Raw genomic sequence first — 115,343 nt, 5'->3', positions numbered from 1 at the left:
CGCCTTTATAGCAGCGCTTCCAATGGGTACCAGCCGCTCCTTATTACCTTTACCCGTTACCTTAATAAATTCAATATCCAGGTACAGGTTGGAGAGCTTTAGTTCGGTAAGTTCAGACACGCGCAGGCCGCTGCCATAAAGCGTTTCGAGGATGGCTTTGTTGCGGGCACCTTCGGGTTTCGACAGATCAATGGCCCCTATCAGCTTATTAATATCTTCGTAACTTAACGTATCGGGAAGCTTTCGTTGTATCTTGGGCGATTCCAGCAGCTCCGACGGATCGTTCCGGATAATATCCTCCATCAGCAGGTATTTATAAAAGGCTTTGATGCCCGATAATATCCTGGCTTGTGATGATGGGATCATGCCCAGTTCATTTACCCAGACTATAAAATTCCTCAAATCACTTAAAGTAATTATTTCGGGTTTTAATTTAATTTCCTGAACCTCAGAAAACTGATATAACCTTTCTATATCTCGCCCATAAGCCTCGATAGAATTATCGGCCAGTGATTTTTCTAATTTCAAATAAGCCTTAAAACCTTTTATTGCCGAACGCCACTCCAATTTGTTACTTTTTTTAAATGATTTGTTTTAAGTTTGAACTAATGAATATACAAATTATAAACGGCCCTAATTTAAACCTGCTTGGCGTTCGCGAAAAATCAATTTATGGCAACACCAGCTTTGAGGTTTACCTTGAAGAGCTGCGCAAGCGTTATGCAAACATCACCATTAATTATTACCAAAGTAATGTTGAAGGCGAAATTATAAACAAACTGCATGAAATTGGTTTCAGTTATGACGGAATTGTATTAAATGCCGGCGCTTATACGCATACATCTATTGCCATTGCCGATGCCATTGCAGCTATTACTACCCCGGTTATTGAAGTGCATATTTCAAACGTGCATAAGCGCGAGGAGTTTAGGCATAAATCAATGCTGGCAGCAAGCTGTAAAGGTGTTATTGCTGGCTTTGGTATGGACTCGTACCGTCTGGCTATTGAAAATCTGATAATTGAATAAGAGATAAGAGCAAGAAATAATAATCAAGAGTGAAGAAATGAGAATCAAGAAATAAGAATTAAAACGAGTGGTCAGGAAAAACTTTGGTAACGATCGAATAGCAATTTCTTGATTCTTGGCTCTTATGTCTTGATTCTCATTTCTTGTGTCTAACCATCTACCACCTCCCTATGCATAAATTATTTAGAACTGCCTCGTATAGCTTATTGATCCTGATAGTTTTTTCCGGTGCTGATGCGCTGGCGCAAACAAAAAAGAAAAAATCACGCAGTGTAAGAGATTCGCTCCGGGCGGCTATACTCTCGCGCGATTCTATGATGCGGTCGCTCAAACGCTCCGATACATCAACAAATAACTTACTGCAAAAGGTTGAATATTATACATCGGCTTTTAACCAGATCAAAACCAACCTTTCAAAACAAATTGATACGGTTGGCATCAGCACCCAGCTCCCCAGTTACGAGAGGCGTGTAACGCTGATAAAACCGCTCATTGATAACGATAAATCAAGCACACTCCGTTATTTATATGCCATACGCGATATTTTAACCCGCAGTGTTGACCAGTTAGACCTTTGGCAGGATCAGCTGGCGGATATTAACTCCAAGCTGGTACAAAACCAAACCGATTTGAACGCCATCTCGCGCGATAGTGTTTTAAAGATATTACCGGCCGATAGTTCCCTGGCAACCACTTTCCTAATCCAGAAAATAGCTATCGACAGCAAGTATCATAAGCTGGATGGGATCAATAAAAAACTGATGGTTAAGATAGGCCTGTTGCAAAACCGTACCTCATCGGTATATATATCTATACTTGACCTCAAAGACCAGATAGACTTTAAGATCAGGGACTTCAGCATCCGCGCTTTCTCGGCCGAGTACAGCAATATATGGAGCATGAATGCCGATGAAGGCAGCGATTTTAAAACCGCGCTTTCGGCCACAGTTGCCATGAACACCAAGCTTTTCAGCTTTTTTGTAGGCCGCGATGTGCTTATACACCTTTCGGGATTAGTTATTTTACTGGGCTTTTGGTTTTGGGTTTATACGAGCCGTAAAAAGATCCTTAAAACCAATGATGCTGCCGACAATATATTTGATCAGGCTAAATATGTGATCAGCTATCCGCTGGTTTCATCATGTATTCTGGCGTTTACGTTGCTTCCTAATTTTTATGACCACCCGCCGGTAGTGGTGCTCGAAACATTTTTTATTATCCTGATTGTAGCCCTGCTTTACCTGGCTAAAAAAACATGCTCAAAACCCCTGTTCAATTACCTGCTACAACTGTTCATTATTACCAATATTTATTGCCTGAGCAATTTGTTTATACAGGTAACTAATGCCGATAGGGTTTTTGTATTGATACTGGGCATAGCGTCGGTTTATTTCAGTATCAGGTATTTGGCTGCGGTACGCCAAGCGCCGGATGATCACTTGCCGTACACCGGACTTGTATTAAAAGCATTTATTTTTCTTGAAACCGTTTCCATTTTATGTAATGTGTTCGGGCGTTTTAGCCTGGCCAAAATAGTTGGGGTAACGGCTATACACAGCTTGTGGCTGGCTATGGCTATGTACTACATAGTTCACATGCTGATGGAAGCCCTGTTTTTACAATTGGAAGCAAGCAAAAACAGCAACAATTTAACCTCATACATAGATTATCAACTGCTTAAAAATAAGTTCAGGAGTGTGCTCGCGGTGTTGGCCAGCCTATTATGGCTGGTAATGTTTACCCAGAACATGAATATTGAGGATGCCGTATTTACTCATATTGAAGATTTTTTAACCGCTAATCGCAGCATTGGTGGCACCAATACGCAGTTCACCTTTCAAAGCGTGATCATATTTATAGCGGTGATCTGGCTGTCGTCTATTACCTCTAAAATAGTCAGTTACCTGTACGATGTATCGGCCAAGCACAAGCATGATATGGATGTGCTGAAAAAGAAAAACCGTACCTCTACCCTGCTTATCCGTATCGGGGTTATTGCCATAGGTTTCTTTTTGGCCGTAGCGGCATCGGGCGTACCTATTGATAAAATCACCATTATTATCAGTGCCTTTGGTATAGGTATTGGTTTTGGTTTGCAAAACATTGTAAACAACCTGGTTTCGGGTTTGATACTGGCCTTTGAAAAGCCCATCCAGGTAGGCGATATTATTGAGGTAGATAGCCGCTCGGGTACCATACTTGATATTGGAATACGAGCCAGTAAAATTGCCACCAGCGACGGCGCCGAGGTTATTATCCCCAACGGCGACCTGATATCGCACCACGTAATTAACTGGACGCTAAGCAATAACAACCGTCGTGTTGAACTTATAATTGGAGCCGCCTATGGTGTAAATATTGAAAAGGTAAAAGCTTTGTTGACCAACGTGTTAACCTCACATGACGATATTATGCAAAACCCTGCACCATCGGTATTGCTGCACAATTTGAGTGAGAGCTCCGTTGATTTCAGGGTGCTTTTCTGGGCTGCTGATATTAATACCTGGACTACCCTGAAAGGCAGCGTACTTACCGATATTTATGATGCATTTAACCGTGAGGGTATTGAGATTCCTTATCCTCAGCAGGATGTGCACTTACTATTACCACCTGATAGTCCGTTGGTAAAAACACCTGTTAAAGACAAGGAAACTAAAAAGGCTAAAACCAGCTCAACAGAAGAAACTAAAGCAGATCAGACTGATCAAGATCAGTAAATTTGGTTTTCTTTTTCACGAAAAAGTTCCAGACAATACTGCCCTGGTACATGCCTTTCAGGTTTTTGCTCCGTTTGGAGTGATGGGTTTTAGGTGATGAGTTTTTGCCGCTACTCAGGTTTTTAATTCCATAAGCCGAAACCCTGATGCCAAAAATACTCAGCACAAAGTTCTGATGCGCACGGCTTACGGCCCAGGCATCTTTGCGCTTGCCTTCTGCCAAAAATCGCAGCAGGGCTAACAGATCCATCCAGAAACGCATGAGTATCACAAACAAAGCCCTGCCAAACGGAAGGTTCTTTTTGAGTAATAAGAGATTGTTCCTGAAGTTAAGGTAAGTTTTAAAGGGATTTTCCGCATTAAGGGTACCACCGCCCACATGGTAAACGGTTGATTGCGCGCAGTACATCACTTTATAGCCCATGTTTTTTAATCGCCAGCAAAGGTCAATCTCTTCCATATGGGCAAAAAAGAACTCATCAAAACCACCTGCCTCATCCCAATATTTCTTTTTGATAAACAAGGATGCACCAGATGCCCAAAACACCTCGCCAGATTGCTGGTACTGACCCAGATCGTCCTCTACCTCATAAAACATGCGGCCACGGCAAAAAGGGTATCCAAAACTGTCAATAAAACCACCGGCAGCACCAGCATGTTCAAACTGATCTTTTTGAGCGTATGACAGTAGTTTAGGAGCTGCCGTGGCTATCAAAGAATCGCTTTCCATGAGCTCAATCACTGGTTCTATCCAACCGGGTACAACCTCCACATCAGAGTTAAGGAGTATAAAATAATCGGCTTGTACCTGGCTCAGTACACGGTTATAGCCTCCTGTAAAACCATAATTATTGCCGGTTTCAATTATTTTAACTGAAGGGAAATTCTCCTTTACAAAAGCTACAGAACCATCAGTTGAGCCATTATCGCCCAGCACAATATCAAGCCCGGGCCAGGTTGAGGCCAGCACAGATGGAAGAAATTGTTTCAGGTATTTAACGCCGTTCCAGTTTAATATAACTACAGCAACTTTTGGTGTATCAATCATTTATGTTTGTCCTCCGGCTTAAACTTCCACCTCCGGTGAGACCATAGCCAATATTGCGGTTCGCGCCTGATCATGCCTTCCAGGTATTGCACGTGCTTGTCTGTTAACTCATGCTCGACAGTTTGTTTGGCGTTTTCAGTCAGCGGAACCAATGTATAAGTATAGTAGCCTCTTTTTACCCGCCTCATGTCGTAAAACACAACAGCGGCATCAATAGCCTTTGATATTTTTTCGATGCCCAAAAATACGGCAGTTGGTTGATTTAAAAAATTGGTAAAGTAATTTACTTCGTGCTGCACGGGTGTTTGGTCGCCAACCAGCACGCTTACGGTAAGTTCGTTTTTATACTCCACCATTTTACGCATAGTTTGCTTCATGGGCACAGGCTGCCCCCCAAACCTCGACCTAACCTTGATAAAAAAATCATTAAATGTGGCATTGGAGAGCGGTTTAAAAACAATCATAAACCTTTTATCGGTAACAAAGTTAAAGTTGAGCGCCGCCATTTCCCAGTTACAATAATGCCCCGCAACAGCTATGATACTTTTACCCTTGGCAAAATATTCATGCACCAGCTCAGAATTGGTAGCCACTACCCTTTTTTGAATCTGTTTTTCAGATACAGTGATCATTTTTACCGTTTCCACGATCAAATCGGCAAGGTAACGGTAGTACTTAAATTCAATATCGTGGCGTTCTTTCTCAGTTTTTTCGGGGAAGGCATTGGCCAGATTTTGCTTTACCACATCGCGGCGATAACGCGCCAGATAATAGATAATGATGAATAAAATATCAGATATGATATACAAAAACCAAAAGGGAAGTAACGATATGAGATATAAAATTAATATACCCAACCTTAAAAACCCTTTTTTTATCATTATTTTAACCAATTTTGAACACAAACATAAAATATATGATTGAAAAAGGTGCTGTATTACCTATGTTTTATCTTCCGCCGGTTGAATATTTTGTAAGATTAAATGCTTATAAACCTGATATTCTGATAGAAAGAGAAGAACATTTTCCGAAACAAACTTACCGTAACCGGGCAAACATCTATTCGCCCGAGGGCATATTGCCTTTGGTGGTGCCGGTTATAAAAGGTTCAAAAAATCATACCAAAATTACGGACGTAAAGATCAGTTATGATTTTGACTGGCAGCGCCTGCACTGGCAAAGCCTTGGTGCCTGCTACCGCCGCTCTGCTTATTTTGAGTATTATGAGGACGATTTTGCCGCGTTTTACCAAAAGCAAAAACAGATTCCCTTCCTGTTTGACTATAACGAACAGCTTTTGCAGTTACTGCTTAGGCTTACGAAAATAAAAACGGAGATAGCTTATACGGATGAATATCATGCCGAATACCCTGCCATTCCTGATTTCAGAACCTCCATTCACCCGAAAAAGGAAACTGAACTTGAACAAAAAACCTACTTTCAGGTTTTTGAAGAGCGGAAAGGCTTCCTGAAAAATCTGAGCATCGTTGATCTCTTATTCAATCAGGGCCCGCAAAGCATTAACTATTTGTAAATGGACAGCAGGATAAAGCGTGTAAAATATAAGGTACGCAAACTTGCAGGCAACGTTGGCGATAGTCCCGGGCTTATTGTAATTCCGGAAGATGCCGTAAAGCCGCATATTGCCATATTTTCATATAATAAGGATGATCTGATCATATCTGAAGGCAAAAGTATTAAAGTAATACTTGATCAGTTTAAAAAATGCGACGGCCGCGCTAAGTGGACCCACTGGATCAAGGTAAATGGCTTGGGCGATGCGGAACTGATTGAACAGATAGGTGTTCACCTGAGTATAAACCCATTGGTGCTGGAAGATATAGCCAACACTCACCAGCGCCCCAAATTTGATGAGTATGACGGCTATGCCTTCTGTACCAGCCGTATAGTACACTTTAACAAGGAGGATGAACTGATAAACAACCAGTTTTCCTGCATTATTAAAGATAACCTGATCATCAGCTTTGAGGAGGATTATCATGAACATTTTGAAGCGGTTAAAGCCCGCTTAAAAGCTGGCAAAGGTGCTATCCGTACTGCCGGGCCAGGCTATATGTGCTATGCCTTAACCGATACCATTATAGATACTTACTTTTTAATACTGGCCCATATTGGCGATAAACTTGACGCCATTGAGGATAAGGTATACTCCGATGCTGATAAAAGCATCATGTTTAATTCGCAGCAAATTAAGCGTACGCTGATCATTATACGCAGGGCGAGCTGGCCCGAGCGCGATAAGATCAACGATATGATCCGGTCCGAAAACCCGCTGATAACGTCAGAAGTTAAAGTTTTCCTGCGCGATGCCTATGATCATTGCATCCAGGCTATGGACCTCATTGAAAATTATAAAGAGGTAACCTCCAGCATCATTGATCTTTACTTATCAATGGTAAGTAACAGGATGAACGAGATTATGAAGGTGCTCACCATTATATCGGTAATTTTCATTCCCCTTACCTTCATTGCCGGTATTTATGGCATGAACTTTTCACGCCAGGATGATCATGGCCATACCATACCTGATAACATGCCCGAACTTTACTGGCGCCACGGCTATGTTTACGCCCTTATCTTCATGTTTTTAATAGCCATTATACAGGTGGTAGTATTTTGGAGAAAAGGCTGGTTTAATAAGTTGTAGGTGTTACAAATCATAACAGTCAACAAAAAACAATTGTCATCTCGAACGAGGTACGAGGAGAGATCTTATACGTGCGATACCCTGCGCGTATAAGATTTCTCACTATCGTTCGAAATGACATAATGTTAAATGGGATAAAGCACAAATTCCAATATATTAATTCCTAAACTCCGGTTTCAGATCAGCGATCATAGCTTTTCTGAATTTCAAAACTTTGGGTTCTGAAACACTTTCAATGTAAGGGTTATCGCCATGGGTTCGGTAATAGCTCTGATGATAGGTTTCGGCAGGATAAAAGTTGGTGAATGGCACTACCTGAGTTACTACAGGATTATTATAATGCTTTGATTCGTTCACTTTTTTAATGGTGGCCAGCAAAATATTCTTTTCTTCGGGAGTACGGTAAAAAGCTATAGAACGGTAATCAGTACCTTCATCGGGCCCCTGACGGTTCAGCGTGGTGGGGTCATGCGCGAAGAAAAAACCCTCTACAAGCTTTTCGTAACTTATTATTTGAGGATCGTAATAAACCTGCACTGTTTCGGCATGGTTGGTATTTTGCGAACTCACTTCCCTGTAGGTTGGGTTCTTGGTATCGCCGCCTGCATATCCTGAAATTACTTTGTTCACACCTTTAAGCTCAGACATGGCCTCGCTCATGCTCCAGAAACAGCCCCCACCAAAAGTGGCAACTGCTTCGCCTGCTTTGGGCTGTGGTAGTTTGGCAAACTTATCAGATGATTGTCCGCTGGCACAGCCAACAAACAAAAAAAGCCCTGCTATATATAACATCAACTTGTTCATGATATAATGATTTTATGTTGTTAGTCGAATATACGGCGCAATCCTTACAGGCAGATGTCAGAAAAAGGTAATCTTGAAGCGAGTCTCCTATCCTATCTTAACGACTTTTTCACTATGGTGAGTATTTCGCTGAGCCCATTAGTTTTGATCTCAAAGGTGGTTGACAACAACATGCCCATTTTGTCTTTTGTAAAACCCTTGCCGGCCATCCACTCCAGGTAACTGATAGGTATATCGGCAATGATAGTGCCTTTATATTTACCATAAGGCATCCGCATTTGTACAATATCAACAAGTATTTTCGGGTCAGGTTGCATGTTTTTCACTGTGTAAATATAGAATTTATTCCCGTTGCAGATAATTTGATGAATCGAATGGACAGCGATTTTTGGTATTAAAGGGATGACCATGATTATCCAAAATCATAGCAAAATCATTTAATCCAACAAATCTGTTTAATCCTGGTTCAGACATTTTTCTTCTGTTGCCGCTGGTTACGACTAATATTTTGTCATTGCGAGCGAAGCGTGGCAATCGCGAATTTGTCTGAACCACGATTTTGGGGATTAAGGGATTACCACGATTATAAAAAAAACTAAAATAAAATCCTTTAATCCAATAAATCAGTGTAATCCTGGTTCAGACAAATTCGCGATTGCCACGCTTCGCTCGCAATGACAAATTTTCAAACTCAAAGATTATTACTCACCTCAACTGCCGCATGATCATAAACCCGGCAAAGGCTGCAGCAAACGAAACCGCGACTTTAAATTCTGCACTGCTTACAAAGGGAGGTACATAGGTAACACCTGTTTCGTTGGTCATGGCCGGATTGTTCAGATATCTTCCGCTTGATGGCATGGCTACTTCTTCAAAATTTTCCGCGAGTTCCTGTAAGGCATCCTGTAGTTCGCGGCCACGCATAACAAGTCCATGACCCGGAGCGATGGTGCGCGGATTAACAGCTGCGATTTTACGTACCGATGCAGCGGCAGCCTCCCAGTTCATGGTAAAATATTTTGGCGGGCCGCATAATTTGCCCGTATAATTAAATACCGATATGGCCGACTCAGCTTTTGTAGTGGCCACGGCATCGCCTGCCAGCAAAACGGAACTTACCGGTAAGTATAAAGATATATGACCGGGCGAATGTCCCGGGGTTTCAATTACTTTCCAATCGGGCAATTCGGGTATCCCCTCTTCTACATCTATGGCTCTGATCCTGTGCCGGATATTTAAAGGTTTTACCGGAAAAAATACAGAGGCTAGACTCATTAATCCGCCGCCCACAAACGGATCGGGAGGTGGATATGATGACAGGCCAGTTAAGTAAGGTATTTCAAGCCGGTGAGCATATACAGGCACGTTCCAGTGTTTTAAAAGTTCGGGTAAACCGCCGGCATGGTCGCCGTGAGCATGGGTAAGTATAATTGCCGATGGCTTGGTACCCGGGCCAAACAAAGCCTCGGCCATAGCTATTATTTTGGCCGACGAGCCTTTTAATCCTGTATCTATCAAAACCCAACCCTTTGCCGAGCCGGGACGATTGGCAATCATGTATATATTAACAAACAGTAGCCTGGTGCCCCATATCCTTTGGGCTACCTGGAAATATTTTGCATTAAGTAATCGGTTCATTGTTCTGGAATTATTAACTAAACAACAAGCTGATGTTAAAAGTTTGAGTACAAACCAGTTTGAGAATATTTTTGTGAACCTCATGCAAAAACAATTGCATACCATTTTTTATAACCTAATATCAGGCAAACACAAACACCTTAAAACGTGTTAGCATATAAATTTATAGATTATGGAACAACAATTTGAAGTAACACTTACCGGCACCGACAGCTCGATTGACGGTATTGTAGAAGCAATTTCATACCCTAATTTTGCTAATGCTTATGAATTTAAATCAATAGACGGCACATTGCACCTGATCATAGCAAAAGATGCGGACGGGCAATGGATCAGGCTAACCGGTACAGAACCTTATTTATCGGGCTGGATAGATGAGTTGGCCGATCACGTTAGTAAGGCTTAAAGGATATTTAAATTCAGGGTAAAGGGGCGTTCGCAATCTCAAAACGAACACCCCGCAAATGCCCTGATAGCTATAGCCTGTTATAAATTAACAGGTTTCATTTTTGGCGATAGTAAATGCATGATAAACCACGCCAGCAAGTATGCACAACCACATATCAAGAATATAATATTGTAGCCGGTAGTTAAATGGCCTGCTTCTTTGTAAAACTCCAATATGTTGCCTACTAACAGTGGGAAAAGTATCCCACCAACTGAACCAGCCATACCCCCTATACCTACTATGGAGCTTAGCGCCCTTTTGGGGAACATATCAGATGCTGTAGTAAAAATATTTGCACTCCAGGCCTGATGTGCTGCCGCTGCCAAACTGATAAGCGCTACCGCCTGCCAGATATTAGTTGCATATTTTGCCGAAATAATGGGTAACACACATAATGCAAATATGAACATAGAGGTTTTGCGTGCCTTAAACACAGGCCATCCTTTTTTTATAAAATATGATGACAGGTATCCACCGCCAATACTACCAATTGAAGTGGCTGTATAAACCAAAATTAACGGGAGACTTGGTCTTTTAAGGTCGAGATTAAAGGTGCTTGAAAAGTAAGATGGAAGCCAGAAAAGGAAAAACCACCATATAGGATCGGTAAGAAATTTGCCGATAACAAAAGTCCACGTTTGTCTGATTCCAAAAAGCTGAACCCACTTAATTTTACTTTCATCCTTTCCCACAGCAGCGTCCAAATCACTATGAATATGGTCAAATTCTGCCTTCAATATTTTTTTATGTTTAGATGGTATCTCATAGTATATCCACCAAAATATAAGCCATATAAAACCAATGGCACCGGTAATGATAAAGGCCATTTGCCAACCATAAACACCCAATATCCAGGGCACCATAATTGGAGCAACCACCGCCCCTATATTAGCACCTGAATTAAATATACCGGTAGCCAAAGCCCGCTCCTTTTTAGGAAACCACTCCGCAACAACTTTAATGGCTGCCGGAAAGTTACCGGATTCGCCTATACCTAACGCCGCTCTTACCACTCCGAAACCAAATGTACTTTTAACAATGGCATGCAGCATGGCTGCTATGCTCCATACAATTAATGATATGGTATAACCTAATTTTGTACCTATTTTGTCAATAAAACCACCAAAGGCCAGCAACCCTATGGCATAGGCAGTTGAAAATGCCATTACGATATAGCCATAATCGGTTTCAGTCCAGTGAAATTGAATTTCTAATACAGGTTTTAATAAACCTATAACCTGCCGGTCAAGATAGTTTATAGTAGTGGCGAAAAATAGAAGTGTTACTACTACCCATCTGTAGTTGCCAACTTTGGTTTCTTTCATTATAATTGGTTTTAATTGGTTGTTTAGGTTATTTGCTGGCTTGCACCAATTCCATTAGCTTCAGGGTATCTGCATACAGCTGATCATACAAACGATTTTCCAGTACTTTTTTGCTGATGAGCTTACTTCCCATGCCCACCGCGCAAACCCCGGCATTGAACCATGTGCTGATACTATCGATATTTAACTCAACCCCACCTGTTGGTATAAATAACTGCCCTGCAAATAATTCTTTTATCGACGACATGAACTCCGGCCCCAAAATATTGGCCGGGAATAATTTAATTAAGGCCGCGCCATGTTGTTGCGCGGTATTGATTTCTGTTGGTGTCATACAGCCCGGTATCCATAACATATCGTGCTCCTTGGCTATTGCCCCAACTTCGGGGTTTATAACAGGAGCCACAATAAAGTCGGCACCCGCAGCGATGAATGCGGTTGCTTCAGCAGCAACCTTAATGGTACCTATGCCTAATTGCAGATCGGGCATTTCATCCTGTTGCGCTTTTTTGAGCACTTTAAAGTTTTCAAGTGCCGCAGCACCACGATTGGTATACTCAAATACCCTGATACCCGCCTTGTACAAGGTTCTGGTTATTTCAAGGCTCACCTGGGCATCTTCATAAAAAAACAAGGGTAACGAACCCTGGGTTAATATGGCATCCAGTACTATATTTTTTTTACTCATGATTTTATTGCTTTTGTAATTTCCTCAACCGTATTATTGGTTGCATCTCCCTCAATAAATAATTTCTGATAAGCCGCCGAAGTAGCAAACTCTAATGTATCCAGCGGTGCAAAATCATTATACATACCATAAATGAGGCCTGCCATAAAGCAGTCGCCGCTGCCTACCTTATCTTTCACCTTATCCGTATCGTATTGTTGCGAAGCATGCAACTTATCGCCATCATACAAAGCAGTATAATAGTTTATGCCCTCGCCGGCATCAAAACGGAAAGTGTTGGCTACGGCTTTGCATTTAGGATATTGTTTCATGATACCCTGAGATGATTTCTGAGCTTCCTTTAGATAGATGCTCTTTTGGCCCGATTCTGTCACTTCCTCCTCAATATCAATACCCAGCATTCTTTCTGCCGCCCAGATATTTCCCATGATCAGATCGGCGTGTTTTACCAGCTCCGGCATAATATCAATAGGCTGTTTGCCATATTGCCAAAGCCTTGCGCGGTAATTCAGATCAACTGATATGGTGATATTTCTGGCAGTTGCTGCTTTCAGCACCTCGGCGCAAACATCGGCAGCATCCTGACTAATGGCCGGGCAAATAGCACTGAAGTGGAACCAGCTTACGCCATCCAAAACCTTGTCCCAGTTAACCTGGCCGGTTTTTAAGGTGGCAAAGGCCGAGTTAGCGCGATCATAGATCAGCGCATTGTTCTTAATATCCTTCCCACGGGTTAAGTAATATAAACCGATCCTGTCGCCATGTTTAAAAACGGGTGTGGTATCAATTTTTTTGCCTTGCAGGTAGTTCAATATCTGATCAGACAAGGCATTATCAGGCAAAGCTGTAAAATAAGCCGATGGCAAGCCCCATAAGGCCAGCGCTGTAGCCACGTTCAGTTCGGCACCGCCTACAAAAAAGGGTAACTGATTATTGTTCAGCCACTCACCGTTTGCATCGGGGCATATCCTGAGCAGTAACTCGCCAAATGAAAGTATACTACCTTTTGGCGATTTGTTTTCAAAAGGGTTACTCATTATTGCTGATCAAAGTTAAAGTAGTTTTTAGCGTTATAATAGCATATATCCTGGATGATCTTACCCGTCCATGCTATATCGTTTGGTAGTTCTCCGTTCTCAATATCTTCAGCAAACAGGTTACAAACCAGCCTGCGGAAATACTCATGCCGCGGGAACGATAAAAAACTGCGCGAATCGGTAAGCATACCTACCATACGGCTGATAAGGCCGATGTTCGATAGGGCGTTCAACTGTTTGGTCATCCCGTCTTTTTGATCCAAAAACCACCAGGCTGAGCCAAACTGAACTTTACCGGCAACCGAGCCATCGTTAAAATTACCTGTCATGGCGGCAAATACCTCATTATCGGCAGGATTCAGGTTATAGATGATGGTTTTTGTAAGCTGGTTATTCAGATCAAGCTTGTTCAGGAACTTTGACAAGGCCGCTCCCTGCGAAAAATCGCCGATAGAATCCCAGCCGGTATCCGGGCCTGAGTTGGTTAACCCGCGAGTATTGTTGTTGCGGAGCGCACCGAGATGATACTGCTGAACCCAGCTTTTTTCATGATCCCACACGGCAAACTGAAACAACATGGCCGATTTAAACTTCAGTATCTCCAGTGGTAACAACGCTTGCTTGCCTCGTATTTTCAGGAAGATGGCAGCTATTTCACTCTCCGTGTAGTCCTCAGCATAGATCTGCTCCAAACCATGATCAGACAATGTACAGCCATTGGCGGCAAAGTAATCATGGCGGCCTTTTAAGGCATTCAGGTAATCGTCAAGTGTTGCAATGTCGGCATTAACAACCTGTTGCAGCTGATCAATGTAGTTATTCAGCGTAGCAAGATCATCAGCGTTCATGGCCTTATCCGGCCTGAAAGCAGGGAGTACCTTTATTGCATACCCATCTTGTTTTATTTTTTGATGATGAGCCAAACTATCCAGCGGATCGTCAGTGGTGCAAACTACCTCTACGTTTTTGCCTTTCAGAATATTACACACACTGAACTCCGGGGTAACAATTTTCGCATTACAATCGGTATATATTTTTTGAGCCGTTGCAGGCGAAAGCAGATCGTGAACATCAAAGTAACGTTGCAGCTCCAGGTGCGTCCAGTGATATAGTGGGTTACGTAATGTATATGGTACGGTTTCGGCCCATTTTTCAAACTTTTCCTGATCTGTTTTATTGCCTGTTATAAAAGCCTCGTTAACACCATTGGCACGCATAGCACGCCATTTATAATGGTCGCCGTAAAGCCAGGCATGGGTCAGGTTCTTGAAATTAATATCGTTAGCTATCTGATCAGGTGGCAAGTGGCAGTGGTAATCAATAATAGGCAACGAGCTTGCATATTCATGGTACAGGCGCTGTGCCGTTTTGGTTTGCAGTAAAAAATCCTGATCTAAAAAATTCTTCATTGTGCTTATGCAGGTAAAATGTATTTTTTTCTTTAATATTTGGGAACCTCTCCCTGCCCTCTCTAAAGGAGAGGGTTCTAAACTTCCCTTTCAAGTCTGCTCCTTTGGAGAGGACTTAGTCAAGGTTCATATTATTTATCAAATAATGATCTCTTAACTCCCATTTCTAAGCCACGCAATTCAGCAAGGCCTTTCAGCCTTCCGATGGCCGAATAACCGTGATAGGTTTTATAGTTAAAATCATCCAACAGTTTATGACCATGATCCGGGCGCATTGGTATGGCAATATCCTGGCGACCGTTTTTATGGCGCTTTTGTTGTTCTAAAACAATCTTTTTCATTACCGCGTACATATCAGTACTACCGTTCAAATGCTCGGCCTCGAAAAAGCTGCCGTCATCCTCACGCTGTACATTGCGCAGGTGCAGGAAATGAATGTGCTGACCCAGGCGTTCCACAATACCAGGCAGGTCATTATCCGGCCTTGCTCCTAACGAGCCGCTGCAAAAAGTTAAACCATTGCTTGGCGATGGGCTAAAGTTAACCACATCGGCAAGGTCCTGCTCTGTTGATACCACGCGAGGCAAGCCTAATATCGGGAACGGCGGATCATCGGGGTGGATACACATCCTTACCCCCGCTGCCTCAGCTCCCGGAATAATCCCTTTCAGGAAATAACCGAGATTGTTTTTCAAAGCCGCTGCATCTGTGTCGGCATATCTTTTTAAATGCTCCTTAAACTCGGCGATGGTAAGTGTTTTGTTTGTACCAGGAAGGCCAGCCATCAGGTTATTGATGAGCTGCGTTTTCTCTTCGGCAGTAATATTATCCAGGTAATTTTTTGCAGCCTGTTGCTGTGCCGGTGTAAAATCATTTTCGGCTCCTTCACGCTCCAGTATGTACAGATCAAACGCGGCCAGCGCGTTAGCATCATATCTGAGGGCTGTTCCTTTATTGGGTAGCAGATAATCAAGATCGGTGCGCGTCCAATCAAGCACGGGCATAAAATTATAACAAACGATGTTGATTCCTGCCAGCGAAAGATTTTTGAGGGTGCTTACATAATTTTCGATGTACTTATCCCTGTCGGACGCAGCGGTCTTAATACTCTCATGAATATTAACGCTCTCCACAACCGACCATGTAAGGCCTGCATCTTCAATTATTTTTTTCCGTTCGTTGATTTCATCCAAACTCCACACCTTCCCGCTTGGGATGTGGTAAAGTGATGTAACAATGCCTGTGGCACCTGTTTGCCTGATAGCTGTGAGAGTAACCGGATCGGTTGGCCCAAACCAGCGAAATGTTTGTTCTAAATTATTCACCATGGATCAAATGGTATTGTTGTATAATAGGTTTGAATCGCAAATTACATATCATTTTACAGAAGTTAGAAAGGATAGCCAAAACAATCCACGCAATCGTTTTCGGATATTCAAAAAGCTCTCTCTTTAAGGCATATAATTTATAACGTTTTAGCAAATGACATATTCTGTTAAACAAAAGGGCGGCACATCCATGATATGCCGCCCTCTTTTATATCTGAATGTATTAACTACTACCAGAAGATAGAATAAAGCGCAACCACAATACCGGTAACTATTAAAGCACCGGCGGTAAACGCTCTTGATGTTTTAAACATTGAAGCATCAATTTCCAAACCATTGGTAGTTACCCCTCTGGCCGCATCTATTTTAGATATGATGTACATACCCACCACACAAATGATGAATACAAAACCCATACGGTCAAGGAAAGGTATTTCGTAAAGCTGTGTTACTTTATCATCCTGCAAAGCCAGTTTCGAGAAACCGTAAGGCGACAGGAAGCTCAGATCGGCAAAACGTGGCAGCAGCTTAAAGAAACAGGAGAATACGAACCCGCCAATTGTAGCAAATAAAGCAGCATTTGAAGTGGCCTTTTTCCAGAAGAACCCTAAAATAAACATGGCAAATATACCCGGCGATACAAAGCCTGTATACTCCTGGATATATTGGAAGCCTTGTTTACCCTCGCCCATCAATGTTTTACCTATCAACTCAGATAATACTATACCCAATACCATAGCTACTACTACCGACCATTTACCCAGGTTAACCAGTTTTTTATCGGTAGCACCCGGATTAATAGCTTTTTTGTAGATATCTAAAGTAAAGATGGTAGCAATACTGTTTGCCTTACCGGCCAATGAAGCCACGATAGCTGCTGTTAAAGCAGCAAACGATAGACCTTTTAAGCCTGAAGGAAGTAAGTTTAATAATGATGGATAAGCCTTATTAGGATCTAACACACCCGATGAGCTCATCATTTCCTGGTGGAACATACCTTTTTGATAAAGCAAATAAGCAGCTATACCTGGCAATACCACAATAACCGGCATCAACAGTTTCAGAAAAGCTGCAAACAGGATACCACCACGGGCGGTTTTTAGGTTTGCACCTAAGGCACGCTGCGTAATGTATTGGTTACAACCCCAATAGTTCAGGTTAGTAATCCACATACCTCCAATTAAAACCGTTAAACCCGGTAAGTCCATGTAGTTAGGGTTATCCTTCCTAAAGATCATGTGGAAGTGATCCGTAGCCTCTGAGTGCAGAATTTTGAAGCCATTTAATAAGCCAGTTGTTCCTGCTTTTTCGCTTAAAAGTGTAAGTGCAAGGTAAGTAGCCATTAAACCACCTAAAATAAGCACCGCAACCTGTATAACGTCGGTATAACCGATAACCTTCATACCACCCAGTGTAATTACAATGGAGAATATAGCCAGCAACCAGATACACAGGTGAATATCCAAACCAGATATACCACTGATAGCCAAGGCACCCAGGTACAGGATAGACATCAGGTTAACCACAATGTACAGCAACAGCCAGAAAATAGCCATGATCATGGCTACCGTGCCGTTATAGCGCTGGTGCAAAAACTGCGGCATGGTGAATATCTTATTTTTAAGATATACCGGGATAAAAAATACCGCCACAATGATCAGTGTGATAGCCGCCATCCACTCGTAGGTAGATATGGCTAACCCCATCTTGAATGCAGATCCGCTGGTTCCGATAAACTGCTCTGCAGATATATTTGATGCGATCAGTGATGCTCCGATAGCCCACCAGGTTAATGAACCTTCGGCCAAAAAATAGTCCTTTGAAGTGGCATCGGCGTTGTGCTTACGCTTATATACCCACCAGCCATAGCTGGAAACTAATACAAAGTAGATCAAGAATACAGCATAATCGCCATACGATAGGGTTTTCAGATTCATTGGTTTTGGTTAGATTGGTTTAATATGTTAGATTGACAATTATAAACTATATATAGCGATTTATCAAATTTTCTAAATATTCTTGTTTACCACTAATGGCTTTAGGCTCGCCATTAGCTATCGCATAGTTACGCAAATCTTCTAACGAAAGCTTACCTGTTTCAAAATCTTTACCTGAACCCGAGTCGAAAGAGGCATATCTTTCGCTTCTTATCTTTTTATAATCTGATTTTTGGAGGATATTATCGGCAATTACCAATGCACGCGCAAAAATATCCATACCGCCAATGTGGGCGTAAAACAGATCTGCCGGGTCTGTTGAGTTACGGCGTATTTTGGCATCAAAGTTTATACCGCCGCCCTGGAAACCGCCTGCCTCTAATATGATCAACATCGATTCGGTAATTTCATTGATATCATTCGGGAACTGATCCGTATCCCAACCATTTTGCACATCACCGCGGTTAGCATCTATTGAACCTAATAAACCGGCATCGGCAGCTACCTGCAACTCATGCTGGAAGGTATGACCGGCCAGAGTAGCATGGTTAACCTCCAGGTTCAGTTTAAAATCGTTCAGCAAATCATATTTCTGCAAAAAGCCCAGCACTGTGGCTGCATCATAATCATACTGGTGTTTGGTTGGCTCACATGGTTTTGGCTCAATAAAGAATGTACCTTTAAAACCTTGTTTGCGGGCATAATCTTTAGCGGTATGTAAAAAACGGGCAAAATGTTCCTGCTCACGTTTCATATCAGTGTTAAGCAGGCTCATGTAACCTTCACGGCCACCCCAGAAAACGTAATTTTCGCCGCCTAATGCAATGGTTGCATCGATAGCAGCTTTAACCTGTGCGCCCGCATGGGCCAATACATGAAAATCGGGATTGGTTGCCGCGCCATTCATATACCTGCGGCTGCTGAACAGATTTGAAGTACCCCAAAGCAATTTTACACCGCTTGCAGCTTGTTTTTGTTTAGCATATTCAACCAAAGCCTGTAAACGCCTGTCGTTCTCATTTACATCATTAGTATAATCAACCACATCCACATCATGAAAGCAGTAGTATGGCAGGTTCATTTTGGTTAAAAACTCAAACGCGGCATCCATTTTATCTTTGGCACGTTCAATGGCGTCGGTTTTTTCATTCCATGGGAAAATATGGGTAGCCTCTCCAAACGGATCGGCACCGTTACCGCAGAACGAGTGCCAGTAAGCGCCCGCAAAACGTAAATGATCTTTCATGCTTTTGCCAGCCACTACTCTATCGGCATCGTACCACCTGAAAGCCAGCGGATTATCAGACTCCGGTCCTTCGTACTTGATCTGCCCTATTTCTTTAAAAAATTGTTTTTCTCCGGTTACAATGCTCATGGTATATTAATTTTTAGTTATAAGTTGTGAGTAATGAGTATTTAAATGATTTTGATTACTTGTTTCGTGCTTTTAGCTTTCTGCCTTTAGCTTTAAGTTTAAAAGCTCTTTCCATCCCTGGTATATGGGTTCAAATTGTTTTCCTGAAGGCTCCACCAATTGGATAGCCCTGGTATTACTGAATGCCTCGGCAGGCGATTTAAATATGCCAGCACCAATACCTGCACCTAAAGCAGCACCTACACTGCCATCGTTATTATAAAGCTCAACGGGTACGCCGGTGGCGTTTACAAAGGTTTCGGTAAACAATTCGCTCAGGAACAGGTTGCTTTTTCCGGCACGGATCACAGTTGGGTTCATACCATTGCTGCGCATAATATCCAGTCCGTAACGGAAGGCACTGGCTATCCCTTCCTGTACCGCCCTGAAAACATGTGCCTGGGTGTGCAGATTCAGGTCGATGTTTTGGATGTGGGCACCTACCTGTTTGTTGTTTAACATGCGTTCGGCACCATTGCCAAAAGGCAATATCTGCAAACCTTCACTGCCTAATGGAGCCTTTTTAGCCTCATTGTTCATTTGGGTATAGCTTAAGCCAGCACCAAAATTGTATTTGGCCCAGCGGTATAAGCTACCTGTGCCGTTAATACACAGCAGCACGCCTAAACGCTTTTGTTGTTCGGTGTAATTAACGTGGGCAAATGTGTTAATACGTGATTGCTGATCATAGGTAAGCTGATCGCTCACGCCATAAATTACACCTGAAGTACCTGCCGTGGCAGCTACTTCTCCCGGATTAAGTACGTTTAGTGAAAGCGCGTTGTTCGGCTGATCGCCCGATTTATAGGTTACCGGGATACCTGCTTTAAGGCCCAGCATTTCGGCAACTGAAGCCAGTAAAGTTCCGTGCGACGAAAATACAGGGTTAATAACCGGGAACAGGCTCTCATCAAAACCAAAATAATCGACGATATCTTTAGAGATACCATTTGTTTTAAAATCAAAGAAAACCCCTTCTGAAAGTGCCGAAACCGAAGTAGTGATCTCTCCGGTAAGTTTCATGGCAATATAATCGCCGGGCAGCATAATTTTATCTATCTTGTTGTATACCGCAGGTTCGTTCTCCTTTACCCAGGCCAGTTTAGCGGCGGTAAAATTACCTGGTGAGTTTAACAAGTGCGACAAACAATGCTCTTCGCCTATGACTTCAAATGCTTTATCGCCAATTTCAACCGCCCGGCTATCGCACCAGATAATACTATCGCGCAGTACGTTTTGGTCTTTATCAACTAAAACAAGACCATGCATCTGGTAGGCTATACCTATAGCGGCAATATCGGCAGGGTCATAAGTTTTTTGGGCATGACAACGGGCCAGCGCCTGCTGAGTTTGTTCCCACCACATCAGGGGTGATTGTTCTGCCCATCCGGGATGCAAGGCCTTGATAGGCGATTCTTCATCAGGATATTGTGCCGAAGCAATTATTTGCTGAGTATCGGCGTCAACAATGCCAACTTTTACAGATGATGTGCCTATATCAATGCCTAATAGCAGCATATTATTGAGGTAGATTATACGTGAATAAAAAGGTGTGTTTATTTTTTGGTAACTTAACGAAACGAAATTAAATAAATATTTAAAATTACAATCGATTGCGTAAAATATTTTTTCCAACTTGCATTTTATAATGAAAAAAGTAAAACGCACCACCATATATGACATTGCTGCCAAACTGGGCATAACTGCGTCTTCGGTATCAAGAGCGCTGAATAACAGCAGTCAGGTGAACGAAAAAACCAAGGAGCTCATCATGAAAACTGCTGATGAGCTTAACTATAAACGTAATATACTGGCATCCAACCTGCGCAAGGGCCAGTCAAAAACCATTGGTGTGGTTGTGCCGCGTATTAATCAGAACTTTTTTTCAAACGTGATTGCCGGTATTGAGGAAATGACCTATCAAAAGGGTTACAACCTGATCATTTGCCAATCGGGCGAGGATCATGAAAAAGAGATCCAATGTGTTAATACGCTTATTAATCAACATGTAGATTGTATTGTGATATCCGTATCGGCCGATAGTTATGACTACCAGCACCTTCAAAATGTGCTTGACCATGGCATACAGCTTATTCAGTTTGACCGTGTGGCCGAAGAACTGGAAACGCTTAAAGTGATCAATGATAATGTGCAGGCTTCATTTGAGGCCGTATCGCACCTGATTGAAGGAGGTTATAAGCGCATAGGCCTGCTTGAGGGACCGCAGAACCTCAGCATTTTTAAACAACGTAAAGAAGGATATTTAAAAGCGCTTCAACTTTATAATGTGCCGGTGGTTGAAGAGCTGATAGTTGAGAACGCCTGGACCAAAGAACTGGGTGCCGAAGGCACCCGCAAATTACTGAGCCTGCCCCATCCTCCTGATGCCATATTTGCATCTACCTCTGATTTTTCGGCGCTTGGCGTATTGGAAGTAGCTAACCTAATGGGGATCAAGGTACCATCTGAGCTGGGCATTTGCGGTTATGCCAATGAGAGTTTTTCGGAGATCACCAGTCCCTCAATTACTACGATCGATCAGTTTAGTGTCTATATGGGTAACACAGTCGCCAATTTATTTTTCCAGGAAATTGGCAATACAGATACTACCAAACCCAAGATCATCAGTATTAAACCTGAACTGATTATCCGGGGATCGACAAAACGTAAGTAAGAAGTAAACCGAACGACCATTGTCATTTCGAACGAGGAACGGGGAGAAATCTTATATAATCAGCAGACCCACTGGCATGCTGTACAAGATTTCTCTTTCGCTCAACTCACATTCCCACCATGCTCTATCGAAATGACACCCACTTTTAATTTTTACTCAATTGCAGAGCAGTATAAATCTTGATTTTTACTAAATCTTCTCAACAAATACAACTGATTACACCTAAAAAGTATATTTTATATTTAATATCAATTAGCAAATCTTATCATTTTTGTTACATTAAGCTTTAAATTCAACCATTATTTATTACAAGAAATATGGATGATTTTATTGCAGCAAGGTCGCAAATGGCCTTATCATTAGGTTTTCATATCATCTACTCCTGCATTGGCATGGTGATGCCGGTTTTTATGGCCATATCGCACTATAAATGGATAAAAACTAAAGATCCGGTTTACAAAAACATCACGATAGCCTGGAGTAAAGGAGTGGCAATATTTTTCGCTACGGGAGCCGTTTCTGGCACTATGTTATCTTTTGAGCTGGGCCTGCTCTGGCCAGGCTTTATGAAACACGCGGGCCCTATATTTGGTATGCCGTTTTCGTTAGAGGGCGTGGCCTTTTTTATTGAAGCAATAGCCCTCGGTTTTTTCCTTTACGGCTGGAACAGGTTAAACACCTGGTTCCATTGGGTTACAGGTATTGTAGTGGGCATCAGCGGTATTGCTTCGGGTATATTGGTGGTATCGGCCAATTCATGGATGAACAGCCCTTCAGGTTTTGATTTTGTTAACGGTAAATACCTCAATATTGATCCATTAAAGGCCATGTTCAATGAGGCCTGGTTTTCCGAATCGCTGCACATGACCATAGCGGCATTTTCGGCAACTGGTTTCGCTGTAGCGGGCATACATGCCTTGATGATTTATCGTAATCGCAATGTGCATTTTCACAGCAAGGCATTTAAGATCGCCATCATTTTTGGCGCGGCAGCAGCTATTCTGCAACCCTTCAGCGGCGACATTTCTGCTAAAGGTGCGGCCAAAAGGCAGCCAGCTAAGTTAGCCGCCATGGAGGCCTATTTCCACACTCAACCTTATTCGCCTCTTGTTATTGGTGGTATTCCGGATACTGTTGCAAAAAGGGTAAATTATGGTTTGGAGATACCCGGTCTGCTCAGTTTCCTGGTACATGATAACTTTAAACAACAGGTGAACGGGCTTGATAAGATACCATTTAAAGATCAGCCTCCTGTTGCTGTTACACATTATGCCTTTCAAATTATGGTGGGCTTTGGTATGCTGATGATGCTCATTGGTGTGTTATACTTCGTTGCCTTGTGGAAAAAGAAAAGCTGGTTTGACAAGGGTTGGTTCCTGAAAATGTTTATTTACGTCACCCCTGCAGGCTTTATAGCATTGGAAGCTGGCTGGACGGTGACCGAAGTTGGCCGCCAACCCTGGATAATTCAAGGTGTAATGCGTACCAGTGAGGCGGTTACGCCAATGCCGGGTATCCAGTACTCATTTTACCTGTTTACTTTCATTTATTTTACGCTGAGTATCTTTGTTATTTTCCTTTTAAAGAGGCAGATACAAATGGTACCTAAATTGTACGACCGTTAACCCATACAGTTATGTTATACGTTGTTATCCTGTTCTTATTTGCAGCCATTACACTCTATTTCCTGCTGGGCGGTGCCGATTTTGGCGCGGGTATTATCGAGCTTTTTACCAGTACCGATAACAAACACCGTACACGTAAAACAAGCTACCAGGCCATTGGCCCAATATGGGAGGCCAATCATATGTGGCTTATTATTACAGTGGTTATTTTGTTTGTGGGATTCCCTACTATTTATAGCGAAATGTGTATTTACCTGCATATCCCTCTCCTGATTATGCTGATGGGTATCATTGCCCGGGGAACTGCCTTCGCTTTCCGTAATTATGATGCTATTAAAGACGAAAAAACGCAAGGATTTTATAACCACATGTTTGTTTATTCGAGCTTTGTTACACCCATGTTCCTGGGTATTATAGCAGGCAGCGCCTTGTCCGGGCAGATAGACCCTAACGCCAGGAACTTTGCCGATGCCTATATATTTAGCTGGCTAAACTGGTTTTCGGTATCAGTAGGGCTTTTTACTGTGGCGCTTTGTGGTTTCCTGGCAGCCATTTACCTTGTTGGCGAATGCCCTGAAGTTTATGACGTTAAACGGTTTATAAGAAAGGCTAAAGCCATGAACATTGCAGCCGTAATATTAGGCGCATTGGTATTTGTGGCCTCTGGTATTGAAAAGGTTCATTTAGCTAATTGGATCTTTGGCAATATGATAAGTTTAGCGGCTGTAATAGCAGCCACGTTATCGCTTGTATTGCTGTGGTTCATTATCTCCGATTCAAAAAACAAGCAGTGGATCAGGGTGCTGGCCGCTTTCCAGGTAAGTATGATCCTGATTTCGGTTGGGCATACCCGTTTCCCGAGATTTGTAATATTTAAGGATGGTAGTTCCATGTCGCTGCTTACAGATCATGCTACAGGAAAATCCATTGACGATCTGGGTATAGGCTTACTGGTGGGTAGTTTATTTATACTCCCGGCCTTGGGCTATTTATACTACAGCTTTAAGAAAAAAGCACCCGGCCAAATTGCAGATGATCATTGATTGAAATTAAAATCAAGAAAACTAATCAAAATAATCAATAATCATCTATAAGGTATAATCCACGAAATCAAATTAATCAATCCAAATCAACGTTCTAACGCTGAAATATTTCCGGGTATTTACGAATAAAATACACCGGAGTACAACTCCAGGCGTGGCAGTAGCTGTTTACCGGGTAAAAACCATAGGGCGATTTCAATTCGTCGTTAGGGTCATACACTTCCCAAAAGGTATCAGCACCTTTTTTAACCATGCCGCCCCAGTAGTTTTGAACGGCTTCTTTAGCCTCATTTTTCAGATCGCTTTCTATGAGCGCAGCTACGTAATAATGATATAAGTAAGGTGCTCCCGGATGTACAGCATCCTTTACAGTGGTAACTGCTTTTAAGGCAGTTTGAGCCTGTGCTTTTGAAGCTACCCCGCTCAGCACCATCCACGCTTGTGAGGCATAAGATATTTGCCGGTTTGCTCCACTCACAAACAAGCCAGACTTAGGATTGTACAAATTTTTGTAAGCGGCACTTTTTAGTTTTTTGGCCAATGCCGGAATATCCGACACATCTCCCTCTTTACCCAACAGTTTGGCAAGTTCATAGGTTTGGTTGAGGGTATATAGAGTGATCCCCTGCAAACTGGCTTGTTTATCTAAACCATCTTTCCAGTCAAAAAACACCCACCATTCTTTGCCAGCTTTTATATAATCCATCATGCCATCCTTGCCGGCGTATTTTCTTGCTATATCCAGTTGTTTTTTAGCAACAGGCCAAAGGTCGAGCCCGGTTTGCTTGTCATCTGTGGCCTTTACATATTCATTTAAAGCCACATTAAACAAAAAGCAATAATCAAGCAAGCGGCTGCCGGCCTGAGCGTGAGGTTCGGGATTTTCAAACACGTTAGAGATCAGAATTCCATCATTGTCAGACAAGCCTGCCAGTAGGTAAAAGCACCTTTTGGTAAGTGCATTATTCTGGTAAGAATACTGATTAGCCAATGATTCGAGATAAAGATCACCGATCCAAAGCCTTCTATCGCGCTTAGGGCCATCCTCATAAACAGTTTGCATGCACTCTTTTAACGTGTTAAGGCCCACCCTGTCAATATCGGCAATAAGCTTAGGCGTTGTTGATGCCAAAAGCGGAGGCTTAGCGGTTACAGCTGTGGTAGCCTTAAATTCCAAACTTCCTATCGCGAAATCAAAATTTGATGATGTGCCCAGCAGCTCGATCTTAACATAACGGCCAGCCAATCTGCGTGGTATGGTAACCGGCGAAGGTATGGTGGTCACAGTAACTATCTCATCCTGAAGCCAGGCCCTGCTTAATTCCCCTTTATACGGATCAAAGGGTAAAGCAAGCTCTGATGGAACTTCACCAACGGTAAACTTAAGCCTTACCGGTGCATCGGGTGTTCCTTTCAGGGCCTTTAGAGTAAATGTAAGGTATCCGGTTAGGTGTTCGCCAAAATCAACGATCACGCCGCTTTGGTTTTTAAATGAGCTATTATATAGTTTCCCTGCGCTGTCAACGGTTGAAGCTTTCCACCCCTGAAAAGCAGTCGCGTCCTTTTCAAGCTTAACCAAACCCACAGGATATTTATCTGTTTCTGATAGCTGCGGCTTATTGTCTTCAGCTTTTTTTAGCCAGTCTTGCCGTTGATTATGGTATGGGTCTTGAGCTATTGCGTTGGCAGCAAAACCCACAGAGAATAATGCTGCAAAAAGAAGAAATTTAGGTTTAAGTAAGTTTAATAACATAGGGTACGGTTTAAATTTTAGCGCCTTACAATTGCCTGTAAAGGAGCTGAATACAAATACTCAATATAAATATATGTATATTTTCAGACCATCGCCACCCAACTTTTTTACGACTAAATTAAATTTTTGTAATATTACCCTTGCTACATTCCAATTACAGCTGCGTGAAGAATTATCTGAAAATATTAACCATCGACGAATATTCCATTACCCCTAAATATCTGCAGTTATCAAACGCTATTATTAGGGCTATCGAAAGCGGTGATATTGTTAAAGATGATATGCTACCCTCTATCAATGATCTGAGTTTTGCATTGGATACTTCACGCAATACTATTGAACGTGTATATAAGGAACTGAAAGATAAAGGCATTGTAAGCTCGGTACCAGGCAAAGGTTTTTTTATTTCAAATACCGATTTTCAGAAGCCGCTTAAAATATTTTTATTATTCAATAAACTCAGTGCTCATAAAAAGATCATTTATGACACATTTGTAGCTGCCATTGGCGAACAAGCAGCTATCGACTTTTACATCTACAACAACGATTTTTATTTTTTCAAGAAGATAATTGCCGAAAGCACCCAAAGCGATTATGCTAAGTATATCATTATCCCCCATTTTATGGACAATGAAAGCAAGGCTCACGAAATTATCAATACCATTCCCAAGGATAAACTGATTTTGCTTGATAACCTGGTACCGGGAGTGACTGGTAAATTTGCGGCTATTTACGAAAACTTTGCGGTTGATGTGTATGAGGCGCTTAAAGGCATGCTGAATAAGCTAAGCACATATAATACCATAAAACTGATATTTCCTGGTAAAACATATCATTCTAAAGAAATACTAAAGGGCTTTTTAAATTTTTGCAGGCAGTACGCGTTTGATTATGCCGTGGTTGATTCCCTATCGGCCGAAAACATACAACCACAAACGGTATACATCAGCCTAACAGAAGATGATCTTGTTGTATTGATAAAAAAAGTAATTGCTTCCAATTTAAAAGTCGCCAAAGATGTGGGTGTAATATCTTACAACGAAACTGCCTTGAAAGAAATCATTCTGGATGGTATTACTACCATATCAACAGATTTTAAATTAATGGGCAGTAAGGCAGCCGAATTTGCCCTGAACAATAGTTATGAGCATTTTGCAGTACCTTTTCGGGTTACGCGGAGGAGTTCGTTATAGAGAGATAGCCCCCTCTAAATCCCCCTGAAAGGGGAAGACTTGAAAAAGCGTTTTTTAAAGTCTTTTCTGTTAATGAAGATGAGACTTACGAAGTTTTAAAAACTTCGTAAGTCTTGCATAAACTATATGTCATTCAAAGGCCTCCCCTTCAGGCGAAGGCCGGGTGGGTCTCTTATTTAAGATTCTTAATTTTTATATTTCTGAAAAAAGCTTCGTTACCATGATCCTGTAACAATAAGTGACCTTCAGGAGCTTCCCCAAAGTTTTTCCATACTTTGTATTTACTTATAGCAACCAGATCGCGATAAGCTTGTGAGCCCCTGTCATACTCTAATACTTTAACACCATTCAGGTAATGCTCTACGTGATTGTTAGGATACACTACAATGCGGCCTATATTCCATGAACCTATCGGGTGCACAAAACGCTCCTGCTTGTTGGCCTTAATTAAATCATAAAGCGAAGCCAGGGTGCGGTCGCCGTCGCGGCCAAGCTTGGCATCAGGATGTAACTTATCATCAAGCACCTGGTACTCTAAACCAATGGCCGAACCACCTGTAACCTCTTTCAGGGTAACAAAGTACTTTACTCCGCTATTAGCTCCTGGGGTAAGTTTAAATTCAAAAGAAAGATCAAAAGCGCTGTATTCATCGTTAGTAACTATATCTCCACCACCTGACTCTTCCTTACCGGCCGATGGCAGTACGTGCATGGCTCCATCGGTATACTCCCAACCTTTAGCAGGGAACGTTTTGAGGGTAGCACCACGCCAGCCTGTATTGGTTTTACCATCATATAACAGTTTCCATCCGGCAGCTTTTTCAGTGGCGGTTATACTGTTTGGTTTCAGGTTTACCACATACACATCTTTCGGGAATGGTTTTGGTTTTAAATTGGTGGTTTGCAGCTTAAAGTTTTTAAAATATACTTTTTTGCCGGCTTGCTTTTCTTCGGTTACCGCGTGTACCTGCAGTGCTATAAAACCTTTTTGATCAACAGTATCAACTACATCGGCAGTTGGAACGTCATTGATCCAGGTTTTCATTTCGTTGCCTATACACTCAATCCGGATGTGGTTAAATTCACCAACTTTAAAGGCATCTTTCGCTTTGGCATTCAGATCCAATGGGTAAAGCCAGTCGCGCCTGCCTTCGTCATAAATACCGCCTGTCCATTTACGGTCAGATGGATCAATTTCAAACTGCCTGCCATAAACTTTGCCCTTCCCTTCGTGGCCCGCTGGATCATAGTGGCTGCGGGTTTGTACACCTGAGTTGCTCAGCGTACTTTCAATCTTAGCGTCCAGTTCCAGTATAAAATCGCCGTATTCTTTTTCGGTAACTAAAAATGTATTACCTGAGTTTAAAACAGTGGTACCAACAATCTGGCCATCTTCTACTTTATAATCGGCCGTACCCGCAAGACGTTTCCAACCTTTTAATGTTTTTCCGTCAAATAATGTGTTTTGAGCATGAGTTGTAGCAGGAAGTAAAGCAGCCGCAGCAAAAAGCACTATGGCCGGGTATAAGATTTTCTTCATAGGTTATATATAAGAGTGGTTTATGAGTTTTAAAATTAGTAAAAAACACGTTACCGCAATGGATTACAACAGTTTTAAAAGCCACAATAGCCACTCCTGGTTAACAAAATGAATTAATGTAACTAAACTTTTACTTCCCAACCCTTTTCATATTCCCTGCTCCAGAGTTTAACGGCTTCCGGATCATTCAGGATATGCCCGTTTGAAGGATCAATATGCAGCACCCGATCAACCCTGTAAGATATATTACCCAATTGAGGTAACAGGGTTGATTTAAACCCGGTTTCTATAGGGCAGTTCAACGAGGCTTCGCGCCTTATGGCATCAATAAAATTTTTGAAGTGAAAACCATCAAGCGATTCTGTAGGGCTCACCTTATTGGTAGCATCAACAACGGTATCGTCTTTAACATCTTTTATTAGTTTGTTATCGCCGTCGTATACCTGGTAGCCGTTACCGCTGCCATAAAACAAAGTTCCCTTATCGCCATAAAACACTACCCCCCTGCCCAGCTTTTCTATATTAAAGCCGTTACTGCTGCGGTTTTCCCATTCGGCAGCGGTGTTATTTGGAAAGTTATACAGAATATTTTGCGTATCAGGTGTTTGCCAATCATCATTAAAATGAAAACGGCCTCCTGTTGATACTACCTTACTTGGGTAATCAACTCCTAAGCCCCAGCGTATCACATCCAGTTCATGTGTACCGTTATTAAGCGCCTCACCTGTTCCCCAGTTCCAGAACCAGTGCCAGTTGTAATGAATCAAATTATCCTGATAAGCCATGCGTGGCGCGGGGCCCTGCCACAGATCATAATTAAGATTTTCGGGAACCGCAACCTGCTTACCCTTGCCAATACTTAAGCGATGATTGGTATACCAGCCCTTGGCATAGTACGCGCGACCGATAACTCCATCATGAAGCTCTTTTACCATGGCTTGCACATTGGAGAAAGATCTGCGCTGGCTGCCCATTTGTACAAGGCGCTTGTATTTTTTTGATGCTTCAATGGCCATTTCGCCTTCGTGCGGGTTATGGCTGCAAGGTTTTTCAACGTACACATGTTTACCGGCCTGGCAAGCCATGATAGTAGCAGGCGCATGCCAGTGATCGGGAGCAGCTATCACGACAGCGTCTATCTCTTTTATCTCCAGCATCTTCCGTATATCGGTAATACCTTTTGGTTTTTTCCCTGTTTGTTTAAAGATCTCATTAATTGTTTTCTCAACCACTTTCGAGTCTACATCACATATGTAACCAATTTCAACGTTAGGTATTTTAGCAAAACTTTGGGCGAGATAAAGGCCGCGGCTGTTGGTGCCCATCATGCCTAATACTACTTTATTATTTGGTGATCCTAAAAAGCTGGCTTTTGAAATTTCGGGAGTGAGCAGGAAGCAAGTGCCTGCTATTGAAGTTGACTGAATAAACTTTCTACGGCTAATCATATCTATAATGGATTATTAGGTTTTCAAGGTATTTATCTATAAGATAACGCAAATTAGCTAATGTTTTAGAAAGCCTATAAAAAAAGGAGGTTATTTTTTTATAAAGAAAGTATAAATTAACTATTGTTTATTTTTTTATACCAATAGTTTCATTTTCATGCATTTTGATTTGCCTTTTATTTGCACGATTACACCAGGCGGTTATTAAAAGTGCCTTGAGATCATCTGGAGACACACTTTCAAGCCGAACCAGCATATACTTATAGTTAATATAATGATTGGTAATAAAAAACGTATCCGGATCGGCAGCTATCCACTTATCGCGCTCAAGGGTATATATAGCCAGCAATTCGTTTTTTAGTTTAATGTTGGTAAATATTTTTTTATTTACATAAAAGGCGGGATCGTCAAAGCACATTTTTTCGGTTACACCGGGCAGAGGCAGCAATGTACTGCGCATAAACTGCATAAAAACAAGCATATCTGTAGCCATAAATCCGCGATCAGAGTTTTCAGAATATATAAAATTACATCATAATTCTGAAAATTCTGATCGCGGAAATAACTTTAATAGAACTTAGGCAGTGGGTTAAGCGTAGTGTTTTGACGCTGGTGCCAGTATGGGTATATAGGGTCGGTTTCGCTGGCAGCATCCAGTTTTTTAACCTGATCAGTAGTAAGGTTCCAGCCTATGGCACCCAGGTTTTGCTGCAGCTGTTCCTCATTACGGGCGCCAATAATAATGTTGGCTACGGTTGGCCTTTGCAATAACCAGTTTATGGAAACCTGTGCCACTGATTTACCGGTTTCTGCGGCTACTTCGTCCAACGCATCAACAATATTGTACAGGTGATCAAAATCAGTGGCAGGGCCATGACTGCCGCCTTGTACGGTTCTTGAGTTTTCAGGAATTGGCAATCCTCTTCTGAACTTACCACTTAACTGGCCAGATGCCAGCGGACTCCAAACAATGGTACCCACTTTTTGATCAATACCTAATGGCATCAGCTCCCATTCAAACTCACGGTTTAATAATGAATAATAAGCCTGGTGCGCTATATACCTGCTCCAACCATAACGCTCAGATACAGAAAGAGATTTCATCAGGTGCCAGCCCGAAAAGTTTGAACAGGCTATATAACGGATCTTGCCGCTGGTTACCAGATCGTCAAGCGCGCGCAGGGTTTCTTCAACAGGTGTGGTTCCGTCAAAACCGTGCAGGTGGTAAACATCTATATGATCTGTATTCAACCTGCGCAGGCTGGCATTGCACTGCTCAATCAGGTGATAGCGGGATGAGCCGTAATCATTGGCATCATCGCCCATGGTAAAGGTTGATTTTGTGGATATCAGCACCTGGTTACGCAAACCTTCAAGAGCTTTACCCAATATTTCTTCTGATAAACCGCGAGAGTACACATTGGCCGTATCAAAAAAGTTAACCCCTGCATCTAAGCACAAATTAATGAGCTTCTTGGCTTCATCAACCTGCGTGCTGCCCCAGGCTTTAAAAAACTCATTACCGCCGCCAAAGGTGGCAGTTCCGAAACTTAAAACGGGCACTTTTAAGCCCGATGCACCTAATTGTCTGTAATCCATGTTGAGGTAAATTTTGATTAATGATGATGCATGTGCTTTTGAAAGCCATGCTTAACAAAGCTAAAACTTATGTTTTTTAACCCCTGGTTTTGCGCATCATAAATTTGTCATTTATAGGTATTGTGATGCCTAATCAGGAACAGGTCTAAATTAGAAATCGATCCTTTGCAGGAGTGCCTGTTGATTAACTTTGCGCAAAATTTTAACAGATGGAGAAAACTAAACTTACCATAAATAATAATGGTTCTTTAAAAATTGAAGGTGATTTTGAAATTGTAGACGCGCAAGGCAACCAATACGGTTTACAAGGCAGAACCGTGGTATCAATTTGCCGTTGTGGCTTATCGGCCAACAAGCCATTTTGCGATGGCTCACACAAAGGTCATTTTGAGCACAATGCTATCGCTTTTGATCTGCCACCTAAAAAAGTATAATTAATCATTCAACCTATTTGCAAAAGCCTCCTGAATATTAAACAGGAGGCTTTTGTTTTATAACTGCTTTACCAGCTTTTTTACTGATTTTTAAGCCATCAATTTATGCGCTACTTTTTTCACATCGGTTATCATGGTACTCAATATAGCGGCTGGCAAAAACACAAAGGAGTTGTTACCGTACAGCTTGTATTGGAAAATGCACTGAGCAAGCTTTTTAAGCAACCACTATCCATCGTTGGCTGCGGCCGTACCGATGCGCACGTACACGCCAGCCAGTTCTTCTTCCATGCAGATATAGAGCAGGAATGGGATGCAGACCTCTTCTTTTTCAGGCTCAATAAAATACTGCCCGATGATATTGCCCTGTTTGATATTATACCCATGCAGGGTTTACCCCATGCCCGCTTTGATGCCGTACAGCGCGCATATGATTATTTTATTCATACCTATAAAGACCCTTTTTTAAGCGGATTCAGCTCGTTGTACCTTGAAAAAAAACTGGACATGGATGCCATGAAAAAAGCAGTGGCTTTACTGCCTTTATACAATGACTACCGGGCTTTTTGTAAAATGCCCGATCGTATAGATCATACCATTTGCAATGTATCATCGGCTGCATTGTTTACGGATAAAAGTGGCGACAAGATCAGGTTTCACATATCGGCCAATCGGTTTTTAAGCAAAATGATCAGGATCATTGTAGGCCGCCTGCTTGATATTGGCCGTGGCGATATGAGCGTTGATGAGTTTGAGCTTTATTTAAGCAGCAAACAAACACCTGACATTATAATCCCGGCCTATCCGCAAGGTCTGTACCTTTCAAAAGTCACTTATCCTTATCTCGATCTTCCACCGCGAACAACCTTTTCGGCATTGCTTCAAAATGATGCTGTTACGTCCTGGCAGGCATTATAAATAGCTATATATTTAATCTTTATGGATATGAGCAAGTAAATTGGTAATTTCGCGCTCTTAAATAATTAAATAAAGTCCTGATGGTGTGGTTTGAAAAATTGAAGCTGAATAAACAATTGGTTAGATCAGTAAATGAAGCTGGTTTTGCAAACCCTACAGAGCTGCAACTCAAAACCCTTGCCAGGATAGTTGGCGGTCAGGACATTATAGCCGTTGCACCAGAGGGCGCCGGAAAAACCACTGCTTATGTTTTAGGGGTTTTAAACCGCTTTAATTATGCTCCTGAGGGGGTTCCGAAGGTGTTGATCCTGGTGCCGGAAAAGGATCAGGTATTTGGTGTAATTGAACAATTTGATCGTCTTAATAAAAATAAATCCATTAAAATAGTTGGCCTGTACGTTGCACCGGGTGTTGAAGCCCAGATGGATGCGCTTGCTGATGGAGCTGATATTGTAGTAGCCACTCCCGACAGGGCAAGGGCAATTTACCTAAAGCTGGGACTTAACCTTAACAAGGTTGATCTTTTTATAGTTGATGATGCCGACCTTATGGTAAAAAAAGGTTTGCAGTTACCTGTTGTTGAACTTGCCAATAGCATTGGCAGAGGCCAGCATCTGGTTTTCACAGAAGTGATACACAGCAAACTTGAAAAAATGCTGGCCCCGTTCATGAATCAGCCTGCCATTATTGAGGTTGAAGAACTGGCCGAAGCTCCTTTACAAACTTATCCGCAGTTATTGTATAACGTGCCTAATTTTGGCACCAAGTTAAACCTGCTTAATTTATTCCTGTATGATGATGAGGTATTTACCAAAACCGTTGTTTTTGTAAATACACAAGCTACAGCCGATAAAGTATATAAAAGTCTGCACAGCCGTCTGCGTGATGCTGTGGCGTATTTAAACCCTAAGTTTTTTGATACGAGTGGTTTTAAAAGTGTAGAGGATTTTAAGGCAGCCGAAAATTCAAGGGTTTTAATTGTGACCAACGAAAACAATGAAACTATTGACCTGAATGGCGTACCATTCTTCATTCACTTTGATCTGCCGGCAGAGAATGAATTATTCATTGAGCGTATCACCAACAATCAGCCAAATAGCGATGACGAAACGCTGGCCATTACCTTTGCCACCGATATTGAATTGAGCCAGGTTAAAAAAATTGAGCAGGCTACCGGTAAAAAGATAGCACCTGCAACCTTACCCGAAGAACTGGTTATAGAAAAAGACACAAAGGCTAAAAAGGAAGAAGCTGAAAAGAAACCGGCCAAATCAAACCAGGATGCTCCAATTGTTGGTGCCGCGTTTCATGAAAAGAAAGCTGCTAACGCAAAAACATATAACTACAGCTCGGGCCAGAAAGCCAAGATGAACAACAAGCGTAAACACTAATTATTTACTGCAATAAGCTATATAAAGATCTTCTACCTTTTTGCGTGCCCATGGAGTTTTGCGTAAAAATTTCAGGCTCGATGACACACTCGGGTTATCCAGAAAACAATTGATGCGGATGCGATAACCAAGCTCGCTCCAGCCAAAATGAGCAACCAGTTCATTTAAAATGGTCTCTAATGTTTTACCGTGAAGCGGGTCTTTGCTTTGTTGTTGCAGATGCAAAAGTAAACTTGTTTAATATATAATAACATACAAAAATATATTTATAACTATGGGGTTAATTCAATGTCAGAATTTACCATGAGTTAATTTTTTTACACCCACCCTTAACTAAACCTTCTATTTATTCGTTAAAATGCCAAGTACAATTATATGTTTATTTAATAGTATTTTAGTAAATTAGATAACCACTTGCACTACAGGTGTATTGTTACCTCTTAATTAATTTATCGATATAATGACTGGCCTTAAGTTTTATCTTAATTTATTATTTCAAGCCATATCATTATGTGTTTTTGCTCAGGACCCTCCTATTCATTTCCAGCGCATTGGTAGCCGCTCAAATCTATCAGAGTTAAATATTAATGCCATTTTTCAGGATAGTAAAGGTTTTATCTGGGTAGGTACCCGCGATGGTTTAAACCGTTTTGATGGTAATAAATTTAAAATTTTCAGAAACGATGTTGCCGATAGTACCAGCATTGGCGACAATTACATCAATCATATTACAGAGGACAAAAACGGCGATCTTTGGATAGCTACCATCGGTGGCGGCCTTAATAAATATGACCGTAAAAAAAATCGTTTTTACCGGTATTTACATTCCGACAGCAATGCAAACAGCGTATCAAGCAATTACATTATAAGAGTTGCCTTTGATAAAAATGATAACCTGTGGATAGCCAACCAAAAGGAAGGGCTTGATGAATATATTCCTGCTCAAAATAAATTTATTCATTATAAATTTTCGTCAGGGAAGGTAAAAGGGCTTAGCGATAATTACCTGAGAGCGCTTTTTTTTGACAGCACCGGTAAGTTATGGATTGGAACAACCGAAGGGGGGCTAAACCTGTTTGATCCGCAAACCCAAAAGTTCATCATATTTAAACATGACGAAAAAGATGAGAGATCAATATCATCAAGTAAAATAAACAGCATTTTTGAGGATAGCAATCACAGGATATGGATAGGTACCGAAGGTGGAGGAATCAACTTATTCAATCGTTCGGCAGGCACCTTTAAACACTTTAAAAATGACCCGGCAAATAAAAACTCACTCTCTTATAATGATGTACAAACCGTTGCCGAAGACACTAATGGTAATTTATGGATAGGTACAGAAAATGGCGGGTTAAGTATATTCAATCCTCGAAATAATACTTTCCGGAACCATTATCAGGATGATGTAGATAATAGCAGCCTCCCCAGTAATTCTGTTGATGTTATACTTAGGGATAATGTTGGCAACATGTGGCTTGGCGCATTTGCCTCTGGAGTTAGTTTATACAAAAAAATAAAGGAAAACTTTGTTCACTATAAACACAACTCGCAACCCAACTTCCTTTCAAATAATTTTGTACTGAGCTTTTTTGAAGATAACGAAAACAACATCTGGATAGGTACAGATGGCGGCGGTTTAAATTTATTTGACCCTGATACCGGCAATTTCACCGTATTTAAACACGACGAAAAAAGCAAAAACGGCATACCCGGCAATTTCATTTTAACCATAAAGCAGGATGCAAAAAACAATTTACTTATTGGTACATGGGGCGATGGCTTCTGCATTATGGATCCCAAAACACGTAAGTTTAAGTCCTTTAAGCACAACCCGGCAGATAGTAGCAGCCTAAGCGGTAATAATATATATTCAATACTTAATACAAAAGAAAATCAGATATGGGTTGGTACACTTGGCCAGGGACTTAACCTGTACAATCCTCAAACAAATAAATTCACCCATTTCAGGCATAAGGCAAATGATCCTAAAAGTTTAAGCAGCGATAACATTAATTCGTTGCTGCAGGACTCTCATGGAAATCTTTGGGTGGGCACCAATGATGGCGGCCTTAACCTTTTCGATAAAAAAGCACAAACATTTACTGTTTACAAACACGATAATTCAAAAAACAGCCTAAGTAATAATACAGCCGTCGATCTGCTTGAGGATCATGCCGGAAATTTATGGATCTGTACATTTGATGGTATCAATCGCTTTGATCCTAAAACTGGAAAATTCACAGCTTTAAAAACAAGCGACGGCTTGCCCAACAATTACACTTATGCTGTAAGGGAAGATAATAGCCGAAACTTATGGATAAGCACAAACAGCGGCTTATCAAGATACAATCTTGATACAAAAAAATTCAAAAACTTTACTGTTGATGATGGCTTACAGGCCGATGAGTTTAAACCCCATGCAGCCTTAAAAAGCCATGATGGCACTATGTACTTTGGCGGAGTTAACGGATTTAACGCGTTTGATCCGGATAGAATAATAGAGAGCAGTTACAACCCACCCCTCGTTTTAACTGATTTTCAAATCTTTACTAAAAGCGTACACGTTGCAGACAAGGCATCACCACTAAAGCAAGATATTACCGTAACCAAAGCTATAACTTTAACCCATGATCAGTCGGTAATTTCATTTGAGTTTGTTTCTTTAGATTATGCCTCGGCCAATAAGGTTGCTTATGCTTATCAGTTGGTCGGGTTCGACAAAACCTGGAATTATGTAGGCAGTAAAAACACAGCTACGTACACCAATTTGCCGCCGGGCAATTACATCTTTAAGGTAAAAAGTCAAAATAGCAACGGCAGCTGGTCAAGACACGAGTTAACGCTTGAGCTTAATATATTACCCCCCTTCTGGTTAACCTGGTGGTTTATTTTACTGGTGCTGGCGCTTATTTTTGTATTGATATATACGATTTACCGGGTTAAAGTTAATGCGATCATCAAGCAAAAAGCCCGGTTAGAGCAGCAGGTTTCTGAACGTACTGATGAGGTTTTAAAACAATCGGAAGAATTAAGGCAACAGTCAGATGAATTAAAACAACAATCGGAGGAACTAAAGCAGCAATCAGCAGACCTCAAAAATTTAAATTCTGAACTAAAGTCGCAATCAGAGGAGCTTAAGGCATTGAATGAGGAGTTGCTGGCTCAATCAGAAGAATTGGAACTGCAGCGCTTACAGGAAAAGAAGGCCCGTGAAGATGCAGATAAAGCCAACCAGGCTAAAAGCATATTCTTGGCCACCATGAGCCATGAAATACGTACTCCTATGAATGGCGTAATTGGTATGGCATCGCTTTTAGGTGAAACGGAACTAAGTAACGAACAGCGTGAATATACTGATACCATTATTTCCTGTGGTGATACCCTTGTTAATGTTATCAATGATATACTCGATTTTTCAAAAATAGAATCGGGTAAAATGGATATTGAGCAAGAAGATTTTGACCTGCGCCATTGCATTGAAGAGGTTATGGATATGTTTGCCCAAAAAGCATCCCGTCAGGATATTGAATTGGTTTATTATATAGACCAATCATTACCTCAGCAAATTGTAGGCGATAGTTTGCGCTTAAAGCAGGTAGTAACCAACTTAACAAGTAATGCCCTGAAATTTACGCAAAAAGGCGAAGTATTTATCAAGGTATTTTTATCCAGAACCTTTGAAAACGGCGAAATAGAGGTGGGCTTTAGCGTGATGGATACCGGTATTGGTATTCCGAAGGAAAAAATAAATGATCTTTTCAACGCGTTTTCGCAGGTAGATTCGTCAACAACCAGAAAATATGGTGGTACAGGTTTAGGTTTGGTGATCAGCCAGCGGCTGGTAAAACTAATGGGTGGCGAAATATGGGTAGAGAGTGTTTTTAAAGAAGGCTCGGTTTTTATGTTCACCATTAGGGCAGCAGTGAGCAAAAAGCAATCGAAACATTTACCGATAGTGTTTAACACTGACGAAATGGAGGGTAAAAGGATATTGGTGGTAGATGACAATCAAACAAACAGATACATCCTGCAAACCCAGCTTGAACTATGGGGATTGGTAACCAAAACAGCGTCATCGGCCGAAGAGGCATTGCATTTACTAACCAATGACCCTGATTTTAACCTGGTAATAACCGATATGGAAATGCCTGATATGGACGGCGTAGAGCTTACCAGGGCAATCAAAAGAAATTACAAGGATTTACCCGTTATTATGCTGAGCTCAATTGGCGATGGCTCCAAGAAAAAATATCCGCAATTATTTTCGGCAATACTAACCAAACCTGTTAAACAGAGTCATTTGGGTAAAAGTATACAGGCTGAGTTTCATGATCACCCGCAGGTTGTGTTTCATGAAAATAATAAGCCATCCAAACCATTTCAACAGAACTTTGCTACAGAGCATCCTATGCGCATTTTAATTGCCGAGGATAATGAGGTAAATCAAAAACTGATTGATCATATGCTCACCCGTTTGGGCTATGAATTCACTATAGTTCAAAACGGCCTCGAAGCTTTGGATAAGCTGAAGCTTACTCCATTTGACCTTATATTCATGGATGTACAAATGCCCGAAATGGATGGTTTTGAAGCCACGAGGTATATTCGTAAGTACGCATTTAAACAACCTTATATCATAGCCATGACCGCCAACGCAGGCCCCGACGACCGGGAACTTTGCTTGAGCGAAGGCATGGATGACTATATTGCCAAACCTATGAAAACCGAAGCGCTGGTTTCGGTAATGAAAAATGCATATGATGGCTTAAAAAACGGAAGATTAAGTAAAAAACTGATCCGCCCTGATTAGGCTTATCCCATCAATTCTTTCATCAACTTATCGAAGGCCTCTCTCATTTCGGCCAGATCCTGCTCCAACTTGGCTACACGGGCCTCCAGTGCTCCTGAGCCCCTACTACCGGTGGTTTCTTCCAGCTCATCATCATCATTAAATTCTGGCGTGCCGCCTAATAAATGGGCGTACCTTACCTCTTTTTGTCCGGGGCGTTTTGGTAGTTGTACCACGTAAGGTAATTCGGGATTAGCCAGTTTTTCCAATATTTCCTGCACCTCCTCTATCGATTCAAATTCATATAACCTGCCCGAGTTGGTATTCAATTCGCCCGGGGTTTGGGGGCCGCGCAAAATAAGGAGACAAATTAAAGCTACTTCTGCCGGTATCACCGGGAAAACAATGGCGAAGTTGTGCTTATACTTAATGTTACGGATAGAACCGCCTGTAACGGTAGAAATAAGTCCGCGCCTTTTCAAGGTATTCAATGCATCGGTAACCGTACCCTCATCATAATTAACAACCGGCTTACGCGATGTTTTCTGGTTACATGCAGCAGTCAAACCGTTTAGTGTCATGGGGTAATAGTCGGGCGTGGTTTTGCTTTTTTCCATCAGCGAGCCTAATACGCGCAGTTCGGTAGCATCAAGTACAGGTAAAGTTTGCAGTGAATCCATGGGGCTAAATATAAGCAGCTTTTTATAGCCTCAAAATATTAGTGATTATTTTTAAACACTTGGTGTTAAGCGATGGTGAATTTTAGCTTAAATCCGTTACTTTGTATTTACATGTCATTATTCATTACATCACTAAATTCGGGAAGTAACGGCAATTGCTATTACGTAGGGAACGAGCAGGAGGCTATATTGGTTGATGTTGGCATATCATGCCGTGAAACCGAAAAAAGGATGGCTCGCCTTGGCCTTTCCATGCAAAAGGTAAAGGCCATATTTGTATCGCACGAGCATTCAGATCATATTCGCGGCATTCCGGTGCTGGCCAAAAAGTTTAACCTGCCGGTATACATTACGCCCGGAACATTGCTGCATTTAGCTAACAGCATTGATATGGAACGTGTTTACCACCTCAAAGAGTTTGAAACTGTAAACATTGGCGAATTACAAGTTACCTCCTTCCCTAAAGAACACGATGCCTCTGAGCCGCATAGTTTTATTGTTAGCTGCCGCGATATTAATGTGGGTGTATTTACAGATATTGGTGTAGTTTGCGATCGGTTAATCCGGTATTTTAGTCAATGTCATGCGGCTTTTTTGGAAGCCAATTATGATGATGAAATGCTTGATAATGGTGGGTATCCTTATTACCTCAAAAAACGAATTCGTGGTGGTAAAGGGCACTTATCAAACAAACAGGCGCTTGCTCTTTTTAACACTCATCGCCCGCCGCATATGACACACCTGCTACTCTCCCACCTATCCCACAACAACAATAACCCTCAACTGGTAGAAGAATTATTTACGGCCTGTGCCGATGGCATCCGGATCATTGTAGCATCGCGTATGGAAGAAACACCCGTATATCATATCAGCCACTCAAACCAAACCTACGTACCGGCTGGTCAGCTTGATTTGGGCTTTGGCTTATAGTATTAAGTAGTTAGTATCGGGTATCAAGACAGAAGATTATTGGCTTTTTTTACTAATGATATAGCCCAAAACCTCGCTACTTGATACTAACTGCTTGATACTAATCCTAACCCCTATCCTGCATAAATATTTTGCTAAGCATGCCGTACAGATCAGGGTGTTTGTGTTTAAGTTCGTGAGGTTTCTGGAAAAAGTATTCGGAAACAACGGCAAAAAATTCCGCTTCGTTGGTTATAGCATATGGGTTAATATCTGATTCGCCATCTTCAATTTTATGAATTTCATGGTGTATCATTTTTAGCCAGGGCATTACATATTCATGAGCCAGCAAATTTTCGGGAACGCCATCGGTAGCTCCGTCAAATTTATCAAGCAGGTGTACAAACTCATGTATCGCAGTGTTCTCTCTCCCCGCCGATCGCGAAAATCCCTTAATAAGCGCCGCCCGCGATAAGATCATTTGTCCGTTCATATATCCCGAACCTACCATGCCCAGGATATTCCGGTTTTCGCCCTCAAACTGAAACTCACCGTCAAATGTATCGGGATATAAAATTACGTTGGTGAGGTTGCTGTATTTCCAATCGTTAAAACCAAATACCGGAATCACAGCACTTGAGGCAATCATCACCCTATCTGTATCGTCAACAGTGGTTCCAACCCCTTCAATAGTAATGCCTGCCAAAAACTCGCTAACCTTATGCTCAAAAATAAGCTTAGCAGAATTATCCAATGCCTGATAAAATGGTATATGCTGTGCTAAAAGTGACTTAAAAACAGGCTCTGCAACGGCCATGAATAATTTTGCTTTGCGCTTTTTACTAATAATGTAATAAGCACCAAGCACAATAATGATCAGGATTATAATAAGTAAAGCCATAATAATTATTAATGTTAAATAAAGTAGATCAATAGGGCAATAAGTGCGGCTATCAAGGTATTTAAAAAATTCACTGCGTTATTCCTTATATATTTAGCTCGCTCCAATGTTGCACCTAATACCGAATCAGCTAAGTTACCTACCGTTCCGGCAATAATAATGGTAATTATACCGGCATCCCAACTAAAACCGATAGCATACACTATTGCTATAATTGCACTTCCACCGATACCGATCAATGTCCCCTCCAGGCTGATTACACCATCGAGCCCTCGCTGATCAGGTTTCATGGTGATAATATTGAAAAAACGCTTTCCGTATACTGTACCCAGTTCAGATGATAATGTATCAGCAGTAGCCGATGCAAAACTTGCAGCCATCATCAATACCCATAAATGTGTATACGATGGAGATACAAAAACCAATGACCCGGTTATGGCAGCGGTACCTGCATTGGCCAGCACCTGCCCTGCCGTGCGACCGTTTTTACGCTCACCGCTTTCAGTAAAAGCATCTTTCTTTCCCGGCTGCCAGGATGTTGCTGCCGATCCTAAAATAAAAAAGGTGGTCATCATGGTTACACCCGTGTAGCCTGCACCTGCAAAAACAAGACAAGCCACAACAGCTCCGGTTATTGCCGCTGTAAGGGTAAGCTTACGGGCAGATACGCTGTAAGCTACACCCCCAATTAAAATAATAATCAATAAACCATAATGTGCCAGCATATACGCCAAAGGTATTTAATGTAGGCATATTAATTAAATTAAGCCATCAATTCATACTTTTGATGCCAATATGAAAGATATATTAGGCCAGGCCATACATGATCATTATTATAAAAAGCCAAAGCATAAGCTATGGATCAACAACCAGTATGGCCCTAAGGAAGAAATGCCCATTGATATTTACTTTCGGGATGAAGATGACATGCCTGATATAGAATGGCTTGCACTAAACGAATGCCGCGGAGAAGTGTTGGATATTGGCGCAGGCGCGGGGAGCCATGCCTTGCTGTTGCAGGAACGCGGCTTTGATGTAACTGCTCTTGATATATCTGCCCTCGCTACCGAAGTAATGCAAGCCCGTGGCGTAAATAAAATAATCACTGCTGACATATTTGAATACCAGGAACAAAGGTATGACACCTTGCTGCTGCTCATGAACGGCATTGGGCTTACGGGTACCCTCCTTAATCTGAAAACTTTTTTACAACACGCTAAACTACTGCTTAATCAAGGCGGACAGCTTTTGTTCGATTCATCAGATGTAGCTTATTTATATGAAGGCAAATTACCAGATAATGGCAGATACTATGGTGAGATCCAGTACCAATATCAATATAAACAGCATAAAACAGATTGGTTTCCGTGGCTGTATGCTGATGAAAAAACGTTAGAGACTGTAGTTAACGAAGCAGGCTATAATATGGAAGTTTTGCTTGAAGATGAATATAAACAATATTTGGTTCGTTTAACACTTAAATAAAGCAATCACATATCTAAAACTTGAAATTATTTAGAATTAGCATCTAAGTAAACACAACAACACTATTAATTTATATTTTTTTTATTCAGAGTGAATTTAACTTCTGCTTATTTTCATTAATTTTGAAATTTTCTAAGTAAACGAAACAAAAATTAGCTAAAATCATATTTTTTAATATCAAAGTTTGAAAATCATGTAACTAAAATGTTATATTGGGTTAATATTAGTTTAATAATTAACATTACCCCTGTTCTTATGATCAAAAACTTACTATTTCTTATTATTTTATTTTTGTTTAGTGCAGAAATAACATTCGCTCAAAAAACTGCCATTACCGGAACTGTTACTGATGCCGCCAATAAAGAAACCATGGCCGGCGTGTCTGTACGGGTTAAAGGTGGCAACCAGGGCACAAGTACTAATGCAAAAGGGCAGTTTTCAATTTCCGCCTCCGCTAATGACGAACTTATCATCAGCTTCACCGGTTACAAACCTTTAACCATTGCTGTAAGTGGCCGTAACAAAATTGATGTTACCTTGGTTAGTGATGTATCACAGCTTAACGAGGTAGTACTAATAGGTACACGATCAGCAGGCCGCGTAAAGCTGGAAACCGCTGTACCTGTTGATGTGGTAAATTTGACCAAAGCGGCTTCAAGCACAGGGCGTGTAGATGTAACTGATATATTAAACTACTCAGCTCCATCATTTAACTACAACAAACAATCAGGCTCCGACGGTGCCGACCACGTGGAACTGGGCACCTTACGCGGTCTTGGCCCCGATCAAACATTGGTTCTGATCAACGGTAAACGGCGCCATTCTACCGCCTTCGTATCGGTGTTTGGCACGCGTGGCCGTGGTAACTCCGGTGTTGACCTGAGCGCCATCCCCACCGCATCTATCGACAGAATTGAGATCCTGCGCGATGGTGCTTCTGCTCAATATGGTTCTGATGCTATAGCCGGGGTAATTAACCTCGTATTAAAGAAAAATATAAATCAGTTTACCGCAAACGTAGGCTATTCAGGCTATTATGACCCAGCCTTTAATAGTGGCAAAAGTGTAGCCGCAGCCCAATATCCTCATGGCGGAGCTATTGACGGTAACGGTATTACCATTGATGCAAACTATGGCTTAGCCATTGGCAAAGGCGATGGTTTTATAAACATAACCGGCGATTACACAAAAAACGGCAAAACTTTTCGCCAGGCGCATGATACCACAACAGCCAATCCTAACGCCTTACCAGTAAACACCTCCAGAAGAGCTAACGGTGAAGGTTCGGCAGAAACCGGTACTATTTTTTACAATAGCGAAATTCCGTTGGCTGGTACACGAACCACCTTTTATAGCTTCGGCGGTTATAGTTACAAAGCCTCTGATGCCTACGCGTTCACCCGTAATTTTTCGGCCAGGCCCGAACGCTTCCCTACAACCGCCGATGATCAACTGATCCCGGTTAATGGCATCATATTTAATACGCCCGATGGCGAATCATATTTTAATCCGCTTATTCAAACACATATTACGGATATAGCGGTGGCTGCCGGTTTTAAAGGAACCATAGGCGATGGTTGGGACTGGGATCTGAGCAATAACACAGGTAATAATAAATTCCACTTTTTTGGAGAAAAAACTTTTAATGCCTCTTTGGGTGCCACCCAAACCCATTTCGACGATGGTGGATCGGAATTTTTGCAAAGCACCTCAAATCTGAATGTCACCAAACATTACAAAACCGTAATGCAAGGTCTGAATCTTGGTTTTGGTGCCGAATACCGCTACGAACGCTATAAACTGTTTGCCGGCGAAGAAGCATCCTATAAAAACTATGACCCTACTGGTGTTAAAGCCGCAGGATCACAGGGTTTTCCAGGTTTTCAGCCAAGTGACGCAAGTACCGATAACCGTTCGGTATTTGGAGGCTATGTTGATCTGGAGGCTGATATAACTAAAAAATGGCTGGTTGATTTTGCTAACCGTCTGGAACACTACAGCGATTTTGGTTTTAACTTTAATACCAAACTGGCTACCCGGTATAAGGTAACCGATAATTTTAATATCAGGGCTTCTGCAGGTACCGGCTTTCGTGCACCATCCTTACAACAGATCAATTACAGCTCAACATTTACCAACGTACAGGGCAGTGTAATATCCGAAGTAAAAATAGCTCCTAACTACAGCCCAATTACCAAAGCGGCGGGTATTGCCACTTTAAGACAGGAAAAATCAAAAAACTTGGGCCTTGGTTTTACTTTTAAACCCATACCCGAGTTGAGTATAACTACCGATGGTTACCTAATAAAAGTGAAGGATCGCGTGGTACTTTCAGGACAATTCAGCGCATCTGACGATACCCTTGATCCAACATTTATTGCCGCGTTGAATGCTTTACGTGTTAGTTCGGCCCAGTTTTTCGCAAATGCGGTAAACACTACCAATCGTGGTTTAGATGTGGTTATCGATTATAACAAAAGCATCGGCAGCAACCGTTTCAGAGTACTGTTTACCGGCAACTTTCAGCACATGAATATTGATAAGGTTAACTACCCGCCAATATTAGGTACCACTCCGCAATTGCAGGAAACCTTTTTAAGCGAAAGGGAAAAGAGATTTATATTGGCATCGGCTCCACCTCAAAAACTATCTTTAAATCCCGAATTTGGACATAAGGATTTTACCGTGGGCACTCGCTTTACCTATTTTGGTAAGGTGATAATTGATGGTTATGGCGACGGAAGCACCTTGACCCCTACCGTTCCTGCCGATAACGGCTCAGGACAATTACCTGATGTTTATAACTACAACGGCAAGGTAGTAAGTGATTTATATCTTAGTTATAAAATCAGCAAATCATCACGTATCTCTATCGGTTCAGACAATGTATTTAACGTTCACCCCGATCTTGGTTATGTAAAGGGTGCCAAAGGCTGGGCTTATAATAACGAACCTGCGGGACCTTTTGATGCCGTACAAATGGGCGGAAATGGTCGTCGCTTTTTTGCACGCATTGGTTTCAATTTTTAAATAAGTATTGCTTTAACAAACCAGGCCGCCTCATTATCATGGGGTGGCCTGCTGTTTTATGGGCTCCTCCCAAAACAAAAAAAGAAAGCCTGTATTTTAAAAATACAGGCTCCTTGTGTTAAAGTTAAGATGGGTTAATTGCAGGGCTTTATATATTTATTAGTCTTAGTTTATAGAATCGAGCACCATACTGCCTACAAGCTTTGATTTTTTATCATAAGTTTCAGATTTCACGAATCGACCAAGTTTTGGAGCAAACCATTCAGCAACTTTCATATGCACAGGTATACCAATACCCATCATTTTAACCTTCATAGAAGCATCATACGTTATACGGTAACAATCAAAACTGCCTGCGTTGGTAGAAATAGTTTCGGCTTTATCAACCATACGATTAGTAACGTCCATCTGTATTTTTGACATCGGCGTGCCATTATTACTCATATCAATGGTAACCGAACCATCTTCAAGTGTTTGACCGGCTTTCAAGTTAAGTGGATAAGCCAGATACTTAGCCTCGCCGCTCATTTGCATATTACCATACTGTTTCATTGATGATGACGGCACAAAAGCTTTCATATCAATTTTAATAGCATCGCCATCGCAAATCATTTCAGAATCGCCGCCACCTATTGATTTCCCATTCTTATCTATCACTTCGCTATGAACGGTTACTGTTGAGGCATCCTTTTTATTTGCTGTATAAATCAGCTTGCCTGTGTTGTTACCCTTGGCATCCTGGTTTAAGTAAACAAGCTTTTTACCGTTTACCGTACCAATAAATTGGTTGCAGTTTTGTGCCGTGGCAAACTGAATGCACCACAGCAACAGTGCACAAATTGTAATTATCTTTTTCATAATTGGTTTAATTAGGTTAAGTAAATTTAACCTTAAAATCAGCCACTTACAATAGTACAAGTACGCTTCGGCCTTCGGGTTTTACGCTTAGTATGCATATTAACCGTTACTTTTTTGTATGCTGATAAGAAACCAAAACACATACCCCTTTTAGTTGTAAACAATGTTTTAATTGAGGTTTTTTATCTACTTTTATGAAAACTGGCCGTGCTGTAATTTTTGTTGATTTGCTGGTGAAGAAACTATTATGAATTTTGAGGCTATAACGATAAGGGACATTGCAAAAGAACTACATCTATCCGTATCAACAGTGTCAAAGGCACTTAGAGATAGTTACGAGATCAGTGAGAAGACCAAAAAACTCGTTTTAGAATACGCTCAAAAAAACAATTACAGGCCCAACCCAATGGCTCAAAGCCTTAAAAGAGGGCACAGCAAATCTATAGGTATTGTTGTTTCAAGTATTGATAATCAATTTTTCTCGCAGGTAATTAACGGTATGGAATCCGAAGCTTACAGTCAGGGTTACAACGTAATTATTACCCAAAGCCATGAATCATATAATCTTGAGGTACAAAACGTTGGCCACCTGATTCACAGGGCTATAGATGGTCTTTTAATATCAATTGCAACAGAAACACATGATGTGGAGCATCTGCGAAAATTACAGGCGCAAGGTTTACCCATCGTATTTTTCGACCGTGTAAGCAATCAAATCGATACGCATAAGGTTATCGTTGACAACTCAGGCGGATCATACCAGGCTACCACACACTTGCTTGATTCAGGATTTAAAAACATTGCACATATTACCAGTTCTGTAACCTCATCGGTTACGCACCAACGGCTTGATGGCTACAAACAGGCTCTTATTGAAAGAGATAAAGATATTAATGAACAATATATTAAATATTGCTTACATGGCGGCCTCGATCTTAACGAACTTCAGCAAGCCATAGATGAACTGCTGGCTTTAGATGTAAGGCCGGATGCGATACTTACCGCGTCTGACCGTATTACCACATCTACCATGACCCTGCTTCATAAAAATAATATCAGGATTCCGGAGGATATCGCTTTAGTGGGCTTTACCAATACCGTACTGGCCGATGTTTTAAATCCTTCACTAACATCAGTACATCAACCAGCCTTTGAAATTGGCCGAAAAGCAACCGAAATGCTGCTAAGTATTATCAATAGTAAACGTCCTGTTACCGAATTTGAGCATGTAATTTTACCTACCGAATTATTTATCCGCAACTCGTCTGTAAAACGATAGTTTAAAAACAAAAAGGATCTATTCTTTATCGAACAGATCCTTTTTTACATTTTTAGAATCTCAAGATAAGATCCATAGAGCCGGAAAACTGGTGGTTCCTGGTACCGTTGTCATAAGGTGTTACCCCATCGGCATAAGCACGATCATATCTAACCTCTGGCCTTATGTACAACCAGTTGGTAAAATAATGTACAAAACCTATAGTATGGCTGGTATAAGGAGTTATATAACCTAAACGCTGCCCTTGGTAATCCCTTAAATAATCATTCCTCACAGTAAAATAATCTTTAGGAGATACCAGTATCTGGAAATAGTTCACAATACCCAGGGTTTTAGATGCCCCCGGAATAAATGTACCTAAACCAACACCAGGATAATAAGATTTAGGAGGACCAATTATAGGAGTTCCGCCTGCATAGGCGTTATATTGCCACATATAATAAGCTTCGGTTTCCATATGAAAGGTTTTGTTAAACCGGTGACTCCATGTGCCTACAACCATTTGCAAGTTATCGTGTTCGTTTTTAAACTGTCCGTTTCCAAGTGAATTGATACCGCCCCAGAAAGAATCATTAGTGCTTTTAGATACCCACCTAATCATTGCCTGCCCATTTAACTGTGCAGAGTTTGTCCATGGTGCCATATCATTGCCTGCATGAACACCCAGTTCCAACTGCCACTGAGGGTTTAGTCTGATGGTGGCGTTAACACCGGTGAAAGTAAAGGGATCAACTGTAAACATCAGCGAGTGGGTATAGATATAGTTGTCTGGTGCCAATTGTGCTTCAATATCCGGTGGGGATATAAAACGCCCTACTTTGACAACCATACCTTCGCCAACTTTCGGGAAGTATAACATGGCATAAGCTTCTACCGGGTCAACACCATACAAGTTGTTATTTTTTAACAGCTGGTTACTGAACCAACCTTTACTGGTGGTGTAGCGATAATCCATCCCATAAAAAGTACTTAAGCGGAAACCCCAGTCAAGATGATCGGTTTGAACCGTATTGGGCTGCCGTTCTATCCTTAATACTGCCTGATCCAACTCTAATTTATTTGGAACAATAGCGTATGACATAGGGATGTTTGAATTTTTAGAGGTACTAAAGTTTACACCAGGAGCAATCCATCCGTAAATTTTGAGGCGGCTCTTATTGTTTGCCATACCTAAAACTTTTTGCAGTGCATAATCAGGAGCATCTGCAGGTTCACCAATTATTGGCGAACCCGGCCAGTCGGCACTTGGAAACGGCCCCGAAGGAAGTGGAGATGGAAGAGCCCTGCTAACCGGTGTTGTAGCCACGGTATCCTTAATAGAGGACGTTTTCTTTTCCGGATCGGTTTGGGCGTGTAATTGAACAGTAATACCTGCAAGTGCAAGCATCAAGAATACTTGTTTTTTCATTTTGTATAAAATATAAGTGTATTGCTCCCGCTGCATAAGCAACGGACTTACGGTTGTTACCGGTAAGATCTTTTTGTGTTTACATCCGGGCGGTTAGCTAAGCTGCCGGGTGTTTTTGTGTTTTAGTATATTATTGAGGCGTGGGTACCCCGCCATATTTCATATTTAATTTTTTATGTTTTGCAAAGGCCGATGCTAAAACAATGCCTTTATGAATAATGATCTTTGAAATGGCCCCTATTTATCAAAAACAACCATTTTTATTTTTTGATGACCTCCTACTCCGCGCTTAACCTATCAATTTGACAGGTAAAAATTATCAAACTGATAAAAGCACCAGCTTTTGAAGATTAATTTCATAATGCTCAATTTTTCGGTAAAGTGTGGCTATTCCAATACCCAGCAGGTTTGCTGTTTCTGTTTTGTTACCTTTACAATGGTGCAACACTTTACATATGTGCAGCCGCTCAATCGTTTCCAGGTCCATAGCCTCGGTGCGATCATCTTCTTCTTTAAAAAACTCTAATGGCAGCAAATCGGCGGTGAGTATTTCAGAGTTTGAAAGGATGATCACTCTTTCCATCACATTTTTAAGCTCACGTATATTGCCTTTCCAGGAATGCTCGTTAATGATCTTTAAGAAAAGATCATCCATACCGTTTATCTTTCGGTTTATCTTTAGGGCAAACTCCTTCATGAAATGTTTGGCAATAATGGGAATATCACCTCTGCGCTCCCTGAGCGGTGGTAACTGAATGGTAAATACTGATAAGCGATAATACAAATCAAGCCGAAAATGACCAGTTTCGGACTCTTTTTTTAAATCACGGTTAGTAGCAGCCAGTACCCGTACCTTTACCTTGGTTGTTTGCGAATCGCCTACCTTATTGAACGTACCGTTTTCAAGCACACGCAGTAATTTGGCCTGCAGATCAAGCGTCATCTCACCTATCTCATCCAGGAAGATGGTGCCTCCGTTGGCTTCTTCAAATAAGCCCTTCCTTTCCTTTAAAGCTCCGGTAAAAGCTCCGGCTTTGTGGCCAAAAAGCTCACTCTCCAATAGCTCATGTGAAAAAGCGCTACAGTTTACCGCCACGAAAGACTTTGACCTGTATTCACTTTCCTGATGTATGGCCTGGGCAAATACCTCTTTACCTGTACCGGTTTCGCCCAGTAATAAAATGGTTGTGGGTGTATTCGATACCTTTTTGGCTAACTCTACAGACCTTAAAATAGCCTCAGACTTACCAATGATATTTAAAAAACTATACTTGCTGTTAATGCGCTTTTCCAGCTGCAATACTTTATGACTCAGTGAAGCTTTATCAACGGCCATGCTCAGCAATGGTATTATCTTTTCATTATCATCCCCTTTCATCAGGTAATCAAACGCTCCATTTTTAATAGCCTTTACACTATCATGTATGTTTCCGAAGGCGGTAATGTTAATTACTTCAATATGCGGTTGTAGCTCCTTTATCCGGCTAACGAGCTCTACCCCGTTCATATCCGGGAGTTTTACATCACATAAAACAACCATTACATCTTCGGTTTCCAGTAAGCGCAAGCCCGCTTTCGCATTGGAGGCCTGCAGTACTCTATATCCTTCAAACTCAATAATCCGCGCAAGCAAACCACTAAGCTTTACTTCATCATCAATAATCAATATATTGGTTTTCATTTAGTTAAATTTTTCATACTCATCATTACTGTTGTGATTGATGAGATTTAGAATCAGCATTTCCAGTAAGGAAATGTATTTTTTTATCCCCTGCTCAATTTCTTCAATGAATATATATTCATCAGCCATGTGCGACCGGGCCGAGTCACCAGGTCCAAATTTGATGGAGGGAATAGTCAATAAAGCTTGATCAGAGGTAGTTGGCGAGCCATAAGTTTGGCACCCCATGGCCAGCCCCGCCTGAACTATAGGGTGGCTTTGATCAATGGCCGAAGCCTGTAGGCAAAAATCACGGGGAATAACCTCGCAGCTTACATGCTCCCGAATAATACTAATCACTTCCTTAAAAGTGTAAGCATCGGTCATTCGCACATCTACAGTAAAATTGCAGGTGCCTGGCAGCATGTTGTGCAGGCTACCAGCGTTAATGATGGTTACCTGCATTTTTACGGGCCCAAGCGTATTAGAAACCCTGGGAAAAATGAAGTTCCGAAACCACTCAATATCCTGTATGCATTTGTAAATGGCGTTTACACCTTCTTCCCGGGCAGCATGACCGGCTTTACCGGTTGATACACAATCTAAAACCATAAGACCGCGTTCGGCAACAGCTATCTTCATGAGTGTAGGTTCGCCCACAATTCCAAAATCAAGGTGGCCCAGCTCGGGTAAGATCAGTTTAAGGCCATTGTCGCCCGAGTTTTCCTCCTCGGCTGTGGCAGCATAACATAAATTAAAAGCCATGTCTTTACGTTCAAAAAAGTAAAGAAAGGTGGCCATGAGCGATACCAGGCAACCACCTGCATCATTACTGCCCAGCCCATACAATACGCCATTATCAATTTCGGGATAAAATGGGTCGCGGGTGTATTGAGAGTTAGGCTTAACGGTATCGTGGTGAGAGTTGAGAAGAATGGTAGGTTTTGCAGGGTCATAGTGGTAGTTAAAACTCCACACATTGTTTCGGGTTCGCCGGGTGTGTGCCCCATGCAGGTGCAGAAAATTCTGGATCAGATCTGCAGTTTTTGATTCATCTCCACTATATGATGGGGTGGAGATCAGATCCTTTAATAATAAAACGGCATCGTTAAATAAGGTATTGCACAATTGGAGGTCTGTTGTAATCAACTGACTTTGCTGGCTACGCATATTATAAATTTTATTTGATGGATTAGGTTAATTATGAGATAGCAAAGCGGAACTAACCAGCTCATGCATTTTGGCAGGGTCAAATAACATGGCGGTGCATAAGCAGTTGCATTTGTGTTTACTGTTAAGCACATCGTAATTCACGCAACTTTTGCATCCGGCCCAGAAAGCTTCGTCGTGGGTAATTTCGGCGTAAGTAACTGGTTCAAAACCCAGCCGGGTATTTAGTTTCATTATGGCCGAACCGGAAGTAATACTGAAAATGCAGGCATCAGGGTACTTTTGGCGGGATAATTGAAATATCTTGTCTTTAATTTCGCGGGCAATGCCTGCATTTCGATAAGCAGGCGAAACAATAAGCCCTGAATTAGATACGAATTTACCCAGCTCCCAAACGGCTATGTAAGAAAAACCTACCCAGTTACCCGAACTTGTTAATGCTATTACTGCGTTACCGCTAAGTATTTTTTCACATATTTCCATCGGCGACCTTTTAGAGATCCCGGAACCACGTGCAATGGCAGATAGCTGCATTTCTTCAATTATTTCATCGGCATAAATGATATCCCCGGCCTCGGCCAGTTGTATCGTTATCTGTTCACTTTCCATTTTATTTTTAGTAAATAAAAAATAGCAGAAGCTTAATTATCTTCTGTTATTACCTATGCCAAAAGGATGCCTTCCTGCCGGGTATGCCATTAAAATCCACTTTAGCTTAAAGCAGAGCCATTTATAATTTATTTTAATTTTAATGCCAATAAAAAAGCCTCTCAAAACGAGAGGCCTCTTTTTCATTATGGTAATATGCAGTCAGTATATGCTTATTTAACTTGCGAGTAAACCTGCTTTTGAGGCGCATTGCTCATGAAAACATGTTTTACTTTATACATTCTGGCGTAGCTATCATAAACGGTTAAGTCATCATTGGTATGAAATTCACTTTCCAGTGCGTACCTGAATTTATCGTTATTAATGAACGCTTTATACAGGTCATCTAAAGTTAATTTAAACAATTTACCATCAGGGTTTAGGCTAAAGTACAGCACTTTAACCGTGATATAGCCCTTACCCTGAGGTGCCAATTGCTCGTGGCTATATAAATAAAAGCCTGAAGTGTCAATAATCTTATAAGGGGTATTATTGAACAAACGATAATCCTGCTGCTGATAACGGTACCCAAAAATCTCTTTTTTATTCATCTCCTTTTTTCGACCATTATTGGTAACCTGGATATGGCCGCCATTAAAGAAATTGTTTAAAACAATTTTGTCAGATTTGTTGACTGGATTAATAGGGAAGCTTACTTCATGCTTTGCTATATCGGCTGATTTGATGTAGATACCATCGGGAGTATTTGATTGGGCATTAGCTACCGAAAAGCCACCCAACAGGGCAAGCAGCAATACTATATTGAACTTTTTCATTTTGATTATTATTTAAGATGTTAAAAATTAAGCGATTGGAGATGCTTTTAACATGTAGAACCGAGGTGATAAAAAGCCGGGCAACTACCCCCGGCTTTACAATCAGAACCTAAATTTACTTACAAATTAAAAAGCAAGTTTCTTACAAATTACACCTAAGCCAGGTGTATAATGAGCATCCTTGTTGGATAATAAATATTATTGAGGAAGAATATGGTGTGATCTATACTACCTGTTAGTAGCAGCTCTTTCCAGATAACCATTTTTGTTTACAGCGTAGGGAGCCATATCGTTGAACCTTTTTCTTTTGACTATAACTTTCTTCTTTCCTTTTTTGGGGCCAACGAATGGTAGGATCATGAAGGCTAAAAAACAAACTATTTCAATCATTACTAAATACATAACATTAAACTTTAATATGCCTTGCAACATTTTCCCTAAGTATGCCAAAGCAATGCCAGCGTGCCAATTATTTGCACAAAGCCGGTTTTTATCGTTTAAACATGTATTTCAAATTAAGAGGCCATATTGATGCCGTAAAAACCATTTCAAAATGATAGGCATTTTGTTTCAAAATGGTAAAACGGACGTACCCTTCAACTTGGGAAACAGACTCGTTTTATTTAATCAGGCAGCTGCCTTTGAAACTTTACCTCTGTTGCAACCGGAGCATCTGCAGGGTAAGTAGTATATCTTAATGTTAAGATGGAATTGGTTACATCAAAGGTTGCATTGTCATAAAGTTTATAGTTAACGGTCGTTTTAACAGGAGTTTTATTCCCCTTGCGTTCAGATAATTCTTTGATGGCAACAAACAAGCTGTCGCCTTTAGTTTTAAATGTACCGGAGGTTGTGGATACAGTTGCGGGATTTTCACTATTAAAAGTCGTGGTAGAACTGAACGTTCCATCGCTCATAAAATGCACTGTTTGAAATATTGATTCCGTAGTTTGAGGATTCATCCAGCTACCTATTATACTATCGAGCTCTTGTTCCTTCTGTTTTTTGTCTTTTTTGCAGCCATGAATGATGAGTAAGCCACAAATAAGAAAAGTGAAAAATATGCCTTGTTTGATTAGTTTGGAAGTTTTCATAAATGCAGGTTTTATAAATATTACGTTAGCATTTAGCTATCTGATACAATCAACCAAAATATTTTACAACTTAAAAATCTAACAATCAATTAAATAACATCTAAAATAGATTAATTTTCGTTTCAAAGGACTTTATTGACATTATCTAAGTAATTCATTTTAAGTAATTTAAATAAACCTTATCGATATTATCTATATCAGCGAAACAGATGGATTGTTTATCAAAACATATAAAATATTGGCATATATAAAACACTTAAATTTTTACTAATCAAATAGATATACAATTTATATAATATATTTATTTACGAATAATTTAATTCAAGTCTTACCTTATCAATCGTTATTCAGGTTGTTATTCACATCAATAAGAATACTTTAAAAATCTCTTTTAAACCTAATAAAGAGGTATGAAATGGTTTTATTTAATTGTTCGGTATGGAGTAAGAAAGTCCTCTCCCCTTTTTGTTTTGGGGATTACATTCGTTAAGCAAGATGATATAAAGGGAAGGTATATCAGGGAATAAGTCCAACAATGGTACTGGTGATCAAGTTAACCACATCGCTTTTAAACTGATCAACCCGAATGGCTGCTAAGCCAGCCTGTTTCAAAGCTACCAATTTAAGTAGATCAGCCTCCCCTTTTACCAGTTCGGAAAAATCATCTTTACTAAGTTGGCCTGCTGCCAACTCTTCTGTCCATTGCTGCAGGTCATTTTTAAGTCCATCAAGTATCGCTTGCCCATCAGCAGTTGCACCTGCAACAAAATCCTTCAGATTTTTCTCAGCGAGGTCTGTTATACCATTTTTGAGTGTTTCGAGTACGTTTTTAAAATTTACGGCCATGGCTTAGCTTATTGATTTACTTCTGATGGTTTTATCTTTTTACTCTCCAGTTCGGCAATCTGATCAAAGGCACTGCCTATCTGCTTCTTTTTATCCGCAACAAAAGCAACTCCGCACTTTCCATCTTTTTTCCATTTTACCAGGAAACCACCAAATAAATGCCCGTCAGGATCATTAAGGATAGTCCACATTTTAGTAGTAATTTCGTTATGCGGGCGATGTTTATCGTACTCAATGGCTTTTTCAATATTCAGCTGAACAATTTTCACTTCGCTTTCATGGGTGGTATAATTATCAGTAGCCTTATCCATCAAATCAAGCGCATCTACCTTTAAGGAAGTCACCTGGGTATAGGCATTCTGATCAAACGTTGAGATAGTTGGACTGCAGCCAAGCAGCAGGCACAAAGGCAACAATAATTGTATATAAAGCCGCGCTATTTTCATAAAGGATGTTTGAGTAAATTTAATAAGAAGTTTCCGAAATACTATTAAAGCAACTATTTTGTATACTTTTTATAACCGTTATTTTCGATACATAAATATATGAATACTTCGCCCGATTCTGAAGCTATATTTCAATATCACCGGTATATGATTGAGTTGCATGGAAACCAGGGTACCGCGGCTTTGGGTTGGCGTGATCAGTTGAGCCAAACGGTACGATTTAAGGCACTATCAACCATCGCGAACCTCAGTGGGCATTCTGTATTGGATGCAGGCTCTGGTTACGGCGACCTGTGCTCCTACCTGCTTCAGCTTTATAGTAATATTACTTATTGCGGCGTTGAGCAGATCCCGGAGCTTCTGAGCCAGGCTACTCATCGTTACAAGGATCAGCCCAATGTGAGCTTTATCCAGGCAAACTTTATTACCGATACTTTGCCTGAAACCGATTATGTAATGGCAAGCGGTTCACTCAATTACTATAATTCTGATCCGGAATTTATATTCAAAGCCATTTTGAAACTGTACTCTCATTGCAAGTTGGGTTTAGGCTTTAACTTGCTCCGTCATGTGATACCTAATGGCCTTATTGTTGCTTACAACGCAGATAAGATTATGAATTACTGTCGCTCGCTTTGCAATCATGCGCAGCTAAAAGATGATTACAGCGATGAAGACTTTACCATTTTTATGTACCGTTAATATTTCGCTCTAAAACAGAAATAATAGGGCATTTGAATTATGAATGATAACTTTACTTTATCTGATAAACCACAACACCTGTAAATATGAAACAAGGCTTGCTCATTGATATGGACGGCGTAATATACAGCGGCGAAGAGCTGATATTTGGCGCTGACAGATTTATTAACCATCTGCTGGAAAAAGATATTCCTTTTGCTTTTATGACCAACAACAGCCAAAGAACAGCGTTGGAGGTAGTTCGTAAATTAAAAAGGCTTGGAATAACTGTTGAACCACGGCACGTTTATACAAGCGCTATGGCAACAGGAAAGTTTCTGGGCGATCAAAGTCCTAACGGTACTGCTTATGTGCTTGGAGAGGGCGGCTTATTGACCAGCCTACACGAAAACGGGATCACCCTGGTTGATACCGATCCGGAGTTTGTGGTGTTGGGTGAAGGCAGAAACTTTACACTGGAGATGGTACAACGCGCAGTTGATATGATACTGGCCGGTGCTAAATTTATTACCACCAACCGCGACCCCTCTCCTAAAAAACCAGGATGGAATAACTTAGGCATAGCCGCCACAACCGCAATGATTGAGGAAGCCACCGGTCGTAAGGCATTTGTAACAGGTAAACCCAGCCCGGTAATGATGCGTTCGGCCCGTAAGTTTTTGGGATTGGAAACTGCGGAAACTACCGTTGTAGGCGATACTATGGAAACCGACATACAGGGTGGTGTGCAAATGGGGTATAAAACCATATTGGTACTGTCAGGCATATCATCCAAAGACCAGCTTGGTCACTACGCGTTTAAACCCGATCTGATAGTGGGCTCGGTTGATAAGATCGAGTTTCCTTTAAAGTGGTGGTAAATAAAAAACCCTTCAGAACCTTTAAGGGGTTCATGAAGGGTAAGCAGGATGATAAGGTTTAGTTATTTAAGTTTTGTTGAACCGTCATTTTCAATATCAGTAATTACAGATGCTGTAGTTAATGGTATATTTAGCAGTACCCTGGCGCTTGTCCATTTACCTAATGATGCATTATAAACACCGCCAAACTGGGCAAAATAAGCACCCGCGGTTGAGTAAGGGAAAGCCAGCGTATTGCTACCCTGCCTGTTAAAAGGCTGATCGGCAAGGGTTATCAGGTCTTTAAGATCATAAAAATCCGTATTAGCTATGCGGTAACCAACACTGGTAGTGGCATCATATAAGCTGCCACCGGTACCATAAAATATAACATCTACAGGTTTACTTGTATCGGTTATATTGGTTCCGGAAAACACTGCAATACCAGCTGCGTTACCGCTATTGGCTAATAAATTACTTGTTTTTGTACCGAAAGTTGCCGGAACAGCAGTACTGAAGTTAGGGCTGTTTGTAGTAGAATAATTGAAAGCCTTAACCCAGTTAGAAGCACTGATATCAGTAGAGCCTACACCGTTGATCTTTTTATTGGTACCGCCAACGTAAAAATAAGATCCTTTAGTTACCTTACCTGATGTGATCTCAAGCTTATAGGTTCTCAGATCTCCGGTTGCCCATCCTTTTACAGGGAAGCCTGCCGGGGTTGAAGCACTCGCGTTATTTGTAGTAACTATAGTGAACTTCTCTACCGAAAAATCAATATCACGGGTGGCTAACAATTGTATGTATTCATAGTTGGCATCAGTGCTTGCTGAGCCTCCCGGATCTGCAAGGAAACCTGTGATAACAACTGGCGTAATTTCAATTACCGAACTAAGTACCTTTACATCATCAGCCTTGCGCATTCTTAACTGGGGCATAACGCTGCCATCTTTGGCGCTGGTACCAAATATGATACCTGTAAAATTAGCACTGATGGGTAATGTATTAGTGGCAAATGCGGCATTAGCCTCTGTATGTAAACCAATATTTCCAAAACCATCATTCACTACTCTGTCGCCGGCCAGCTTATCTGTAGGTGCAGGTAAAGGATCAAATCCACCTTTAACAATAGCAACTAAGGTACTCTCGTAAGCATCAGGATTGGTAAGGATGGCACTGCTGGTTACCCTTTGGCCAATAACAGCCTTACCTGAAGCAACTTTGGTGATTGCACTATTGGATATTCCTGTTATTTGCAGTGTGCCATCAACGCGTTTTAACACGCCGCCAGCTATATCAATCACTACCGAATCGCCAGGCGCATATTTGGCGGCATCGGTTCCCAGGGGGATAGATATACCTCTGAGTTTTGCACGGCGATAATTCTGAACCACCAGTAAACCCGATGGCATATTACCTCCTGTTGGATCAGAAACCACAATACCAACCATTTGGTGAGCACCAAACATGTTTTTGGTATCAAGCGTAATATCCGTTCCCTTATAAATGCTTCGTATATCGGAAACTGCTATAACTGATGAAAGCTCGCCCCCGGGATAATTATTATCTTTTGTACAACCAGTTAAGATACCAGCCGAATAAAGTAGTAAGAAAGTATAAAATAATATCTTTTTCATTTTCAATTTATATCATGATAAATTACAGTGTAAACAATTATGGTTTTTGCCACCAAACCTGCGTGCTTTGCACATCCGGCCCTTGCGATGCTACCGCAGCTTTATAGCTTGTTGGGTTTGATGATTGAACATATACCGGATAGGTTATACGGGCAGGCATTACCCCACCGTTTACCAGCCCTGCCCCTTTTGGAAGTATCGGGTGACCAGTGCGGCGATACTCAAACCATTGCTCAAAATCTGTCCAAAACATGGTGTAATATTTTTGCACATGTATCATTTCCATTTTAGCATCAAGCGGCAAGGTATCATCCCACTCAATATCGGCTGTTGCCTGGTAGTTGGCAGGAACAACGGTTGCTGGCAGCCAAAAATTAATAGCACTAACAACACCTTTATCATAATAAGTTTTGGCAGGTGTAGCTATCCAGCCTTTAACAGCGGCTTCGGTAAGTAAAAACTGTAACTCCGGGTAGTTCATGATGTTACCCATTAAAGGCTCATTCATTAATGATTTTGCAGATGTATTTGTCCCCTGAACATTAGAAAGGAAGTACGATTTTTTCACAGGAGCATTACCTATCGCGTAGCCGCTTGGCACACCCACATAACCGCCATTATAAGTGGCTATTGACCAAGCGTTTCCATACAATCTCAAATCGGCCCATTTGGTTAAATTATCAATAAAGAATGAGGCCATTGACGGTGCTCTCCAGTCCTGCTCACGTACGCCTCCAATAAAAGGTGATGTTAAATATCCGGTACCCGTCCATCTCAATACCGCCGAGTCATCATTGCTGGCCATTATAGGGTAATTGCTGGGATTGGTATCAACAATATCTTTAATTTTAGCTATACAGCTTGCGGCTACATCCGCTTTTCCTGAGATGCGCATTAATAGTCTTAAATATAGCGTGTTACCAAACTTGCGCCATAAAGCGGTGTTTCCTTTATAAACAGGATCACTTGATGGAAGCACATTTGCCGCGCCATTAAGCAAAGTATTGGCATCTTCCAGTTGCTTAAATATGCCTTGATAAATATCCTTCTGTTTATCAAAGGCAGGTTGAAAATTACCTGTATTACCCATATTTGATTGTGAATATGGCACATCACCATAAGTATCAGTAAGCATAGAGTAAATCCAGGCCTGGCAAATCAATGATATACCCTGGTATCCTTTATTTAAAGTAACTCCCTGGCCGGCAATGTTATAAATATCCTTAAAGTTGGTTAACTGCAAATACCAGTTGTTCCAGGTATAATCCCCCCAGGTATTTTTAACATCGTACCTGAAAACCTGACCTTCCGATTCACTTTCATTAACTGTAACCTGCATTAATTCGTTATTATATTGCCTGCAGCGCAGCATATTGGTGCTAACCACGTTAACCAGAGCTGGTGCCAGTAATTGTTCTGGCAAGGCAGTTGGCGAACTGTTGGGGTTAGTATTCATTTCTTCAAAACCCTTTTTACAGGCCGGCTGTACAATGGCAAACAGCATTACAGCGCAAATAATCTTATAAATATTTCTTTTCATTTTTCTTAGCTGATTAAAGTGAGATCACGAGGTTAACACCCATTGTTCTGGTTGATGGGAACTGGCCAATTTCAAAACCTTGTGTAATATCTGAGCCATTAAGGGTACCAAATTCAGGATCAAATCCAGGCCATTTTGTCCAGATAAATAAGTCGCGGCCGTAAACACCTATGGTTGCTCTTTGTATACCTATCCTTGACGCAAATTTTGCCGGAAGCGTGTAATCAAACCGGGCCTCACGAAGTTTGATAAAGTTTGTGCTGAACGTTGCACCTTCGGCGTTGTTAACCCCAAAGTTCGATTGATAATATTGGTCAATATCAGATGCAACAACATCATTTTTGCGATAACTACCATCAGGGTTTTGTACTACACCATTACCGATAATACCATTGTATCTGCCCGGAAGCGTATTTTTAGTTTTTCCCTGCTCGGCCAGTTTGTAAGAAGTTAAAGAGTAAGCAACCGCGCCGTACTGGGCATCAAACAATATTCCGAAGTGAAATTGTTTGTACTTGAAATCGTTATTGAAACCCAATTTCCATTTTGGCGAAGTGTTGCCCAGATAAACCGGGTCGGGAGATAAAAGCGCAAAACCTGTTTTAAGATCAAAAACTACCTGACCATCAGGGGCACGTAAATAGCCTCTGCCGTAAAGCGCGCCCATGCTGCCGCCTACTTTTGCTATGATCTGGCTGCCGCCTGTTGGGCCGTTCTGTAATACTACAGAGCTATCTGCCAGCTCCTTGATCTTGTTACGGTTTGATGAGAAGGTGATATTGGCCGACCACGTGAACCCTTTAGGGTTTGATATCGGGCTACCATTTACAGCTACCTCTATACCCTGGTTTTGTATCTTTCCAATATTAAGTATTTGCCTGCTGTAACCCGAAGAGGCATCAACTACCCGGCTCAGGATTTGATTTTTAGTGTTGCCAGAATATAAAGCCACATCAACACCTAAACGGTTTTTAAAGAAACGTACATCCGAGCCAACCTCAATAGTGTTGGTTCGTAAGGGCTCAAGATTTACATCGGGCATGGTGCCTGGGTTAATTAAACCACCGCTATAAGTACTTCCCGCTGTTCCGTAAGAGTATGACGTTTGGTATGGCGAAGTACCACCGCTACCTACGCTTGATACCGATGCTCTTAACTTGGCAAGACTGATAGATTCGGGTAGTTTAAACGCCTCAGATAAAACAAAGCTCGCGCTGGCCGATGGGTAGAAGAAACCTACCTTATCTGTTCTTTGAGGCGTTGCCAAAACACTGTTCCAATCCTGGCGACCCGTTAAATCAAGATATAAAAAGTTTTTGTAGCTGGTTGATAATAAACCATAAAAGCTATTCAAAGCATACTTGCTTTTATAAGGGAGGGTTATTAAAGCCCCTTTTGAATTGGCCGTAGTATAAATGCCCGGGTAATACAATGAGTCGGCTCGTACCTCATCTTTATTGTAAGTGTTTCGCAGCATACTACCACCTGCAGTAGCAGTTATGGTAATATCTTTATTTACCTTTTTATTATATCGCAGTAAGAAATCGGCACTTGCCTCTTCAGAGAAAATATTTTGTGTACGGTAAGAACCTAATGGATATTTAGTACCAGCATCGTAAGGGCGTTCCTGCGCACGTTGCTCATAACTCATGTCTAATGAAGTCCTCAATTGCAGGCTTAGTTCTTTAGTGATGCTGTAAGCAGCCTGCACGTTTCCGGTAACTGCATTTCGGTTTGATTTATTAATAAACTCATAAGATACAGCATAAGGGTTTTCAGGGAACGAACTGAAAGGGTATTCGATCTTACGGTTTTCCATGCCATTTACCCAATAGTTTTTCAGCCAGTTGAGGTTGGCGCTGGGTTGCCAGAAAATGAACCAATACATAGGCGATTGATTTCCGTAACCGGCACCAGGCAGGTTATCGCTGAATTTATCCTGGTAATTTACCTTTGAACTAATCGTAAGCTTATCGTTGATCTTTGAATTTACCGATACAGCCACACTATTACGGCCATAACCTGTATTCGGGATTATCCATTTATTGCTCACATTAGTTGCCGAAAAGCGCGCGGTTGTTTTATCGCTACCACCCTCAATACTTACCGAATTGGTAAACGTTTGGCCAGTATTAAAAAAATCGCGTATTTGATCTTTATAAGGCACCCATGGGGTTCTTACGGTTGATTGTTTTTGAGTTACCGGATCAAACTGGTAAAACATCTGCCCATCAAAACGCGGACCGTATGCAGAACTTGTTGCACTTGTGCTTGCACCATCCGGGCCTGCACCGTATGAATAATAAGTTGCGCCACCTGTACCTTGCCCGTACTCATACTGCAGATCGGGCCAGCGGTTAACTTTTTCTATAGATGCGTTTGAATTAACTGTTATTCCCAAGCCCTTACGTTTAGAACTGCCTGATTTCGTAGTGATAATAATAGCGCCATTAGCACCTCTCTGGCCATATAAAGCAGCTGCACCCGGGCCTTTCAATACCGAAATGGATTCAATATCCTCCGGGTTAATATCGTTGATACTGCTACCATAATCAGCAGGCATATTATCGCTGCCAGTACCGTAAACCACCTCGCCTGAAATAGCCGTACGCCTACCGCTACCATTGTTCATCACCACTCCATCCAATACTATCAGGGCTTCGTTATCGCCGGTAAGGTTGTTTTCACCTCGCAGGATAATTTTGTTTGATCCAGTGGGTCCGGCGTTTGAACGTACCAGGTTTAATCCGGCTACTTTCCCTGAAAGCGCATCTGTCCAGTTGCTTGAAAGCGCATCAGTCAATTGCTCACCTTTAATATTGGTTGCAGAATAACCCAGTGCCTTTTCGTCACGCTTAATGCCTAAGGCGGTAACCACTACCTCATTCAATGTAGAATTTGATTTAGCTAAAGTGATAGTCACACCAGCAGCGCTTTTATTAAAAACCTGGCTTTGTGCTTCAAAACCTACGGTTGAAAATTGTAATAAACTGCCATCTGGAATTGAAACCGTGAATGAACCATTGGCATTGGAAAAGGTCAACAGCCTTTTAGTATTATCACTCACGCTAACTCCGGCAAGCGGTAATTTATCATCAGCAGAAACTATTGTACCGCTCACGGTAACTACGTTCAGCTTTTTAATAACCAGGTTGCCATTAATGTTTTTTATACCTATACCAGCCTGCTGCAACACCTGGGTAAGCTTTTCAAGCTTTAAGGTTTCATCGGGCAGCGTAATAAGACTGTTCATATTTACATCGGCATCAAAAGAAACTTTGTAACCGTATTTGGTTTTCAGCGTATTTATTATGGCTTGTATACTCATGCGCTTCTGACCAAAACTATATTGATCGGCAGGCTTTACCTGCGCATGTACCACTGCCGAAAAAAGCAGCATAAGCAAAAGCGGGTATAATTTTTTTCGAATAAAAAATAAGAGTTTAAGTTGTTTCATATTTAATCAGAATAGTATTACGGTATGTGGGTTTTGGAAGTGATATTTTAAACCTGTGGCATAGCTTAAGCCATTTAGAAGGTTATCAAGGCCGGTATCTTTCATTTCGCCGCTAAAGCGCGCACGTTTACGGGCCGATGGTTTTACTTCGATGGTAATATTGTACCAGCGTTGTAGCTTTTCGGCTATTTCATCGGCATTGTTGTCATTAAAAAACAGGCTTTCATTTTGCAATGATGAGGCCTCCTGGGCATTCACCTGCTTAATAGTAATTTGACCACTATTTAGCTGATATATCAACTGCTGACCTGCCTTTAAATAGTGTGATTTATTACTTGCTGTAATACCTACCAATCCGGTAGCCACCTTAATCTCGGTGTTAGCTTTGGGGCGGGCATAAACATTAAATGAAGTACCCATCACCGTTACCGATAATTGATTATTGGTGCGGATAATGAAAGGTTTGTGCTCATCGTGCTTAACATCAAAAAAAGCTTCGCCTGTTAATGTCAACTCCCGTTTTTCTGTGTTAAATAAATTGGTATATGTTATTTTAGAGTTAGGGGCCATAAATACCTGTGTACCATCAGGCAGGGAAAGGCGGCCGCCAGCGTTTTTGGCGCTTTGTAAGGTTTGTATGGTGTTACCTGCTGCGTTTTTAGCACTGTTTACATAAAGCCATCCAAAAAAGCAAAACAATAATAAACTGGCAGCAATACCGACAAGTCTGTAATGCTTTAGAAAGCTTCTTTTATTTCCTGATGCCGGTAATTCAAATATCCTGTCGAGTAAACGCAGCCATTGTTCATCAATATCACTTGGTTTTAAGGGGTGCTCAAGCTGCTGCTTTCTTCTTTCCAGGTAAGTAAGTAAAAACTTATGCTCGGCTTGCTCTCCGGCCCAGTCAATTACCTCTTTTGCCTCCTTAGCTTTACAATCGCCGTTTACGTAATTCAATAATGTTTCCCAGTTCACTCTTTGTAATTTTATATAAAGAGCTTAATTGAGCCGGTTTCCACCTAAAGAGAAAATTACCAGTTTGTTAATTTTTTGTTAAATAGTGCCAGAAACGTAAAAAGCCGGAATAATCCGGCTTTTAGTTATTAAAGAGATCTTATCTACTTGTTTATTGGCTATATGCTAACTAAGGATTAGCCAATTATTGTAAACATGATATTCACCAGCATTAACCCTCCTGCAATTGTAGCTTTGTCAAGGTTACTGTTGTTAACAGCATGGCCAAGCTGCTCAATTGCTTCACGCATATTGTATTCAACCTTTTTTTCGGTAATATCAAGTATCTGGGCAATCTCAGCATTTTTTAAACCTAATAGCCGTAACTCAATCATTTCTTTGCGATGCACAGGCAGCTTATTGATCAGGTTTTCGACAATTTTTATGGATTGTTTAGCAACAAATTTTTCAAATGGATTGTACGTATTTTCAGGAATATTAAACGCGTCATCGGGCAGTTCTGAAGTTTGATAATGTGACGACAAAGCTTTTAATGCACCGTTTTTAGCGGATCGGAACAAATAAGGTTTCAGTTCATTAATCTGTAGCTTATCCTTTTGTTGCCATAAATTCAAAAACAGATCAGACAATACATCTTTTGCAAGGTCATCATCATTCACTATTGAATTAACATAGCCGAAAAGCGGAGTGTAATTATCTTTAAATATGCTTTCAAATCCTTCTAAAGTGTGCAATAAGGGCATATCTACTATTTCCATAACTTGGATTGCAAATTACGGGCAGTCATATTTATATAATAAAACACAAATGTTAAATTTACATTAACAAACACACAATAAAGATGCCCGTATTTTAATGATCTGAGGAAGGAATTACCAAAGGCTTCTTTTTGTCTCGCTTAGCGACAAAAAGTAACAAGGGCAGTACAATTGCAAAAAACAACCCGATCAGAAAATAGCCATCAAGGTAGCTGGAAAAAGAAGATTGTTTAATAACCACGTTCTCTATCAGTTGCATGGCCTTTTGTTTGGCATCAAGAAAACTAAAGCCTTTTTGCTGAAACGCCCCGGTGTAATTGCTGATACGGCTGATAGAAACAGGATTATCAGCAGTAATGTGCGTTATCAGATCAATCCGGTGTGAGACTATGCGACGGGCTACATAGGTATTTATAATGGAGATGCCAAATGAACCGCCCAATTGGCGCATCATGTTGTTTAAGGCAGTACCCTGAGGCATATCTTTAGCCTCCAGTGATGAAACGGCCAACGTACCCAAAGGCACAGTTAACAACGCCATACCTATAGCCCTGAAAATAAGATTTAAAGTAATTTCAATAGCAGGTGTTTCCAGGTTTATCCTTGACATTGACCAGTTAAAATAAATAAAGCATAAAAAGCCAAAAAACACAATCAAAGCCGCCGAAACCCCTTTTTGTAACAATTTACCGGTAAGCACAAGCGCCAATACAGCTACTATGGAACCTGGCAAAAGCAATAAACCCGATTGCGTTGGAGTAAAACCCAATAAGCGCTGTGCAACAACCGGTGTAAGATAAATAGATGTATACATGCCCATGCCTGTGATGAAAGTAAGCACAGCCGCTATACTCAATGATCTGAATCTCAGTATTCGCAAGTTGACCACCGGATTTTCGGTATATAATTCCCAAATAATAAAGGCAGTAAGCGATAGTGCTGCTACAACAGTTAAAAAAACAATGTAGCCAGCGGCAAACCAATCATCAGTTTGTCCGCGTTCTAAAACTACCTGTAATGATCCGATACCTATGATGAGTAAAAAGATACCGATCCAATCAACATGTTTTATTTTTTGTTTGATAAGTGGTTCATATAGTAAAAAGAAACAGGAAATAGCTGCGGCTACCCCAATTGGGATATTGATATAAAAGATCCAGGGCCATGAATAATTTTCAGTAATGTAACCACCCAGTGTTGGACCGATGGTTGGGCCAATAAATACGCCTATACCAAATAAGGCGCTGGCAGTAGCCTGTTTTTCCTTCGGAAATAGTTCATAAACCACTGTGGCCGAAACAGAAAGTAAAGCTCCCCCACCCAATCCTTGTAAAAAGCGGAATGCCACCAACTCCCAGATACCTGAAGCATTACCACACATGAACGAACAAAAGGTAAAAAGAATAATTGAGCCAATGTAGTAATTACGCCGTCCGAGGTTGTTAACTAAAAAACTGGTCATGGGGATCACAATAACATTGGCTATGGCATAAGAGGTTATTACCCAGGAAATATCTTCAAGTGTGGCTCCAAGATTTCCGCTCATGTAATTTAGCGCTACATTCACTATTGAAGTATCAATTAACTCCATGATAGCAGCTGCTATAACGGTTATAAGTAATATCTGGCGTTTTACGGGACTCATAATTATACTGATTGGTATATTTTATATTAAACTATTGCAATTGAATTTATAGATGAGTATAATTTCGTTCTAAATATACCAAACGGTATTTTTTTAGAACGAGACTAACCGCACCTCGATCAAATCACGATACAAATATACCGATTGGTATTAAATTAAAAACTCAGCTTAACCAATATTACAAAACCATGTCAAAGCATTAACTACGAAGAAGATCAATTCAGTTATTACAAATACAAACGGCCATTCCAGTTGAGGAATGGCCGTTTGTATTACTTGTTTAGCTTAAACCAGATGCTAAACCGCGTCGGATAATGAACTAAATGTAAAGTCCCTTATTTTCATAGGCGGAATGAGGTAACTCCTGTAGCTTTCTACACTGATGCTGCGTTCCTGTTTACCTAATGCTTCCAGATTATTCAGCATAATAACCGGACTTTCGTTAAAGCGGAAGTTTTTTACCGGGAACTTGATCTTTCCGTTTTCAATATAAAATGTACCATCGCGGGTAAGGCCGGTAAGCAACAGTGATTGGGGATCAACCATACGGATGTACCATAAGCGTGAAACCAATATGCCACGTTCGGTGCTTTTTATCAGGTCCTCTAAACTGGCATCGCCGCCTTCCATGATGATATTACCAGGGCCAGGCAAAGGTTTAACCCCTTTTTTATCGGCCCAATAACGGGAATAGCTTAAATTTTTAACCACTCCCTTATCTATCCACATTGTTTTTTCGCGAGGCAGGCCTTCCCCACTCCAGGTTGCTGAAGGCAAATCGGCATTAAAAGGATCGGAGTAAATAGTAACCTTGGGGTCCATCAACTGTTCACCCAAACGCGTACCACCGCCCTTTTTACTTAAAAAGCTACGTCCTTCTTCGGCACTTCGCGCGTCGAAACGGAACATGTTTTCCATCATATAGGTAGCAGCTACCGGCTCTAATATCACCGTATATTTTCCGGGCTCTATGGCTTTTGCCCCAGACGAGCTTAGGCACTTACCAGCCGCAACCTTAGTAGCAGCAAATGTATCCAGCTTACTTACATCAGTAAAACCTCTGGCGGCATATCCAGATGCTGTACCCGCTTCGTTACGGGTAGTTACCGAAAAAGTAACATCATTGCCTTTATTATAGGCAAACAAGCCTTTTGAATTCATCATAGCATTAAAGCTTGTTGAATTTTCAAGAAAACCTGCGGCCTGTAATTTGGCATCTTTGGTAACTGATAAACTTTTGGCTACCAACTCAGCACGGCTATCCGGTGTCATGCCGGCAGTATTCGCGTTGTAGGTTATAGAATCAGGAAAATTCTGCGGACCTAATACCGGCATATACTCAGGATTTGCCGGAGCCAGCTGGGCTAATTCTTCTGCCCTGCGTACAACCCTTTCCAGGGCCGCGTCGTCAAACTCATCAATGGTAGCGGTTCCGGCTTTTTTACCAAAAACCGAGGTTACGGCCAAGCTCATTATACTGATATCACCAGCTGTTGATACCGCGTTTAAGGCCGTTCTTATATTACCGCCTTCGCTGCCGCTTAAACTTGCTTCACACTCTTCGGCTTTTGAATAGGCAAGCACCTTCTTTAACAAAGCCTGTGCATCTTCTTTATTTAATATAGGCATAATTCAATTATCCGATCTTTCTTTTAGTGTTGATTACATTAACTCCTTTAAAATGCGCGGTTGATGCGCCATGCGATACCGCGCTTGATTGAGCTGGCTGACCTTTACCATCATTAAAGGCTCCGCCCAAACGATAATCGCGCTCATCACAAACCTGGGCACATGAATTCCAGAACTCCTGAGTATTGGCCTGGTAGGCTACATCGTTAAGCATACCTACAATTTTACCCTCTTTGATCTCATAAAATAGCTGACCACCAAATTGGAAGTTATAACGCTGCTGATCAATAGAGAAAGAGCCATCGCCAATGATATACACTCCTTTTTCCACGTTCTTGATCATTTCGTCAACACTTAAAGGAGTTTTACCCGGCTGAAGTGAAACGTTTGGCATACGCTGAAACTGTACATCCTGCCAGCTTTGAGAATAGCAGCAGCCCTGTGATTCATTCAGACCGATAATGTGCGCCTGATCACGAATGGCCTGATAATTAACCAGGATACCATCTTTAATAATATCCCACTTTTTACATTGCACACCCTCGTCATCATAACCTACGGCACCCAATGAACCAACCTGGGTTTTATCACCTACGATATTGACGACTTTACTTCCGAAATTAAATTTGCCCGATTTCCATTTATCTAAGGTTAAAAAGCTGGTACCTGCAAAGTTGGCCTCATACCCTAACACACGATCGAGCTCGGTTGGGTGACCAACAGATTCATGTATGGTTAACCACAGGTGCGAAGGATCAAGCACGAGGTCGTATTTACCCGGCTCAACCGATTTTGCCTTTAACTTATCGCCTGCCTGCTGGGTGGCATATTTAATATCTTCCAGCATATCGTAACGGTTTTTATAACGCGGAGTAACGCCTAAAACTTTTTCGCTGGCCAATGGGTCAAGGTACTCATACCCCATCCCTACCGGCGAACTTAGAGAGCGGCGGGTTTCAAAAGAACCGGCCGAAGGATCAATCTTAGTAACTGTAAAGCTTGGGTAAAGGCGGTGCACATCCTGATCAATATAAGAACCATCAGTGGATGCAAAATATTTTTGCTCATTAACCGCAAACATGATAGAGTTTACAAAGTTGGCCCCCCCAGCCATTGCCACTCCATTGGCGTTCAATAGCAGGTCAACTTTTTCTTTAATGGGTACTTCAAACGCGTTTTTAGTTAATGGTGTTTTCCAGCTTACATCGCCATAACCTTTTTGTGGGGCCAGCTGTACTGGCGCACCACCAATTTTAGCATTGGCCTTTGCAACCGCAACCGCCTTTAAGGCAGTTTTAGCCATACCCTCTTTGGTTACATCATTAGTAGCGGCAAAGCCCCAGCATCCGTTAGCAATAACCCGGATACCGATACCGTACGATTCGGTGTTAGCCACGTTAAGCACCTTGTTTTCACGGGTAATAACAAACTGGTTCAGGTAGCGGCCTATCCTGACATCGGCATAGGTAGCTCCGTTTGATTTGGCAGCATTCAAGGCTACATCTGCCAGCTCCTTCTTGATCTTTGCATCAACACCTTCCAGTGCTTGCAGCGGATCAATTGTTTTACCAAATCCGGATAAGCCGGGCAGCATCAACGCGCTGGCCCCCATACCCGTTAAATAAATAAAGTCGCGTCTTCTCAAAGTATGTTCCTCCTTTAGCACTTCAGGTATCCCACCATGGGTACCCTATGAACTTGTTTTTAAATTTTCAGATTATTTTTAACCTCCTGTTTTATGGAGGATGATACGGCCTGTGATAATTTAGCCTCGGCCCACAAAAACGTACTTGTAATTAGCAGTAAAACATAAAAATATATTTTAGGCACAGTATTTCTCGCTTTTTTCTGTATCTGTTTTGTTACATTATTCATTATTGCATTTTTCGCAATGTAGCTTTTGGTATCGGTCTGTTTTTTGAGTATTCGCAGACTTTTCCAATCTTGCTGATGGTATACATACCACCAATTCAGGCTTCCATTATTCATTTTTATGGAATGCCAGCCTGCATTTTGCGGCCAATAGGTATATTTATTCTCAAATGGTAAAAGAGGATTTTGCTGTGGCGAAAGGGTAACCTTACCAACTAACTGCACCTTTGACACCGTACCCTGCGCTTGCAAACTAACCGGACTTGATACGGTCGGGATGGCCGTAGACACATTCCACCTTTCGGTACCAGGAACCTTGCGCGCAGTCTTATTGATCAGGAGCGACCAAAGCGCCGTATAGTTATTCTTATTGCCGCTCAGTACCCAATTAAAGGTGCTATTTAAAGTCATGAATATTACCTTCCCGCTTCCGGATAAAATACTGCTGGCCAAAATGTGATTATGCTCATCATGTATTAATGGCTGAGAACCGGTTTGAAATTTTACATCAACCAAACTGTTACTTAGTTTTCCTAATTTTTGATCGTTTCCGGTAACCAATATGAATGAAGGTATTGTATCCCTACCCTGTAAACGTCCGGTTGCGAAACTGCTTTGCAGCCATGAATCTGATCTCAGCGTACTATCAGGTTTAGTAATGATACCTAAGCCATTTTGTGTAACCTCTGATTTTAAAGCCGCTGCCTCCTGTCCTTTTAATGACTTTAAAACAGCCAGATCACTTATCAGCACATCAAACTTGCTAAGCACTTGGGCAGAGAGATGATCTAAAGAAACTTTGGGTTGGTTAATGAACTCCGTACTAATTTTGCCTTTACTAATGGCGGACCTAACCGCTACACCAAAGCCACTTTCAGAGAGCCAGTTTTTCAAGAACCTGCTTTCAAAATCGGGTGACGATGTAAGCAGCAATACATTTAGTGGTTTTGAAGGCTCTATTTGGATAGGTATATCCTCTTTTTCAAGAGTATCGTTACCCGCTATAGTTAATAAATCAAACACGGCTCTGCCCGAAATTTTGGGTGCATTTTTAAGATGAATGTCTGCGGAACTATTTGGCTCAACAATAACAGAATCTAAAGATGTACTTAAGCCCCTGAGCAATAGCTTCACCTTTTTTGTTGATGAATTTTTAAAACTACCCTGAACAATTAATTCATCACCTGCTTTTAATTTTTCATTCCAACTTATTGCCGTAATACCTTGTTTTAATTCCTCCGGTTTAAAAACAACGGGGAGGTGATTTAACTGCTGCAATTGATCTTCATTTAAGCCATCACCTAATATCCGTAACGATGTAATTGTTGAGTCGGATGTCAATTCATTAACGCTGCTTAGCCATTTTACCTTATCACTTTTTATTGTATTATCTATAGTAAACAACCTGCTGTTGTTATATTTATTTAAACTATCAGCGTTAAAACCAGGAGTAAGTAATATAGCTTCCTGTTTACCTGATTGGAGTACATCGGCATTGTAGGTTAACGGAATGGCTATACACGCCAATGCAATTACGGCTAATAATACGGCCGAAATACGTAATATAAAATTCGCTTTGTCAGGCCGGACATACTCCTTCCAAACAGCAAGCGCTGCAACCATAACACAAACAATCACTACAAGGCTATTCCAGTTCATGCGCGATCATCTGTTTAAATGGTTAAGGTTTTTAAAATACTCCTGCGATAGCCCCATATCTGCAGGGTTTTGCGTTGCAAATGGTGTCTTCTTAGCTGACACCAATGTTTTTTGAATCGCCTTTTCAACCACGCTGATGTCTTGAGCTTGCACTTTGTTCTTAGCCGACATAATCCTACGCATAGCACTTAAGGCAGTTAAATAAACACCTGGCTCGGCTGATGCTTTTACGCTCAATTGCTGATTGGCCGAGGTTAGTGTATACCTGTCCTGATCATTTAAGTCGGCGCTTAATTTTAGGTGTTGTAATATAATAACAGCTTTTTTAAGATCAGCCTGTCCATCTTTAGCAGGTTTAATATCCTGTTGATTAACCTGTTGATTTATTTTAGAAAGATCACCGCTTAAGCGTTTATCTAATTTCAGCGGAGGTGCGTTGTAAGATGTTTTGGCAACGTATATCCTTGATTTTTGCTGCAGATCTTTTAATAATCGAAGCGCCTTATATTCAAACGGTAAGGCATCCTGCGGTTTGTATAACCGTAACTGAAGCTCAGCCCTCCACATTTCGGTAAGTGTAGCTTTTAGCTGCGCTTTGAGTTCCGGGTCAAAGAAACCGGCATCCTCCGCATTATCATGTTTGTCGGTATATTTATCCAGGATCACGGCAGCATTGCCATAATTTTTAACATCTGATACCGCATCATTTTCGTCGCCGCCAATGTCTGATTCTGATTCTTCTCCCAGAAATTTCCCATAACGCAGGCGTAATAGTTTTTGATCGGTACCGAGGTCGTTGCTTCTGCTTTTAAATTGCTCCACGCTGATGCTGTCTTTTTCTTTAAGCAATTTTTCAGAATCAAGGATGATCTGGCGTTCGCTCCTGAAAAACTCAGGCTTTTGATTTACACCACTCAGCACGCCATCCATACTTAACAGCTGAGCCGTGTCCTGAATGGAAACTGTATATACATCTGTTCTGCTTTGCTGCTGGTGAGTATCAATTGCCTGTATATAAAAATAAAGCTCGTCACCAGGTTCCATATTCAGCGCTGACAGTTTGATCAGTTTTTGTAAATTATATTGTGCCTGATGCCTGTTAAAAGATGCGGCGAAATCAAGCTTATATTCTTTGAACTTAACCGCCTCTCCGCTGCCTTTGGCTACAGTAGCAATGAGTTGAGCTTTACTAACACCGTAGTCATCATTAACAGCGGCCTCAATATTTACCTTAGGAGCCTCGCCCGCATCTATATAAGTATACTGCTTTGGTGTTTTAATGCGAATAACCGGAGGCAAATCTTTAATGATCTGCACCTGATATAGATCTGAAAGTTTACCATCAATACTTACCTGGTAAAAGCCGGGCCGGGTAATTTGTTTTTGAGCCTTCCACGATGTTTGTTCATTGTTTAGGCTTTTTAAAGCGATGGTTTCCTTATCATTGAATAGTATAGACACCTGTTTTACAGCAATGTTAGTGGTGATTTTCCAGGCGATCATTCCACCTTCTTCAATCAATATGGAAAATTTATCCTGTTGATGAGCAGCTTTGCCAGTGTATGAAGGGGGAGTAATGGTTACCCCTACTGCTGATATTTGGGGTAACACTTTTTCAACTACCCCTGGTTTAGTATTTGCTTTGGTGAAATTGGTTTTATAATGAGTTAAGATACCATTACTGCCAATACCCATTAAATGCCCACTCAAAAAAACAGCTAATAATAAAGCTGCCACTCCCCAAAAAAATGGTTTCATGAACTGCTTTTGCTGCACAGGGATCAAACTTAATTCGGGTTCAATTTTTGAAAGCTGAAGATGCTCTAAAAAGTTAAGTTCACCTTCGGGTTTTATGAACAAGTGCCCGCTCTCTTCTAATTGAATATAATGCCGGTTAAGATAAGTTGAGATTGCAAGCTCTGACACCTGCCAGACCCGGTGCCATATCATCAGCAGTGTTAGCGCCACTAAAAATATCAGCAAACCAAAAACTGTAAAAAATGAAAATATAGATGCGATTAAAATAGCAAATGCAGCTGCAAAAAGCACATCGGCTGCAACCCGATAACCGATATACCAGCTAAGTATGCTTCTTATTTTGTATGCCCCACTATGCTTAGTCATTTTTCAGTATAGCTTTATTTTTTTGAGACCACCATCTTTCCATCATAAAAACAGCTATCAAAGCACCCCATAAATAATGCGACAGATCAGTTTGTTGCTTTATTTGCTCAGTAGGTTTGTTATTATTCGCTGCAGCTTCATGAAATGGCAACAATTGTTCCTGATCCAGCATCCGCCGATCATATTGGTTGCTTTGCTCGTTTTCTTTTTTATCGATAATGAGTTTAAAAAGTAGCCTGGGAAAATCCTCACTCCAAACCAAATCACTCCAGGTTGGGTTAAAGCGGGAATAAAAATGAAAAATTTCTGTTTTACCTGTTTCGTTTTGGCTTAAAATAGGCCTCCCAAAACCATCATGCCATATTAAAGCTTCGTCTTTAGGCCCGGCATTAACCAGTTTATATGAGGCTATTTGTTTGCCCTGCTCGCCTACCGCATATGGGCTATTCGTTTTTATGCATGATACGGTGTTATCAATTGTTCCGGCTTCATATTTAAAAATATGACTTGTCTTTTTACTAATTGAAGCCTCTATTGGTTTATCAGACAACCAGAATATCCAGCTTTGCCCTGCCGGGATAAGCGCCGGATCATTATAGTTTTTGATATTGATCCTAAGCTGCCTGAAAGTAGCAATAGCCTGCAAAGTGGCTGTTAAATACCTGGCATCAACTGTATTTTTATCAGCATAAATAGTAAGTTGCAGCGTAGCAGTATCAATAATAACAGCAGTCTGACTGGTGTTATTAAGTTTAACTGTCGCATTGCCATCTTGGGTGTTTATCTCAAAAGGAGAATTACCTCTATCATCGGCTTTAACAATAGTATAGGTAAAGTTAGTTGCAGATGGCTTGCTGATCCCTGTAATTACCTTAATATCATTGTCAGGAGTAAACCACGCATCCTCAATCCATTTACTTACAGAATCTTTGGGCGTGTATGTTCTCCATTGTAAATTCAACCCTGTAGTTGGCTTTTCGCCTGTAAAATATCTGGTATCATTGGGTGTGATAATATAAACCGGCACTTCAGGTTCAAGCTGCTGATTTAATGCAGCTACCGTATTCCAATAATTAATATGATTTGATTGAGCATTGTTTTTTTGGTGGATGGAATCAGCGATAACTTTGTTCAGGTCTGCCTTGGCAAAACCTTTGTTAAAGAAATGGAACTCATAGCCTATTTTAATCAAAGAATCAACCAATGGTTTAAACTTGCCGTAGCCTTCTTTTAAATTTTCTTTAGGGATAAGCAACCAACCTTTTGATTTTGTTGCTGTATTATAGCGTTGCCAGATTGGGCCGGCTAACATAAGAGCCAGCAATAATAATAACAAGCAACGCAGTAAAAAAAGAGGTATATCATTCAGCCTAAAACTACGGCTGCTTTTTTGCGCGGCCTTATCAAAAAGCGAGATGCTGCCTATTTTTAAAGTTTTGCTGGGTTTTATATTCCACAGGTGTATAGCTACCGGTATACTTAAGGCGGCAATAGCAAACAACCAAATGGAATTTAAAAACAGCATTTATTATTAACAGCTTATATTTATACGATCACTAAAATTTGCTTTTATTCCTTTGCACCAGGAAGTCGCGAAGCGTGGTATCTAAGGGCTGCGACGTTTGTATCATCCGGTAAAAAACGTGTTTCCCTAATAACTGCAGCCTGATACCCTCTAAATGACTCGTCAGTTTTTCCTGGTAAATTGAAGCCTGCTGAGTATTTACTTCAATGGTTTTACCTGTTTCGAGATCTTCCAATGTTGAGTAACCTTCAAAATCAAAATCCATCTCGTTTTTACCCATTAAATGAAACACGATCACTTCGTGTTTTAAGGCCGATAAAGAATCAAGCAGTTTGGTTATTTCGCCATCGGCCTGGTACATATCAGTAATAAAAACCAACAATTCTTTACGGTCTGTACCGGCAAACAACTCTTTATAGTGTATTGGCTGAGTAAATGTTCCGGTAGGGTTTACCTGTTGCAGGTGATAAAACAGGCGCTGCAAATGCTGCGGATCAGGTTTAGATGCCAGCGAAAACAAACCGCCCTCCTGAAAAACATAAAGCCCCACAGAATCTCCCTGCAAGTTGGCAAGGTACGCGAGTGAGGCAGCCAAAAATTTGGCATAATCTATTTTTCTGATACCCCTATCATCGTGATTCATGGAAGCACTGGCATCAATCAGGAAGCGGATAGAAATACTCGTTTCAATTTCCGATTCGCGGATATAGTACCTGTCTGACCGGGCAAACATTCGCCAATCCAGCCAGCGCAGATCATCGCCTGGCTGATAGCTGCGGTATTGGCTAAATTCCAATCCCGGGCCCTTTACCTTGCTTTTGTTAAATCCATTCATAAAGCCATCAATTACCGTTCTGGCAAGCAGCGGTAAATCTTTAATGGTCATTAATACTTTAGGATCAAGCATGCTTTGATTTGGGAGTTTGGATTTCGGATTTATTGATATGAAAACATCAATGCAGTTTTGCTATATCGTTTTTGGCCTTTCTATTGTTTTTATTAGTTCGGCAGTTACTTTGTCTGAAGTTATTCCTTCTGCCTCGGCTTTAAAATTCATTAGTATGCGGTGTCGTAAAACCGCTGGTGCCATGGCATGAACATCTTCTGTTAAAACCGCATATCTTCCTTTTAGTAAAGCCCGGGCTTTTGCCGTTAATATCAGGGCCTGCCCCGCCCTTGGGCCCGCTCCCCAGCGTACCCATTCTTTAATGTAATCTACCGATGTATTATCCGGCCTTGTAGCCCGGATGATATGGCTTACATACCTTACCAGGTCATCACTTATAGATACCTGCCTCACCAATGTTTGGGCCTGCTGTATATCTTCGGCGCTGATTACGGCTTTTACATCCGCTTTCTTTGATCCTGTGGTACGGTTCAATACCTCAAATTCCTCCTGTTCGGTTGGGTAGCCTATTTTAATGAGTAATAAAAAACGATCAAGCTGCGCCTCGGGCAGTGGATAGGTGCCCGCCTGTTCAATTGGATTTTGCGTGGCTAATATAAAAAACGGCTTATCAAGCGGGTAGGTTTGGCCGCCGTAAGTTACCTCAAATTCCTGCATGGCCTCCAGCAATGCCGATTGCGTTTTTGGTGGTGTACGGTTAATTTCATCGGCCAGTATGATATTGGCAAACAGCGGTCCTTTATTAAACTTAAAAAAACGTTTACCTGTTGCATGATCTTCTTCCAGTATTTCTGTACCTATAATATCGGTAGGCATCAGATCGGGAGTAAATTGTATCCGGCGGAATGAAAGATGCAATGCCTGCGACATGGTTTTAACGATCAATGTTTTTGCAAGTCCGGGTACGCCCTCAAGCAAACAATGGCCGCCGGCTAAAAAGGCAACTAATAATTCGTCAAGTATCGCATCCTGGCCAACAATTACTTTTTGCATCTCAACTTTTAATTGAGGCAATTTGGCGAGCAGTGTTTTTACGTTATCTTCGGTAAGTTCCAATTATTTGAGTATTTATTCACCAATATTAATGTATCAGCAATTAAGGTTAAATATTATCACATTATCTACTCCCAATATATCATGCTTTTAATCAAATCCTATTATTTTTTTGATAAAAAATCAATAAAGTATCCAAAACTTTACAAGAGATGCAAACAAAAGCCATTTCCACATAAAATATTGTACTAATTTAGGCTTCAAAATAAAAACGAATGGGTTTTAGCGGGAAATTCACCTTTACGAGATTAAGTTACCACTCCGGCGATTGGGATACCGATCAGCGTATGCCATCAAACCTGCTTAACTCACTGGTTGAATATACAACTATACCCATTGATCCTCATGAAAAAGTGATTCCGTTAAGTAGCGATGATATTTTTACTGCGCCATTCTGCTACATCAGCGGGCACAAACTGGTTCAATTTGATGCTACGGAACGGGTTAATTTTAAAAGATACGTTGAGAATGGAGGCTTTGTGTTTGCCGATGATTGTAACCACGATATTGACGGGCTTTTTGCCAAATCATTTGAGGCACAAATGGCGGCGTTGTTCGGGCCAACAGCATTGAAAAAGATACCTAATAACCATAAACTGTATCACTCCTTTTTTTCATTTGAAAAAGGCCCACCCACTACCAGCTTTGAGCTGAATGGGTGGGGGGATGATCTGGTACACGACTATTTGAAGGCAATTGAAATAAACGGCCGCATAGGTGTGCTATACAGCAGTAAAGATTATGGCTGTGAGTGGGATTATGATTTCAGGAACAAACGTTTCCTGGCTGAAGATAATACCAAGTTCGGGGTTAATATTATTATGTATGCGCTAAACTCCTAAGCGCCTTTTGCAAGCAAATTTTTCTGCATCATTTCAGATACTTCATAAAAAGTGCTCAGCTTTTGCTGCTCAATGCCAGCCTCTGCCAGTTGGTTTATTTTTTCAATTGTTATCTCAATGTGCGGTATAGATGTTGAAGCCGTTGGGGAAAGCGACACGTAGTGCTGCCTCCTGTCGTTCGGGTTTACCTTGATCTGTATCAATCCTCTTTTTTCGAGATCAAATACGATCACCGCTGTACGTGATTTATCTATTTGTAACAGCTCCGCCAGTTTATTTTGCGTTACCGGATTTTCCTGCGTGGCCAATACCAGCAATGCTTCAAAATGATGATCTAATTTGAAGGCCGATAATTCTTTTGACAGCAATTTACTGTACAAATAGTTGATTTTTTTTAAACTCTGTGATATTAACTGAACTGTGCTCATAAGCTTTAATTTTAATATTACTGCTTGTTTTTGTCTTCTTTATTCTCGTGCTGCTCTTTTGAGGCCTTGTGTTCGGCGTGAGCAAGTGCTATATCGTATTCAAGTTCAGGATCTATGTTTTGTGATTCTACCCGTTTAGCTTTTTCCATCAGCTCTTCATGATGGGCCTGCAGCCAGGCCAATTGTTTTTTACCGTATGAAACACGGGTAAACAATACAAAAAGAACAGGTACTATAAAAATGGATATGGTTGACGAGGCTATCATTCCGCCTAAAACGGTTACACCTATGGTGTTTCTGGAAGCCGCGCCTGCACCTGTTGCCAATGCCAGGGGCAAAACGCCGAGGATGAATGCCAGCGAAGTCATGATAATTGGTCTTAAACGCAGCCTCACCGCCTCAAGAGTTGATTTAATGAGCTCTTCGCCCCTGTCAACCCTGATCTTGGCAAATTCTACGATCAGGATGGCATTTTTGGCTGATAATCCGATCAGGGTGATCAGGCCGATCTGGGCGTACACGTTATTGGTAAGCTGAGGCATACTTGTAAGTGCTACAATAGCCCCAAAAGCACTAATAGGTACAGCCAGCATTACCGAGAACGGTACCGACCAGCTCTCGTACAATGCAGCCAGGAAAAGGAATACGAATACTATACAAAACAGGAATATGTATATGGTAATTGATCCCGCCTTTATTTCTTCGTAACTCAAGCCCGAAAACTCGTAGGTATACCCGCGTGGCAATACCTTTGCGGCCAAAGTCTTTAAAGCCTCCAATGACTGACCGCTGCTATACCCTTCCGGTATAGCCCCATCTACTTCTGCCGAACGGAACAGGTTAAAATGCGAAATAAGCGGTGCAGCTACTGTTGGTTTATATTTGATGATACTTCCTAATGGCACCATATTCCCAACCTGGTTGCGCACATAATATTTATTCATATTGCCAATAAGCGCCCTGTACGCAGTATCAGCTTGAATAACTACGTGGTAGGTACGGTTATACAGGGTAAAATTGTTTACAAACAAGCTACCCATGTACGCCTGCATGGTTGAAAACACATCAGAGATATTAACTCCCAGTTTTTGGCATTTCTCCCTGTCCACCGTAAGCTCAAAACTTGGTGTATGGGCAGAAAAATAGCTAAATGATGTAGATATAGCCGGTATCTTTTTAGCTTCGGCCACAAACTTCTGAACCGATTTTTCAAATGCATGCACATCATCAGTCGAGCTGCCTACCTCTATCTGCATACTGAAACCGGCAGCCAGGCCTATACCCCTGATTGGTGGCGGTTGTATCACCACCACGTTAGCATTTTTAATTCCGGCTTTGGCAATTCGTTTTTTGATAGCCATGGTTATGCCTGCTACCTGCGTTTGTGGTGTGGTGCGCTCATCCCATGGCTTCAGCATACAAAATATGGAACCATTATTTGAATTTGCGCCTCCATTTAAAATATTAAATCCTGATATAGCTGTATAATGAAGCACTCCCGGGGTGGAACTCACAATCTTCATCAACTTTTCCATTACTTTAACAGATTGTGTTGTAGAGGAGGCCTCAGGCAATTGGTAGGTTACAAAAAGCCGCCCGCCATCTTCAGATGGAACAAAACCCGATGGTTTAGATTTAAAGAGTAAAATAGTTCCCACACAAATACATACCAGTATAATTACTATGTACCGTGCATTTTTTATACTCTTTTTTACCCCATTAGAATATTTGAAAGTAACCCTGTCAAACCAGGTATTGAAATGGTAGAAAAATTTATCAAGCCAGTTTGATGATTTTTTATTAACATGACTTGGCCTTAAAAGTAACGTACATAAGGCCGGTGTTAATGATAAGGCTGTAAATGCCGATATCATTACCGATATAGCTATCGTAATAGCAAACTGCTGGTACAATCGCCCTACAATGCCCGGAATGAAACCAACCGGCACAAACACCGAAGCCAGGATAAGCGCGATGGCTACAACAGGTGCCGAAATCTCTTTCATGGCCTGGTAAGTAGCCTCCTTGGGCGACATGCCCTTTTCATCAATGTAATGCTGCACGGCTTCCACCACAATAATGGCATCATCCACCACAATACCTATCGCCAGTACAAAGCCAAACATGGTCAATGTATTAATGGTAAAGCCTAAAGGGATAAAAAAGCAAAAGGTAGATAATAGCGAAACCGGGATAGCCAGAATCGGGATCAACGATGAGCGCCAGTTTTGCAGGAACAAAAATACTACAACAGCAACCAGCGCCAAAGCTTTTATTAATGTACCGATCACCTCTTCCATTGAAACTTTAATGATGGTTACCGATTCATAAGGAACGGTATAATCAACATCTGCCGGGAATGCTTTTTTTAGCTTAGCCAGTTCGGCATATACATTTTCGGCGGTTTGCAGGGCATTACTTCCCGGTGATTGGTACACCTGTATGGTTGAGCATCGGTTGCCATCGGCAAAGGCATTACTTGAGAAGGTAAATTTCCCCAATTCTATTCTTGCAATATCTTTCAGATACACAAGCTCGCCGGTTGATGGAATGGTTTTAACGATAACCTTTTCATACTCCGGCACTTTGTTGATCATGCCGTTCACAAGTATACCCACCTCATGCGATTGTGAGGATTTTTGAGGGGGAGCCCCTGCGGAACCTGCGGCTACATAAACATTTTGTGCCTCCAAAGCCGCCTGAACATCGGCAGGCGTTATATGGTATGAAGCCATTTTTTCGGGATTCATCCAGATACGCATACTAAAATTATCGGTACGCGCACTTACATCTCCCACTCCTGGTACACGTAATATGGCATCCTGTATAAACGTAGATGTGTAGTTATCAAGGAAGGTGATATTGTGCGTTTTTTTAGGCGAATAAATAGCGATCAGCATCAGCTGATCAGGATTACTTGCACGCACGGTTAATCCTAATTTACTAACTACTGCCGGCAATATAGGTTTAGCTATACCTACCCGGTTTTGCACGTTAAGAGCGGCTATCTGTACGTTGGTACCTATATTGAAGGTAATACGCATACCTACGCCGCCGCTGTTGGTATTTGTGCTCTGCATATACTCCATACCCGGAGTTCCGTTAACCTGTTCCTCAATGGGGATAGCTACGGTTTGCTCAACAGTTTCGGCATCAGCACCGGTATATGACCCGTTAACCGAAACACTTGGCGGGGAAATATTGGGGTACTGATCTACCGATAAATTAAACAGACAGATAGTGCCTGCAATCATTAATACTATGGATATAACGATTGCAGTTACCGGTCTTTTTATAAATGTATTTGCAATCATATATGATCTGGTTGACTGAGTTCACGCGATTTCGCGATCTCGTATTCTAATTCAGGATCGATGTTCTGGGCCTCTACTTTTTTAGCCTTCTCCATCAACTCTTCATGATGATCTTTCAGGTACTGCAACTTAGCCTTACCGTATGACAAACGCGTAATTACTACATACAGCACCGGAACCACAAATATGGCAATGGTTGATGCCGCGAACATCCCTCCGAGAACGGTATAGCCAATTGTTCTGCGCGATACAGCTCCCGCTCCTGTTGCCAGTACAAGCGGTAACACTCCTAAAATGAATGCCAGCGATGTCATGATGATAGGTCGTAGACGGAGGCTAACCGCATCTAAGGTTGATTGCAGCAGATCCTCCCCCCTGTCAACCCGCACCTTGGCAAATTCTACGATCAGGATGGCGTTTTTTGCCGCAAGCCCGATTAAAGTGATCAAACCTATCTGCGCGTAAACGTTATTGGTCAGATCAGGTACGAGCAGCAAAGCTAATATTGCCCCAAAAGCACCGATTGGCACTGCAAGCAATACCGAAAATGGCACCGACCAGCTTTCGTATAATGCTGCAAGGAAGAGGAACACGAAGGTTATAGAGAAGATAAAGATGTATATAGTAGTTGAACCTGCTTTTTGCTCTTCATAACTTAAACCCGAAAACTCATAGGTGTAACCCTCAGGTAGTTTTTTTGCAGCCAGATCCTGCAGTGCGGCTAAGGCCTGGCTACTGCTGTAACCTTCGGCATTTGAACCGTCAATCTCGGCAGTTCTGAAAATATTGAAGTGCGAGATCAGCGGCGCGGCCTCGGTTGGTTTATTGCTGATGAGCGTTCCGAGAGGTACCATTGTACCAAACTGGTTACGGACATAATATTTATCCATGTCAGATACATTGGTACGGAACGCGGTATCCGCCTGCACCACCACGTGGAAGGTACGGTTATAGGTAGTGAAATCATTAATGTACAAGCTACCCATATAAGCTTGTATAGTGGTAAATACATCTGCAATGTTAACACCGAGTTTCTCGCATTTTTCCCGGTCGACAGTTAAATTGACGTTAGGCGTATGAGCGGTAAAATAGCTGTATGCTTTGGATATACCGGGCGTTTTATTGGCTTCGGTCACAAAATCATTTACAACTTTTTCAAATTGGTGTACATCATCTGTAGTGCTGCGTTGCTCTATCTGCATGCTGAAACCAACCGTTGTACCAACACCCGGCAGCGGAGATGGCTGCACCACCTGAACATTGGCGTTGTTGATACCGGCATCGGCAATGCGCTTTTTAAGCACACCTATAATTCTGGGAACTTGTTCGCTTGATTTGGTACGATCATCCCATGGAGCCAGTTGACAGTAAATTGTACCGCTATTTGAATTACTGGCATTGGTAACCACGTTTAAACCGGATAGTGCTGCATAATGCGCCACGCCTGGCGTTGTACCAATTACATGCATCAGTTTTGACATAGCATCAACCGAGGCCGCGGTTGATGAAGCCGGCGGCAGCTGGAAGGTCACGTACAGATTTCCATCATCTTCAGAAGGGATAAAACCCGATGGCTTGGCCTGAAACATGAAGTAAGTCCCTATACAAACACACAACAACAGGATCAGTATGTATCTTGAACCCTGAATGCTCTTTTTTACACCAAAGGTATATTTGGCTGTTACCCTGTCAAACCAGGCATTGAATTTATTGAACCATTTGTTTAATCCTGTATTTTGTTTACTTGGGTCTGTTGGTTTTAACAACAGTGTACAAAGTGCCGGGGTTAATGACAAGGCTATAAAAGCTGATATCATTACAGATATAGCTATTGTTATAGCAAACTGTTGGTATAAGCGCCCTACAATTCCCGGAATAAAACCTACCGGAACGAACACTGCCGCCAATATGAGCGCTATGGCTACAACCGGGGCCGATATATCTTTCATGGCCTGATAGGTTGCTTCCTTAGGCGACATTTTATCATGATCGATATAATGCTGCACCGCCTCCACCACAATAATGGCATCATCCACCACAATACCAATAGCCAGCACAAAGCCAAACATGGTCAAGGTGTTAATAGTAAAGCCTAAAGGGATAAAAAAGCAGAACGTACCAAAAATAGATACCGGAATAGCCAGTACGGGTATTAAGGTAGACCGCCAGTTTTGGAGAAAAAGGAATACCACTACTGCCACCAAACCTAACGTTTTCAGCAACGTACCAACAACATCCTGCATAGATACTTTTACCACAGTAACCGATTCAAAAGGAACGCTGTACTCCACATCAGCAGGAAAGGTTTGTTTCAGCTTAGCCAGTGCATCATAAATTCCTTTGGCAGTTTCCAACGCGTTGCTGCCCGGTGCCTGATAAATTTGCAGATATGATGCCCTATGCCCATCAACAAAGGAATTACTGGAGAAGGTAAATTTACCTAACTCAACCCGTGCAACATCTTTCAGGTAAACTAAAGCTCCCGTTGCGGGAATAGTTTTAACAATAATATTTTCAAACTCCGATACTTTGCTCAGCCTTCCGTTTACCAAAATACCTAACTCATACGTTTGGCTTGATGACTGTGGGGGCACACCTGCGGTTCCCGCAGCAACCTGAACGTTTTGGGCATTTAGAGCGGCAATAACATCAGACGGCGTTAAGCTATACGATGCCATTTTCTCCGGATTCATCCAGATACGCATACTAAAATCATCCGTAAATCTGTTAATGGTTCCCACACCTGGCACCCGCGATAAAGCATCCTGAATAAAAATATTGGTATAATTATCTAAAAAGGTAACGTTATGCGTGTTTTTGGGTGCGTAAATGGCAACCATCATTAACATGCTGGGGTTTACTGCCCTAACGGTTAAACCTAAACGGCTTACCACAGCTGGTAGCAATGGAGTGGCAATACTTACCCGATTTTGCACGTCGAGTGCCGCAACATCAATATCGGTACCTATTTTAAAGGTCACGTTCATTTGCATGAGTCCGTTATTGGTGCTGTTGCTTTGCATGTATTCCATGCCTGGTGTGCCGTTTACCTGCTCCTCGATAGGTGTGGCCACGGTTTGTTCAACAGTTTGCGCGTCGGCACCGGTAAACTGACCGTTTACCTGCACTATTGGCGGGGTAATATCCGGGTATTGGTCTATAGGTAACAGCAGTATACATACCGTACCGGTAATAACCAGTACAATAGATATAACTATGGCCGTTATAGGTCTTTTAATGAAGGTATTAGCAATCATACAATAGTCATTTCGTTAAGCACAGCACATATCGGCTGTACGCATCATTTATCCGCGACCGCCTTTACCACCCGCGGATGGGCCCACTTTGTTGGCTGTTGTAATCTGCGAGCCATCATGCAATAATTGCACACCATCAGTTATAATTCGGTCGCCCGGATTAACTCCTGTTTTTATAATAATATTACCACCGATAGTTTGGCCTACCTGCACCTTTTTCTGCATGGCCAGCAGTTCGCGTTTATGCTTGCCGGTATCTGTTTTTGCCTGCGGATTATTGATCACGGTATCTTTAGCAACAAACACAAAATACTCACCCATTTGCTCAATAACGGCTTTATTAGGCAACACCATTTGCGGTGTGGTTTCCTCATTATGAACCCTTACCACACAGCTCATACCTACCCTCATGAAATTTTTAGGATTTGGAAATACAAGCCTTATTTTGATGGCCCCGGTTTGCGAATCAACCGCGCGGTCAATTACCGAGATCTTCCCGGTGTATGGATAAAGTGTATTATCTGGAAGTAATACGGTAAATAATGAATCGGTTACTGGCTTGCTGTTTTGAAGTCTTTCAAAATGAGGCAACTGCTTCTCATTAACTATAAAATCTACAGCTATAGGGCCATCTGTTGAAATGGTATTCAAAACCGTTGAGCCAACATTAACCACATCGCCTAACTTCACCATGCTAAAGCCTATTGTACCGTCAAAAGGAGCGGTTACAATAGCGTATTGCAAATTGGTTTTAGCTGCTTTAACAGCCTGTTGAGATGATTTAACTGAACTCTGTGCATTTTGAAGGGTAATGATGGCATGATCATACTGTTGTTTGGCAACTGCGTTATATTTATTCAGATACTCGTACCGATCTGCATCCTGCTGAGCCTGCACCAGGTTGCCTTCAGATACTTTTTGATTAGCTACGGCCGCGTCATAGTTATCACGATAGATGCGCTCGTCTATCTCATATAGCTTCTGGCCTTTTTTAACGTGGGTACCCTCGCTAAAAAATATGCCGGTAATTGCTCCCTGTATCTGTGGCAGCAGGCTTACCTGGCTTAGGGCCGCGGTTGTAGCCGGATACTTATCAAAGTATAAAACGTTTTGAGTTTTTAGTTTTAATAAATTAACAGGCACCTCAGTATTTGCCGGTGGTTGCTTCTTTTTACAGGCTGTTACTGCAAGGCAACTTATTAAAATGGTATTTAAGATCACTCTGTTCATAGAGACATGTTTAGAATATTAATAAGAGATGCTTCCCATAGCTTTTTGCAGGTCAACTTTGCTTGAAAGCACCTGGAACAAAGCGTTCAAATAGCTTATTTCGGAAGTGATTAAATTAGATTCGGCTGTTATTACATTTAAATAAGGTACAATGCCCTGTTTGTATTGAAGGTTAACCACAAAATAAACCCGCTTAGCCATGGCCACATTTTTTTGAAGCAGCTGAAGGTTAAAAAAGTTACCCTTATAATTAGCAAGGGCCGTGGTATACTCTTTATTGATCTGTAGTTTAAGATCAGCTTCGTCCCAGCCTATCAATTGTTCCTGCAGCTTGGCTTTTTGCAGATTGTGTATTCGTGAGAAACCAGTAAAAATTGGTATGCTGAATGATAACCCAACTAACGAGCTTGGATATGAGTTAGTGAACAAATTTGAAAACTTGTTATTATCATATGCCAGGTTATAGTTGTAAAAAGCTGATAAAGTTGGTAGGTACGACGTTCGGTAATAACCTACCAGTTTTGATTGCAGATCTTTATTGGTTTTAACCTGTTGAAACTCGATACGCTTTTCATATTGTAGCTGCTGGGTTGTATCTATGTAGATACCTTTGATCATTTGAACGGTATCAAAACTTACGTTAAACTCTTTTTCAGACTGAAAACCCATCAGCTGTTTTAATGCAGCATATTGTGGCACCACGTTTTCATTGGCTTGCTTTAACTGGGCGGTTGAATTATTTAAAGTGATGGCAGCTTGTTCGTAGTCGGTTTCATCAACAATACCACCTTTATATTGGTGATAGGCATCACGCAGGTTTTTACCTAAACGCGCGGTATCTTCCTTTAATACATTTATCTGCTCAAGTGTAAGTAATACATTGTAGAATGATTTACTTACTGCAGAAACCAGGAATATCTTAGAGCTATCTGTAACCTGCTGAGCTTGTTTCAAATAAAGCGGGGCACTTTTTGCAGCATACAAAAGGCTGGGATTAAATAAAGCCTGCGATACCGATACGCCGGGTATAAACGTATTGGAATACTGACCCCGTTGCGTAACTCCTGTACCTCCGGGAGTAACCGAACCACCAGGCAATGTGGTATTTGAACTGGTACTCGATTGCTGAATATAGTGGATCAGGTTACCTGAAGCACTTGCCTGGGGCAGCCAGCCTGCCAAACTAATAGAATTGGTAGCTTTGGTTATTGATTCGTTAATTAATGCTTTATTTAAAGCTGGCTGGTGCAGCATAGCATAATCAATACACTGCTGCAATGTTAAAGATGTATCGTTACCATTATTATGAGGATTTAATGGAATGATGAGATTATTCTTCCCGGTATCAGGCTGGGTAACGGGTGGTAGATCAGGTTTTTTATTTTGAGCCTGTGTTATCAAAGGCGAACAAAACAAAAGAGAAATAAATAAAAAAACGCGTCTGGTATCCATACTAAATATATTCTGCGCCCTCCAAATAAGGACGACCATTAGTTCAAAAACTAATAAGGTTTTATGAGTGAAATATTAGTCCGGAGTGCTTCAAAAAAAAGTTGAAAAACACCGGTTGTTTTAGCAGGATGAACGAAGGTGATAAATTCATTTATTATTCCAGGTAACATTTTTGTTAACAGCCTAAACCATAAATCAACCGAACAATATTGTTACACAATCGTCTACAGAATAACTAATATCATATAAAATTGACCAGTAATTGCTCAAAACGATTGGTGATTTTGCAATGAAGCAACCATAGCAAATAACGCAACGTATTTGTTGTAGAAAGTGCTTTCAGGATATATAAATCATGATCATAAAAACGGGCAGAAAGCTGTATCAAAAAGCTAAATATTTATACAGGGATACTCGCCACCATCTGGGTTTAAATAATAGCTTTTATGATAAGGCCAGAGGGAGTCGCATACTTATTTATCATGGCATATGTAAGCAGAACCATACCCGCTTTAATCCCATATTTTTAAAAGTAAAAACCTTTGAGGCACATCTTAAATTTTATAAAAAACACTTCAATGTTGTATCGCTGACCGATTTTTATAAGCAACGATTTAGCGATGATAAATTTAACATATGTATAACTTTTGATGATGGTTTTGCTAATAACTATCATTACGTATTACCCTTGTTAGAAAAGTATCAGCTTCCGGCTACTTTTTTCGTGACTGCGATAAATGAGGCTGGATATGATATTTTGTGGAACGACTTTTTAGGTATTATAAGCAAATACGGCCCTAACACATTACTTTATAAAAATGAACTTTACAAAAAAGGACTTTATGACAAGTACATTCACATTAAAAACGGCATTAGCCTGGTAGAAAAACTTCGGTCGGCCGGGTTTAGAGAAAAGGCAGAAATGATGGAGCTATTATATCCATTAGTGCCGTTTAAAAATAACAAGAGTAACGACGACTACTGGGTACAGATGACGAGCGAACAGATCAGGGCGCTTTCTGCTTCGCCGTATGCTAACATCGGGGCTCATGGTTATTACCATAATGACCTTTCGCAGATAAACATTAATGATGCCTGCATTGAAATGGTTCAAACCAAAAAATACCTGGAACGCGTTATCGAAAAAGAAGTAAATAGTTTTGCTTTTCCTTATGGCAGCTATAACCGAGAAGTGGTTCAAAAAGCCAAAGAAGCCGGCTACGACCAACTATTGGCTATGGATTTTCATTTTGAAGAGGATCACTCTAATTCCATTTTGCGCGAACGTTTCACCGTAAATCCATTTATATCAACTGTTAACCAGCAATATGCTACTATAAACAAAAGGTATGAATGATCTTGTGCAAACAACGGCATATACCATTGAACGATTAAACTCCGTCAATATAAACGATGTTGCCGCGCTGCACAACATCGTTTATAATAGGGCAATACCTAAAGAATTTTTCGCTAAAAAGTACGATACAGCTTATACAGGTACGTCATACATTGGTTATATTGCTTATAATGCCAGCCACCTGCCCATAGCTTATTATGGTGTTATCCCTACGCTGATAAGTTATGACGGAGGTATAATTCTCGCGGCACAATCTGCTGATACCATGACCCATCCAAAATTCAGATACGCAGGCTTGTTCACTACATTGGCAAAGCAAACTTTCGATCTGTGTACTGCTGAAGAGATCAAGTTGATTTTCGGATTCCCAAATCAAAACTCCCTTCCCGGTTTTATAGGTAAATTGCAATGGCAAATAACAGAATATATGGATTGTTTCATGATCCCGGTAAAAGGTGGCCAGCCATTAGAACGGCTTGTCAATAAATTTTCGTTTTTAAAACCGGCGTATAACCTGTATGAAAACCTCATTTTAAAGAAATTTTTAGCTCAGCAACGAGGCATCAGTAGTTCAATATCAGTGGATCATTACAACGGTGTGCTTCGTGGTGAAAGTTATTTAAAATATAAAACTTACTCACCTACCCGGGTTATTCAGATAGATCAAAGTAAGTTTTGGATAAAATTTCAAAATGGCATGACTATAGGCGATGCAGAAATAAATAAGATTGATTTCGTCGCCACTATGGGTAAACTTATTGAACTTGCGCGTAAGCTTGGAGTATCGCAAATTCAGTTTCATACCAGTCCGAATACATCTTTGCATGCCTTATTTGCCGAGCATTACCAGCCGGTGACTTCTTTCCCTATCATTTTCAAAGATCTTGGCTCCGGGGTATCATTAGAAAATATCAAATTTACGTTTGCGGATATTGATGTTTTTTGATCGTATTTGAATTTATACAGCAGGATATAAAATACCCTTTCTTTTTTGGTACAAATACAATAAGTAGTGGATATGAAACAAATGCCCCGTGCTCTTTTTAAGTTCGCATTCATTTTGCACCTCTCCCCAAAGCAGCATATGGCTGCCTAAATTGATGGTTTTGGTAATGCTGATCTCCTTGTAACTATTTGCCCAATCGGGTACATAAAAGTCAAAACGTTCACTATTGATTACTTTGAAGGGAAGGTTTTCAATCAAAGGAGCTCCTGCACTATGGTGTGATCCCAGTTTATAAATAACATCTTTGTATTCAAATGGAACTTCGGAAACTACTATTTTACCAGTTTGTATGATCCTGGCGAGGGCCGTATTGGTATGCCTTAGTCCAAATACATATTTGTTGCCTGGTTTTATCACCCCCAACAGGTCCATCGGGAAAATATTATAATAATCGCCATCTCTGAAAGATATTATTCTCACTCGCCGAGGGTAACTATAGGCAGATGCAAAGGCTTTAAGCTGGTTAAATGAGGTTTGCGGTTTTTTATAATACTTATTAAAAAGTAAACGGGCGCTAATTAAATTAAGGTGATGAATGCGACTTGTTTTTACATTAAGTAAGAGTAATAAACCTGTATCATCATCGATACTATCAAAAAAATCAAGGTTTAAGGCCGATACAGTTGTCTCTTTTCCGGTATTACTTAAAATTGTAAAAAACATGCTGTATTGTGCATTCTGAAAATGTTTGATATTGTTTTGATTAGACAGCCAAACACCAAAAACAGAAGGATCTAAACATAACAGCCATTGATTTTGAGACACCTCATACTCAGTTTCGTTGATCTTGAGATATACCTTTTCTCTGATTGTTTCTTTTACAGTTACCGTTGCGTATTCGCGGATTTGTGTATCTCCAAACAACAACCGGTTTATCGCCCTCATCATTTTCGTTTAAAATGAAATAAAGTAAATTCATACAGATTTTCACTTTCCTGCATATCCCAGTCAGAAGAAGAAGCGTTTTTTACCTGTTCTTGAGTATACACGTATACAGTTTGCAAATGGTTGTTATAGGTTACATTAATAAGTAAAGGTTTTGAATCTACCAATGTTCGTAAACCCTCGGCAAGTTTCCATCTCCAGTTTTTTTTATAACCGTGTTGCAGCATTAGCGCAAAAAAGTGTCCCCCTGGTTTTACACGTTGAGCTAAATTTTTAAATAACAGTTCAAGATCACCTATGCAATTTAAAACCGCAAAATCAGAAAGAATGGCGTCTACCTTAATATCAAATGGCTCTTTGATATGCCACTGCGAAAAATCTATCTGATCATTTTTAAGGAATATGATCTGCCCGGTTGTGTTATTTTTATGATTCTCAACGGCCTTATTTCGCATGCCTTCAGAAGGCTCACAAAACACAACTTGATAATTGCTCTTCACAAGCCAGTCGAGGTCACGTCCGGTGCCGCCCCCAAAGTCAAGTACCCATCCACTTTTAACAGTATTTGTAAACTTTTCCTCAACCCTTTTTCTTACCTCTTCGTTCGAGCTTTCTTTATCCAGAATGGTATCATAATCAGTTGCTATTTCGTTGTAAAACGTAATATTTTCTTTGATGGTTCCTGATTTTTCTTCAATAATTTCTGAAGACATGTTTTTCATTATTTATGTATAAAAATAGAAAAAAATAAGCATTTTTGACCGTATCAAGGCATATTTTAACCCATAAATATGCAAGCTCGTGGTGTTATGATTTTTGTATTTGTCAGCTATAATTACTCGCCCAACTTCAACTCGCCAGAGCGATGGCTGAAAAGAACAGAAAGCTATAATGGCTTGATGGAATGCCTTGGTAAAAAAAACAAAGTGATCAGCTTAAAACAAATAGATTACGAAGGAGTATATGAGCATAACAACGTTGAACATCAATTTGTTAAGTTTAACAAAAGGCCAAAGTATATTCATTGGGAATTAAATAATTACGTAAAGAACTTAAATCCGGATATTGTTTTTGTACAAGGTTTACATGAGCCTTTGCAGATTATACACCTGGGCATGATACTCAATAAAAAAACAAAGATCATTGCTCAGAACCATGCAGAAAAACCAGCCACAGGCCTAAAAAAATACGCGCAAAAATTTGCCGACAGATATGTTGATGCGTATTTATTCGCTTCAAAGAACATGGGTATGGAATGGGTTGAAAAGGGCAATCTTTCATCACCCCAAAAAATACATGAGGTAATGGAGGTTTCTTCTTTATTTTACTCTGTCGAAAGATCATTGGCGCAAAACAAAACCGGCGTATCCTCCCCCCTTTCTTTTTTATGGGTTGGCCGGTTAAATGAAAATAAAGATCCGCTGAATGTGATTAAGGCCTTCCTTGAATTTGCAGAATTATACCCGGCAGCTCGTTTGTACATGATATATCATACAGAAGAGTTGATGGCCGAGATAACAGAACTGTTAAATCAAAATCCTGCATATAAAGAAACCATTGTTTTAGTCGGTCGTGTTCCTTACGATGATTTATTGTATTGGTATAATAGCGTTGATTTTGTGGTTTCAGGCTCCCACTATGAGGGCAGTGGCACGGCCATTTGCGAAGCCATGTCATGCGGATGCATTCCTGTAGTCACAGATATATTTTCTTTCAGAATGATAACTGACAATGGCAATTGCGGTATTTTATATCAACCAGGCAACCAAGTCTCCTTATTAAATGCGCTTAAACAAACTCAAAAAATAAATATCACCGAGCATCGAAACAAGGCTATGGCTTATTTTAAGGCCAATCTTTCATTTGAGGCTATTGCTGAACAGGTGTATCAGATAGCCATTAAAAGCTAATATTTTTTACAATTCAAAGTCAACATCCGTAATACCAGGTTTCAATCATGTAAATAAAAACGCCCTGATAATCGGGGCGTTTTTATTTACATGAATTGGTAATTGAAATACTTTTTTGTATAAAAACCTGTGATGCCCTTTAACTGTAAGGCATTTATTTTACACAAAAAGAGTATCAACTTTGCTTAAACACATCTAAATATGTTTTAATAGCTATATTTGTGTTTAACAACATCTACTCTATGATCAAATTATTTGTCGGCGGCTTTCCTTTGGAAATGACGGAGCTTGAACTGGTGAAATTATTCAACCTTCATGGCGACGTGGTGACCATTAAAATAGTCAGGGACAAGAAAACCAAAATTTGCAAAGGCTATGCTTTTTTGGAAATGAAAAATCAGGAAAGTGCAGACAACGCTGTCCTTGCACTTGATAATACTTTTATTGGCGACAGACAGTTAAGCGTTAAAATAAGAGAGGACCAACCAGTAATATCCAAACCTAAAACTGGTAATTTTAGCCCAAGGCCAAGACCATCATATTTTAAAAGAGAGCAATCTGCCGAAGAGCCCAGAAAAAAACGTCCGAGAAAGATCAACTAATCACGATTTCACGTATTTATTCAATTCGTACCATGGTTTCACCGGTCTATCAGCCGGGAAACCATATTGTTTGCGGTATGCCTTGCGCTCGGCGGTAAAATCCCACCAGCGTTTACTTTCATCTTTGTGTTCAATATAATGTACCAGCAAGCGGTACGAATCTTCAACGCAGGGATCGGCCCAGGCATTTACATGTTTTTCATAAGCGTCAAATAACTCAACAGCCGTTTTGCCTTTTAATTGCGTCAGCGAATAATAGCCCTGCTCTATCAATTCCAATGCAAAACCAATACCTAAAGATGGGATGCTTTGAAACTCAATTAAGGCCCCAATTTCCCGTGTTCTTTTAGCGTTGGCTTTTATGATGGATGCAATCTCATCAGGAGCCAGATTTATCAGTGATTTGATGCTTATTTTCTGCTCCTTCAGCAATTGCTTTTCTGCCGTGGTTAATTGTAGTTGAATTGCCTTTTTCATATCATAACAGATGGATGAAGGGTTCTTTGTTTAAATCGTTCTGCTCCGCCCTTTGCAGAAAACTGCTTAAAATTGGTGAGGGTCTTGATCTCATTTAGTTTCTGTCTGCCGAAATCATGGGCTTCTAATTTGTGCAAAACCTCAAAATCATTACACAGCAGATCGCTTTTCTGAAGCAGCTTTTTATCCAAAGCATCTTTGATCAGTTGAGCCAGCTGCAGGTTGGCATAAATATGTTCAGGCTTTTTGAAATAAGCATCATTCAAGCGCTGAAATTGCTCTTTTATCCAGTTTCCGGCTTTTTCAGATTTAACCACCAAATAGCCTCCCTGAACTGATAATTCTTTTAAAAATTTTTGAACATCAGCTTTGTCAATCAGTTTTGCATGATACAGGTCTCTCAGGGTATAATCCACGCGATCTGCACAAAGATCAGGTAGCTCACGTTCAAGAATCGTATAATCATTACAGGTAAGCGTAGCAATATCAAATCCATATTTGTTTAGGATTAGCGGAATTTCTGAACGACTTATCACCTCGTTAAATATGGTTTCATGATAATCCTCGTTACCATTCTCAAACACATAATCGGCCACATGCGAGAAAGCGGTATGTGAAACATCATGCAGTAAAGCAGCTATCTGCTCCTCTATCCCACCACCAAAATATTTAACCAGGAATAATACGCCAATTGAATGTTCATAACGTGTATGCTTAATAGCAGGGTTAACCAGAAATATAGCACCCCCCTGATGAACGTTTTTCAATCGCTGAACGGGTGCAGAATTAATAAGTTCTTTCAGCACTGGAGCTACCTCAAATTGCCCGTAAATTTCATCCTCAACTTTCATCATGCATTTTATATTATTCCGAAAATCACTTTTTTAATTATCAGCACATTCACAAATCTAACAAAAATCCCTTTAAATACTAATATTTTTAGCATTTAATTTATCTATTACGCTATTTAAATAAAACACACAATAAGCCAGCCACTTATATAAAACATACTATTTCCATTAAAAAAACTTGTAAGGAAAGGTTGTCATCTTCGACAAATAAGGAAAAACACAAACATGAACTACCTTAAAAAAATGAATTATTGGGCAGCCATTGCGCTTTTCCCCCTAACACTTGCTGCTTGTAAAAAGAATAATGACAGCACGCCAACTTCGGGCAACCAACAATCTACCATCACCGTTGAAAATGTTCTGAACTCTAAACCTCTTGTTGAATCTGGAACTTTTCAAGGGACGGGTACACCTGCCTTGATATTGCCGGGGCAATCTGTCTCTATTCAGTTTTCTGCTGCTAAAGGTGAGGCTATCACTTTTGCATCCATGTATGGCTGGTCGAACGATTTGTTTTTTGCACCGGCTAATCCGGGTATTTTGGTATATGATACCGATGGAAAGCCCATTGAAGGCGACGTTTCATCGCAGGTAAAATTATGGGATAACGGAACGCGCATTAATCAAAAACCAGGTGCCGCAGTAAACCATCCCGGAGTAGCTGATAGTAAAAGCATTTCGGAAGTTAAAGGAACTGATACGCAAGGAAATACTTATTTGCCAGCATCTTCATTGGTTAAGGCTACTTTAAAATACAATGGTAATTCTGTATTTACACTCACGCTGCAAAACACATCAGGAGGTACGGCAAACGAAACACCGCTTAGCCCTGGCGTATGGGCAGTATCATACATTGTTGGTGGAACTTTACAAAACTCCGCGCCTTTATTTACCAGCGGGCAACCTACCGCCAATGGTCTTACCAATATTGCTGAGGCAGGTGACAACACAGCTTTAAGTACTTACATAAAAAGTATTACCGGAATTTTCACTCCGCTATCACCTATTTTAGTTGTGGTTTACAATGGTATTGATAATCCCATTTATAAAACCGGCGAAAATGACCGGGCTAAGGGACTTAAATACATTGCCCAGCAAGGTAATGCTGATACCCTTGCTGCTTATTTGAAGGGAAAACCGGGCATTAAAGCGGTTTATGTGCTTCCTGCGCCAAATACAAGAGTATTGCTTCCTGTTATTGGTGCCCAGGCTGGCGGTAAAGTTTCACAACAAATAACCGTAGCCAAAGGTGATCGACTGGCAATTGCTACTATGTATGGTTTTTCAAACGATTGGTTTTTTGCTTCTGCCGATAATGGTATTGATGCTACCATGAAAGGTGATATATCAACCAGTATTAAATTATTTGATGATGGCACAGCCCTCGATCAGTTCCCCGGTGCTGGGATTACTCAGTTTAATTTGGCCGGTACACCTTTGCAGGAAAGCAAGCCGATTAATGCAGTTCCCAACCCTAATGCATTTACTACCTTGCCTGATATTCAAAATATCATCAAAGTTGTTCTTAACTAATTAAAACTAACAAGCCGGGGCAAACACTCCGGCTTGTTGCTTAATAGAAGTTTTAGCTACAGTTCTACTGTAGAGTAGTTCTAAACTTAACCAAAGGCATACCCTTATAACCACAGTTTTTCCATACAAAGAGTGCTCCAGCCAAAGGTTGATTAAGTAGCTCGGCTTCCGGAATATCTTTACGGGCAGTAGTGATATACAGATCGTTCAGGTCATCACCTCCAAAGGTGCAGGAAGTTACATTGGCAACAGGTAAAGGCAGCTTTAGTAGCTTTTCTCCGGTCTTAGGATTCCAGCGAGATATCTGCCAACCGTTCCAGTGTGCTATCCAAAGCATACCATCTTCATCAATGGTCATGCCATCCGGGTAGCCATCTTCTTGCAATATAGTTATAACAGGTTCGGGGGAGTTTATTTCGCCGCTTTCCTTATCATATTGGTAAGCCATTACCTGGCTTGTAGGGGTATCAATAAAATAAAAGGTTTGCTCATCCGGACTCCAGGCCATACCGTTTGAAATAGTTGTATTGGTGATCTTTTTATCCACTGATCCATCAATATCTAAAACATATACACTCCCGGCATCCGGCTTTTCTAAATGCGACATAGTGCCTACCCAAAATCGCCCGGCCGGGTCGCATTTCCCATCATTAAACCTGTTTTCTGTTAAATGCGCTTCGGGGGAAGAAAATATATTGATTTCTCCGGTATCCCTTTTGATAGTACCTAATCCATTTTTTAATGCAGCCAAAAAGTGGCCATCTTCACAAATAGCTATCGAACCAATTAACTGGTTACTGCTGATGGTTTTAAGCGATGCATTGTTAACATTAAACTCGTGTATCTCACCCTTTAAAATATCTATCCAACAAATAGCGTGGCGTTCGGCATCCCAAACCGGCCCTTCGCCTAACATGCAAACATGATCTGCTAAAACAACTTCTACCATTATTAAAATTATTTACGGTTCAAGACCCGACAGATCACATTCCAAAGCCTTCCGTGGCCATTTCCCTGTATTTGCAGCTGCATCATAGGTAGATTGCAGAAATTGTAAAAGGGAGCTTTCCGGATCGGCAGCCTTACGTACATCATCATAAGTAAGAATAAACTCTCCAATGGCCTCATTATATTGTGCCTGCTCCGGCATTACCGGCTGATCTTTAAAGTTATTAGGTGTAGGATAACAGTATGAATAAAAGGATGGATGAGGAAAGCTATCGCTGCCCGGCCAAAAGCCACAGCTGCTTACCTCATGCGAATAAGCCTCCTGCATCACCTCTAACGACATATTGGGCGCTCCTCCCGGATGCTTGGGTGCTTCCCTTCCCGAAAAGCGGGTAACCGCCAAGTCAAAACCTCCCCAAAAGAAATGTACCGGACTGCACTTACCATAAAATTTTGCCCTGAACAGTGTAAAAACAGCTTCGGCTTTAACTAAGGCCTGCCAAAAAAGGTTAATTTGCTCAGGTTCATAAATAAAATGTGTTTCATCCTCTGCAAACGGGATAGCTACCGGTATTTCATTTGGCCGGGCATAAATTTCAACATTGATGTTCATTATGGCCAGCTTTTCAAGTAACTCTTTATAGAAACTTGCAACACTGCGCTGATAAAGCCTCATTTGCTGCTTTGGCGCGGCACTTGAAGTAATGGTTAACTGATGGCTTACAAAATCAAAATCAATCTGGAACAAACCACCATCATAAGGAATACTGCCGGTTGTTAGGCCCGTGGGCGAAACATAAAGCGTAACATGCCATGAATGGTTTAACCAGGGCATTTTTACCAGCCTGATCTTGCCTACAATTTGGGTCCACAGGTGTACTGTTGCCACTGTATCTTTTAAGTCTTGGTATCGGAGTTCAGGCCAGTTCATAAACAATTATTTTATATGTTTAACCATTAAAAACCCGTACTGTTTGGTTTATAAATCACATATAAATATCTTACTATTTCTGTTATAAAAGCAATGTGGTAATTGCTTTTATTGCATAAAACCCGGTAACACTTATTTTACAACATTGCCTGCTTCAATTTTATTACATTAGTGTTTATGAAACACTTATACACCTTGCTTTTTCTATTTGTATTGGGTTTGTCTGCATCGGCACAGCAAACTCAAAAACCCATGATATATGGTAGCAACTGGATGGCTGTTACCGGTAAACCTATGGCAGCAACAGCCGGTGCCATGATCTTTCAGCAGGGAGGCAATGCGGTAGATGCTGCGTGTGCTATGCTTGCCGCTACCTGTACTATGTGGGATACCTTAAGCTGGGGCGGTGAAACCCAGGCACTGATTTATAACCCTAAAACACATAAAGTAATTGCTATTAATGCAATGGGCGTGGCGCCTACCGGCGCTACTGTAGCCTTTTTTAAAAGTAAGGGCTATAACTTCCCACCTGAATACGGGCCTTTAGCTGCAACAACACCCGGCACACCGGGCGGACTTATATATATGCTTATACACTACGGCACCAAAAGCCTTGGCGAAGTGCTTGCACCAGCCATGCATATGGCAGCAGGTTATGCAATTGAGGCGCAGGCTGCCAATACCATTGAACGAGGCAAAGCAATGCTGAAACAATGGCCATACAGCAAAAAAATATTCCTTACTCATTTGGGTGAGCAACGTGAAGCTCCTGAAGCGGGAGAGATATTTGTTCAGAAAGACCTTTTGCAAACGCTTACCAAAATGGTTGATGCCGAAAAAGCCGCGCTAAAAAAAGGAAAAAGCCGTGAGCAGGCTTTAATTGCTGCCTATGACTGCTTTTACAAAGGCGACATTGCCAAAGAATTTGTACGTGGCTGCCAGGAACAAGGCGGACTGATCACCATGCAAGACCTTGCCAAATGGAAACCGATTGAAGAAGCACCATTAACTATAAATTATAAAGGGATCGATGTTTATAAATTACAGCAATGGACACAGGGCCCGGTAATGTTACAGGCTTTGAACATACTGGAAAATTTTGACCTCAAAGCCATGGGATATAATAGTGCAAAGTATATCCATACACTTTACCAGGCTATGAACCTTTCCTTTGCCGACCGTGATTTTTATTATGGCGATCCTTATGCCAACCCGAATGAACCAATAAAAGGATTGCTCAGTAAAGCCTATGCTAAACAAAGAGCGGTACTTATTCAGTATGATCAGAATGACCAGCACATCGGTCCCGGTGATCCTTATCCGTTTGAGGGTAAGCAAAACCCTTATATAAAACTTTTAAAGGAAAGAGGTTTTGAGATGGATACCACTAAAAGGAACTTTGCCCCCAAACATGACTTGGGAAAAGTAAATACTCCTGAAGATCTTTACCACGACCGCTTATGGAGAGGTACTACTTCAATAGAAGCAGCCGATAAAGACGGTTGGGTTGTTTCTGTTACTCCGAGTGGTGGTTGGTTACCTGCCTGCATTGCAGGTAATACGGGTGTAGGGATGAGTCAGCGTATGCAAAGCTTTGTTCTTGATTCGGCATTGAATCCTTTTAACGTTGTGGCACCTGGCAAAAGACCGAGAGTTACGCTTTCGCCATCACTATTTTTAAAAGACGGCAAGCCACTTTGGTCAGCAGCGGTACAGGGCGGCGACACGCAGGATCAAAACCTGATACAGTTCTTTTTAAACGTAACTGAATTTGGAATGACCGTACAAAAGGCTACCGAAGCACCAAACTTTAATACCAACCAATTATGGCTTTCATTAGGCGGAACTAAAACTGCCGACCGTGAACCCAAACCAGGTCAGATATTACTAAACAGCAATACTAAAGAACCAGTAAGGGACGAGCTTAAAAAAATGGGGTATAAATTAAGTTTTGAGGACAGAACAAGCGGCCCTATCAATGCCATTTATTTCGACTGGAAACATGGCAGTTTTCAGGGGGGTTCAAGTAATCATGGTGAAGATTATGGAATAGGCTGGTAATCTGATCAATAAAAATGTTTTAATGACCAATAGATGTCTGTATCTATTGGTCATTATTTTTTTCAACAATTCTCCTTTTGGCTATTAACCGGAATGAGTGAAAATGTATTTTTGCGACCTTCTAAAACAGGTTTTGTTATTCTATGCTAACTGATCAAACGTATTCCTTAAACGGAGCTGATTTGCTTAAGATCGCCTCAAAATATATTTTACTGGTAGAAAGCCGCAGAAACTTAAAAGGACGCTGTCCGTTTCACGCCGATCAGGGTACTTCCTTCATGTTATCACCCGAAAAGAATATTTTTAAATGCTTTGGCTGTGGTAAAGATGGCGGCCCGATAGAGTTTATCATGTATCTCCAAAACAAAACCAGGGAAGAAGCTATACAGCAACTGGCAAAGTTTGGAAACTAAGGCACAACCCTTTAGTGGGCCTTGTTTAAATCTAATGTTTATTTCCAACTTTCGGGTTTAAATAAAACCCTGCCATCTTGTTTTATCTGCCAGGCGGTGATAGGATTCATGTGATAACCACCAATGTCAGCTCCTCGTGCTTCAACCAGTTGGCTAAGCGTGGGTTGAGTGTAATTTGTTTCATCTATGGCACGGCTCATAATTTCGGTTTCGGAACCATTCCATTGCCATAGATATCTGAAATAAGTATGCGCCTTATCCAAAACAGGTTCCTGTAAGCGGGCAGGGTTCCATGTTTTACCGGCATCTGTACTGACTTCAACCCGCACAACTTTGCCACGGCCTGTCCAGGCAATACCCCTTATCTCTACCCATCCGCGTTCTAAATGGCCGGGGTATGAGGGATAAGTAATAATAGAGCGGGCATCCATTTCAAAGCTAAACTGCCGTATCCTGTCTTTAACCGGGTAGGTATATTTAGATGTTTCCTCACGGGTCATAAAGGGTTCATCAGCCAGCTCAATTCTTCTGATCCATTTTACACAGGTATTACCCTCCCAGCCAGGTAAAAGTAACCTTGCGGGATATCCCTGTTCCGGACGAATGGCCTCGCCATTTTGGGCGTAAACGATCATAGCGTCATCAAAACCTTTTTTAACCGGAATACTACGGGTCATGACAGCGGCATCCGAACCTTCTGCTAAAAACCAGGTGGCTTTAGGCTGCACACCTATCTCCCTAAATAATGTAGATAACATTACACCTGTCCATTCACTTTGGCTGGTTAGCCCGCATATTTCCTGCGGGGTCATGTTCTCTTTCCCCGTTCTGAAATTACCTGAACATTCTAAAAAACAAGTGCGTGTTACAGACGGGAACCTTTTTAAGTCGCTCAGTGAAAATACCATGGGTTTATCAACCATACCATGTATCAGCAATTCGTATTTATCCGGGTTGATCAACGGAACACCTGCATGATGACGCTCGTAATGCAGATCGGAAGGTGTGAGCGAACTATACAGATCCTGTAGCGGCGTACGTGAAGAAGTATCTGATTTAATACGAACCGGCTGCTCAAAAGGTGATCGTTTACCCACAACACTGGGCCCCGGTCCTATCCTTTTGGTTGGATCATCTGCTTTTATGATGGGTTGCTGAGCCGCCACCTGAATCCATTTCCCCAATGAGGATTGCATGGCTACTATCGCTGTAGTTGCAGCACCACCCAATAACAATCTCCTGCTTATTTTTTTATTGATAAGCGGCTCATCATGGTTACTATCCTTTTCAGTCTTTTCCATATCAGCGTATTTCGGGGCCATCCTTTCTGTCGTCGGTAATAAATAATTTTTGAGCAGGCATTACGACTTTCGGTAGTGTTTGCGCATTAAGCACGGCATCTGGCTTAATGATCTTGTTCGCATTTAAGAGATAGGCCGTTAAGTCATATACCTCATTATTTGTTAATGAGCCGGGTAAGTTATAAGGCATTGACCGACGGATATAATCAAATACCGTACTGGCATAAGGCCAATAATTACCTATTGCCTTTACTTTTGATGCGCTATCACTCACCAGGACGGGCGCTGGTAATTTAGCTCCCGCAACAACTTTTTCGGCAGAGCCATGGCAGGCAATACATTTAAGAGCATAAATAGCTTTACCTTGTGCTACAGTACCCGAGCCTACAGGCAGGCCAAGTCCGTCGGGGCGTACATCAATATCCTGTGTGGCAATTTGTTGCGGTGTAGCAGTTTTGCCGAAACCAAAACTGGCAGGCCATTTGACGGTATCAGTATTAGTTAGAGAAGCAGGTTTCCCTGCTTCTCCATTATAACTATAGGCCCCAAGCACCAATACAATAAGCAAGCCTGTAGCAATGGCTGCATATTTATTAGTTATGTTGAATGGCTGGGGCATTTATTGATACTATCAGAATAAAACAAAGGCGATAGCCAGCGTAATAAAAATATTAAAGGTTTGAGCTATCAAAAACGCGTACAGTGGCTTTTTGCTGTTCTCGCCAAATAATTCCTTAAAGTTGGTTTCTAACCCAATGCTGGTGAAAGCCAGCGCGAACCATAAGCCCTGTAAATTTTTAAGGCTATCCTTAACATGAGCACCGGTTTCTGCCGAAATAAAGAAGGAGAATAATAACGATGCCCCTATAAAACCCAGTACAAATTTTGGAAAACGCTCCCAGATTACCTTCAGGGTAGGCTTTTTATCAGGGTCGCTGCCGGCCGGGTGCTTGGTGTATGTCCAATAGATAGAGATGGCAAATGCAGCCAAACCTAAAAGTACGTTTTGAGAGAACTTAACTATCGTGCTTATTTTCAAAGCAATCTCGCCCACTAAAGAACCAGAGGCCACTACAGCGCCTGTTGTATCAATACTCCCACCCAGCCAGGCACCTGTTACCTCTTGCGAAAAGTGAAAGTAATGAGCAATCATAGGCATGAATATCATCATGGGGACAGCAGTAATAAGCACCATGGATATTACGTAAGATAGTTTTTTAGAATCGCCTTTAATAGCACCAGCGGTTGCAATAGCTGCAGACACACCGCAAATAGATACCGCGCTTGATATCATCATGGCTATTTCATCATCAACCTTCAGTTTTTTACATACCCAAAAGGCAAAGTACCAAACCGAGGTAACTACCAACAAGGCTTGTATCAACCCCAGCGAACCCGCCTTTAATATATCAGAGAAAATAACACTGGTGCCCAACAATACCAGACCTATTTTTACATAAAGTTCGGTTGATAAGGCCGATTTAAACCAATCAGGCAGTTTAAAAAAGTTACCGATAAGTAGGCCTATAACCAGGCTGAATATTACCGCTTCTAAACCATAATATTTTATTTGCTTGTTCCCGGCAATAATAAGTGCTAAAATGGTAAGCACATAAACAACCGGAAACATTACTAAGAAGTTTTTTACCGGTTTGCCCATCAGCAAAGACCCGATAGCAGCTATTACAAAAACAAACAGGAACTGAATGCCAATGTTGGCCAGGTTTCCTGCTTTAAAAACATTTGAAAAAAGTTGTTCTGAATTGCTCCAGCTGAATACCGGGACAGATAGTATCAGGCCGCCGATACTTAGCAGAATAATCAGCGAGCCAAGAATAACAACGGCCCAATCCTCGTGTAAGGTTAATTTTTTGGTGGATGACATAATTTATATAAGATGATTTTGGTGGCTAAATCAATTGGCGGCATTAATACTTGCCTGCCTGCAATTTACTATCTTTTAAAGCATATTGCCTGTTTACTTTATCGAGTACAACATAGATGGAATCCTTGCGTTCATTAACGCCGGTTAAAACAATGTGGTTACCATCTGTAGTACTATAGTTCAGTATCATGTGGTTTCGCTTACGCTTATCTTTCAGTTCTTCTGGAATACCTCTTTCACGGCGTGTTGAGCGTGCTACCGGGTCGATAGATGCATACTCATCCTGGATATGGGCAAGTGCTTCCTTAGGTATCCAGTCTTTTTTATCGCCTTTACTCTTTTTACCTTTGGCTTCCTGCTTTGCGCTTTTACCTTTGTTTCTTCTGTTAGCCGCTACGTATTTATCCTGCAGATAAAGTACATGATTTACTGTATCTGCCTGGTAATAGAACACCCGTTGGCCTCCTGCCACACCGGTTAACTCAAAAGTTCGGTTAATATCACGCATAGGCGAACCGCCTCCGTTCGATAAGTCAAGTGGTACTGGTTTGTTCACTTTAAAAGTCAGGGTCGACCAGTTTTCAAACGTGGCTTCACTCCATCTTACAGAATCCAGTGGCGAATAAGGGATTTCCTGATTATTGATCTTGAAGGTGGTTACATTATAATTTCCCCTTAACTCCTTCACTCCTTTTGCAGCCGGCTGTTTGTACGGATCATACTTGAAGTTGATGTATTGAATATAAAACAGCACTACCAGAAATATCCAGATTGTAGCAACCTTTAAAGTAACACGGGTGTATTTTAACCATTTTTGGGAGATAACCGGATAAAAATTATTTGATACGGTATATCGCTCTAATATTAGCAGATTATATAATTTAGGTACATCATAAATCATTAAGAAAGCAGCAAATAGTACAAAGTATGACGCGTACACATGCACACCACCATCATAGGAGAAATTGACGAAGGTAATATCTCCTAAAGCGCCAAACAGCAGTATTGCTCCCAATAAAGTGGTTTTCCTAAAAAATAACAGTGCTCCCGCCAGCACCTCAACCACACCCGCAAACACCTGGTACCAAGGTACTATACCTATAGATAACCAATAGATTTTCTGAGCAGTAAGATCACCAAAGTTAGTATTTAACAGTCCCAACGAGGGGTAAGGCAATTGCACAGGAAACAGCTTGGTAAAACCAAAACCGATGATGCCTATACCGGCCCTATACCTTACAATTACCCTTAGCCAGTAATACAGCGTTTGGTAATTTTTAGTTTTGCCACGGTCAATAGCTGTCCATACTAAACCGCCAACAATGCCAATGCCCAATACAGCCAGCCAATCGGCATAACCCATTAAATAATAGGCAGGAGTCTGAAATCTTACCAACGATGGCTGAAAACGTGCAATATCATACAGATCGCGGTAATGCAGATGCAGCCAGTTAATGCCAACAAGGTTTTTATACCACTCGCCGGTCATGGGGATGCTCATTAATACAAAAAATACAAATGCAATACGAAAAAGTACTTTTTGATAGGGCTTCCATATTTTCACCGGCTGCTCATTGACAACCGGTGCAGCAGCCTGATCCCGGCCGGACGCCTGCTGTTGTGTTTTTATATCTTCGGAATGAATTTCTGTTGACATGATAAATTCTTTTAAGTGGTGATTATCAGAGTTTAATTGCCTTATTACGGCCACTGGCGGCTTCTTCCAGCAAATACCTTTTGTTGATCCTGCTCAACACAGCATACACCGTATCGCGCCCATCAACACCTGATAGTATCAGTTTTGAATTATCGGGCCTGGTATAATTTAACACCAGTTTATCACCAGGATAGTTATGGTTTTTATTTTGCAGTATCAGCCTGTGATTAACCTCATCTACCTTATAGCTGTAGTATTGCCTCCCTATGGAACCTGCTTCCTCATAGCTTCTATCTGCATCTTTATCGTTGATCTCTTCGGTTACAGCCGAATCTATTTTTAAAGCTTTATTGGTACCGATACTTAGCGTAGCCCATTTTTCAAAAACCACATTTTTCCAGCGGCTGGTATCCGTGGCAGAATAAGCCAATGTGGAGCTATTGACCTTAAATTCGCTTACATCATACAAACCCGCAGCATTTTTTAAACCAGAAGTTTGCGGGAATTGATAAATATCATGTCTGTATGCCGACCATGTTTTATACCCGTATAAAAACACAAAAAAGAAGATAAAAAGTGTTTTTAAAACCAACCTGTTACGCTGCCAGCTTTGCGAAAACACTATTTTAAACCGATTGGGCTGAACCGGTTTTTCTAAACCTATCAGCACAAACAACCGAATGGCATCAAAGGCCAATAAAAATAAACCAAGTGATATCAGGTATAAACTATAAGAAGCCTCACCACCTTCATAGGCCAGGTTTGACATAAATACGTTACCGGTGAACACGGCCACCATTAATGCACCAATGGTTGATGTTTTACGAAAAAGCAGCAGTGAGCCAGCCAATATCTCAACTAAACCTAAAAATGCTTCGTAGTTGGGTACAATGCCCAGGCTTAATGAAAATAACTTCCAACGGCTAAATTCACCATAATGCGTATTCAGGTTACTGATTGAAGGATATGGTGATTGCAGCGGAAAAAATTTGATAAAGCCATAAGCTATAATGCCGATGGCTAAGCGATAACGTACAATAACCCTTATCCAATAATATAAACGATCGTATTCCTTAACATTTTTATCGCGATAACTCCAGATCACTGCACCTATGATCGCTATACCTAAAATAGCCAGCCAATCTGTATAAGTACTTATCCCCCATCCGGTTGATGAAGGTTGGGTGAATAGCTGAGGCGTGTAGCGGCTGATATAGAAAATATTGCTAAAGCGAAGGTGCAGCCAGTTTATAGAAAAAATGTTACGATAATATTTCCAATCGAGCGGCACAGCTTGGATAAAGAAATAGATGGCAAAAATACGGAAAGCCCACTTTTCGTATCCCTTCCATTCATCATTTGGTAGTGATCCTTTTAATGCGTTCATGGTTTTAATGTTTGCTTTGGTGGTTGATGACGCCGGGGGCAGGTTCGAACTGCCGTAAAGGGTTTTGCAGACCCACACTTAGCCACTCAGTCACCCGGCTTTTTAAGTCCTATAAATAATATTAGTTATTTGCGGTTTTGGTGGATGGCGGAGCCGGTAACAAAGCTTTTCTGTTCAGCAGATCAAACTTTTCGCCTTTTTTAAGGTAAAAGAATGGCCCGTTGTTGCCTGAATCGCCTGCCGGGTTTTTAACTGTTCCGGTAAAGTTTTTGGCATCATAAATAGCCACATAGGATACCCCTATCACTTCAAAAGTATTTTGATGAACCACAATGGCTGTACTTTCATCAATGCCGATACCCAGCAGATCGGGTCGCGTTTTGATGAAGCTCAGCAAATCAAATTGGCGGTTGCGTTTCAAAATATGCTGATCAATGGCTACGTTATGGATAAAATCCAGTCCCTGAATATGATCGCCAACCAAGATAGTATTGCCTTTGGTATCGCCACGGAAAAGATATGAGCCCTGGATGGTAGCACCTGCAGATGTGCCTCCAATTACCCCACCACGATTAAGCAAAGCATTAAACTCTTTTTGAGTTAGCGTGCCCAGGTAAGCATCGGCAATTTTCCATTGACGGCCACCTTCAAACCAAACCCCTGTTGCGGTACGGATAGGTTCAACAAATTTTTCGGTATTGGCAACTTTGGGGTCGCGGGTATGTAAGGTGGTTACACTTTTTACACCAAGCTCCTGTAGTTTTTTTACGGTTTTATCATTTTTTACAACGGTAGAATCATCCCCGGCTGTTGGCACATAAATAATATTGGCATTTGGGCCGCCTGCGAGCTCTACAAATTTGGCCCATATCTCGGGGCCAACATTACCGCCACCTACAATTACTAACGAGCCTTTTTCGGGCCCCACTGGGTTTGCCGGATTCTGAGCAAATGCATTGGCCCCGGTTAATATAAAAAGGACAAATAATAAGCTAACGATCTTTTTCATGTGATTTTGATTTGATGATTAATATCCAGGGTTAGGTGTAAGGTCTGGGTCGGCCAGTAATTCGCTTGCCGGTATCGGAAATAAATATTTTGTTTGATCGGTGATACCCAATACATCAGCTACACGATTGGTACGCACCAGGTTAAACCAACGGTCGGTTTCAAATGGAAACTCAACTTGTCTTTCCGCCTCAAGCGCTAAAAGTATATCTGCCTGCGAAACCGCGATTGTAGGAGCAACACCAGAACGGTCACGTACAGCGTTCAGATCTTCAAGAGCGCCGCTCAGGTTTCCTTGTTGTGCACGGGCTTCAGACCTGATCAAGTACACCTCAGCCACACGGATGATATAAGCCGGATCGGTACCAATCGGGTTGCGATAGTACAATTTACCATACCATAAATTTCCCGGTGGAACTGTCTGTGCAATTAAAGCACTTCTGCCGCCCCCAATTGCCGGGTTATTTAGCAAGGACACAAGCGTATTTGAAGGCGCCCATTCTCTCCGACCACCCAGCGCCGGTGGTAAAAACCAAACACTATGACCATTTTTAAATGAAGTGCTGTAGGCTATCTCAAATACCGATTCTGCGGTGGCCACTGCATTATTTGCAAAAAACGCGCTGTATGGTTTAAGCAGGTTATAATTTGCGTTATCGCTGATAATCTTTGTAGCATATTGCTCGGCCAGGGCCCATTGTTTGTTGTACAGATAGAATCTGGCCTTAATCGCCCATACTGTTTTTTGTGTAAACCTATTCCTGTTGGTTGTTGAAGATAATAAACCTTCGGCAGCATCAAGATCTTTCAAAACCTGCGCGTAAGTATCAGCTAAAGAGCTGCGCTTAAGCCCGGCATGATCCGTAGGTGTATGCGTAGGTGTAAGGATAAGCTGAACACCGCCCCAACCACGTGCCAGGTCAAAATATGATAATGCCCTTGCTGCATAAGCCTCGCCAAGATATTGATTCTTAGTAGCTGTAGTGAATAATGGATCGGTTACTTTAGGAACTGCTTCTAAAATATAATTGGCTGATAATATAGTTTTATAGATAGCGCCCCATGCAGAACCAATGTAGCTGTTAAAGGCTGTTGTTTTATGTGCCGAAATTTCCTGGGGTGCAGCCTGTGAGCCTGTCCACACCACATCGCTACCGTATAAATAAGAAATAGCCGGAAAGTTGGAGCCATAATAGTTATCAGTACCCAGGCTGTTGTACAAACCATTAACGGCTGTTCCCGCGCTACCTGCATCGGTTATTGCTAATGATTCATCAACCTGTTGCTGCGGTTGTACGTCAAGAAATTTTTTGCATGACGTGAGCATCACAAAAAATGGAAGTATATATATGAGTCGTTTCATTGTTTTTGATTAAAAATTAAAAGGTGACATTAGCTCCAATTTGCAGAGTACGTGGTATAGGAGGTGTACCGAGGTCATATCCCTGAACATTAGGATCGGCGGTTACGTTGATCTCCGGATCGGGCCCTTTGTAGTGGGTTAACAACCACAAGTTTGAACCACTGAAGTAAACCCGCACCGAAGCCGCCTTTATTCGCTCAGCTACAGCTTTAGGTAATGTGTAACCCAGGTTAACATTGCTCAGCCTTAAAAAAGATCCGTCCTCAATAAAGCGGCTAACCGGACTTAAGGTATAGTTAGAACCCAGCGCAGTTAAACGGGGTACATCAGTAATATCACCTGGTTTTTGCCAGCGTTTAAGCTGGTAAGTATCCATAGCACGCCTGTCATCGCGGGTACCTCCGCCTTCTAAAAAGTAAGCATTGTTGTTATAAACCTTATTACCGGTTTCAAAATTGAAGAAAACACTTAAATCAAAGCCCTTGTAATTGAATGTGTTATTGATACCACCAAAAAACTTAGGCAGGCCATTGCCATCAATCACCTTATCTGCAGCTGTTACAGTAGGCCCGCTGGTACCATCTGCATGTTGATAAATAGCATTACCTGTTTGCGGATCAACATATAGCTGTTTATATACATAAAAGGAATTCATGGAGTAACCCTGTACCATGCGGATAGCCGCATAAGAGGCATCTATAGGAATAGGAAGTTTCTCGATTTTATTGGCATTGTGCGATATGTTGAAACTTGTTTGCCAGGTAAAATCCTTACTCTTGATGTTGGTACTGTTAATGGCCAACTCAAAACCTTTATTACTCATTTCGCCGGCATTCTTGGTAATTGTAGCAAAACCAGAGCTTTGAGGTAAAGGCAGATTCAACAGCAAACCGGTAGTATATTTATCATATACGTTAAACTCAAAGCCTAAGCGGTTATTAAAAAAGCCTGCATCTACACCCAGGTTTATTTGCCTGGTAGTTTCCCATTTCAAGTCAGGATTAGCCAATTGATAAGGCTGCGTACCGGGGTTATCCTGATAATTATAGCCTGCCTGCCACAATCCACGCGATGCAAAGTTGCTGATACCATTTTGGTTACCTGTTAAACCAATGCTGCCACGTACTTTAAGATTGCTTAAGAAATTTACATTTTTCAGGAAGTCTTCTTCCTTTGCCTGCCATGCTACACCTGCCGATGGGAAGTATCCCCATCGGTGATCCTTACCAAATTTGGAAGATGCATCGGCACGGAAATTACCTTCTATAAAATACTTACCGGCGTAGTTATAAGTCACCCTTGAAAAGAATGAAGAAAGATTATACTTATTTTCTGTTGATGAAGCAGTTGTTGTTGCAGCGGAAGCGATTTGCTGGAAGGAATCATTCGGGAAGTTTGTACCCTGCGCAAAAGTTTGTGAGTTTACGTTCCCCTGCAGGGTGTTACCTACCAATGCACTAAAAGAGTGCTTATCGGCAAAAACTTTATTATAGGTAAGTGTTTGTTCATTTGTCCAGATAGAATTGGTGCTTATGCTTGAAGTTCCCAGATTATGATTAGCAGCTCCAAGATTGGTTAAGCTATTCCAGTATTGATATTCGTTATAAGTGTTGTAGTCAACGCTCCAGCTGGTACGGAATTTCAGATCGGGGGTAATATTAGCATCTGCATAAATATTACTGATCAACCGATCGCTTTTGGAATGCATATTGGTGTTATTGATCAACACGTCAAGGTTATCAAAGCCTGCCCATTTTGCCGGTGTTCCGTCTGCATTTACCTTTGGTAAATAAGTTGGTGTGTGTATGGCAGCTTGCAAAATACCGCCCTGTGGGCCATCACCCACACGGGCGTTGGTACGGTACGTTTGTGAGAGTAACGTACTCGTACCTATACTAAATACATTGCTTATTTTTTGATCGAGGTTGAATTTAAAACTGCCGCGCTGAAAATCATTTGTTTTCAGATCAGCTTGTTGGCTGTTGAAGCCACCTCCTACGTAATACCTTGTTTTATCATTACCTCCAGATACTGACGCATCATAATTTTGAAGAAATCCGGTACGAAAAACATCATGCAAACGATCAAAAGTAGGTTGATCCTGCGGTAATCCTCTTGGTGCAGGCGAAGCTGTAGGATTATCTGTTAATGCGCGGAAAGGCTGATACTTATAAGTATTAGCAGCGGTTGTATTACCTGCGGCTATAGCATCAGCTTCAGTATTTCTGTATAATTCATTTACCAGTTCGGCATGCTCCGGTCCTGTTACCAAATCCCAAAGTTTAGGCGCTGTAGCCCAACCGAAATAGGTATTTAAACTTACTTTAGGAGCCGTATTATATTTGCCGCGTTTGGTTGTGATCAATACTACGCCATTAGCTGCACGCGCTCCATAAATTGCCGTAGCATCCGCATCTTTTAATATGCTTATACTCTCAATATCTGCCGGATTAATATCAGATAAAGGGTTATTGGCCTGCCCCTGCGTAGTTATTTTTTGTAATGACTGGTTGTTAATAAAAACGCCGTCAACCACATACAAAGGATCGTTACCAGCATTGATAGATGTACTGCCGCGAATACGGAAAAACAAACCATCGCCAGGAATTCCGGTACCTGCTGATACCTGTACGCCTGCGGCTTTACCCTGCAATTGCTGATCAAAACTGGCAACGGGTTTATTCCTTACCTCATCGGCACTAACAGTTGACACAGATCCGGTAAGTGATTTACGGCTCTGTGTACCATAACCCACAACAACAACATCATTAAGTGCCCTTACAGATTGTTTTAAGAGAATAGTTATTGGGCTTCCATTAGCTGTAACTTCTTGTTTGTCATAACCTATGTATGTTATAACCAGAGTATAGGGAAATTTTTGCCCTGTAACGAACGAAAATTTACCATCCCTATCTGTTGCTACAGAGTGTGTTGTACCTAAAATTAGTACTGCCGCGCCGGGTAAGGGTTCGCGGGTAATTGCATCTATTACAGTACCATTAAGATGAGAATTGATAGTTGGCGGCTGCTCTGTTTGCGCCTGAGATATGACCGGGATAGAAAAAATTATGAGTAGCGTTATAAGCTTTTTATAAAATGATTTAGCATGGATATATATTTCCATATATTTAACAGGTTTTTATTTAATAGTAAATTATTAGGTAAAACTTGATGGAAGGTCAGTGAGTGATTGGCGTTACGTAGCTGATCTTTCCGGAATCTTAACCGGCGGGGCATCCCTGCCGGTTTTTATTTATTTATAGTATTATTATAATATTTTTTACATAGTTCACCCTCAAAAGCTCCATTTAAGGCTTATTTAATTAAATAATATTTATTACATAGGGAATTAATTGTAGCTCAGGCTTACAAACAACAACAGCATAACATCAAGAGCTGAAAATGATTTTGTATCACTTCACCAGGTAGGTATACTGGTGATTTTTTTAGAGAAGAAGTTTTCATTACTTCGATTTTTGCTTTCACGTAACAAACATAACGAAATACATAAAGACTACCAAATCTATAGATAAAATATATTTAATTTGTATGAAATTTGTTACAAATAAACCTATACCCACAAGTAAAAAATAGGACTTAAAAAAACGAGTTTTATAAATATTGGAGTATTAAGCGAAAACTATAAAGTTCTGATGCTCAGCAATGAAGCCTGTGTTCACGAACATTCAAGGGCGGTTAAGTAAACCAGTTGACTGGTTACCAAAAAGTATGCTGTATAAAAAAGCCCTTGACTGGAATCCAGCAAGGGCATGATTTAAGATTGGGCACCGACCTACTCTCCCACGTTTTACCGCAGTACCATCGGCTCTGGCG

Annotated in this window: 91 protein-coding genes and 1 tRNA gene (1 of these 92 running past the window's edge); 27 read left to right on the top strand and 65 right to left on the bottom strand. The window is 41.2% G+C overall.

Annotation, left to right across the window (positions count from 1 at the left end; genetic code table 11):
* Window positions 1-567, bottom strand: the 5' portion of a protein-coding gene (gene xerD, locus QWZ01_RS05110; protein WP_435404562.1) for a site-specific tyrosine recombinase XerD. The gene continues 333 nt to the left of window position 1, outside the view; only the first 567 of its 900 coding nucleotides appear in the window; its start codon is at window positions 565-567; the stop codon falls past the left edge of the window.
* Between the two features lie 41 nt (window positions 568-608).
* Here xerD and aroQ point away from each other — a divergent pair, with 41 nt between their 5' ends.
* Complete coding sequence (gene aroQ / locus QWZ01_RS05105) at window positions 609-1,028, top strand: type II 3-dehydroquinate dehydratase (protein WP_290322178.1); 420 nt, start codon at window positions 609-611, stop codon at window positions 1,026-1,028.
* Between the two features lie 170 nt (window positions 1,029-1,198).
* Window positions 1,199-3,745: a mechanosensitive ion channel family protein gene (locus QWZ01_RS05100; RefSeq protein ID WP_290322176.1), complete on the top strand. Its 2,547-nt coding sequence runs from the start codon at window positions 1,199-1,201 to the stop codon at window positions 3,743-3,745.
* Here the strand turns inward: QWZ01_RS05100 and QWZ01_RS05095 are convergent.
* Window positions 3,714-4,793, bottom strand: a complete 1,080-nt coding sequence (locus QWZ01_RS05095; protein WP_290322175.1) for a glycosyltransferase family 2 protein — start codon at window positions 4,791-4,793, stop codon at window positions 3,714-3,716. The genes QWZ01_RS05100 and QWZ01_RS05095 overlap by 32 nt on opposite strands.
* A complete protein-coding gene (locus QWZ01_RS05090; protein ID WP_290322174.1) occupies window positions 4,790-5,674 on the bottom strand; it encodes a lysophospholipid acyltransferase family protein in 885 nt (294 codons plus the stop codon). Before QWZ01_RS05090 ends, QWZ01_RS05095 begins: the two co-directional genes overlap by 4 nt.
* A 35-nt stretch (window positions 5,675-5,709) precedes the next feature.
* On the opposite strand from QWZ01_RS05090, the gene QWZ01_RS05085 reads away from it, so the two are divergent.
* Together QWZ01_RS05085 and corA are read left to right on the top strand one after the other, a co-directional pair.
* Complete coding sequence (locus tag QWZ01_RS05085) at window positions 5,710-6,327, top strand: WbqC family protein (protein ID WP_290322173.1); 618 nt, start codon at window positions 5,710-5,712, stop codon at window positions 6,325-6,327.
* On the top strand, window positions 6,328-7,461 hold the full coding sequence (gene corA, locus QWZ01_RS05080; protein ID WP_290322172.1) for a magnesium/cobalt transporter CorA: 1,134 nt from the start codon (window positions 6,328-6,330) through the stop codon (window positions 7,459-7,461).
* A 156-nt stretch (window positions 7,462-7,617) separates the two neighbouring features.
* Here corA and msrA read toward each other — a convergent pair whose 3' ends face one another.
* From msrA to QWZ01_RS05065, 3 genes are all read right to left on the bottom strand, one after another.
* Window positions 7,618-8,265 (bottom strand): peptide-methionine (S)-S-oxide reductase MsrA, encoded by a 648-nt coding sequence (msrA, locus tag QWZ01_RS05075; RefSeq protein ID WP_290322171.1) that lies wholly within the window; start codon window positions 8,263-8,265, stop codon window positions 7,618-7,620.
* A 92-nt stretch (window positions 8,266-8,357) separates the two neighbouring features.
* Window positions 8,358-8,582 carry a DUF3820 family protein gene (locus QWZ01_RS05070; RefSeq protein WP_290322169.1) on the bottom strand — a complete coding sequence of 75 codons (225 nt, stop codon included), beginning with the start codon at window positions 8,580-8,582 and terminating at the stop codon, window positions 8,358-8,360.
* 388 nt (window positions 8,583-8,970) lie between these two features.
* Complete coding sequence (locus tag QWZ01_RS05065; RefSeq protein WP_290322168.1) at window positions 8,971-9,903, bottom strand: MBL fold metallo-hydrolase; 933 nt, start codon at window positions 9,901-9,903, stop codon at window positions 8,971-8,973.
* Window positions 9,904-10,075: 172 nt separating this feature from the next.
* On the opposite strand from QWZ01_RS05065, the gene QWZ01_RS05060 reads away from it, so the two are divergent.
* Window positions 10,076-10,309 carry a hypothetical protein gene (locus tag QWZ01_RS05060; RefSeq protein ID WP_290322166.1) on the top strand — a complete coding sequence of 78 codons (234 nt, stop codon included), beginning with the start codon at window positions 10,076-10,078 and terminating at the stop codon, window positions 10,307-10,309.
* 80 nt (window positions 10,310-10,389) lie between these two features.
* Here the strand turns inward: QWZ01_RS05060 and QWZ01_RS05055 are convergent, their stop codons facing one another.
* The 8 genes from QWZ01_RS05055 to QWZ01_RS05020 form a co-directional block, all read right to left on the bottom strand.
* Window positions 10,390-11,676, bottom strand: coding sequence for an MFS transporter (locus tag QWZ01_RS05055; protein WP_290322165.1), 1,287 nt, complete (start codon window positions 11,674-11,676; stop codon window positions 10,390-10,392).
* Between the two features lie 28 nt (window positions 11,677-11,704).
* A complete protein-coding gene (locus QWZ01_RS05050) occupies window positions 11,705-12,364 on the bottom strand; it encodes a beta/alpha barrel domain-containing protein (RefSeq protein ID WP_353959387.1) in 660 nt (219 codons plus the stop codon).
* Window positions 12,361-13,401 (bottom strand): sugar kinase, encoded by a 1,041-nt coding sequence (locus QWZ01_RS05045; RefSeq protein ID WP_290322163.1) that lies wholly within the window; start codon window positions 13,399-13,401, stop codon window positions 12,361-12,363. The genes QWZ01_RS05050 and QWZ01_RS05045 overlap by 4 nt, the downstream gene beginning before the upstream one ends.
* Window positions 13,401-14,810, bottom strand: a complete 1,410-nt coding sequence (gene uxaC, locus QWZ01_RS05040) for a glucuronate isomerase (RefSeq protein ID WP_290322162.1) — start codon at window positions 14,808-14,810, stop codon at window positions 13,401-13,403. The genes QWZ01_RS05045 and uxaC overlap by 1 nt, the downstream gene beginning before the upstream one ends.
* Window positions 14,811-14,941: 131 nt before the next feature.
* Complete coding sequence (uxuA, locus tag QWZ01_RS05035) at window positions 14,942-16,138, bottom strand: mannonate dehydratase (protein ID WP_290322161.1); 1,197 nt, start codon at window positions 16,136-16,138, stop codon at window positions 14,942-14,944.
* Window positions 16,139-16,368: 230 nt separating this feature from the next.
* Window positions 16,369-18,069 carry a sodium/sugar symporter gene (locus QWZ01_RS05030; RefSeq protein ID WP_435404565.1) on the bottom strand — a complete coding sequence of 567 codons (1,701 nt, stop codon included), beginning with the start codon at window positions 18,067-18,069 and terminating at the stop codon, window positions 16,369-16,371.
* Between the two features lie 52 nt (window positions 18,070-18,121).
* Window positions 18,122-19,450, bottom strand: coding sequence for a xylose isomerase (gene xylA / locus QWZ01_RS05025; RefSeq protein WP_290322159.1), 1,329 nt, complete (start codon window positions 19,448-19,450; stop codon window positions 18,122-18,124).
* A gap of 72 nt (window positions 19,451-19,522) precedes the next feature.
* A complete protein-coding gene (locus QWZ01_RS05020; protein WP_290322158.1) occupies window positions 19,523-21,007 on the bottom strand; it encodes a xylulokinase in 1,485 nt (494 codons plus the stop codon).
* A 130-nt stretch (window positions 21,008-21,137) separates the two neighbouring features.
* On the opposite strand from QWZ01_RS05020, the gene QWZ01_RS05015 reads away from it, so the two are divergent.
* The 3 genes from QWZ01_RS05015 (at window position 21,138) to QWZ01_RS05005 (ending at window position 24,831) form a co-directional block, all read left to right on the top strand.
* Window positions 21,138-22,163, top strand: coding sequence for a LacI family DNA-binding transcriptional regulator (locus tag QWZ01_RS05015; protein ID WP_290322157.1), 1,026 nt, complete (start codon window positions 21,138-21,140; stop codon window positions 22,161-22,163).
* Window positions 22,164-22,480: 317 nt separating this feature from the next.
* Window positions 22,481-23,788, top strand: coding sequence for a cytochrome ubiquinol oxidase subunit I (locus tag QWZ01_RS05010; RefSeq protein WP_290322156.1), 1,308 nt, complete (start codon window positions 22,481-22,483; stop codon window positions 23,786-23,788).
* Between the two features lie 11 nt (window positions 23,789-23,799).
* Window positions 23,800-24,831: a cytochrome d ubiquinol oxidase subunit II gene (locus QWZ01_RS05005; protein ID WP_290322155.1), complete on the top strand. Its 1,032-nt coding sequence runs from the start codon at window positions 23,800-23,802 to the stop codon at window positions 24,829-24,831.
* Window positions 24,832-24,925: 94 nt separating this feature from the next.
* Here QWZ01_RS05005 and QWZ01_RS05000 read toward each other — a convergent pair whose 3' ends face one another.
* Window positions 24,926-26,584 (bottom strand): alpha-L-rhamnosidase-related protein, encoded by a 1,659-nt coding sequence (locus QWZ01_RS05000; protein WP_290322154.1) that lies wholly within the window; start codon window positions 26,582-26,584, stop codon window positions 24,926-24,928.
* Window positions 26,585-26,748: 164 nt separating this feature from the next.
* Here QWZ01_RS05000 and QWZ01_RS04995 point away from each other — a divergent pair, with 164 nt between their 5' ends.
* Window positions 26,749-27,777, top strand: a complete 1,029-nt coding sequence (locus QWZ01_RS04995) for a GntR family transcriptional regulator (RefSeq protein ID WP_290322153.1) — start codon at window positions 26,749-26,751, stop codon at window positions 27,775-27,777.
* A gap of 172 nt (window positions 27,778-27,949) precedes the next feature.
* Here the strand turns inward: QWZ01_RS04995 and QWZ01_RS04990 are convergent, their stop codons facing one another.
* From QWZ01_RS04990 to QWZ01_RS04975, 4 genes are all read right to left on the bottom strand, one after another.
* A complete protein-coding gene (locus QWZ01_RS04990) occupies window positions 27,950-29,317 on the bottom strand; it encodes a 3-keto-disaccharide hydrolase (RefSeq protein ID WP_290322152.1) in 1,368 nt (455 codons plus the stop codon).
* A gap of 122 nt (window positions 29,318-29,439) precedes the next feature.
* On the bottom strand, window positions 29,440-30,765 hold the full coding sequence (locus QWZ01_RS04985; protein ID WP_290322151.1) for a Gfo/Idh/MocA family protein: 1,326 nt from the start codon (window positions 30,763-30,765) through the stop codon (window positions 29,440-29,442).
* A gap of 127 nt (window positions 30,766-30,892) precedes the next feature.
* On the bottom strand, window positions 30,893-31,258 hold the full coding sequence (locus QWZ01_RS04980; RefSeq protein WP_290322150.1) for an MmcQ/YjbR family DNA-binding protein: 366 nt from the start codon (window positions 31,256-31,258) through the stop codon (window positions 30,893-30,895).
* Window positions 31,259-31,332: 74 nt separating this feature from the next.
* Window positions 31,333-32,364: an aldo/keto reductase gene (locus QWZ01_RS04975; protein ID WP_290322149.1), complete on the bottom strand. Its 1,032-nt coding sequence runs from the start codon at window positions 32,362-32,364 to the stop codon at window positions 31,333-31,335.
* Between the two features lie 209 nt (window positions 32,365-32,573).
* Here QWZ01_RS04975 and QWZ01_RS04970 point away from each other — a divergent pair, with 209 nt between their 5' ends.
* The 3 genes from QWZ01_RS04970 (at window position 32,574) to QWZ01_RS04960 (ending at window position 35,107) form a co-directional block, all read left to right on the top strand.
* Complete coding sequence (locus QWZ01_RS04970) at window positions 32,574-32,798, top strand: CDGSH iron-sulfur domain-containing protein (RefSeq protein WP_290322148.1); 225 nt, start codon at window positions 32,574-32,576, stop codon at window positions 32,796-32,798.
* 105 nt (window positions 32,799-32,903) lie between these two features.
* A complete protein-coding gene (locus QWZ01_RS04965) occupies window positions 32,904-33,716 on the top strand; it encodes a tRNA pseudouridine synthase A (RefSeq protein ID WP_290322147.1) in 813 nt (270 codons plus the stop codon).
* An 80-nt stretch (window positions 33,717-33,796) separates the two neighbouring features.
* Window positions 33,797-35,107, top strand: coding sequence for a DEAD/DEAH box helicase (locus QWZ01_RS04960; RefSeq protein ID WP_353959386.1), 1,311 nt, complete (start codon window positions 33,797-33,799; stop codon window positions 35,105-35,107).
* Here the strand turns inward: QWZ01_RS04960 and QWZ01_RS04955 are convergent, their stop codons facing one another.
* Window positions 35,108-35,332 (bottom strand): VF530 family protein, encoded by a 225-nt coding sequence (locus QWZ01_RS04955; protein WP_435404558.1) that lies wholly within the window; start codon window positions 35,330-35,332, stop codon window positions 35,108-35,110.
* Window positions 35,333-35,567: 235 nt separating this feature from the next.
* On the opposite strand from QWZ01_RS04955, the gene QWZ01_RS04950 reads away from it, so the two are divergent.
* Window positions 35,568-39,920, top strand: coding sequence for a hybrid sensor histidine kinase/response regulator (locus QWZ01_RS04950; RefSeq protein WP_290322146.1), 4,353 nt, complete (start codon window positions 35,568-35,570; stop codon window positions 39,918-39,920).
* 2 nt (window positions 39,921-39,922) lie between these two features.
* Here the strand turns inward: QWZ01_RS04950 and QWZ01_RS04945 are convergent, their stop codons facing one another.
* A complete protein-coding gene (locus tag QWZ01_RS04945; protein ID WP_290322145.1) occupies window positions 39,923-40,579 on the bottom strand; it encodes a YceH family protein in 657 nt (218 codons plus the stop codon).
* 111 nt (window positions 40,580-40,690) lie between these two features.
* Between QWZ01_RS04945 and QWZ01_RS04940 the strand changes: the two genes are divergently transcribed.
* A complete protein-coding gene (locus tag QWZ01_RS04940) occupies window positions 40,691-41,509 on the top strand; it encodes an MBL fold metallo-hydrolase (protein ID WP_290322144.1) in 819 nt (272 codons plus the stop codon).
* Between the two features lie 106 nt (window positions 41,510-41,615).
* Here the strand turns inward: QWZ01_RS04940 and QWZ01_RS04935 are convergent, their stop codons facing one another.
* Both QWZ01_RS04935 and QWZ01_RS04930 read right to left on the bottom strand, forming a co-directional pair.
* Entirely contained in the window at window positions 41,616-42,389 is a 774-nt protein-coding gene (locus tag QWZ01_RS04935) for a M90 family metallopeptidase (RefSeq protein WP_290322143.1), read from the bottom strand.
* A 14-nt stretch (window positions 42,390-42,403) separates the two neighbouring features.
* The gene (locus QWZ01_RS04930; RefSeq protein WP_290322142.1) at window positions 42,404-43,114 is read right to left on the bottom strand and encodes a DUF92 domain-containing protein; all 711 of its coding nucleotides are present in this window, start codon (window positions 43,112-43,114) and stop codon (window positions 42,404-42,406) included.
* Between the two features lie 70 nt (window positions 43,115-43,184).
* Between QWZ01_RS04930 and QWZ01_RS04925 the strand changes: the two genes are divergently transcribed.
* Complete coding sequence (locus QWZ01_RS04925; RefSeq protein ID WP_290322141.1) at window positions 43,185-43,874, top strand: class I SAM-dependent methyltransferase; 690 nt, start codon at window positions 43,185-43,187, stop codon at window positions 43,872-43,874.
* 255 nt (window positions 43,875-44,129) lie between these two features.
* Window positions 44,130-46,904, top strand: a complete 2,775-nt coding sequence (locus QWZ01_RS04920) for a TonB-dependent receptor (RefSeq protein ID WP_290322140.1) — start codon at window positions 44,130-44,132, stop codon at window positions 46,902-46,904.
* 165 nt (window positions 46,905-47,069) lie between these two features.
* Here the strand turns inward: QWZ01_RS04920 and QWZ01_RS04915 are convergent, their stop codons facing one another.
* Window positions 47,070-47,762 carry a TapB family protein gene (locus QWZ01_RS04915; RefSeq protein ID WP_290322139.1) on the bottom strand — a complete coding sequence of 231 codons (693 nt, stop codon included), beginning with the start codon at window positions 47,760-47,762 and terminating at the stop codon, window positions 47,070-47,072.
* Between the two features lie 247 nt (window positions 47,763-48,009).
* Here QWZ01_RS04915 and QWZ01_RS04910 point away from each other — a divergent pair, with 247 nt between their 5' ends.
* A complete protein-coding gene (locus QWZ01_RS04910) occupies window positions 48,010-49,041 on the top strand; it encodes a LacI family DNA-binding transcriptional regulator (RefSeq protein WP_290322137.1) in 1,032 nt (343 codons plus the stop codon).
* A gap of 52 nt (window positions 49,042-49,093) precedes the next feature.
* Here QWZ01_RS04910 and QWZ01_RS04905 read toward each other — a convergent pair whose 3' ends face one another.
* The 8 genes from QWZ01_RS04905 to QWZ01_RS04870 all read right to left on the bottom strand — a co-directional run bounded on the left by QWZ01_RS04905 (window position 49,094) and on the right by QWZ01_RS04870 (window position 57,089).
* Window positions 49,094-50,449, bottom strand: a complete 1,356-nt coding sequence (locus QWZ01_RS04905; protein ID WP_290322135.1) for an outer membrane beta-barrel protein — start codon at window positions 50,447-50,449, stop codon at window positions 49,094-49,096.
* A 319-nt stretch (window positions 50,450-50,768) separates the two neighbouring features.
* The gene (locus tag QWZ01_RS04900) at window positions 50,769-52,130 is read right to left on the bottom strand and encodes a sigma-54-dependent transcriptional regulator (protein ID WP_290322134.1); all 1,362 of its coding nucleotides are present in this window, start codon (window positions 52,128-52,130) and stop codon (window positions 50,769-50,771) included.
* Entirely contained in the window at window positions 52,131-53,279 is a 1,149-nt protein-coding gene (locus QWZ01_RS04895; RefSeq protein ID WP_290322133.1) for a M20 family metallo-hydrolase, read from the bottom strand.
* 27 nt (window positions 53,280-53,306) lie between these two features.
* Window positions 53,307-53,888 carry a GNAT family N-acetyltransferase gene (locus QWZ01_RS04890; RefSeq protein WP_290322132.1) on the bottom strand — a complete coding sequence of 194 codons (582 nt, stop codon included), beginning with the start codon at window positions 53,886-53,888 and terminating at the stop codon, window positions 53,307-53,309.
* A 212-nt stretch (window positions 53,889-54,100) separates the two neighbouring features.
* Window positions 54,101-54,703, bottom strand: coding sequence for a hypothetical protein (locus QWZ01_RS04885; RefSeq protein WP_290322131.1), 603 nt, complete (start codon window positions 54,701-54,703; stop codon window positions 54,101-54,103).
* Window positions 54,704-55,326: 623 nt separating this feature from the next.
* Window positions 55,327-55,797 (bottom strand): hypothetical protein, encoded by a 471-nt coding sequence (locus QWZ01_RS04880; RefSeq protein ID WP_290322130.1) that lies wholly within the window; start codon window positions 55,795-55,797, stop codon window positions 55,327-55,329.
* Window positions 55,798-56,313: 516 nt separating this feature from the next.
* Complete coding sequence (locus QWZ01_RS04875) at window positions 56,314-56,643, bottom strand: hypothetical protein (protein WP_290322129.1); 330 nt, start codon at window positions 56,641-56,643, stop codon at window positions 56,314-56,316.
* Window positions 56,644-56,651: 8 nt separating this feature from the next.
* On the bottom strand, window positions 56,652-57,089 hold the full coding sequence (locus QWZ01_RS04870) for a hypothetical protein (protein WP_290322128.1): 438 nt from the start codon (window positions 57,087-57,089) through the stop codon (window positions 56,652-56,654).
* A 99-nt stretch (window positions 57,090-57,188) separates the two neighbouring features.
* Here QWZ01_RS04870 and QWZ01_RS04865 point away from each other — a divergent pair, with 99 nt between their 5' ends.
* Window positions 57,189-57,791, top strand: coding sequence for a class I SAM-dependent methyltransferase (locus QWZ01_RS04865; protein ID WP_290322127.1), 603 nt, complete (start codon window positions 57,189-57,191; stop codon window positions 57,789-57,791).
* A gap of 86 nt (window positions 57,792-57,877) precedes the next feature.
* Entirely contained in the window at window positions 57,878-58,651 is a 774-nt protein-coding gene (locus QWZ01_RS04860) for an HAD-IIA family hydrolase (RefSeq protein WP_290322126.1), read from the top strand.
* Between the two features lie 62 nt (window positions 58,652-58,713).
* On the opposite strand, the gene QWZ01_RS04855 is transcribed toward QWZ01_RS04860, so the two are convergent.
* From QWZ01_RS04855 to QWZ01_RS04795, 13 genes are all read right to left on the bottom strand, one after another.
* Window positions 58,714-60,267, bottom strand: a complete 1,554-nt coding sequence (locus QWZ01_RS04855) for a DUF5689 domain-containing protein (protein WP_290322125.1) — start codon at window positions 60,265-60,267, stop codon at window positions 58,714-58,716.
* Between the two features lie 37 nt (window positions 60,268-60,304).
* The gene (locus tag QWZ01_RS04850; protein ID WP_290322124.1) at window positions 60,305-61,807 is read right to left on the bottom strand and encodes a SusD/RagB family nutrient-binding outer membrane lipoprotein; all 1,503 of its coding nucleotides are present in this window, start codon (window positions 61,805-61,807) and stop codon (window positions 60,305-60,307) included.
* A 13-nt stretch (window positions 61,808-61,820) separates the two neighbouring features.
* Window positions 61,821-65,264, bottom strand: coding sequence for a SusC/RagA family TonB-linked outer membrane protein (locus QWZ01_RS04845; RefSeq protein WP_290322123.1), 3,444 nt, complete (start codon window positions 65,262-65,264; stop codon window positions 61,821-61,823).
* A 6-nt stretch (window positions 65,265-65,270) separates the two neighbouring features.
* Window positions 65,271-66,239, bottom strand: coding sequence for a FecR family protein (locus tag QWZ01_RS04840; RefSeq protein WP_290322122.1), 969 nt, complete (start codon window positions 66,237-66,239; stop codon window positions 65,271-65,273).
* A 176-nt stretch (window positions 66,240-66,415) separates the two neighbouring features.
* The gene (locus QWZ01_RS04835) at window positions 66,416-66,997 is read right to left on the bottom strand and encodes an RNA polymerase sigma factor (protein WP_290322121.1); all 582 of its coding nucleotides are present in this window, start codon (window positions 66,995-66,997) and stop codon (window positions 66,416-66,418) included.
* Window positions 66,998-67,091: 94 nt separating this feature from the next.
* The gene (locus QWZ01_RS04830; protein WP_290322120.1) at window positions 67,092-68,642 is read right to left on the bottom strand and encodes a DHA2 family efflux MFS transporter permease subunit; all 1,551 of its coding nucleotides are present in this window, start codon (window positions 68,640-68,642) and stop codon (window positions 67,092-67,094) included.
* Window positions 68,643-68,939: 297 nt separating this feature from the next.
* Window positions 68,940-70,271: a TldD/PmbA family protein gene (locus QWZ01_RS04825; RefSeq protein WP_290322119.1), complete on the bottom strand. Its 1,332-nt coding sequence runs from the start codon at window positions 70,269-70,271 to the stop codon at window positions 68,940-68,942.
* Between the two features lie 7 nt (window positions 70,272-70,278).
* On the bottom strand, window positions 70,279-71,916 hold the full coding sequence (locus QWZ01_RS04820) for a TldD/PmbA family protein (protein ID WP_290322118.1): 1,638 nt from the start codon (window positions 71,914-71,916) through the stop codon (window positions 70,279-70,281).
* A 59-nt stretch (window positions 71,917-71,975) separates the two neighbouring features.
* Window positions 71,976-73,802: a hypothetical protein gene (locus QWZ01_RS04815; protein ID WP_290322117.1), complete on the bottom strand. Its 1,827-nt coding sequence runs from the start codon at window positions 73,800-73,802 to the stop codon at window positions 71,976-71,978.
* A 6-nt stretch (window positions 73,803-73,808) separates the two neighbouring features.
* Window positions 73,809-75,926 (bottom strand): DUF4175 family protein, encoded by a 2,118-nt coding sequence (locus tag QWZ01_RS04810; RefSeq protein WP_290322116.1) that lies wholly within the window; start codon window positions 75,924-75,926, stop codon window positions 73,809-73,811.
* A complete protein-coding gene (locus tag QWZ01_RS04805; protein ID WP_290322115.1) occupies window positions 75,919-77,451 on the bottom strand; it encodes a BatA domain-containing protein in 1,533 nt (510 codons plus the stop codon). Before QWZ01_RS04805 ends, QWZ01_RS04810 begins: the two co-directional genes overlap by 8 nt.
* 31 nt (window positions 77,452-77,482) lie before the next feature.
* Window positions 77,483-78,358, bottom strand: coding sequence for a DUF58 domain-containing protein (locus QWZ01_RS04800; RefSeq protein WP_290322114.1), 876 nt, complete (start codon window positions 78,356-78,358; stop codon window positions 77,483-77,485).
* Between the two features lie 60 nt (window positions 78,359-78,418).
* Window positions 78,419-79,414, bottom strand: a complete 996-nt coding sequence (locus QWZ01_RS04795; RefSeq protein ID WP_290322113.1) for an AAA family ATPase — start codon at window positions 79,412-79,414, stop codon at window positions 78,419-78,421.
* A 212-nt stretch (window positions 79,415-79,626) separates the two neighbouring features.
* On the opposite strand from QWZ01_RS04795, the gene QWZ01_RS04790 reads away from it, so the two are divergent.
* A complete protein-coding gene (locus QWZ01_RS04790) occupies window positions 79,627-80,253 on the top strand; it encodes a DUF4159 domain-containing protein (RefSeq protein WP_290322112.1) in 627 nt (208 codons plus the stop codon).
* On the opposite strand, the gene QWZ01_RS04785 is transcribed toward QWZ01_RS04790, so the two are convergent.
* From QWZ01_RS04785 to QWZ01_RS04765, 5 genes are read right to left on the bottom strand one after another with little or no spacing between them, the layout of a single operon-like run.
* Window positions 80,250-80,681, bottom strand: coding sequence for a MarR family winged helix-turn-helix transcriptional regulator (locus QWZ01_RS04785; protein ID WP_290322111.1), 432 nt, complete (start codon window positions 80,679-80,681; stop codon window positions 80,250-80,252). The genes QWZ01_RS04790 and QWZ01_RS04785 overlap by 4 nt on opposite strands.
* A gap of 17 nt (window positions 80,682-80,698) precedes the next feature.
* Window positions 80,699-83,995, bottom strand: a complete 3,297-nt coding sequence (locus tag QWZ01_RS04780) for an efflux RND transporter permease subunit (RefSeq protein WP_290322110.1) — start codon at window positions 83,993-83,995, stop codon at window positions 80,699-80,701.
* A complete protein-coding gene (locus QWZ01_RS04775; protein ID WP_290322109.1) occupies window positions 83,992-87,252 on the bottom strand; it encodes an efflux RND transporter permease subunit in 3,261 nt (1,086 codons plus the stop codon). Before QWZ01_RS04775 ends, QWZ01_RS04780 begins: the two co-directional genes overlap by 4 nt.
* Window positions 87,253-87,300: 48 nt before the next feature.
* Window positions 87,301-88,482, bottom strand: coding sequence for an efflux RND transporter periplasmic adaptor subunit (locus tag QWZ01_RS04770; protein ID WP_290322108.1), 1,182 nt, complete (start codon window positions 88,480-88,482; stop codon window positions 87,301-87,303).
* Between the two features lie 18 nt (window positions 88,483-88,500).
* Window positions 88,501-89,934 carry a TolC family protein gene (locus QWZ01_RS04765; protein WP_290322107.1) on the bottom strand — a complete coding sequence of 478 codons (1,434 nt, stop codon included), beginning with the start codon at window positions 89,932-89,934 and terminating at the stop codon, window positions 88,501-88,503.
* 355 nt (window positions 89,935-90,289) lie between these two features.
* Between QWZ01_RS04765 and QWZ01_RS04760 the strand changes: the two genes are divergently transcribed.
* Window positions 90,290-91,291, top strand: a complete 1,002-nt coding sequence (locus tag QWZ01_RS04760; protein ID WP_290322106.1) for a polysaccharide deacetylase family protein — start codon at window positions 90,290-90,292, stop codon at window positions 91,289-91,291.
* Entirely contained in the window at window positions 91,284-92,237 is a 954-nt protein-coding gene (locus QWZ01_RS04755; protein ID WP_290322105.1) for a GNAT family N-acetyltransferase, read from the top strand. The genes QWZ01_RS04760 and QWZ01_RS04755 overlap by 8 nt, the downstream gene beginning before the upstream one ends.
* A gap of 12 nt (window positions 92,238-92,249) precedes the next feature.
* On the opposite strand, the gene QWZ01_RS04750 is transcribed toward QWZ01_RS04755, so the two are convergent.
* Both QWZ01_RS04750 and QWZ01_RS04745 read right to left on the bottom strand, forming a co-directional pair.
* Window positions 92,250-93,185, bottom strand: a complete 936-nt coding sequence (locus QWZ01_RS04750) for a hypothetical protein (RefSeq protein ID WP_290322104.1) — start codon at window positions 93,183-93,185, stop codon at window positions 92,250-92,252.
* On the bottom strand, window positions 93,182-93,895 hold the full coding sequence (locus QWZ01_RS04745) for a class I SAM-dependent methyltransferase (protein ID WP_290322103.1): 714 nt from the start codon (window positions 93,893-93,895) through the stop codon (window positions 93,182-93,184). Before QWZ01_RS04745 ends, QWZ01_RS04750 begins: the two co-directional genes overlap by 4 nt.
* Before the next feature lie 78 nt (window positions 93,896-93,973).
* Here QWZ01_RS04745 and QWZ01_RS04740 point away from each other — a divergent pair, with 78 nt between their 5' ends.
* Both QWZ01_RS04740 and QWZ01_RS04735 read left to right on the top strand, forming a co-directional pair.
* Window positions 93,974-95,092: a glycosyltransferase family 4 protein gene (locus QWZ01_RS04740; RefSeq protein ID WP_290322102.1), complete on the top strand. Its 1,119-nt coding sequence runs from the start codon at window positions 93,974-93,976 to the stop codon at window positions 95,090-95,092.
* A gap of 242 nt (window positions 95,093-95,334) precedes the next feature.
* Window positions 95,335-95,694, top strand: a complete 360-nt coding sequence (locus tag QWZ01_RS04735) for an RNA recognition motif domain-containing protein (protein WP_290322100.1) — start codon at window positions 95,335-95,337, stop codon at window positions 95,692-95,694.
* Here the strand turns inward: QWZ01_RS04735 and QWZ01_RS04730 are convergent, their stop codons facing one another.
* Both QWZ01_RS04730 and QWZ01_RS04725 read right to left on the bottom strand, forming a co-directional pair.
* Window positions 95,695-96,171 (bottom strand): helix-hairpin-helix domain-containing protein, encoded by a 477-nt coding sequence (locus tag QWZ01_RS04730; RefSeq protein WP_290322099.1) that lies wholly within the window; start codon window positions 96,169-96,171, stop codon window positions 95,695-95,697.
* Window positions 96,168-97,025 carry an HD domain-containing protein gene (locus QWZ01_RS04725; RefSeq protein ID WP_290322098.1) on the bottom strand — a complete coding sequence of 286 codons (858 nt, stop codon included), beginning with the start codon at window positions 97,023-97,025 and terminating at the stop codon, window positions 96,168-96,170. Before QWZ01_RS04725 ends, QWZ01_RS04730 begins: the two co-directional genes overlap by 4 nt.
* Window positions 97,026-97,247: 222 nt before the next feature.
* Here QWZ01_RS04725 and QWZ01_RS04720 point away from each other — a divergent pair, with 222 nt between their 5' ends.
* The gene (locus tag QWZ01_RS04720; RefSeq protein WP_290322097.1) at window positions 97,248-98,555 is read left to right on the top strand and encodes a spondin domain-containing protein; all 1,308 of its coding nucleotides are present in this window, start codon (window positions 97,248-97,250) and stop codon (window positions 98,553-98,555) included.
* 64 nt (window positions 98,556-98,619) lie between these two features.
* On the opposite strand, the gene QWZ01_RS04715 is transcribed toward QWZ01_RS04720, so the two are convergent.
* Together QWZ01_RS04715 and QWZ01_RS04710 are read right to left on the bottom strand one after the other, a co-directional pair.
* Window positions 98,620-99,504: an SMP-30/gluconolactonase/LRE family protein gene (locus QWZ01_RS04715; protein ID WP_290322096.1), complete on the bottom strand. Its 885-nt coding sequence runs from the start codon at window positions 99,502-99,504 to the stop codon at window positions 98,620-98,622.
* A gap of 12 nt (window positions 99,505-99,516) precedes the next feature.
* Window positions 99,517-100,434, bottom strand: a complete 918-nt coding sequence (locus QWZ01_RS04710; protein WP_290322095.1) for a DUF5996 family protein — start codon at window positions 100,432-100,434, stop codon at window positions 99,517-99,519.
* A 177-nt stretch (window positions 100,435-100,611) separates the two neighbouring features.
* On the opposite strand from QWZ01_RS04710, the gene QWZ01_RS04705 reads away from it, so the two are divergent.
* Window positions 100,612-102,495, top strand: coding sequence for a gamma-glutamyltransferase family protein (locus tag QWZ01_RS04705; protein WP_290322094.1), 1,884 nt, complete (start codon window positions 100,612-100,614; stop codon window positions 102,493-102,495).
* 143 nt (window positions 102,496-102,638) lie between these two features.
* Entirely contained in the window at window positions 102,639-102,908 is a 270-nt protein-coding gene (locus tag QWZ01_RS04700; RefSeq protein ID WP_290322092.1) for a CHC2 zinc finger domain-containing protein, read from the top strand.
* A 38-nt stretch (window positions 102,909-102,946) separates the two neighbouring features.
* On the opposite strand, the gene soxC is transcribed toward QWZ01_RS04700, so the two are convergent.
* The 9 genes from soxC to QWZ01_RS04655 all read right to left on the bottom strand — a co-directional run bounded on the left by soxC (window position 102,947) and on the right by QWZ01_RS04655 (window position 114,633).
* Window positions 102,947-104,209, bottom strand: a complete 1,263-nt coding sequence (gene soxC, locus QWZ01_RS04695; RefSeq protein WP_290322091.1) for a sulfite dehydrogenase — start codon at window positions 104,207-104,209, stop codon at window positions 102,947-102,949.
* Window position 104,210: 1 nt separating this feature from the next.
* A complete protein-coding gene (locus QWZ01_RS04690) occupies window positions 104,211-104,828 on the bottom strand; it encodes a c-type cytochrome (RefSeq protein WP_290322090.1) in 618 nt (205 codons plus the stop codon).
* Window positions 104,829-104,840: 12 nt separating this feature from the next.
* Entirely contained in the window at window positions 104,841-106,094 is a 1,254-nt protein-coding gene (locus QWZ01_RS04685; RefSeq protein WP_290322089.1) for a YeiH family protein, read from the bottom strand.
* A gap of 43 nt (window positions 106,095-106,137) precedes the next feature.
* Entirely contained in the window at window positions 106,138-107,751 is a 1,614-nt protein-coding gene (locus QWZ01_RS04680) for a hypothetical protein (protein WP_290322088.1), read from the bottom strand.
* Between the two features lie 25 nt (window positions 107,752-107,776).
* A complete protein-coding gene (locus QWZ01_RS04675; RefSeq protein ID WP_290322087.1) occupies window positions 107,777-109,138 on the bottom strand; it encodes a DoxX family protein in 1,362 nt (453 codons plus the stop codon).
* A 29-nt stretch (window positions 109,139-109,167) separates the two neighbouring features.
* A tRNA-Cys gene (locus tag QWZ01_RS04670) sits at window positions 109,168-109,238 on the bottom strand.
* A gap of 21 nt (window positions 109,239-109,259) precedes the next feature.
* Window positions 109,260-110,147: a cyanophycinase gene (locus QWZ01_RS04665; RefSeq protein WP_290322086.1), complete on the bottom strand. Its 888-nt coding sequence runs from the start codon at window positions 110,145-110,147 to the stop codon at window positions 109,260-109,262.
* An 18-nt stretch (window positions 110,148-110,165) separates the two neighbouring features.
* Complete coding sequence (locus QWZ01_RS04660; RefSeq protein ID WP_290322085.1) at window positions 110,166-111,509, bottom strand: RagB/SusD family nutrient uptake outer membrane protein; 1,344 nt, start codon at window positions 111,507-111,509, stop codon at window positions 110,166-110,168.
* 16 nt (window positions 111,510-111,525) lie between these two features.
* The gene (locus tag QWZ01_RS04655; protein ID WP_290322084.1) at window positions 111,526-114,633 is read right to left on the bottom strand and encodes a SusC/RagA family TonB-linked outer membrane protein; all 3,108 of its coding nucleotides are present in this window, start codon (window positions 114,631-114,633) and stop codon (window positions 111,526-111,528) included.
* Between the last annotated feature and the right edge of the window lie 710 nt (window positions 114,634-115,343).

It is taken from the genome of Mucilaginibacter aquaedulcis (genome assembly GCF_030409325.1).
GTDB lineage: Bacteria > Bacteroidota > Bacteroidia > Sphingobacteriales > Sphingobacteriaceae > Mucilaginibacter > Mucilaginibacter aquaedulcis.
This window is presented reverse-complemented; position numbering and strand designations above follow the sequence as displayed.

Bases quoted from the DNA above. Each gene is read 5' to 3' on its own strand.
- aroQ (WP_290322178.1), top strand. From the start codon at position 609: ATGAATATACAAATTATAAACGGCCCTAATTTAAACCTGCTTGGCGTT.
- QWZ01_RS05100 (WP_290322176.1), top strand. From the start codon at position 1,199: ATGCATAAATTATTTAGAACTGCCTCGTATAGCTTATTGATCCTGATA.
- QWZ01_RS05095 (WP_290322175.1), bottom strand. From the start codon at position 4,793: ATGATTGATACACCAAAAGTTGCTGTAGTTATATTAAACTGGAACGGC.
- QWZ01_RS05090 (WP_290322174.1), bottom strand. From the start codon at position 5,674: ATGATAAAAAAAGGGTTTTTAAGGTTGGGTATATTAATTTTATATCTC.
- QWZ01_RS05085 (WP_290322173.1), top strand. From the start codon at position 5,710: ATGATTGAAAAAGGTGCTGTATTACCTATGTTTTATCTTCCGCCGGTT.
- corA (WP_290322172.1), top strand. From the start codon at position 6,328: ATGGACAGCAGGATAAAGCGTGTAAAATATAAGGTACGCAAACTTGCA.
- msrA (WP_290322171.1), bottom strand. From the start codon at position 8,265: ATGAACAAGTTGATGTTATATATAGCAGGGCTTTTTTTGTTTGTTGGC.
- QWZ01_RS05070 (WP_290322169.1), bottom strand. From the start codon at position 8,582: ATGCAACCTGACCCGAAAATACTTGTTGATATTGTACAAATGCGGATG.
- QWZ01_RS05065 (WP_290322168.1), bottom strand. From the start codon at position 9,903: ATGAACCGATTACTTAATGCAAAATATTTCCAGGTAGCCCAAAGGATA.
- QWZ01_RS05060 (WP_290322166.1), top strand. From the start codon at position 10,076: ATGGAACAACAATTTGAAGTAACACTTACCGGCACCGACAGCTCGATT.
- QWZ01_RS05055 (WP_290322165.1), bottom strand. From the start codon at position 11,676: ATGAAAGAAACCAAAGTTGGCAACTACAGATGGGTAGTAGTAACACTT.
- QWZ01_RS05050 (WP_353959387.1), bottom strand. From the start codon at position 12,364: ATGAGTAAAAAAAATATAGTACTGGATGCCATATTAACCCAGGGTTCG.
- QWZ01_RS05045 (WP_290322163.1), bottom strand. From the start codon at position 13,401: ATGAGTAACCCTTTTGAAAACAAATCGCCAAAAGGTAGTATACTTTCA.
- uxaC (WP_290322162.1), bottom strand. From the start codon at position 14,810: ATGAAGAATTTTTTAGATCAGGATTTTTTACTGCAAACCAAAACGGCA.
- uxuA (WP_290322161.1), bottom strand. From the start codon at position 16,138: ATGGTGAATAATTTAGAACAAACATTTCGCTGGTTTGGGCCAACCGAT.
- xylA (WP_290322159.1), bottom strand. From the start codon at position 19,450: ATGAGCATTGTAACCGGAGAAAAACAATTTTTTAAAGAAATAGGGCAG.
- QWZ01_RS05020 (WP_290322158.1), bottom strand. From the start codon at position 21,007: ATGCTGCTATTAGGCATTGATATAGGCACATCATCTGTAAAAGTTGGC.
- QWZ01_RS05015 (WP_290322157.1), top strand. From the start codon at position 21,138: ATGAAAAAAGTAAAACGCACCACCATATATGACATTGCTGCCAAACTG.
- QWZ01_RS05010 (WP_290322156.1), top strand. From the start codon at position 22,481: ATGGATGATTTTATTGCAGCAAGGTCGCAAATGGCCTTATCATTAGGT.
- QWZ01_RS05005 (WP_290322155.1), top strand. From the start codon at position 23,800: ATGTTATACGTTGTTATCCTGTTCTTATTTGCAGCCATTACACTCTAT.
- QWZ01_RS05000 (WP_290322154.1), bottom strand. From the start codon at position 26,584: ATGTTATTAAACTTACTTAAACCTAAATTTCTTCTTTTTGCAGCATTA.
- QWZ01_RS04990 (WP_290322152.1), bottom strand. From the start codon at position 29,317: ATGAAGAAAATCTTATACCCGGCCATAGTGCTTTTTGCTGCGGCTGCT.
- QWZ01_RS04985 (WP_290322151.1), bottom strand. From the start codon at position 30,765: ATGATTAGCCGTAGAAAGTTTATTCAGTCAACTTCAATAGCAGGCACT.
- QWZ01_RS04980 (WP_290322150.1), bottom strand. From the start codon at position 31,258: ATGGCTACAGATATGCTTGTTTTTATGCAGTTTATGCGCAGTACATTG.
- QWZ01_RS04975 (WP_290322149.1), bottom strand. From the start codon at position 32,364: ATGGATTACAGACAATTAGGTGCATCGGGCTTAAAAGTGCCCGTTTTA.
- QWZ01_RS04970 (WP_290322148.1), top strand. From the start codon at position 32,574: ATGGAGAAAACTAAACTTACCATAAATAATAATGGTTCTTTAAAAATT.
- QWZ01_RS04965 (WP_290322147.1), top strand. From the start codon at position 32,904: ATGCGCTACTTTTTTCACATCGGTTATCATGGTACTCAATATAGCGGC.
- QWZ01_RS04960 (WP_353959386.1), top strand. From the start codon at position 33,797: ATGGTGTGGTTTGAAAAATTGAAGCTGAATAAACAATTGGTTAGATCA.
- QWZ01_RS04950 (WP_290322146.1), top strand. From the start codon at position 35,568: ATGACTGGCCTTAAGTTTTATCTTAATTTATTATTTCAAGCCATATCA.
- QWZ01_RS04945 (WP_290322145.1), bottom strand. From the start codon at position 40,579: ATGGATTCACTGCAAACTTTACCTGTACTTGATGCTACCGAACTGCGC.
- QWZ01_RS04940 (WP_290322144.1), top strand. From the start codon at position 40,691: ATGTCATTATTCATTACATCACTAAATTCGGGAAGTAACGGCAATTGC.
- QWZ01_RS04935 (WP_290322143.1), bottom strand. From the start codon at position 42,389: ATGGCTTTACTTATTATAATCCTGATCATTATTGTGCTTGGTGCTTAT.
- QWZ01_RS04930 (WP_290322142.1), bottom strand. From the start codon at position 43,114: ATGCTGGCACATTATGGTTTATTGATTATTATTTTAATTGGGGGTGTA.
- QWZ01_RS04925 (WP_290322141.1), top strand. From the start codon at position 43,185: ATGAAAGATATATTAGGCCAGGCCATACATGATCATTATTATAAAAAG.
- QWZ01_RS04920 (WP_290322140.1), top strand. From the start codon at position 44,130: ATGATCAAAAACTTACTATTTCTTATTATTTTATTTTTGTTTAGTGCA.
- QWZ01_RS04915 (WP_290322139.1), bottom strand. From the start codon at position 47,762: ATGAAAAAGATAATTACAATTTGTGCACTGTTGCTGTGGTGCATTCAG.
- QWZ01_RS04910 (WP_290322137.1), top strand. From the start codon at position 48,010: ATGAATTTTGAGGCTATAACGATAAGGGACATTGCAAAAGAACTACAT.
- QWZ01_RS04905 (WP_290322135.1), bottom strand. From the start codon at position 50,449: ATGAAAAAACAAGTATTCTTGATGCTTGCACTTGCAGGTATTACTGTT.
- QWZ01_RS04900 (WP_290322134.1), bottom strand. From the start codon at position 52,130: ATGAAAACCAATATATTGATTATTGATGATGAAGTAAAGCTTAGTGGT.
- QWZ01_RS04895 (WP_290322133.1), bottom strand. From the start codon at position 53,279: ATGCGTAGCCAGCAAAGTCAGTTGATTACAACAGACCTCCAATTGTGC.
- QWZ01_RS04890 (WP_290322132.1), bottom strand. From the start codon at position 53,888: ATGGAAAGTGAACAGATAACGATACAACTGGCCGAGGCCGGGGATATC.
- QWZ01_RS04885 (WP_290322131.1), bottom strand. From the start codon at position 54,703: ATGAAAAAGTTCAATATAGTATTGCTGCTTGCCCTGTTGGGTGGCTTT.
- QWZ01_RS04880 (WP_290322130.1), bottom strand. From the start codon at position 55,797: ATGAAAACTTCCAAACTAATCAAACAAGGCATATTTTTCACTTTTCTT.
- QWZ01_RS04875 (WP_290322129.1), bottom strand. From the start codon at position 56,643: ATGGCCGTAAATTTTAAAAACGTACTCGAAACACTCAAAAATGGTATA.
- QWZ01_RS04870 (WP_290322128.1), bottom strand. From the start codon at position 57,089: ATGAAAATAGCGCGGCTTTATATACAATTATTGTTGCCTTTGTGCCTG.
- QWZ01_RS04865 (WP_290322127.1), top strand. From the start codon at position 57,189: ATGAATACTTCGCCCGATTCTGAAGCTATATTTCAATATCACCGGTAT.
- QWZ01_RS04860 (WP_290322126.1), top strand. From the start codon at position 57,878: ATGAAACAAGGCTTGCTCATTGATATGGACGGCGTAATATACAGCGGC.
- QWZ01_RS04855 (WP_290322125.1), bottom strand. From the start codon at position 60,267: ATGAAAAAGATATTATTTTATACTTTCTTACTACTTTATTCGGCTGGT.
- QWZ01_RS04850 (WP_290322124.1), bottom strand. From the start codon at position 61,807: ATGAAAAGAAATATTTATAAGATTATTTGCGCTGTAATGCTGTTTGCC.
- QWZ01_RS04845 (WP_290322123.1), bottom strand. From the start codon at position 65,264: ATGAAACAACTTAAACTCTTATTTTTTATTCGAAAAAAATTATACCCG.
- QWZ01_RS04835 (WP_290322121.1), bottom strand. From the start codon at position 66,997: ATGGAAATAGTAGATATGCCCTTATTGCACACTTTAGAAGGATTTGAA.
- QWZ01_RS04830 (WP_290322120.1), bottom strand. From the start codon at position 68,642: ATGAGTCCCGTAAAACGCCAGATATTACTTATAACCGTTATAGCAGCT.
- QWZ01_RS04825 (WP_290322119.1), bottom strand. From the start codon at position 70,271: ATGCCTATATTAAATAAAGAAGATGCACAGGCTTTGTTAAAGAAGGTG.
- QWZ01_RS04815 (WP_290322117.1), bottom strand. From the start codon at position 73,802: ATGAACTGGAATAGCCTTGTAGTGATTGTTTGTGTTATGGTTGCAGCG.
- QWZ01_RS04810 (WP_290322116.1), bottom strand. From the start codon at position 75,926: ATGACTAAGCATAGTGGGGCATACAAAATAAGAAGCATACTTAGCTGG.
- QWZ01_RS04805 (WP_290322115.1), bottom strand. From the start codon at position 77,451: ATGCTGTTTTTAAATTCCATTTGGTTGTTTGCTATTGCCGCCTTAAGT.
- QWZ01_RS04800 (WP_290322114.1), bottom strand. From the start codon at position 78,358: ATGCTTGATCCTAAAGTATTAATGACCATTAAAGATTTACCGCTGCTT.
- QWZ01_RS04790 (WP_290322112.1), top strand. From the start codon at position 79,627: ATGGGTTTTAGCGGGAAATTCACCTTTACGAGATTAAGTTACCACTCC.
- QWZ01_RS04785 (WP_290322111.1), bottom strand. From the start codon at position 80,681: ATGAGCACAGTTCAGTTAATATCACAGAGTTTAAAAAAAATCAACTAT.
- QWZ01_RS04780 (WP_290322110.1), bottom strand. From the start codon at position 83,995: ATGATTGCAAATACATTTATAAAAAGACCGGTAACTGCAATCGTTATA.
- QWZ01_RS04775 (WP_290322109.1), bottom strand. From the start codon at position 87,252: ATGATTGCTAATACCTTCATTAAAAGACCTATAACGGCCATAGTTATA.
- QWZ01_RS04770 (WP_290322108.1), bottom strand. From the start codon at position 88,482: ATGAACAGAGTGATCTTAAATACCATTTTAATAAGTTGCCTTGCAGTA.
- QWZ01_RS04765 (WP_290322107.1), bottom strand. From the start codon at position 89,934: ATGGATACCAGACGCGTTTTTTTATTTATTTCTCTTTTGTTTTGTTCG.
- QWZ01_RS04760 (WP_290322106.1), top strand. From the start codon at position 90,290: ATGATCATAAAAACGGGCAGAAAGCTGTATCAAAAAGCTAAATATTTA.
- QWZ01_RS04755 (WP_290322105.1), top strand. From the start codon at position 91,284: ATGAATGATCTTGTGCAAACAACGGCATATACCATTGAACGATTAAAC.
- QWZ01_RS04750 (WP_290322104.1), bottom strand. From the start codon at position 93,185: ATGATGAGGGCGATAAACCGGTTGTTGTTTGGAGATACACAAATCCGC.
- QWZ01_RS04745 (WP_290322103.1), bottom strand. From the start codon at position 93,895: ATGTCTTCAGAAATTATTGAAGAAAAATCAGGAACCATCAAAGAAAAT.
- QWZ01_RS04740 (WP_290322102.1), top strand. From the start codon at position 93,974: ATGCAAGCTCGTGGTGTTATGATTTTTGTATTTGTCAGCTATAATTAC.
- QWZ01_RS04735 (WP_290322100.1), top strand. From the start codon at position 95,335: ATGATCAAATTATTTGTCGGCGGCTTTCCTTTGGAAATGACGGAGCTT.
- QWZ01_RS04730 (WP_290322099.1), bottom strand. From the start codon at position 96,171: ATGAAAAAGGCAATTCAACTACAATTAACCACGGCAGAAAAGCAATTG.
- QWZ01_RS04725 (WP_290322098.1), bottom strand. From the start codon at position 97,025: ATGATGAAAGTTGAGGATGAAATTTACGGGCAATTTGAGGTAGCTCCA.
- QWZ01_RS04720 (WP_290322097.1), top strand. From the start codon at position 97,248: ATGAACTACCTTAAAAAAATGAATTATTGGGCAGCCATTGCGCTTTTC.
- QWZ01_RS04715 (WP_290322096.1), bottom strand. From the start codon at position 99,504: ATGGTAGAAGTTGTTTTAGCAGATCATGTTTGCATGTTAGGCGAAGGG.
- QWZ01_RS04710 (WP_290322095.1), bottom strand. From the start codon at position 100,434: ATGAACTGGCCTGAACTCCGATACCAAGACTTAAAAGATACAGTGGCA.
- QWZ01_RS04705 (WP_290322094.1), top strand. From the start codon at position 100,612: ATGAAACACTTATACACCTTGCTTTTTCTATTTGTATTGGGTTTGTCT.
- QWZ01_RS04700 (WP_290322092.1), top strand. From the start codon at position 102,639: ATGCTAACTGATCAAACGTATTCCTTAAACGGAGCTGATTTGCTTAAG.
- soxC (WP_290322091.1), bottom strand. From the start codon at position 104,209: ATGGAAAAGACTGAAAAGGATAGTAACCATGATGAGCCGCTTATCAAT.
- QWZ01_RS04690 (WP_290322090.1), bottom strand. From the start codon at position 104,828: ATGCCCCAGCCATTCAACATAACTAATAAATATGCAGCCATTGCTACA.
- QWZ01_RS04685 (WP_290322089.1), bottom strand. From the start codon at position 106,094: ATGTCATCCACCAAAAAATTAACCTTACACGAGGATTGGGCCGTTGTT.
- QWZ01_RS04680 (WP_290322088.1), bottom strand. From the start codon at position 107,751: ATGTCAACAGAAATTCATTCCGAAGATATAAAAACACAACAGCAGGCG.
- QWZ01_RS04675 (WP_290322087.1), bottom strand. From the start codon at position 109,138: ATGAACGCATTAAAAGGATCACTACCAAATGATGAATGGAAGGGATAC.
- QWZ01_RS04665 (WP_290322086.1), bottom strand. From the start codon at position 110,147: ATGAAAAAGATCGTTAGCTTATTATTTGTCCTTTTTATATTAACCGGG.
- QWZ01_RS04660 (WP_290322085.1), bottom strand. From the start codon at position 111,509: ATGAAACGACTCATATATATACTTCCATTTTTTGTGATGCTCACGTCA.
- QWZ01_RS04655 (WP_290322084.1), bottom strand. From the start codon at position 114,633: ATGGAAATATATATCCATGCTAAATCATTTTATAAAAAGCTTATAACG.